Genomic DNA, 111653 nt, shown 5'->3' on the forward strand with positions numbered 1-111653 from the left:
CCCGGTGAGGAAGCCGGCATGAGGGGGCGGAGTCTGCCCAAAATCCGCCGAGGGGGGGCCAATTGGGCCCCCGAGGCCTGCAACCGGGCCAATGTGGCCTGATTGCGTTTCAAAAAACGCCCCATGCGCCATCTGCGCCAAACTTCGGCCCCCGTGCAAAGCCCTCACAAGGGGAGAAGGCAAAATGGCGAGGTGCCCCTTCTTGGTTTGCAACTTAGGCCCGCAGCACGCCACCAGTCTGCTTATGCACATTCTCGACGATGCGCTTTGCCAGCGCCTCGAAATCCTCGTCGGTCAGCGTCTTTTCAACCGGCTGGATCGATACTTCGATGGCGATCGATTTCTTGGCGGCGCCGAGTGACGCCCCTTCGAAAACGTCGAAGACCGAGACATTGGTGATCAGCTTCCTGTCGGCAGCAAGGGCTGCGCGGGTCAGCGTGCCGGCTTCGACCGCCTTGTCGACGACGAAGGCGAAATCGCGCTTGACCGCCTGGAAGGCGGACAGTTCCAGTCTCGGTTTTGTCCGCGTCGGCTTGGCCTTCGGCTCGGGCACGGCATCGATGAAAACCTCGAAGCCGCAGAGCGGCCCGGAGACGTCAAGTTCCTCCAGCGTCTTCGGGTGGAACTCGCCGAATGTTCCCAAAATGACCTTCGGCCCGAGCTTGATCGTGCCGGAGCGGCCGGGATGATACCAGGCCGGGCCGCCGGCCTCGATCTGCAGCCGCTCTACCGGCGCGCCGCAGGCCTCGAGTGCTGCGATCGCGTCGGCCTTGGCGTCGAATACGCCGACCGGAGCGGCATTGCCGGCCCAGTGGCGGCCGGAGCCTTCGAGCCTGGCCGTGCCGCGCCGCACGCCGGCGGCGACGCGCCGCTGCTGGTCGGCCGCATCGCCCTCATAGGTGCCGGACACTTCGAACAGCGCGACATCGCCGATGCCCTTGTCGGCATTGCGCTGCGCGGCGGCGATCAGGCCCGGCAGCAGCGACGGCCGCATATCGGACATGTCGGCAGCGATCGGGTTGGCGAGCTTCAGTGCGGTCTGGCCGCCGCCGAACAGTTCGGCATGTTTTGCCGGAATGAACGACCAGGTGACCGCCTCCATCATGCCGCGCACCGCCAGCGCCCGCTTGGCGGCGCGGGTGCGGACCTGCAGGACAGTCAGGATTTTGGCGTTGACGGCATCGTGCGCGCCTAGCGGCTGCGGGGCGATGTTGTCGACGCCATGGATGCGCATGACCTCCTCGACCAGATCGGCCTTGCCGTCGACATCCGGCCGCCAAGACGGCACCGCCACATTGACGACATCGCCCGCGCCTTCCGGCTTGAAGCCGAGGCGCGAAAGAATGGCGAGGCTCTCCTCCATGGGCACTTCTGTGCCGGTCAGCCGCCTCACTTCCGACAGCGGGAAGGAAACGATCTTCGGCGCGTGACCGGCATAGCCGACGACTTCGGTTTCGGTCGGCGTCCCGCCGCAGAAGTCCAGCACCAGCTTGGTCGCCAACTCCACGCCGGGCACCATGAATTCCGGGTCGACGCCGCGCTCGAACCGGTAGCGCGCATCGCTGATGATGCCGAGCGTGCGGCCGGTGCGGGCCGTGGTGATCGGATCCCACAGCGCCGATTCGATCAGCACGTCGGTGGTGTTCTCGTCGCAGCCGGAATGTTCGCCGCCCATGATGCCGGCGATCGATTCGACGCCGTCCTGGTCTGCTATCACGCACATGTCAGGCGTCAGCGTGTATTCGCGGCCGTCAAGCGCCAGCACCTTTTCACCGTCACGCGCCCGGCGCACGGTAAGATTGCCGGCGACCTTGTTCGCGTCGAACACATGCAGCGGCCGGCCGCGATCGAAGGTGACGAAATTGGTGATATCGACCAGCGCGCTGATCGGCCGAAGCCCAATGGCGATCAGCCGCTGCTGCAGCCATTTCGGCGACGGACCGTTGTTCACGCCTTTCACCAATCTCAGGGCGAAGCCGGGGCAGAGCTCCGGGGCTTCGATCGTCACCTTCACCGGGCACATGCCGCTGCCGGCATGCGGCATGATCGCGCCGCCGACGAGGCGGCCGAGACCGCTCGCCGCCAGATCGCGGGCAATGCCGTAGACGCTGGTCGCATCCGGACGGTTCGGCGTCAAATTGATCTCTATGACCGGATCGTCGAGATGCGCATAGGCGGCGAAGCTGGTGCCGACCGGCGCATCGGCCGGCAGATCGATGATGCCGTCATGCTCTTCGGAAAGCTCGAGCTCGCGCTCGGAGCACATCATGCCGTGGCTTTCGACGCCCCTGATCTTGCCGACCGTCAGCGTCACGTCGATGCCCGGAATATAGGTGCCGGGTGCTGCAAAGGCGCCTAGCAGGCCCGCGCGGGCGTTCGGCGCTCCACACACAACTTGCACGGGTGCCTTGCCGTCGCCGGTATCGACCGTCAGCACGCGCAACCGATCGGCATCGGGGTGCTGCATCGCCGTCAGCACCTTGGCGATGACGAAGGGTTTTAGGCTCGATCTGTCGTCGACATGCTCGACTTCGAGGCCGATCGAGGTCAGCCGCTCGACGATCTCGTTGAGCGAGGCGTCGGTCTCGAGGTGGTCCTTGAGCCAGGAGAGGGTGAATTTCATGACTGTGTTCCGTCTAGTCTGGGCACGCTGGTCTTCAGATGTCTCGGCAAGTCATCCGGCATGTGCACGAAGGGAAGCTGCTCGCGCACATGGGCGTGGTGCGTCGGCTTGAAATAGGCCGGCATGTCCATGGCGCCGAGCATGAAATAGATGTGGTCGGCCAGCCGCTCGTCGACATAGGCGATCGGCGAGCCGCAGATGCCGCAAAAGGAGCGCGTCACCGGTCCGTTCTCGAACATCTTCAGCGCCTTGCCCGTGAAGGCGACCTGCTCGGTCAGGAAGCCGACGAAGGCCGATACCGGCGCGCCGCTGGCCCGCCGGCAATCGCCGCAATGGCAATAGCTGACATGGTGCGGTTCGGCCGAAGCCTCGAACCGCACGGCGCCGCAGCGGCAGCCGCCGGTGTGGGCCGCTGTCATGCGCTCAAGCCTGCGAACAGCGTCGGCATGTCGAGCGGCCGGAAGCCGTAATGCGACAGCCAGCGCACATCGGCGTCGAAGAAGGCGCGCAGGTCCGGCATGCCGTATTTCAGCATGGCGATGCGATCGATGCCCATGCCCCAGGCAAAGCCCTGATATTCGTCGGGATCGAGCCCGCCATACCTCAGCACATTGGGGTGGACCATGCCGCAGCCGAGGATCTCCATCCAGTCGGAGCCTTCGCCGAAGCGCACCTCGCCCGGCCGCGAACGGTCGCACTGGATGTCGACCTCCATGCTGGGTTCGGTGAACGGGAAGAAGCTCGGCCGGAAGCGCATCTTGACCTGGCGTACCTCGAAGAAGGCCTTGCAGAACTCCTCCAGCACCCATTTCATGTTGGCGACGTTGGCTGATCTGTCGATCACCAGCCCTTCGACCTGATGGAACATCGGCGAGTGCGTGGCATCGGAATCCTGGCGGTAGGTTTTTCCGGGAATGACGATGCGGATCGGCGGCTTCTGCACCTCCATGGTGCGGATCTGCACCGGCGAGGTGTGGGTGCGCAAAAGCTTGCGCTCGCCCTTCTCGTCCGGCTGGAAAAAGAAGGTGTCATGCATCTCGCGCGCCGGATGGCCTTCCGGGAAGTTCAGCGCGGTGAAATTGTAGTAATCGGTCTCGATATCGGGACCTTCGGCGATGGCAAAGCCGAGGTCGCCGAAGATCGCGGCAATCTCGTCGCTGACCTGGCTGATCGGATGGATGCGGCCGCGCTCGGCCGGCGATTGCCGCACCGGCAGTGTGACGTCGACCTTTTCCGCCGCGAGCCGTGCCGCGATCGCTGCGTCCTTGAGCTCGGCGCGGCGCGCGGTAAGCGCCTCGGTGATGCGGTTCTTGAGACCGTTGATCGCCGGGCCTTTTATCTGGCGCTCTTCTGCGCTCATCGAGCCGAGCGTCTTCAGCATTTCGGAGACCGAGCCCTTCTTGCCGAGCGCTGAAACACGCACGGCTTCGATCGCCTGCTCGTCGGCGGCCGACGCAATGTCGCTCATCAGGGAATTTTCGAGAGTTTCCATGTCACTCATGTTTCAGACTCGATTGAAGGCAAAGAAAAACCCGCGCCAGCCCTGCCAGCGCGGGTTTCCCAAATCAAGTGTCGATGTGCTTGGGAAGGCGCTGGTTAGGCTACAGCGCTTTCAAAAGCGTTCGGCGTGGTGTTCTTGAGGTACTCGAGCGCGACTTTGGCCTTGGCCACAAGGGCGGCAAATGCCTGCGGCTCGTGGATGGCCATGTCCGACAGGACCTTGCGATCGATCTCGATGCCGGCCTTGTTGAGACCGTCGATGAACCGGCCATAGGTCAGGCCATGCTCGTGGGTCGCGGCATTGATACGCTGGATCCACAGAGCGCGGAACGAACGCTTGCGGTTCTTGCGGTCGCGGTAGGCATACTGCAGCGACTTTTCCACCGCCTGCTTGGCGATGCGAATGGTGTTCTTGCGGCGGCCGTAGAAACCCTTGGCGGCTTTCAGGACCTTTTTGTGCTTGGCGTGCGAGGTGACGCCTCTTTTTACGCGTGCCATGTCATGATCTCCTTAAAACTTGTCCAGACCGAATGCCTTAGAGGCCGTTCGGCAGAAAATTCTTGATGACCTTCTTGCCATCCGGTTCAGCCAGAACCATCGTGCCGCGGGCATTTCGAATGAACTTGTTGGAACGCTTGATCATGCCGTGACGCTTGCCGGCCGCAGCCGACAGGACTTTACCCGTACCTGTGATCTTGAACCGCTTCTTGGCGGCTGACTTGGTCTTCATCTTGGGCATTTTGCTACTCCGTTATGTGCGCATCATCGCGCTTTTTGTTCGCTTCAGGCCGACCAAAGCCCGAAAAGCAAATGAAACCGCCACGGCATGCCCTGCCGGGCGGTTTTTGGGAACGGCGGTGCTATACGTCAAAGCGGGCCGGCGTGCAACACCCTGTGCCGACACACAATGGGCCTATGGGAAACGGAACAGCACCGGCAGTATGCCCGATTGCTGGGCGGCGTCGATCGATTCGAAAAACGGCATGGCGACGAGGAACACCAGTCCGTCCAGCAGCGTCGTCCGCAGCAGGCGCGGCTTGAAGCCGCCGGTGTCGCCTTCCTGATACAGCGAAAGCTTCGGGAAAAAGCGCGGCACTCGCGCCATATAGGCCTGGAATGGCGTTCCGAAGGCCTCCTTCAGGAACGTCTCTTCGCGCAGGATGACGACATGAAAGGCGGCGGCGCAAATCACCGCGAAGCCGATCGCCGCAGTGATCGAGCCCATCTGCGCGCCGACGCCGGCGGCAGCTATCGAGGAGAAGACATAGAGCGGATTGCGGGTGATCGAATAGGGTCCGCCGGTAACCACCTCGGAGGATTTGCGTCCGCCGATATAGAGCGTCGACCACAAGCGCCCGACAATGCCAAGAAAGATCAGCAGGACGCCGACCATCTCGATCGTTTCGTGCGGCACGCTTTCGGGAGGAAAAGCAGACTGGCCAAACAGCAGCGCTGCGAACATGACGACCACGAGGGCGGCAAGCACCATCCTGCGCGCGTGCTGATACCTGCCCAGCGCACGCCTGGCCTGCGCTTGTCCGGCCTGCGCAGATTTAACTTCATTGAGCATGTCGGGAATCCAATCGTCGAGGAACTTGCCGGCGATCGCGGCATCCGCAGCTCAATACAGCCAGAAGAGGACGGGAATTACGCCTCTTTCCTGTCCGGACTCGATGAGTTCGAAAAACGGTACGGAAGCCACGAACATCAAGCCGTCGCGCAGCGTGTGATTAAAAATGCGCGGTGTGAAGGTGACCTCGGCCTGATCGCGATAAAGCCGGGGATTGGGAAAAAACCGCGGCACCCGTGCGATGTAGTCCTTGTACGGCGCCCCGAGCACGGTCGTCAAATGCCGTTCCTCGCGCAGCGTGACGATGTAGAACGCGGCCGCGCACAAAACCGCCGACGCCACCGAGACGATCACGCTGCCGGTCTGGGCGCCGATGCCGGCGGCCCCTATGGTGGAGAAAAAATACAGCGGGTTGCGCATCACCGAATAGGGGCCGGTAGCAACCAGTTCGGCCGACTTGCGGCCGCCGATATAGAGGATCGACCAGAGCCGGCCGCCGATCCCGATCAGTATCAGGGCGATGCCGTACTGCCCCTCTATGCGTTCGTGGCCCAGTTCATCGTGGGTGGAGCCGCCGAAGATCAGCAAAGCGCAAAAAGCACCGATCAGCAGCGCCAGCAGGACGCGCCGGCGCCGCTGATAGCGGCCCATTTCGTCGAACGATCTTTCAATCGGAGAACGTGCCGCAGCGGCCATGGACAATCCTTTCGCCGCGAGGACCGGCAACCGGAATCCTTGTCGATGCAACTTGCGGAGAAATCATGGCGAAGACAAAAACAAACAAAAGGCCGCCGAAGCGGCCTTTGCTTTGACGGGACCGCTTTGGCGGAATCGCTTAGCGGGGCGCCAGCACCATCATCATCTGGCGGCCTTCGAGCTTCGGTTCGGCTTCGACTTTGGCGATCGGTGCAACTTCCTCGCGAACCTTGTTCAAAAGCTGCATGCCGAGTTCCATATGCGCCATCTCGCGGCCGCGAAAGCGCAATGTCAGCTTGACCTTGTCACCTTCCTCGAAAAACCGCCGGACCGCTTTCATCTTGGTCTCGTAGTCATGGCTGTCGATGTTCGGGCGCATCTTGATCTCTTTGATCTCGATGACCTTCTGGTTCTTGCGCGCCTCGGCCGCCTTCTTCTGGTTGGCGTATTTCAGCTTGCCGAGATCGAGAATTTTTACGACGGGCGGCACTGCGTTGGGCGATATCTCGACCAGATCGAGCCCAGCCTCTTCGGCGAGCAGCAATGCGTCGTTGATGGAGACATCGCCATGGTTGTGGCCTTCGGCGTCGATAAGCTGGACCCGGGGAACCCGGATGTCACGGTTGGAGCGCGGGCCCTCCTTGGTGGGCGCCGTTGCTTTGAAAGGTCTGCGAATGGTCGTGGTCTCCTTGAGCCGTTTCGTTCGGGGTTTTCAATTCAGAATTGCGAACGCGCCAATGTGGTGAGCGCGCGGCCGGAGTCAATAGCACAGCGCTCACAGGAAATCACCTGTTCCCTGACTTCTGCCTGCACCAAACGAAGAAAGTTGCCGAGCACTTTTCGTTGAACCGTCCGCTGTGTCAAAAGACCTGTGTGAGGAGTGAGCCATGACCGCACCGGTTTTTCTCGACGTCGACGGAACCAGCATCGCTGTCAGGCGCGCTGCGGGTGCCGAGCCAGGCATTGTCTGGCTCGGCGGCTACAAGTCGGACATGCTGGGCACCAAGGCCGAGAAGCTGGCGGAATGGGCGAGCGGGCAAGGCCGGGCTTTCCTGCGCCACGACTATTCCGGTCACGGCGAATCGGGCGGCGCCTTTGCGGACGGCACCGTCTCGAACTGGCTTTCGCAAAGTCTCGCCGTCTTCAATCATTTCACGCAAGGCAGGCAAATCCTGGTCGGCTCCTCGATGGGCGCATGGATCGCGCTGCGCATGGTCCAGGAATTGCGCCAGGAATTGCACACGCCAGGCGAGAACCGCATCGCCGGTCTGGTGCTTCTAGCGCCGGCGCCGGATTTCACCGCCGAGTTGGTCGAGCCGGCGCTGACCAAAGCGCAGAAGCGCGATCTTGCCAAAAAAGGTTTTTTCGAGGAGCCGTCGGACTATTCGGCCGAGCCTTACATCTACACCCGAGCGCTGATCGAGGACGGCCGCAACAACCGGGTGCTGACAGGGCCGATCGACACCCACTGCCCCGTCCACATATTGCAAGGGCTGGCCGATGCCGACGTGCCGCCGAGCCATGCGCTGAAACTGGTCGGCCTGCTGCCGGCCGACGACGTCACGCTGTCGCTGATCCCCGACGGCGACCATCGCCTGTCGCGGCCTCAGGATCTCGACATGCTGGTGCGGGCGGTCGATGCCATCGTGCGGCAGGCAGGCTAGGACATGCGCATTTCCATTCCGGTATCCGCCTTCGTTGCAGCGATTGTCGGCTTCGGCGGCACGTTGGCCATCGTCATCGCCGCCGCCAAGGCAGTCGGCGCGACGCAAGTCGAAACCGCGAGCTGGGTGACGGCGATCTGCCTCGCGATGGCGATCGAGAGCCTGTGGCTGTCGTGGCGCACCAGGATGCCGGTCATCGCCGCATGGTCGACGCCGGGGGTGGCGCTGATCGCGGCATCGAGCGGCTTTTCGATCAACGAGGCCGTCGGCGCCTTCATCGTCACCGGGATTTTGCTGATAGCCACCGGCCTGTTCAGGCCCTTGACCAAGCTGATCGCCAGGATACCGGCCTCGGTCGCGTCGGGGATGCTCGCCGGCATCGTCGTCACCTTCGCCATCAATGCGGTGAAGGCGATTCCCGTCGACCCGTGGCTGATCCTGCCGCTGATCGCCGCCTTCTTTGTCATCCGCCTGTTCAATCCGGCGCTCTCGGTGCTGGCGGTGCTGATCGGCGGCGGCGCTGCCGCGTTCCTCACCGGCCGGGTCGGTGGTCTGCCGACCCCGGAACTTTCGACATTGACGCTGATTGCGCCGCAGTTCACCGTCACGGCGATCATCGGCCTGGCGCTGCCGCTTTATCTGGTCACCATGGCCTCGCAGAACCTATCCGGCCTCGCCGTGCTGAGGGCGGCGGGCTACCACCCGGAACCCGGCCCGCTGATCGGCGTCACCGGCATGCTTTCGCTGCTGTCGGCACCATTCGGGGCCTCGACCACCAACCTGGCGGCGATCTCGGCGGCGATCTGCACCGGCCCCGACGTGCATCCCGATCCGGGCGAGCGCTGGAAGACCGGTCCCTTCTACGCGCTTGCCTACCTCGTCTTCGCCATTTTCGGCGCCTCGCTGGTGGCGATCTTTGCCGTGCTGCCGCAGAGCCTGATCGTGCTGGTCGCCGGACTGGCGCTGATGGCGCCGCTCGCCAACGCGCTGTCGATCGCCATGAAGGAAGACGGCGAACGCATGGCCGCTACCGTCACCTTTGCCGTCACCGCCTCGGGGCTGACGCTGTTCGGCGTCGGTGCGGCGTTCTGGGGCCTGATTGCGGGCCTGGTCGTCCTTTTCCTTGAAACGCTCAAAAAGCGATAATCATTTCAAACGCTTGTCCGGTTTTGGCCGACACTGTCTTGAATCGCCGTTTTTCTCATCCCATTTCGATTCCACGCAGCCGGGATTGGCTGTCTCCAACTGAAGGATTGGGAGAAAATGAACACATCTGCATTGATCCGTCCGGCATGGACGCCGGCAACCATCGCACTGATGGTGATCGGTTTTATGGTGTTCTGGCCGCTCGGCCTCGCCATGCTCGCCTACATCATCTGGGGCGACCGGCTTGACGGCTTCAAGCGCGACGTCAACCGCGCGACCGACGGCATCTTCGCCGGCTGCCGCCGCGGTTCCGACAAAGCGGCGCGCTGGGGCCACGGCTCTGCCCGCACCGGCAACGTCGCTTTCGACGACTGGCGCGAAAAAGAACTCGAGCGGCTCAATGAAGAGCGCCGCAAGCTCGACGAGATGCTGAGCGAGTTCGACGAATACGCCAGGGAATTGCGTCGCGCCAAGGACCAGGAAGAGTTCGACCGCTTCATGGCGAACCGCAACAAGTCGACGTCACCCACAACCGGCGGGCCTACAACCGGCGGTGGCAAATCCACGCCAGGCCTGCTTGACGAGTAAGGCACTTGCCTCGACATAAATAATAATCAAAAACGGCGTCGCGTCAGCGGCGCCGTTTCTTTTTTGTTCTATTCGTTTTCCTCGAATCACGTATCGTCCCGGCTATGTCATTCGGCTTCTTCCGCAACCTGACCAAACCCAGGCCCGCCCCCGTCGTGGAGCGGGAGCATTGTGTTGCCGGCCGCACGCTGCCGCTCAAGATCGTCGAGAGCGACCGGGCGCGGCGATTGACGCTGCGCATCGATTCCGGTGGCCGGGGCCTGCGCATCACCGTGCCACCGGGCCTGCGGCGAGGCGAGGTGGAAAAATTCCTTGACCGCCATCAGGACTGGCTGGAGCAGCGGCTGGCCAAGGTGCCCAACCGGCCGCAAGTGCGGCCCGGCATCAAGATACCGGTGCGCGGCGTGCCGCATCGCATCGTTCATGAGCCCTCGAAACGCGGTACCGTCACGCTGTCGTGCGACGAACGCGGTCCGCTGATGATCGTGCATGGCGAGCGCGTGCACCTGCCGCGCCGCATCGCCGATTTCCTCAAGCGCGAGGCCAAGCGCGAGATCGAGCGGTTGGTGGTCAGGCACACCGGGACGATCGGCAAGCGCGCCAAGGCAATCCGCTTCAAGGACACGTCGAGCCGCTGGGGGTCATGCACGTCGGACGGCAACCTGTCGTTCTCCTGGCGCATCATGATGGCGCCGCGACCGGTCATAAACTATCTCGTCGCGCATGAGGTGGCGCATCTCAAGGAGATGAACCACGGCCCGAAATTCTGGAAATTGTGCGAGCAGCTCTGCCCCGACACCGAGCGCTGCAAGGACTGGCTCAAGCGCAATGGTGGCGCGCTGCAAGCGATCATGTTCGAATAGATCGCCCGGTCAATCATCATTCGCCGCGTTCAACTCCTCTGGGCGCAGCCCCTCGTCGGTATGGCGCGGCCATGGCAGGAAGTCCTTCTTGAAGGCGTTGCTGCCGAAATAGTCGAGCGCGCGGTGTGCCTCGGCGCCGTTGAAGGCGGCCTTGTCCATCAGATGGGCGATGACCTCGCGAGCCTGCGCGACTTTTTGCCTGAGTTGGGCGACGGTATCGTCTGCCATGCTTGTTTGCTCCCGCCTGTATTATCTGAAGTAAGTAGCCCGTTCCGCTCTCTTGTCTTAGGAAGGTAGCGCGTTCCGCGCCGGTGGCAAACATGCGCTTTTTCTCGACTCTTTTGCCGTTTCGTGCCAATCCCCGCGTCATGGCGCTCGACATCAAGATATGCGGACTGAAGACCGACAAGGCATTGGCCGCGGCATTGGCCGGCGGCGCCAGCCATGTCGGCTTTATTTTCTTTGCCAAAAGCCCGCGCTATGTCGAGCCGGCGGAAGCCGGCCGCTTGCGCGAAGCGGCGATTGGCAAGGCCGGGGCGGTTGCCGTGACAGTCGACGCCGGCGATGCGTTTCTGGATGAAATCGTCGAAAAAATGCAGCCTGACATGCTGCAGCTGCATGGTTCGGAAACGCCGGAGCGGGTGGCCGAGATCAAGGCCCGCTATGGCCTGCCGGTGATGAAGGCGCTGCCGGTCAGCGAGGTTGCCGACCTGGAGCGGACAAGACCCTTCGTCGGCATTGCCGACCGTTTCCTGTTCGACGCCAAGCCGCCGAAGGGTTCGCAACTGCCGGGCGGCAACGGCGTTGCCTTCGACTGGCGCGTTCTGGCCGGCCTTGACGCAGGCGTCGATTACATGCTTTCCGGTGGGCTCAACGCCGCCAATATCGGCGATGCCTTTCGGCTTGCCAACCCGCCCGGACTAGACATTTCCTCAGGCGTGGAAAGCGCGCCGGGCGTCAAGGATCCGGCGCTGATCGAACAGTTTTTCCGGGCCGTCAGGGCAGCACGCGACAGCCGCGCCGCCTGACCGTGCTTCAAACCACAAGTTAGGAGATCGGCGATGAACAAGCCGGCGATACCCAATTCCTTCCGCACCGGACCCGACGAGCAGGGCATGTTCGGCATCTTCGGCGGTCGTTTCGTTGCCGAAACACTGATGCCGCTGATCCTCGACCTCGAGCGGCACTGGAACGAGGTCAAGGACGATGCGGACTTCAAGGCCGAACTGACTGACCTTTCGACCCACTATGCCGGGCGGCCGTCGAAGCTTTATTTCGCCGAAGGCCTGACCAGGCATCTTCGCGAGGTTTCCGCGGCTAAGGGCCTCGGGGGCGGCGCAAAGGTCTATTTCAAGCGCGAGGATCTGAACCACACCGGCTCGCACAAGATCAACAACTGCCTCGGCCAGATCCTGCTGGCCAAGCGCATGGGCAAGAAGCGCATCATCGCCGAGACCGGCGCCGGCCAGCACGGCGTGGCGTCGGCCACCGTGGCGGCGCGTTTCGGCTTTCCGTGCGTCGTCTATATGGGCGCCACCGACGTCGCCCGGCAAAGCCCGAACGTCTTCCGCATGAAGCTGCTCGGCGCCGAGGTGCGGCCGGTGAGCGCTGGCCACGGCACGTTGAAGGACGCCATGAACGAAGCTCTTCGAGATTGGGTGACCAATGTCGAGGACACCTACTACCTGATCGGCACCGCCGCCGGCCCGCACCCCTATCCGGAGTTGGTGCGCGACTTCCAGTCGGTGATCGGCATCGAGGCGCGCGCCCAGATCCTCGAGCAGGAAGGCCGGCTGCCGGACACGATCATCGCCGCCGTCGGCGGCGGTTCCAACGCCATCGGCCTTTTTCACCCGTTCCTCGATGACCGCAGCGTAAAGATCATCGGTATCGAGGCCGGTGGCCGCGGCCTCGACGGCATCGAGCATTGCGCCTCAATGAACGCCGGCGCGCCCGGCGTGCTGCACGGCAACCGCACCTATCTCCTGCAGAACGCCGACGGGCAGATCATGGACGGGCATTCGATTTCGGCCGGCCTCGACTATCCCGGCGTCGGGCCGGAGCATTCCTGGCTGCGCGACAGTGGCCGCGTCGACTATGTGCCTGTTCTCGACGACGAGGCGCTGGAGGCGTTCCGGTTGACGACACGCGTCGAAGGCATCATTCCGGCGCTCGAATCCGCCCATGCCATCGCGCATGCGGTGAAGATCGTGCCCGCCATGGACAAGGACCAGATCGTCATCGTCAACCTGTCCGGCCGCGGCGACAAGGACGTGCATACGGTGGCCAATATGCTGGGCATGGAGATCTAAGGTGACCGCCACGCTATCGAAGCCTGTTTACGACTACAAGACTTCCGACGAAATCTTGGAAGAGGTCAACAAAATCTGGAAGGCTGGAAAGAAACTGGAGGATGTAACCACTCGTCAGTTTTTAACATGGTTTGATGCATATAGGCGAGGACCAAACATCGTCGCCCGAATCCGCAGCTTACTTGAAAAATATAGTCTTGAAACCTACCCCGATTTTGAATCTCGGTACATAGACGCCAATATCACAGTAAGGCCAGTTAAAGTTGTTAATGAGAGGATATCCGATAGTACCAAGCAGGATGGTGGGAACGATCCCGTTTTCCGAATCGGACTACTAGCTTCTGCGAATAGAGATTTTGTTCACATAGCTCCAACCCAACTTGTTTCGCAGGCTGTCACTTTAATGATAGCGCACGACTTCTCGCAGCTTCCTGTCATGACAGGACCCAGAGACTTAAAGGGAGCGATCTCTTGGAAGTCGATTGGCTCCCGTTTAGCGGTTGTTGGCGACGGGGAGATCGTTGGCGACTTCTTAGAGAAGGCAACCGTGATTGAGTATGGTACGCCGCTGTTTTCTACGATTAATACTATCATTAGCTGCGACTACGTTCTGATTCAGAGGCCGGACCGCACTTTCAGTGGCATTGTCACAACCGCCGATCTAAGCGAGCAGTTCCTTGCGCTCGGGCAAGCCTTTATGTTGGTAAATGAAATCGAGAACCAAGTCAGGGTCATATTGCAAAGATGGAGCAGATTGAACAGGAAGGAAATCTCCAAGATATGCGATATCGATGAAGACCAATATGAAGATGTTTATGATCTAACTTTTGGAAACTACCTATCGATATTCCACAGCCCTGATTTTTGGAAGAGTATACCTGTAAGAATAGATCAGAAGATGTTCTGTAAATTTCTAGACGAGGTACGAGAGATTCGAAATAGTGTAATGCACTTTAGCGCCGATCCAACTCCTGTCGAGGAAATCCAAAAGCTAAAGAAATTTTCGGCCTTTCTCCAACATCTCGAGGCTATTGGAAAAAAATGACCACCCGCATCGACCGCCGTATGGCCAAGCTGAAGGCCGAAGGGCGCCCGGCACTCGTCACCTATTTCATGGGTGGCGACCCCGACTACGACACCTCGCTGTCGATCATGAAGGCATTGCCCGGCGCCGGCAGCGACATCATCGAGCTCGGCATGCCGTTTTCCGATCCGATGGCCGACGGCCCGGCGATCCAGGCGGCCGGCCTGCGCGCGCTGAAAGGCGGGCAGACGCTGGTCAAGACGCTGAAGATGGCGTCGGAATTCCGTGCCGCCGACAATGAAACGCCGATTGTTTTGATGGGCTACTACAATCCGATCTACATCCACGGCGTCGACCGCTTCCTCGGCGATGCGCTGGCCAGCGGCATAGACGGGCTGATCGTCGTCGACCTGCCGCCGGAAATGGATGAGGAGCTGTGCATTCCGGCGCTGAAGGCCGGCATCAATTTCATCCGGCTGGCGACGCCGACCACCGACGACAAGCGCCTGCCCAAGGTGCTGCAGAACACCTCTGGCTTCGTCTATTACGTGTCGATGACCGGCATCACCGGCTCAGCACTTGCCGACACCGGCAAGGTGGCGGCGGCGGTCGGGCGCATCAAGGGCCATACCGACCTGCCGGTCTGCGTCGGCTTCGGCGTCAAGACCGCCGAGCAGGCGCGCATCATCGGAGCGTCGGCCGACGGCGTCGTCGTCGGCACTGCGATCGTCAATGCGGTCGCCAATGTTCTGGGGCCGAAGGGCGAAAAGACCGCCGACCCGGCCGAGGCGGTCGCCACGCTGGTCAGCGGGCTTTCGCAAGGCGTGCGCGCGGCCCGCCTTGCTGCCGCCGAATAGTCTTGATCTTCTGGTTGACCATGATCTCCACCGAAAACCGGTTTCCACTTTTCGGGATCATGGTCTAACTCTTCGTCAGGACAGGAGCCGAAGCGATGAACTGGATCACCAACTACGTTCGACCGAAGATCAATTCGATGCTCGGCCGGCGCACCGACATGCCTGAAAACCTCTGGATCAAGGATCCGGAGACCGGCGAGATGGTCTTCCACAAGGATCTGGAGCAGAACCAGTTCGTCATCCCGTCCTCCGGCCATCACATGAAGATCTCGGCCAGGGAGCGGCTGAGATTCTTCATGGACGACGGCAAGTACGAGATGCTCGAAAACCCCAAGGTGGTGCAGGATCCGCTGAAATTCCGCGACGAGAAGCGCTACACCGACCGGCTGAAGGACGCCAAGGCCAAGACCGGGCTGGAGGACGCGATCATCAATGCGCTGGGCACCGTCGAAGGCCTGCCGGTGGTGGTGACCGTGCAGGACTTCGCCTTCATGGGCGGCTCGCTCGGCATGGCCGCCGGCGACGCCATCGTTCGTGGCTTCGAGGCCGCAGTGCAACGCAAGCGGCCGCTGATCCTGTTCGCGGCCTCCGGCGGCGCCCGCATGCAGGAGGGCATCCTGTCGCTCATGCAATTGCCGAGAACCACGATCGGCGTCGATCGGCTGAAGGAAGCCGGTCTTCCCTATATCGTCGTTCTGACCAATCCGACTACCGGCGGCGTCACTGCCTCCTACGCCATGCTGGGCGACGTGCACATCGCCGAGCCCGGCGCGCTGATCGGCTTTGCCGGGCCGCGCGTCATCGAGCAGACGATCAGGGAAAAGCTGCCCGACGGCTTCCAGCGCTCCGAGTATCTGATGGAGCACGGCATGGTCGACATGGTGGTGTCGCGGCTGGAGATGCGCCAGACGATCGCACGGCTCCTGAAAATGCTGCTCAAGCTGCCGGAAGAAGAAAAGCCGCTGGAACCGGAAATCCTGCCGCCGGTGGCGGTCCCGGCGGAAGCACGCCCGCAAGCCTGACGCGACATCCGTCGTCGCGAACCGCGATTGCGCGCCATCTGTGGCGCTGTAGCATCTTGATTTCACGCATGATTCCTTTCCGAAAATCGATTTCGATTTTTCGGGGTCATGCACCTAAAGCGCGTAGTATTTGAACGGATTCATGCAACGCGCTTTAGGTTCTTGTTTTTACGCATGTCGTTGTCGCAAAACCGCTGCGCACTTTTGCGCGACATGCATTAGGATTCTCCCATGAGCACGCTTGCCGCCGACCGCGAAATCGAAAGCCTGATGTCGCTTCATCCGAAGGGCTTCGATCTTTCGCTCGACCGCATTTCGCGGCTGCTGGAGCGGCTTGGCAATCCGCAGGACCATCTGCCGCCGGTCATCCACATCGCCGGCACCAACGGCAAGGGCTCCTGCGCCGCGTTTTCGCGGGCGCTGCTCGAAGCGGCCGGCCACCGCGTCCATGTCCACACATCGCCACATCTGGTGAACTGGCATGAGCGCTATCGGCTGGCCGCCGATGGCGGCGGCAGGCTGGTCGAGGACGAGGTCTTCGCCGATGCCATCGCCCGCGTCGCCAAGGCCAATGAAGGCCAGAAGATCACCGTCTTCGAGATCCTCACCGCCGTCACCTTCCTGCTGTTTTCCGAACATCCGGCAGATGCCGTCATCATCGAGGTCGGCCTTGGCGGCCGCTTTGATGCCACCAATGTCATCACCGAGCCGGCGGTGTCGGTGATCATGCCGGTCTCACTCGACCACGAATCCTTTCTCGGCGACCGTGTCGAACTGATCGCAGCCGAAAAGGCCGGCATCATCAAGAGCGGTTGCCCGGTGGTCATTGGCGCGCAGGAAAGCGAAACGGCGCTTCAGGTGCTTATCGAAACCGCCGAGCGGCTCGACTGTCCCGCCTTCGTCTATGGCCAGGATTTCCTCGCCTTCGAGGAAAACGGCCGGATGGTCTATCAGGACGAAGACGGGCTGATGGACCTGTCGCCACCGCGCCTGCCAGGGCGCCACCAGTTCGCCAATGCGGCGGCGGCGATTGCGGCGGTCAAGTCGGCAGGTTTCGAGATCAGCCATCGCGTCGCCGACAAGGCGATGGCCAATGTCACCTGGCCGGGGCGGATGCAGAAATTGCCGCAAGGCAAGCTGACGGAACTGGCGCCAAAGGGCGCCGACATCTGGCTCGACGGCGGCCACAATCCCGGCGCCGGCGTGGTCGTTGCCGAGGCATTGGCCGAGCAGGAGGAAAAAAACCCGCGGCCGCTGTTCTTGATTTGCGGCATGATCAACACCAAGGACCAGAGCGGCTATTTCCGCGCCTTCAAGGGCCTGGTGCGGCATGTCTACACGGTGCCGGTGAGCCTCAGCGAGGCCAGTGTGCCGAATGACGAACTGGCGATCCGCGCCGTCGAAGCCGGCCTGTCGGCCGAACCGGTGAGCTCCGTCGCCAATGCGCTGATGCTGCTGCGCGACACGTGGGACGGACCGCCGCCGCGCATCCTGATCAGCGGCTCGCTCTATCTGGCCGGCGCGGTGCTGGCCGAAAACGGCACGCCGCCGGTTTGAGGCGCTGGTTCATCAGGGCACGATGACGCCGGACATCGTCAGATCACCGCGAGGAGCCAGCCATGATCAACGTAAAGCAGCTCGCTCACGTTTGCATCTTCGCAGATGATCTCGAAGTGACGCGAAGCTTCTATCGGGACGTCCTCGGCATGGACACCCAGTTCAACTTCCTGCGCGACGGCAAGATTTTCGGTTTCTACCTCAATTGCGGCAGCCGCAGCCACGTCGAGGTGTTCCAGAAAGACGGGGCCAGCTATAGCGACCTGAACCAGATCAACCACTTCTGCCTTGAAGTGGAAAACCTTGACGCCGCGATCGCCCACGTAAGAGCGAAAGGCGTTGACGTCACGTCAAAGAAACACGCATGCGATGATACCTACCAGGCGTGGATTCGCGATCCCAACAACGTGAAGATAGAACTGTTTGAATACACAGAGAAAAGTGCGCAGTTCGTCGGAGGCGATCGCATCGCGGATTGGTGATCGCCTCACGCCTATGGCGGAGACGGCCTCGGTGGGGACTACTTCAGCTCAATCTCGATGAAGGCATACTCGCCCTCATTGGCATTGATGACGTCATGCTCCACGCCCTCCTTGCGGAAATAGGGCGCCCCCTGCTTCATTTCGGCGAAGGATTCGCCGTCCTTGGTCAGGAGCTTGAGCTTGCCGTCCATCAGCGGCACGACGACATAATCATGGCCATGGCGGTGCCAGCCGGTATTGTCGCCCGGCGCGAAGCGGTATTCGGTGACGATGACGCGCTCATTGTCGATGAAGACGGTGGCCTTGGCGGATCCGGTCATGTCGTTCTCCTGCTTTAAGCCAGACAAGAACATGGGCCGGCAAGTGGCGAGTGCCACGGCGGACCAGCCGCATGACCCAGAAAATCCGATCCGATCTTCGGTCAGATCAAGTGCCGCAGCGTCCTTCGCGCGTCCAGGGGGAGGCGCGGCACATTAGATGACGCAGCAAAAAGCCCGGCGCGAGGGCCGGGCTTGTCTGCGGATTTCCGCCGGATCAGGCGAGATTGCCGTTGATCCAGTGCGACAGCGCCGTCTTCGGCGCGGCGCCGACCTTCATGTCGGCCATTTCGCCGCCCTTGAAGATCATCAGCGTCGGAATCGAGCGCACGCCGAACTGCGCGGCCAGCTCGGGATTCTCGTCGATGTTGAGCTTGGCGATCTTGACCTTGCCGCCGAGTTCGATGGCGATGTCTTCCAGCGCCGGCGCGATCATCTTGCACGGGCCGCACCATTCCGCCCAGAAATCGACGACGACCGGCTCCTTGGCGTCAAGCACATCGGTCTGGAAATTGCTCTTGTCGACCTTGACGGTGGCCATGCGAAAATCCTTTCGAGAGTTATTGTCGCACCAAATGTGGTGGTGATCGCGCCCTTCTTCAAGCAGCTGTTGTGTCACGCTCCCGTGAGTCGGGCAAGGGCGTCGTCCATCACCGCCGGCGGCAGCTCGATCAATCGTGGCGCTTCAGTGAACAGCAGCGCCGCCGAGACCTCATGCCCGGGATAAAGCGGCTGGAGCAGTGCGCGATAGAGCGCGAGCTGCAGGACATAGGCCGGTGGAACGTCCGCCAGCGCTGCAGGCGCCGGCCGGTTGGTCTTGTAGTCGACGATCGACACCCTGCCTGATGTGACCGCCAGCCGGTCGATCTTGCCGGAGATCGAGCGCAGCTTGCCCTTGACCTCCAGGCTGCCCATGACCGCGACCTCAGCGCGTGAATTCGGCGCAAACAGCTGATCGAAGCGGCTGTCGGCAAGGATCGTCGCCACCGAAGCCAAGGCCTTGTCACGCTCGCTTTCAGGCCATTGCGCGCCAACGCGCTTGAGGTAGCGCTCCGCGGCATCGCGGCGTTCGGTCTCGGCAATGCCGGGCAGCATCTGCAGCAATTTGTGCAGCGCCTGCCCCCGCATCACCGCAAAGCCAGGTTCTGCCTCGGTGTCCAGCACCGGCGAGCCGGTGTCGATTACGGCTTGCCTGGCCTCGTCGATCAGCGCCGAGGCGCCGGACGGCGACAGCGGCCGCGGCAGTTCCTCGAAGGGCGGCAAGGGCTGGAACAGGCTCTTCGGCAACGGCTCGAACTGTTGCGCCTGCCGCGCCGCTTCGGCGGCCACTTGCGCGACCGGCGGCAATTTTGTCAGGTGAAAGCGATGCACGGTCTCGCCAGTGGCGGGGTGCTGCCGCTCGATGCTTTCGGGCGCGCCGACCAGCGCGCGGCTGACGATCGAGTGCCAGGTGCCGGTATTCGGCGCCCGCTTGCCGTGATAGCCGCAGACGATCAGCCGGTCCTCGGCGCGGGTCATGCCGACATAGAGCAGCCGGCGGTATTCGTCGTCGGCCAGTTCGCGCGCGCGAACCGAAGCGGCCCGCGAAAAGCCATTGGCGACATCGCCGGCCGAACGCCAGAGATAGCCCTTGCCGTCCCAGTGTTGGCCCGAGCCATCGAACGGCATCAGTCGCGGCAGATGCTGATCGCTGAACGGCGCCGAGCCACCATCGACCAGGAACACGACGGGCGCCTCAAGGCCCTTGGCGGCATGAACGGTCATGACCCGAACCTCGTCGCGGGTCTGGTCCATTTCGCGCTTGATCTCGGGGCCGGCATTTTCCAGCGTCGCCAGGAAGGATTCCAGTCCCGGCAGGCCGGTCCGCTCCTCGGCCAGGCAGAAGCTCAGGAATTCGTCGAGGATGTCGCCGGCCTCCGGCCCGAGCCGCGCGATCATTTTCTTGCGCAAGCCGTCGCGGGCGAGAGCCCCGGCATAGAATTCGAACACTGGCCTGAATGCGGCTTCATCAGACCATGTGTCGAGTTGGGCAGCGATTGCGGCCGAGGCTGCGTTTTCGCCGGCTTGCTGCCTGAGCGAAGCGATCAGCGAGAGGCCGGACGGCCGCTCGCCGGCGAGCGCGAAAAGCATCTCTTCCGAAACGTGGAAAATCGGGCTGCGCAGCACGGCGGCGAGCGACAGATCGTCCTCGGGCTGGACCAGAAAGTGGCCGAGCGCGATCAGATCCTTGACCGCAATATGACCGGGCAGGCTGAGGCGGTCGGCGCCGGCGACCGGGATGTCGCGGCGCTTCAGTGCGCGCGTCAGCGCATGGACGAAACGATCGCGCTTGCGCACCAGCACCAGCACGTCGCCGGGCCGAAGCTTCTTACCGCGGCCCTCGATGATCTCGCCAGCGCCGATCCAGCCGGCAATGGTTGCCGCGACGTTTTCGGCAACACGCACCGCCGGTGCATGGGCGTGGTCGACGGCTTGCGTCCAGTCGTCGGGTTCGTCAACGACGTCGGCGCCGATCGACGGCCACACCTCGACATAGCCCGGCGCATCGCTGCGGATCGCCTTGTGGGTCAGCGGGTCGGGATCGTGGCTGATGCCGCGCCGCACGAGCGGGTCGGCAAAGACACGGTCCACCGCCGCAAGCACGTCTTCGGTCGAGCGGAACGACCAGGTCAGCTTGAGATCGGCGAAGGCGGCTTTGGCGTCGCGCACTTTTGCGGAAAACAGCAGCCTTGAATCGGCGAAGGAGTCGGGCGCCGCTCCTTGAAAGGAATAGATCGACTGTTTTTCGTCGCCGACGGCGAACACCGTGCGGTGAACATTGTCGCGTGCGCCGAGCCCGGCAAAGAATTCCTCGGCCAGTCGCTTTACCACCTCCCACTGGTCGGGACTGGTGTCCTGCGCCTCGTCGAGCAGGATATGGTCGATGCCCTGGTCGAGCTTGTATTGCACCCAGGGGCCGGCGTCGGGCCGCGCCAGGAGATTGACAGTTCGGGTGATGAGGTCGTTGAAATCGAGGAAGCCGCGGGCGCGCTTCAAGTGCTCGTAGCGGGCGATCAGCCAGTCGGCGATGGTCAGCGCGGCACGTGTGCCCTCCAGCATCCTGAACAAGGCCAATCGGTCGGAGATTTCGAGAATGGCATCGACCGCTGACAGATAGCGCTCGGCAAGATCCGGCAGCCGGTCGAGCAACGCCTTCTTGAACATTGCCGGCTCATAAGGCTCGCCATCGCCTCGCAGGAAGGCTTTTGCCAGCAGATGCAGCCGGCGAACCGGATCATCCTCGGCGAAGGCAAGGCGCGCATAGGGCAGAAGGTTGTTGAGTACGGTGCGGGCATCGGCGGCTTCAGCAGCACGGGCGAAGGTGATGAAATAGTCCGGCAGGAAGCCCGGCAGCGGCCAGACGGACGCCGCCAGGCCATCGGCGGTCTGGCCGGCGCGAAACCTGAACTCGTCGAACAGCGCCTGAAAACCATCGCCGCCAGCCGCGCTGATGAAGGCGCGCAGACCTTCGCGCTTGCGAACGATCTCGGCCAGCAAGGCGTCAAGCCCATGTTCGCCGCCGCGTTCCAGAATGGTGGCGAAAGCCTCGGCCAGTTCCGCATCGCCGGCCGCCGTGCCCGAGATCATGTCGCGGCGGGCGGCGGCGAAGAGCGACGCCTCCATCTGCGGATCGAGCATTTCGAAATGGGCCGGTATGTTGGCTTCCAGTGGAAACTGGTGCAGCACCGATTCGCAGAAGGCGTGGATGGTCTGGATCTTCAGCCCGCCGGGCGTCTCCAGCGCCTCGGCGAACAGGCGGCGGGCGCGGCGCATGGCTTCGCGATTGGGCTCGCGACCGTCCAGCGCCTCTATCCTTGTCGCCAGTTCTGCGTCGCCAAGCGCCGTCCATTCCGACAATGTCGAAAACACCCTGTTCGACATGTTGGCGGCGGCGGCGCGGGTGTAGGTCAGGCACAGGATCTTCGACGGATCGGTGCCACGCAGCAGAAGACGGATGACACGCTGGGCCAGCACATGGGTCTTGCCCGATCCGGCGTTGGCCGACACCCAGGCGGAATTTTGCGGATCTGAGGCGCTTGCCTGGCTGACGGCGGTATCGGTCGGGATGGGATAGGCCTTCTTCATGCCTCCCCTCCCTCGTCGTCGGCGTCGCCCCCGGCAGACCATTCGAGCACGCGGGCGAGATGGTCGTAGTCGCCGTCGGTCTCGCCCTCGCGGAACGGCAACGCCCGCGACAGGTATCCGGTCGCCGGGTTGGCATAGTGGATCAGCAGTTTTTCGAGCCGCGCCCAGGCCTCCTCGGCGAGGTCTGCGGCGGTTCGCGGCTTGCGGTTGTATTCGAGGATGGATTCCTCGAACACCTCGCCGTTCGGCTTCAGCCTGATGAAGGCCAGCTGCGACGGCTCGCGCGCGCCTAGCCCCTTGAAGGCGCCTCGCCTGAGCAGCGCGCCCTCGAGCGCCAGTTGCGGCGAAAGCAGCGTATGGGCCTGCGCCTTCGACGGCGAAGAGCCGGTCTTGTAATCCAGGACGTCGGCCATGCCGCCGGCCAGGAGATCGACACGATCGGCATAGCCGGACAGCGTCACGCCGGACTGGCCGACGCCTGTTTTCTCGGCGTGCTCCTCGGCATGCCGCATTGTCACGGCGAAGGCGCGGCCGCGCTCCCATTCGATGATGCCGGCGGCGAGCTTTTCGAAGCGCGGCCACCACACCGCCTCGACATCGGGAGGAAGGGCCGCCTCGGCAAAGCATGCGCGGCCGGCGGCAATGAGACCGTCCAGCGCCTCCGGCACAAGCGGATCGGCCACGGTCCGCGAAAAAAGATGCAGGATGGCGTGAAACAGCGTGCCGCGTTCGGCAGCGCCCGGGTCGCGGATGACCGGATCGAGCGGCATCAGGCGGAGGATCCTCCTGGCATAGATCGCGTAAGGGTCGCGGCGCAGCGTTTCGATCTCGGTGACCGAGAAATGTTGCGGCCGCACATCCAGCGGTGGCTTCGGCTGCGGCCGCGGCGCGAAGTCTCTTCGTTCGCCGGCATCGAGCGCACGGGCCCAGGACAGGAATTCATCACCACGCCGGCGAAGCACCGCCGCATGGTCCTTGCCTATGAAGGTCAGCAGGCGCTGCAGCCAGCGCGACGGCACCGCCGGTGCGTCGCCGGAGCGGGCGGAGCGCGCCAGCACCACTTTCTTCGCCCCCATCGCCATCTGGAAATCATGGGCGGCCAGGCCGATGCGCCGTTCGGGCGGCTCGAGGTCGATGCCGGTCTTCATCAGCCGGGACATGAAGCGGTCGCTTTCCGGCTTGCGCGGCCACACGCCTTCGTTGAGCCCGCCGACGACCAGCGTGTCGACGTTCTGCAACCGGGCTTCCAGCGCACCCCAGATGGCGATGTTCCTGTCGGTGCCTTGTGCCGGCTTGACCGTCTCGGGTGCGATCAGCGCCTCCATCACATCGGGCCATTCGTCGGCTCCGAAGGAGAACGACGCCGAGGCAGCGACCAGCCCGCGCAAGAGCTCGGTGAGCTTTTCGCCGGCGTCGCCGGCATAGAGTTCGCTCAGACTGCCATCCGCGGCGCGGCCGAGACCTTCGAGCGTGACGACGCTGGCCCGGGTCAATTCGGCAAGGTCGGCTTCGGCTTGACTGCGAAAGGCAATCAGCGGCGCCAGCGCAGCAGCAAGGCGGACGAGCAGTTCGCGGGCGCCTTCGATGTTTCGCACGGTCAGGCGGGAAAACCAGAACGGTGGCCGGGTGCTGCCCAGGCCGGTGAGGCGGGCCTCGAAGAGCTCCGGCAGCGAGGCGGCGTCGGGGCGGCCGGTGCCGCCGCGCAGCGCCACCAGTTCGACGATCTCCGCCGCGTGACGGACACTTGTGCGTTGTTCCAGACCGAGGCCAAGCAGCGGGTGCTTGAGCAGCGACAGCAGGGCCACGGGATCGCCGGGGCGGAACGCCGCCTGAAGCGCCAGTCTGAGCAGGCTGGCGGCTGGCGTGTTGATGAGCGGTGTGCCGCCCGAATCGTCGGCGACGACACCAAACCGCAACAGCTCGACCGAGACGCGCCGCGCCAGGGCGCGGTCGCCGGTGACGAGCGCGGCGCGCTGGCCGGGCTGTTCGACGGCGCGTTTCAGCGCGACGGCGATCGCCACCGCTTCGTCGCGCTCGCCGGCGGCTTCGAGCAGCGTCACGTCGGCGAAGGCCTCGGTGATATCGCCTGAAGTAAAGCGGGCGCGCGTCTCGACCCACAGTTCGGTGGTCTCCGCCGGCCGCAGCGCCTCGCCGACAAGTGCGGCGCGCAGCGCGAGCGGCCTTTCGGCAACGGCGATCTCCTCGACATCGCCGCGCAGCACGCCGATCTTGCCGATCAGTTTTGCCAGGCCGTATTGCGGGTGGCCAAGCAAGGCCGGCCGCGCGCCGGGCACCGCAATTGCCTGGAATGACGGCTCATCCAGCATCAGGTCGAGGCCGGGCAGCACGACCGCGCCGCTGGGCAGGCCGGCGATCACCGCAAGCAATTCAGCGGTGGCGGGAATGGACCCGGTGGAGCCGGCGGCGATCACCGGCCCGGTCGGCGGATTGCGCTTCAGCCGCGCTGCTTCCAGCCTTATCAGCGCATTGCGATGCGCAGCCGGGTTGGAGCGATTGCGTTCTTCGAGGAGATTCGGCCAGTTTTCGGTGACGATGCTCAGGAAGTCGAGCGTCACTTGCCACCAGCCGGCGAGGTTGCCGGTCACCAGATCGGCGAGCCTGGTCCAGTCCGTGCCTTCCGTCTCGATCTCGTCCATCAGCCGGGCCAGGTCGCGCGCCAGCCAGATGGCATCGGCGGCCGACGCCGGCACAACGATCTCCTCGTCGAAAAGTGCCGCGACATGCGCCGGCAGGCGGCGTTTCCAGGCGCGCACCAGCGGCGCCAGCAGCAGCAGGCGCTCGATCGCGGCGATCGGCGGCGCGAGGTCGATGGCGGCCGATGCGTCGGCCTCGAACGCGGCCTCGTCCTCGTCAAACTCGCCGAGCGGGCGGATGACCGGCAGGATCGCCGAGCGGCCACCCAGACAGTCGACGAAGACGCCGCGCAGCGCCCGCGCGGCGCGGCGCGTCGGCACGTAGATGGTGACGTCGGCCAGCGCCAGCGGATCGCCGTCGAAGCGGAAACCGGGAACAAGCCGCCCTGACAGCAAGGCCTCGGCCAGCGTCGGCAGAAACGGCGCTCCGGGCGGGATCGAGGAAACGCGGCGGGAGCCGCTCATTTCAACTTGGTGAGAGCGCTGGTCAACTCGGTAAGAGTGCCGGGCGACTCAGCAAGAGCGGTGGCAACGACCGCTTCGGCAAGCGGAATGGCGTCGGGCGTGCCAACGGTGATCCAATGGCCGTGCATCACCATGCCGTACAGGCGGCCGCCTGCGATGGCCGCATCGAAATAGGCGTTGAGCGAGTGTGGGCCGGCCGGCGCATCCTTGAAAAGCCTGGGATGGACGATCGCCGCGCCGGCATAGATCAGGCCTGTCGGGTCGCCTTTCGAACGCCGCAAGGCGCCGTCCGGCGCCATCAGGAAATCGGTGCCGCCGCTGTGTCCGGTTGCCGACTGGGAATCCGCGAGCATCAGCAGAATATCCATTTTCGCCGCGTCCCATGCAAGGGCGAGGCGGGCAAGGTTGGGCACGCCGCTGTCGATCCAGAAGGTGTCGGCGTTGACGATGTAAAAGGGAGCCCCTCCCAGTTCCGGCAAAGCATGGACGATACCGCCGGCGGAATCGAGCAGTCTTTGGCTTTCCTCGGAAATAACGACGCGCGGCGCGCGGCGCGCGGCGACGTGGGCGACGATCTGCTCGGGAAAGTAATGGACGTTGACGATGGCCTTGTCGACGCCGGCGCGAGCCAGGCCGTCCAGGCTCCAGTCAAGCAACGTCTTGCCTGATATCCTGACCAGCGGTTTCGGCATTGTGTCGGTGATTGGCCGCATGCGCTTTCCCAGCCCGGCGGCAAGCACCATTGCGGTTTTGGGGCGTGTCGTCACGGCGGCCGCTCCTCCAGCAGCCCGTGGGCGGTGTAGAAATCCCGCAGGCCGGCAAGTGCCGGATGCGCCAGCGCCCGCCGAAGATAATCGCGAATGCGCGGCAGGTGTTTCAGATAATAGGGCTTGCCGTCGCGCTTTTCGAGCCGGACGAAAATGCCGAGGATCTTCGAATTGCGCTGCGCTGCCATGATCGCATAGGTCTCGACGAATTCGTCTTCGTTAAAAACGCCAGCCTTGTGGCGAGCGGCGATATAGGCATCGAGCGTCCGCCGCTCGATCTCAGGCGAGATCGTAACCCGGGCATCCATGGCGAGAGAGGCGAGATCATAGGCGGAGGGGCCGATCAGCGCGTCCTGGACATCGACGATGCCAAGGCGATCGTGACCGCTACGCTCGCCGCGCCAGATGATGTTCGGCGAATGAAAGTCGCGCAGCATGAGCGTGTATTCGCGCCCCTCTAGCCGGTCGAGGGCCGCGTTCCATTGCTTGGCATAGCCGGCGCGCAAGGCATCGCTTGCCGGGCCGCCAGTGATTGCCGGCACATACCAGTCGAGCAGCAATTCGGCTTCGATCATCATGGCGTCGCGGTCGAAAGGCGGGACATCGTGAAAGACGGCGGGCGCGGCCTCGATGCGATCGGGCCACGTCTTGCCGTGCATCATGGCAAGCAGTTCGGCCGCCGCCGCATAGCGCTCCGCCAGCGGCTGACCGTGCTGGCCGAGAAACCCTTCCGAGCCGAGATGCTCCATGAGAAGAAAGCCCTGGTCCAGGTCCTGCGCGTGGATTTCCGGGGCGCTGACGCCGCCGGCCCGCAATGCCCGATCGATGGCGACGAAGGCGGCGACGGATTGCGCGGTGTGGGCGATCACCGCATAGGGCTTGCCGTCGCGGACCGGCGGCCCGAGCACCAGCCGCGGCGAGTTCATCAACACGCGCGGCGGCAGGCCGGCCAGCGAGACGACCTCATAAGAGCGGGCCGAGGCGTCGCCGATAAAATAGCGTCTCTGCGCTTCACCCCAGCCGGCTGTTTCGAGAAAATTGCGCATGGCCAGCGAGCGCGCCGCGCGCTCGAAGGCAGCGCCTTGTCCCGACAATCTCGCCAGGCGCCCGTCGTCCTGATGGACGAGTTCGATCAGCACCGAAGTCTTTGGCAAATAGGCCTCTGCCCGCTCCGGCCATTCGACCAGGGCAGCGCCTTGCGCCAGCGCCTCGTCGAAGCCCAGTTCGTCCAGTTCGGACGCCGCGGACAGGCGATAGAGGTCGAAATGATGGACGGGGACGCGCGCCTCATAGCTCTGGACGAGCGTGAAGGTCGGGCTCGGCACGTCGAGACCGGCATCGTCGGTCATTGCCCTGATCAGCGCCCGGGCCAAACTCGACTTGCCGGCGCCGAGATCGCCTCTGAGAGCCAGCACGTCGCCGGGGCGCAGTGACATGGCCAGATCCTCGCCCAGCCTTGCGGTCGCAGCCTCGTCGGCCAGAAAACGCTCTAGCACCACGCCTGCCATCGAGCGCGCTACTCGGCCGCCGCGCGGATGCCGGACGGCGTGTCGGGAAAGGCACAAATGACGGTGGTGCCCATGTCCTTGCCGGTTTCGATGCGGACACTGCCGCCATGCAGCTCGACAAAGCTCTTGACGATCGACAGGCCGAGGCCAGGGCCGCGCCGGCGGCCGCTATTGGTGCGCGGTTCGAAACGGCGGAACACCGAATCGAGCAGTTCCGGCGGCATGCCGGGACCATCGTCGTGAACGGAGAATTCCACGCCTTCGGCAAGCGAGCGGCAGGCGAGCGTGATGGTGCTCGCCTCAGGAGCGTAGTTCGCGGCATTGCTCAGCAGGTTGTAGAGGATCTGGCGAACGCGGATTTCGTCGCCGTGGAACGTCTTTGGCGCAGTGGCCGCATCGATCTTGAGCCTGATCGCATGCTCCTCCAGCCGGTCGGCCACAAGCTCGGCAGCGGCAGCGATGGTCCGGTCGACGTGAACTTCGGAGATATCGAGTTCCATGATGCCGGCATCCACGGTCGCCAGGTCGAGGATGTCGTTGACGATGGTGAGCAGGACCGAGGAAGACGAGCTGACATGCTCGACATATTCGCGCTGCTTCTGGTTCAATGGCCCGGTCGAGGGCAGCGAAAGCAGCTCGGTGAAACCGATGATGTTGGTCAGCGGCGAGCGCAGCTCGTAGGAGACGTGCTGCACAAACTCGTTCTTGAGCTGGTCGGATTTTTCCAGCGCCTCGTTCTTGTCCTTCAGCGCCCGCTCGACATTGACGCTGTCGGTGACGTCGACGAAGGTCATCATCACCTGCCCGTTGGGCAGCGGGATCATCGCGTAGCGCAGGACGGTGCCGTTGTTCAGCTCGGTCTGGCCGTGGCGGTCGCGGCGCTCGTCGTCGAAACCGGTGACGGCGGCAACGAAGCCGCGCCAAGGGCTGTCGGCGGCGCGCCGGTCGCACAGATCGCGGATCGTGGAGACGTGAACGTTGGGCTTGGCGGCGTCGGCGTCGAGCCCCCAAAGTGCTGCGAATGCAGGGTTCGAAAATCTGAGCCTGCCGTCGGGGCCGAACACGGCTACGCCTTCGGCAAGATTGTCGAGCGTTTCGCCCTGGACCCGCACCGCGGTCTGGTAGCGGCTTTCAAGGTCCATCTTCTCGGTCAGGTTCTCGAACACCCAGGTGACGCCACCTTTGGGCTGCGGATTGGCGACGACGCGGATGGTCTTGCCGTCCGGCAAATGCCACCAATGTTCCTGCGACTCGACCGCGCGATAGGCGCCAAGCAGGCTTTCCTTCCAGCGCCGCCATTCGGGCTGCTCGGCGATCTTGCCTTCGCTGCGCAGCCGGTCGAGCAACAAGGCGTTGTCCGGAGCGCTGTGCAGGAAGCCGGCGTCGAGACCCCATAGTTTCTGAAACGCCTGGTTGAAAAACCGCAGTTTTTCATCGGTATCGAAAATCGCCACGGCGGTGTTGAGCTGGTCGAGCGTGTCGGCATGGCTGCGCACGGTCCGCTCATATTCGCTACGGATCGTTTCGATGGCGCTGGTGTCGCAGGCGAGGCCCGCCGAGCCGTCCGCGCCGGCGAAGTCGGTCACGGCGAACATGCGGCGGTCGCCTTCGATTACGGTGGAAAGCGCCTGCTCGAAGACGGGATGCGACTTGTGCTGCGCAGCGATTGCATCGCGCGCCTGGCCGCCCAGGAACTCCTTCGCGTCGCGAACCGCAGCTTCGGCGTTTTCCGCCTCGACGGCCCTGGCATAGGCGCGGTTGACCCATTTCAGCCGCCCGTCCGCCGAGCGCAGCCAGGCTGGCATGCTGAGTGCGTTGAAAAGACCGAGCATGGTGTCATAGTCGGCGGCAAGGCGCTGGTTCTCAATTCTTAGCCTAGCCTCGCTTCGCTGCGTTTCAGAAAGCGAGACGAAGCGGACGAGCACGTGTGCTGCGCTCTTGCGGCCGTGCACTTCGAGCGGCGCCCCGGCCTGCGATTCGATGACGAGATCGAACGGCTTCGCCTTTTCCCGCAGTCCCGCCACGGCATTCTCGAGCGCCGCCGCCGAGCGCGGCATCAGCCAACGGCCAAAGGCGAGGAAGGCGGCACGGTCTTCCGGAGCCCCGCTTTCAACCGGCAATGTCCCGACGAGCTCGGGCTTTTTGTTTTCCGATGCCCATACGACGACACGCTGGCCGCGCAGGTTGAGCAGCGCCTCGGAGCGCTGCAGCGCAGCGTTGACGTCGGCCAGGCGGGCTCTGAGTTCGCCATTCTGGGCCGAGGTGCGCGCCCGTTCGCGGATCAGGAAAATGGCCGAGACAAGCGCCGCGCCCATGACGCCGACAAACATGGCGAGTTGCATGACCTCGACCGTGCTGACCGACAGCCCGGCTTTGGGCGCAGCCGCGTGGGATGTAGCAGCCGGTCCAGCGTGTGCCGAAAGGCCAAGCAGCGGGCCGGCGAGCGCGGAAGAAGCAAGCAATTTTCCGACGCGGGCGCCAGCGCGCCATAAGAGGCTTCCGCCTCTGGCAGCGGAACCCGTGGTCACCATATCGTTGTGGCCGCCGGAAACGGCCTGTCCCGCGCAAGGCGGGTAATCCCCCGGCATGTCCTGGTCCTCTTCGCCGCCTGAATGCAAGACCGCCCTGATGCGGGCTTCGGCCCTCGTCCCTGGGCCCGCGAATCAGCACCATAGCGCTTGCGCGAATCGGCGTGAAGAATCAATCGGCGCAAAAATAAAGCCGGGCGAAAGTCAATCGCCCGGCCTCAATATCTAGTGGTAATTTCCGCTGTGGTTAATAGCGGTAGTGTTCCGGCTTGAACGGTCCCTGCGGGGTCACGCCGATATAGGCGGCCTGTTCGCCGGACAGTTCGGTAAGCCGGGCGCCGAGCTTGTCGAGATGCAGGCGCGCGACCTTTTCATCGAGATGCTTCGGCAGGACATAGACCTGGTTCTGATACTGGCCGGGCTTGCTGTACAGCTCGATCTGGGCCAGCACCTGGTTGGTGAAGGACGCCGACATGACGAAGCTCGGGTGGCCGGTGGCGTTGCCGAGATTGAGCAGGCGGCCTTCCGACAAAAGGATCATCCGCTTGCCGTCCGGGAAGGTGATCATGTCGACCTGCGGCTTGATGTTGGTCCACTTCAGATTGCGCAGCGACGCCACCTGGATCTCGTTGTCGAAGTGGCCGATATTGCCGACGATCACCATGTCCTTCATCGCCCGCATATGGTCGATGGTGACGACATCCTTGTTGCCGGTGGTGGTGATGATGATGTCGGCGGTCGGGGCGGCATCTTCGAGGGTGACGACTTCGAAGCCATCCATTGCCGCCTGCAATGCGCAGATCGGATCGACCTCGGTGACCTTGACGCGGGCGCCGGCGCCCTTGAGCGACGCCGAAGAGCCCTTGCCGACGTCGCCATAGCCGCAGACGACCGCAACCTTGCCGGCCATCATCGTGTCGGTGCCGCGGCGAATGCCGTCGACCAGCGATTCCTTGCAGCCATATTTATTGTCGAATTTCGACTTGGTCACGCTGTCGTTGACGTTGATCGCCGGGAACGGCAGCAGGCCCTTCTTCTGCAACTGATAGAGCCGGTTGACGCCGGTCGTGGTCTCTTCGGTGACGCCGCGGATCGCCTCCTTCTGCTTGGCGAAGAAGCCGGGCGATGCCGCCATCCGCTTCTTGATCTGGGCAAACAGGATTTCTTCCTCCTCGCTGCCTGGATTGGAGAGCACATCCTCGCCGGCTTCGGCGCGCGCGCCGATCAGGATGTACATGGTGGCATCGCCGCCATCATCGAGGATCATGTTGGAGGTGCCGCCATCGGCCCACTGGAATATCTTGTCGGTGTAGACCCAGTAGTCCTCGAGCGACTCGCCCTTGACCGCGAAGACCGGAATGCCGGCCTCGGCGATGGCCGCGGCCGCATGGTCCTGGGTCGAAAAGATGTTGCAGGAGGCCCAGCGGATCTCGGCGCCGAGCGCCTTCAGCGTTTCGATCAGCACCGCCGTCTGGATGGTCATGTGCAGCGAGCCGGTGATGCGCGCGCCCTTGAGCGGCTGCGCCTTGCCAAATTCTTCGCGGCAGGCCATCAGGCCCGGCATTTCGGTTTCGGCGATCTCGATCTCCTTGCGGCCCCAGCCGGCAAGCGAGATGTCGGCGACCACATAGTCATTGCTACCCGTCATGGCAGTGCTCCGATCAAGAATTGTCTTCGGATGCGCCCGCGCCGGAAGGCGTGTCGAAGGGCGCGAGTTGCCGGCCTGACTAGCAGATCGTCGGTCGGACGACAATGGGATATAAAGAAATCTTTATCCGTGCATGTCCTCAGAGGCGCCGGCGCGAAATCGGGTTCAGCCGCGACGCGCTCCAGGCGTCAGGACTCTTCGCCGAAGCGGGAGGCGACCAGTTGCTCCAGCGCGTCGATCACCTGCTCGGCCTCCGGGCCGCTGGCGGTGACGCGGATCGAATAGCCGGGGCTTGCCGCCAGCATCATGAGGCCCATGATCGAGGTGCCACCAACCGTGACGCCGTCCTTCTCGACCTGGACGGAGGCGTCGAAGCCGCTGGCAACCTGAACGAATTTTGCCGAGGCGCGGGCATGCAGGCCACGCTGGTTGACGATTGGAAATTCCCGGACGATGTCACCCTTGTTGGCCGACAGCGCGCTCATTTGCTGCTCAGAAGCTGGCTGGCGACATTGATGTATTTGCGGCCGGCCGCCTGCGCCTCGTCCAGCGCTGCGCTCATATTGTCGCCCTTGCGAATGCTGGACAGCTTGATCAGCATCGGCAGGTTCATGCCGGCAATGACCTCGGTGCGACCGGATTCCATCACCGAAATTGCAAGATTGGACGGCGTGCCGCCGAACATGTCTGTCAAGACGATGACGCCCGCTCCCGTGTCGACACGGGCAACGGCATCGATGATGTCGCTGCGGCGCTGCTCCATATCGTCATCGGCGCCGATCGCGACGGTCTCGAAACTGTCTTGTGGCCCGACGACATGTTCCACGGCATGGCGGAATTCGGCGGCCAGTTGACCGTGCGTTACAAGCACGAGTCCGATCATTCTTTGGTGGCTCCCGTCATCGCCGCTTCACAGGCGTTTCATGCTCGCCGGCCTTTTCAGGCGGCGGGAGCGCTATCTTGTCGACGCGAGGCGCGTTGACAAGCCCAAAATTGCACAGGCGCAGGCCATTTTGACGCATTGCAGCAACAATTCGAAATCGCATCATACGAAAGGCGCAATTGGCAGCCGCGCCATCACGGCCGGCAGGGCCGCCGGAACATTGCGTTCGGCGAGATCAATACGCGGCACCGGACAGCCCGCGATGAACTCGCTGGCATCTTCCTGGAAGCGGTCCATTTCGCTTGCCGGGACCAGCCGGACGCAAAGGTCGATGACGCCGCCGGGCTCGAACGACAATGGCCGCGGGCCGAATCCGGGCACCTCGGCGAGGCCGGCGATGGGAGCGGGCACCCGGCAGACCAGCCGCCCCGCGTGATCGGCCGCGAGTAGCCTGTCGTCACCGATCAGCCGCGAAAACAATCCACGTTGGCGGCAATGATCGATGAGGGCGAACGCCAGCGTCGTCTTGCCCGACCCGGACGGTCCCGTGATGAGGACACCACGCTCGCCGATCAGGATCGCCGTGCCGTGAATGTTCTCAGCCTTCACAGTCGGCTCACGCATGAGTTCCTGTCCGGAAACCGGTCGCCACTTTTCGGGATCATGCTTTTTGGTTCACGCATGATCTTGTCCGAAAACCGGTTCCCACTTTTCGGGATCATGCTTTTTGGTTCACGCATGATCTTGTCCGAAAACCGGTTCCCACTTTTCGGGATCATGCGTCAGCCTTCCGCCGGCAGTGTCACGACGAAACGCGCGCCCTTGATCTCGCCGGGTTTGGTGCCCGGGATGTTCTCGGCGGTCAGCGTGCCGCCATGGGCTTCGACGATCTGCCTGCTGATCGACAGGCCAAGACCCGAGTTCTGGCCGAACGCCTCGCCGGCCGGCCGGTCGGTGTAGAAGCGCTCGAAGATGCGGTCGATGTTGTCGGCCCTTATACCGGGACCATTGTCGTCGACGGTGATGATGTTGACCTTGCCGGCGCGCGCCAACGATATGGTGATGTGGCCGCGCTCCTCAGGAACAAAGGAGCGGGCATTCTCGATCAGGTTGGTGATGACCTGGCCGATCCTCAGGTCATGGCCGGCGACGAAATAGCCTTTGACGCCCTGCGGCAGTTTGGCGACCTTGAACTCGATGTCGACCGTCTTCTTGTTGCGCGTGGCCGTGCGCGAAACGTCGACCAGATCGGTGATGAATTTCTTGAGATCCACGGTTCCTGCGTCTTCGCGCGCGAGCTCGGCGTCAAGACGGGAGGCATCGGAAATGTCGGTGATGAGACGGTCCAGCCGCCGGACGTCGTGCTGGATGATCTCCATCAGCCGGGCGCGCGACGCCTCGTTCTTGGCCAGAGGCAGGGTCTCTACCGCGCTGCGCAGCGAGGTCAGCGGGTTCTTCAATTCGTGCGAGACGTCGGCCGCGAAACTTTCGATCGCCTCGATGCGGGCGTAGAGCGCATTGGTCATGTCGCGCACGGCGATCGACAGATTGCCGATCTCGTCCTGCCGATCGGAGAAGTCCGGGATTTCCTCGCGATTCTTGACGCCGCGCCGCACCCTGACCGCCGCCGCCGACAGCCGGCGCAGCGGGTTGGCGATGGTCGAAGCAAGCAGCATCGACAGGATGGCGGTGACAAGGGCGGCAATGCCGAAGACGCGCAGGATCGCCTTGCGCTCGGCCGCTACGATCTTGTCGATGTCGCCGCCTTCCGTCGACAGCATCAGCACGCCGAGGACGGCGCGGAAGCGCTGGATCGGCACGGCGACCGAAACAATCTGCTCGCCCTGTTCGGAGATCCGGACGATGGTCGACGGGCTGCCGGTAAGCGCCTTGACCACCTCCGGAAATGCAGCGCCGTTGCCGCCCGGCTGCTCATGGTAGACCGGCAGCGCGGTGTTGCGGAAGAAGTCGAAGACGAATTTCTGGATTCGCTCGAGAAGATCGGGCTCTTCCTTGTCGGTCGGCGGCAGATCGTAGCGAAGGATCTGGCCGCGCGAATAGAGGTGGCGCGAATCGAGCAGAAGATTGGCGTCGCGGTCATAGATCCGGGCGCGCGTCCGCGTCGGCGAAATCAAGCGCCTGAGCACCGGCGCGACGCGCTCAGGATTGATCGGAAAGTCCAGATTGTCGAGCTGATCGGAGCCGGGGCCCAGGCTTTCGCCGGCCTGCAGTTCAAGCAGCTTTTCCGGATCGATGCTGATCGAATCGGTCTCGACCGTCGCCGATGCCGCGATCGCGCCGGCGATGATCTCGCCCTGGGTCATCAGGCTCTCGACGCGGGCATCGATGAGCCCGTCGCGAAACGTGTTGAGGTAGAGAATGCCGGTGACCAGGACGGCCAGGCCGGCGAGGTTGAGGAAGAGAATGCGCCGCGTCAGGCTGGAAAAGATATGGTGGCCGAGGAAGCGGCGCATCGGCACCGTGATCCTCGACAGGAATGCGGGCAGAATCCGCGACGGGCGCCGGGCGCTCGTCCGTCTCACTCGCTCTACGTCCACTGCCATCGAATAGCAGCCCCCGCTTAGTAATTAGTGAGTAGGCAGTAGGGAATAGAGAAATGGTTGGCTGAGGTCGCGGCGATGCTAAGTGGCCGTTCGCACCATTCAAAACTGACTACCGACTATTCCCTACTGCCTATTGCCTATTACGCTTCGCGAAACCGATATCCGACTCCGTAAAGGGTTTCGATCATCTCGAAGTCATCATCGACGGCCTTGAACTTCTTGCGAAGCCGCTTGATGTGACTGTCGATGGTGCGGTCATCGACATAGACCTGCTCATCATAGGCCGAATCCATCAGCGCATCACGGCTTTTTACCACACCGGGGCGTTGGGCCAGAGAATGCAGGATCAGGAATTCGGTGACGGTAAGCGTCACCGGCTCGCCTTTCCAGGTACAAGTGTGGCGCTCCTGATCCATGACAAGCTGGCCACGCTCAAGCGAGCGGGCCTGCTGGTTGGGCGTCTTGGCCGACGCCTCGCGGGCGCTGGCACGGCGCAGCACGGCGCGAACCCGCTCGACCAGAAGACGCTGCGAGAAGGGTTTGCGGATAAAGTCGTCGGCGCCCATCTTGAGGCCGAAAAGCTCATCGATCTCGTCGTCCTTGGAGGTCAGGAAGATCACCGGCAGGTCGGATTTCTGGCGCATCCGGCGCAGAAGCTCCATGCCGTCCATGCGCGGCATCTTGATGTCGAGGATGGCGAGATTCGGCGGGCGCGCCGCCAGACCTTCCAGCGCCGACGCCCCATCCGTATAGGTTTCGACGCGATACCCCTCCGATTCGAGGGCGATCGACACCGAAGTCAGAATGTTGCGGTCGTCGTCGACAAGCGCGATTGTTGCCATTTCAAGTGGCTCCCTCATGAGCTGTCCCTTCTTTGGTCGAGAAGGGGCTTTTGCAGGACAAATTAGGTACAAAATGTGGCACAGGCTTCGTCCGCTGTCACGAGCGGCATGCCGGCGGCCACAATCTCACCTCAACATGGATTGGACCGATACAGACCGCCAATCCTTTGGGCACCCGCCTGATTTTTCGCACATATAAACGATTTAAACAACTTTCAAATTATTTAAATCGATTAAATATTTGATATCATTTGGCTTTTCTGGTTCTGACCGTTACAGTCTCCATCGTTGGGGGCTCCGGAAGTTCGCCGGCCAGGATGCTGCAATCGAAGAAGGAACCCCTCATGTCGGAAGCCGGCAAACGCAATCCCGCATGGGCGATCGACCGGATCGGCCTGAAAACCACCGGCGCGGTGCGCTATAATTTCGGCGAGGCCGTCCTTTACGAGGAAGCGATCCGCCGCGGCGAGGCCCGGCTTACCGCGCATGGCGCGCTGGTCGCCGAGACCGGGCAGCACACCGGCCGCTCGCCCAAGGACAAATTCGTCGTCCGCGACGAGACCACCGGGCCGCATGTCTGGTGGGACAACAACAAGGCGATCTCGCCGGCCCAGTTCGACACGCTGCTCGCCGATTTTCGCGCCCACGCGGCGGACAAGGATCTTTATGTGCAGGACCTGGTCGGCGGCGCCGATGAGGACTTGAAGCTGACGACCCGGGTCGTCACCGAGCTTGCCTGGCACTCCTTGTTCATCCGAAATCTGCTCATTCGCCCGCAAGCCGCCGAGCTCGAGAATTTTGTGCCCGAGTTGACGATCATCGACCTGCCGTCGTTCCGTGCCGATCCCGTCCGCCACGGCACCCGAACCGGAACGGTGATCGCCGTCGATCTGACGCGCATGATCGTGCTGATCGGCGGCACCTCCTATGCCGGCGAAATGAAAAAATCGGTGTTCACCGTGCTCAACTATCTGTTGCCGGCGAAGGGCGTGATGCCGATGCATTGCTCGGCCAATGAAGGCGCCGGCGGAGACGCGGCCATCTTCTTCGGCCTCTCGGGAACCGGCAAGACGACGCTGTCGGCCGATCCGTCGCGCACGCTGGTCGGCGACGACGAGCACGGCTGGGGTCCGCATGGTATCTTCAACTTCGAAGGCGGCTGCTATGCCAAGACGATAAAGCTCTCGGCCGAAGCCGAGCCGGAGATCTTCGCCACCACCCAGCGCTTCGGCACGGTGCTGGAGAATGTGGTGCTCGACGCCGGCCGCGTGCCTGATTTCAACGACGGCAATCTCACTGAAAACACGCGCTGCGCCTATCCGCTCCACTTCATCCCCAACGCCAGCAAGACAGGCCGCGCCAGTCACCCGAAAAACATCATCATGCTCACCGCCGACGCATTCGGCGTGATGCCGCCGATCGCCCGGCTGACCCCGGCGCAGGCGATGTATCATTTCCTCTCCGGCTACACCGCCAAGGTGGCAGGGACCGAAAAGGGCGTCACTGAACCCGAAGCGACGTTTTCGACCTGTTTCGGCGCACCGTTCATGCCGCGCCATCCGTCGGAATACGGCAATCTGCTGCGCGAGCTGATCGCCCATCACGGTGTCGATTGCTGGCTGGTCAACACCGGCTGGACCGGCGGCGCCTACGGCACCGGCAAGCGGATGCCGATCAAGGCGACGCGGGCGCTGCTCGCCGCAGCGCTCGACGGCTCGCTGAAAGGAGCCGATTACCGGACCGACGCCAATTTTGGTTTCGAGGTGCCGGTGGCGGTCGCGGGCGTCGACCGTGCCATTCTCGACCCAAGATCGACATGGGCCGATACCTCAGCCTATGACCTGCAGGCGGCAAGGCTGGTCGGCATGTTCGCCGTCAATTTCGAAAAATTCGAACCGCATGTCGACGCCATCGTGCTCGGCGCCGCGCCGCGCATGCGCGAAGCCGCGGAATAGTCGCCATCCGGCTACCAGGGCCGGGATCGGGATCGGGCAAGGGCCCGACCCGGGGGGCCTTTTCTTTTTTCGTTCGCCGCGCCATGACTGCGGCATGAACGCCGACGACAAGATCATCATTGCCGACGATGCGGTGATCCATCCGGATGACCTGCACGAGGACTTCATCCGCTCGTCCGGCCCCGGCGGCCAGAACGTCAACAAGGTGGCGACGGCGGTGCAATTGCGCTTCGATGCGGCGAATGCGCCGGGCCTGTCGGAGCGCGTCCGCGAGCGAACCATAAGGCTGGCCGGCCAGCGCGCCACCAAGGACGGCGTTATCGTCATCGAGGCCGGACGCTTCCGCACGCAAGAGCAGAACCGGGCGGACGCCCGGGCGCGGCTTGCCGAACTGGTCGCCAAGGCCGCCGAACCGCCGCCGCCGCGCAAGAAGACGAGGCCGTCGAAAGGCGCGGTCGAAAGGCGGCTGAAGACCAAGGCTGGGCGCGGCACGATCAAGAAGCTGCGCGGTCGGGTGGACGACGATTGACGCGTCCACCCGGACGCACAAGGCGGGCTCTGGCAGCCACGCATGGTGCTTTTCCAAAAATCGATTCCGAGTTTGGGCCGATGCGGCAGGCGCGACGTCGATCGCGGTCGAGACCGCTTCCAATTCGAGGTTGCAGGTGGCAAGTTCGGTATTCGTCACAGCAAGGAGACCGCAGATGGGCATGTTTGATTTCGTCAAGGACGTCGGCAAGAAGCTCGGCTTCGGCGACGATGAGCCGGAGCCGACCGCCGATACGCTGAAGAAGGAACTCGATTCGCACGCGCTCGGCACCGACAATGTGGAAGTCGACGTCAAGGGCGATACGGCTGTGCTGAAAGGCGTAGTCAAGGACCAGTCGATCTTCGAAAAAGCCATCATCGCCGTCGGCAACACGCTTGGCGTGTCCAAGGTGCAGGCGGATGAATTGCAGGTCGCCGCACCCGAGGCCGGCACGCCCGCAGCCCCGGCCAAGCAACCGACCTTCTACACGGTCAAGAAAGGCGACAATCTCTGGAAGATCGCCGAAAAGAGCTATGGCAAGGGCAAGGGTGCGAAGAACACGGTCATTTTCGAGGCCAACAAGCCGATGCTGACCGACCCGGACAAGATCTATCCGGGGCAGGTCCTGCGCATCCCGGATCTCGACCAGGCCTGACCAGATCGAGCCAGATCGGCAACAGCAATCGACAATGGCGGCGGCTTTCGGGTCGCCGTTTTCGTGTGATGGTGGCATTCTGGTCGTTTGCAGACCAACGGATCAAACGACCATGCTCGTTCTGCCCAAAGGCGTCCGCCACATGCCCCTCTATCTGTCCCGTGCGGTGCAGGAAGCGCTGGTCGAGGATGTGAGGCAGGTCGTGCAGGAAGCGCCGCTGTTCGTGCCGGCGATGCCGCGCACCGGCAAGGAGATGAGCGTGCGCATGACCAATTGCGGTTCGCTTGGCTGGGTCACCGACAAGCAGCACGGCTATCGCTACCAGCCGACGCACCCGGTGACCGGGACGCCCTGGCCGCCGATCCCGGACGTGCTGCTGGAGCTGTGGCGCGAGGTGTCTGCCTATCCCCATCCGCCGGAGGCCTGCCTGGTCAATTTCTATTCGCCCGACGCGAAGATGGGCCTTCATCAGGACCGCGACGAGATCGATTTCTCCGCGCCGGTCGTCTCCGTTTCACTGGGCGACGATTGCCTGTTCAGGGTCGGCCAGAGCACGCGCGAAGGCGGCACCAAATCGTTCAGGCTGAAAAGCGGCGACGTCGTCGTGCTTGGCGGCGAAGGCCGCCTGTGTTTCCACGGCGTCGACCGTATCTATGCGTCGACCTCGGCACTGCTCAGGAACGGCGGGCGGATCAATCTGACGTTGCGGCGGGTGACCTATCCTGGCTAATGCTGTCGCGCAAAAGCGCGGACTTTCAAGTCGAGCCGTATCGCCGCTCATCACTTTTTTCAGGCATCGGATTTTCCCAAAACCGGCACCCGCTTCGTGTCACGGCCGAGGCCCGCGGCTGAGCGACCGGAAAAGATCCAGCGTTCGAGAACGACGAAGTTGACCACGGGAAGGAGAATATCGCGACCGGCAGGCCGAGCTGCCCGCCGTTAACCGCTTCATTACAGCTTCCTGAGCGCCACTTCCTCGACCAGATGATTGGCGCCCTTGCGCAGGATGAGATCGGCGCGGGCTCGCGTCGGCAGGATGTTCTCGCGCAGATTCTTCAGGTTGATGTTGGCCCACAGGCCTTCGGCGATGGCGCGGGCCGCTGCTTGCGAAAGTTGCGAATAGCGGTGGAAGAAGGAGTCCGGATCGCGGAAGGCGGTCTCGCGCAGCCGCATGAAGCGGGCGGTGTACCATTGATGGATCAGCTCCTCTTCGGCATCGATATAGATGGCGAAGTCGAAGAAATCCGACAGGAAAGGCACGATCTTGCCGTCCTTTGGCAGCTTGCCCGGCTGCAGGACGTTGATGCCTTCGAAGATCAATATGTCCGGCCGGTCGATGGTCTGGAACGCGCCGGGAACGACGTCGTAGGTCAGGTGCGAATAGACTGGCGCGCGGACATTGCGCTGCCCCGATTTGATGCCCGACAGGAAACGCAGCAGGGCGCCGACATCATAGCTGTCGGGAAAGCCCTTGCGCTCCATCAAATTGTTGCGGCGCAGGATTTCGTTGGGAAGCAGGAAGCCGTCGGTGGTGATCAGATCGACCTTGGGGCTCGACGGCCAGCGCGCCAGCAATTCCTTGAGGACGCGCGCCGTGGTCGATTTGCCGACCGCGACGGAGCCGGCAATGCCGATGATGAAGGGCGTCTTGACGACATCCACCGCGTTGAAGAAGGCCTGGCGCTGCCTGAACAGCAGTTGGCTGGCCTCGACATGGGCCGACAACAGCCGAGATAGCGAAAGATAGATGCGCTTGACCTCTTCGAGGTCGACCGGGTCGTTGAGCGAACGCAGGCGACGGATCTCGTCCTCGCCGAGCGTCATCGGCGTATCGGCGCGGAACTGCGACCATTCTTCCGCCGAGAAAAAACGGAAGGGCGAATATTTCTCGGTGGGGGCGAGCTGGTCCATCGAGTTTCCTGCCCTCCGCAGCGATCAGCCCCGGTCCTGCCGAGACGCCTTTTCGGCGATGCCCGAGCGACCGGTGCGGCGCTCGAGTTCGGTCAGGACATCGGCAAGCGGAACGCCGGCGACACCCAGAACGACGAGCCAATGATAGATGAGATCGGCGCTTTCCGAAACGAGGGCTTGCCTGTCACCGCCAACGGCCGCGATCACCGTTTCGACCGCCTCTTCGCCGAGCTTCTGCGCCGCCTTGTCGATGCCGCGCGCGAACAGCTTTGCCGTCCACGAATCCGGATCGCCGGAATGCGCGCGTTCCCTGATGATTGTCTCCAGATCGGAGAGCGAAAACTCAGCCATGGCGCCATCTATCTGCTTGTTGAAGCATGATCTTTTCCGAAACCGGTTCCCCCTTTTTGGCTGGCGCGGACCTTCGGTTCGGGATCATGCTTTAGAGCCGATCCCCTGACGAGTCCAGTCGCATCGGCAGGCCGGCGCGGGCCATGTGCGACTTGGCTTCAGCAATGCTGTACGTACCGAAATGGAAAATCGATGCCGCCAGCACCGCGCCGGCATGGCCGTCGCGAATGCCCTCGACCAAGTGATCGAGCGTGCCGACGCCGCCGGAGGCGATGACCGGCGCACGCACGGCGTCGGCGACCGCGCGGGTGAGCGCGATGTCGTAGCCGGCCTTGGTGCCGTCGCGGTCCATCGACGTCAGCAGGATCTCGCCGGCGCCGCGATCGACCATCTGCTGAGCGAATTCGACCGCGTCGATGCCGGTCTTCTCGCGGCCGCCATGGGTGAAAATCTCCCAGCGGTCGGCCTCGCCTTCGCCTGACACTATCTTGGCATCGATGGCGACGACGATGCACTGGTTGCCGAACTTGTCGGCCGCCTCGGCGATGAAATCGGGATTCCTCACTGCCGCCGTGTTGATCGACACTTTGTCGGCACCGGCCAAAAGCAGCTTTCTTATGTCGCCGACCTGGCGCACGCCGCCGCCGACGGTCAGCGGCATGAAGCATTGCTCGGCGGTGCGGGCGACGATGTCGAAGATGGTCTCGCGATTTTCGGACGAGGCGGTGATGTCGAGGAAGCAGAGCTCGTCGGCGCCGGCGGCATCATAGGCCTTGGCCGCTTCGACCGGATCGCCGGCATCGATCAGGTCGACGAAATTGACGCCTTTGACGACGCGGCCGTTCTTGACGTCGAGACAGGGGATGACGCGGGCTTTCAGCATCAGATCCTCGCATGCGCGGCAAGAAAATCGCCAAGCAATTGCCCAACGACAGGCGGAACCTCGCCTTTGGCGTCAAAGGCAGGATCATAGGCGGACAGGGTGATGCCGACGATTGGGATCGACTTGGCCAGCCCGCAAACCAGTTGCCGCAGCTGCTCCGGATTTGGACCTCCCGGCAGCGCATAGCGGTTCACTTGCAGCACATCCGGATCGTGAACATCCAGATCAAGATGCAAATGCACTTGGGCCGCGCCGGCCGCCTTGAGCTTTCCGACATTGTCGAGTGCATCGGTCCACTGGGCGCGAATGATCGGCAACGTCTCGAGAAGCCGCCTTTCATCTGGATCGAGGTCGCGCGCGTCGACCAGCATGCACCGCGACGGGTCGATCGCCTGGAAGCCGGGAATCGCTGACGTCATCGGCCGCCAGCAGAGCCCCAGCGTCGTCGCCAGCGCCATGCCGTCGAGAAAGCCGTAGGCGGACGTCTCGGGCGTGTTGAGATCGCCATGCTGATCGATCCAGATGATCGAATCAGCGGCGTCGCCAGCCACCGCACCGGCGGCGGTCAGGCAATTTCCGGCGAGCACGATGGGAAAACGCTCATCGTCGCGCGCCATGTCGACCTTGGTGGCGACTGCCCGACAAACCGCGAAACCTGTCGCGATTTCGCGTCTCTGGGCATCGCCGACCTCGCCGATGTCCTCGACGATGACATCATGGCCGCGCAGGGCAAGTTCGTCGACAAGGCCGCCGGCAATGATGGCGTCGGGGCCCTGGCCAAAGCCGGCATGGTAAAGGCCGCTGTCATAGGGTGCGAGGATGATCGAGAGTTTCATCGCGCCCTCGCCTTCTCCGGTCCGGCCGCCAGGATCGCCAATGCCTCGGCCGGGTCGATACGTCCGTCATAAAGTGCACGCCCTGAGATGGCGCCTTCGAGCTTTTGCGCATCGGGCATCGTCATGCGCACGATGTCGGCGATCGAGGCCAGCCCGCCGGAGGCGATGACCGGGATGGACACGGCGTCGGCAAGATCGATGGTGGCGTCCCAGTTGATGCCGGTCAGCACACCGTCGCGGTCGATGTCGGTGTAGACGATGGCGGCAACGCCGGCGCCCTCGAACTTCTTCGCCAGTTCGATGACGCCGAGACTAGAGGCCTCGGCCCAGCCCTCGACCGCCACCTTGCCGCCTTTGGCGTCGATGCCGACGGCGATCTTGCCCGGGAATGCCTTGCAGGCCTGCCTGACCAGATCCGGATCGCGCACCGCCACCGTGCCGAGAATGATGCGGGCCAGGCCGCGATCGAGCCAGTCCTCGACCTGCGCCAGGGTGCGGATGCCGCCGCCGAGCTGCACCGGGTTCTTCGTTGCCTTGAGAATGGCGCCGACCGCCGCGCCGTTGACGCTCTGGCCCTTGAAGGCGCCGTTGAGGTCGACGACATGCAGCCATTCAAAGCCTTGTTGCTCGAAAGCCCTGGCCTGCGCGGCCGGGTCGTCATTGTAAATCGTCGCGGTCGCCATATCGCCGTGCTTCAGGCGCACGCACTTGCCGTCCTTGAGGTCGATGGCCGGGAACAGGATCACCGTTCAGGCGCCTTCAACAATGACGAAGTGACCGGTCGAGGCGGCAAGCCTGTACTTCAATGCCTCCCGGTATTCAGGCGATTCGTAGCATTCTATCGCCTTGTCGTAGGACTCGAACTCGACCAGGACGTGGCGGTTGCCTGTCGGCCCTTCCGGGTTCGCATAACGCCCCGCCCGCACGGGAAACTTCGCGCCATATTTCGCAAAAGCCGCCGCGTTCGCCTCGATATACTGCTTGTAGCCCTCGGGATCGCGGACATCGACCATCGCCATCCAGTAGCCTTTCTTGCTCATTTCTTAGGGCCTCCAGCGCAGGAAATTGGTGATCAGCGCCAGGCCAAGCGCCTGGCTCTTTTCGGGATGAAACTGCGTGCCGGCGAGATTGTCGCTGATAACAGCAGCTGTAACCGGACCACCATAGTCGGCGATCGCCAGCACCTCGTCCGGCTTCTGCGCGTCGAGATGGTAGGAATGAACGAAATAGGCGTGCAGCCCCTTGCTGCCTGTCGGAATACCGGAAAACAGCGGATGCTTGCGCGTGAGCTCGATCGTGTTCCAGCCGATCTGCGGGATTTTTAGCGCAGGATCGGCCGGGGTGATCTCCTTGACGTCGCCGGCGATCCAGCCAAAGCCTTCTGTGACAGTCTTTTCCAGGCCCCGCTCCGACATCAGCTGCATGCCGACGCAGATGCCGAGGAACGGCCGCCGCTTGACGATCGCGACCTCCTCGACCGCTTCCCACATGCCGGCCACGGCGCGCAGCCCGGCCGCGCAATCGGCATAGGCGCCGACGCCGGGCAGGACGATGCGGTCGGCGGTTCTGACACGCTCGGCATCGGCGGTCAGGTCGATGGCGGCGGCGATGCCGGCCTCGTGCGCGGCGCGCTCGAAGGCCTTGGTGGCAGAGCGCAGGTTGCCCGAGCCATAATCGATGATCGCGACCCGCATGTCAGGGTCTTCCCGGCGTGTGCGTCAGTCCGAGCACCAAGCCTGTGTGTGCCGGCCGGGCATGGGCAGCGTCCGGAACGATGCGCGGCACTGGCGCTGACTCATCCGCACGCGCTTCGGCTTCCAGCACATAGCGCGTATCGGCATCGTCGAGCCTGTCGGCCTCGACGACGCCCCATTCGTGCCAGCCACGACGGCGCAGCGCGGCGATCCGCAACGCCTGCCCTTCCAGCCCGACATAGAGCGACACCAGCAGCGACAGCAGCGGGCCGGCCAGCCCAAGGCTCAGCCCTTCGGCAAGCATCGAAAGCAGAGCCATACCGACAAACGCCAGTGCTGCCTCGATCCACAACCGGTGCCAGAGCAGCCACAGCGGCGGCACGAGGAAGCCGAGCCAGGAAAATCCATCACGGACAAAGGCCGTTGTGTCAGGCTTTTCGCCGCGGCCCGGCGGTTCCATCACGACATAGACGGCCATGGCCTATCCCTTCAGAGATCCCTTGGTGGAAGGAACCGCGTCAGGCTGGCGCGGGTCGCTTTCAAGCGCGAAACGCAGCGCACGCGCCACCGCCTTGAAGCAGGTCTCGGCGATGTGGTGATTGTTGGCGCCGTAGTGGTTGGTGACATGCAGCGTGATGCCGGCATTTTGCGCCAGGGCCTGGAAGAATTCGCGCACCAGTTCGGTGTCGAACGTGCCGATCTTCGGCGACGAGAACACAACGTTCCAGACAAGGAAAGGCCGACCGGAAACGTCGATTGCCGCGCGCGTCAGCGTCTCGTCCATGGCGAGATCGATCGAGGCATAGCGCATGATGCCGCGCCGCTCGCCTAGTGCCTTGGCCAGCGCCTGACCGAGCGCGATGCCAGTGTCCTCGACCGTGTGGTGGTCGTCTATGTGGAGGTCGCCCTTGGCCTTGACCGTCATGTCGATCAGCGAATGGCGCGACAGCTGGTCCAGCATGTGGTCGAAGAAGCCGACGCCCGTCGAAATATCGGATTTTCCCGAGCCGTCGACCTGGACCGATACGGAGATGTCGGTTTCCCTGGTCTTGCGGCTTGCGTTGGCGGAACGGGGCGGCATGCTCATCCTTGTCCAGAGTTCCGGCGTTCAAGCGTCCACATGCTTGAAAGCGTCCACATGCTTGAAAACGAGAGCCTTCTAGCAGCATGATCCGGTGATTGCCAGTTGCCGTGCCAAGCAGTATCGAGCCTGGCCGATGACCGGTTGGCAATCGTCGGACCTATGCATACATAGGGTCGATCAAGTCACTCGTTATGCGCCAATCGCCTTGTCGGGACCGGTGCTGATCGGAGCAGAGATGTCGAACGAACTGACCATGCACGCCACGACGATCCTGACCGTGCGCAGGGGCGGCAAGGTGGTGATCGCCGGTGATGGCCAGGTCAGCCTTGGCCAGACGATCATGAAAGGCAACGCCAAGAAGGTGCGCCGAATCGGCAAAAGCGGCAATGTCATTGCCGGTTTCGCCGGCGCCACCGCTGACGCCTTCACGCTTCTGGAGCGGCTGGAGGCCAAGCTCGAACAATATCCGGAGCAATTGACGCGGGCCTGCGTCGAACTCGCCAAGGACTGGCGCACCGACCGCTATCTGCGCCGGCTGGAAGCGATGATGCTGGTTGCCGACAAGTCGGTCTCGCTGGCGCTGACCGGCACCGGCGACGTGCTCGAACCCGAACATGGCGTCATGGCGATCGGCTCGGGCGGCAATTATGCGCTGGCCGCGGCGCGCGCGCTGATGGACACCGACAAGGATGCCGAAGAAATCGCCCGCAAGGCGATGCAGATCGCATCCGACATTTGCGTCTACACCAACAACAATTTTGTCATCGAAATCCTCGATGCCGGCTGAGCCGGCCGCTGGCCATGATCCCGAAGAGTGGAAACCGGTTTTTGCTTCGCTGACCTTCGGTTCGCATGAGATCATGGCCAAACGAGAAAATAGATATGATTTTCGACCGGTGACCGAGGCGGACCTGCCGATGATCGCGGCCTGGCTGGCCGAGCCGCATGTCGCGGAGTGGTGGGACGATCCCGAGACGGAGATCGCCCAGATCCGCGAGCACATCGACAGCATTTCCGTCGAGCCGCTGATCATCGAGCTCGACGGCGAGCCGATCGGCTACATGCAGAGCTACGATCCGCATCTGGAGGACGGCCACCCCTACAGCGACCAGCCTTTCGGCACGCTCGGCATCGATCTGTCGATCGGCAGGCCCGAGCTTGTCGGACGCGGCCACGGCTCGGCAATTGTCCGGCAGTTCGTGGAACAGCTGTTCGAGGAAGGGGCACCGCGTGTCATCATCGACCCGGATCCATCCAACGGACGAGCGATCCGTGCCTATCAAAAGGCCGGGTTCAGAGCTATCGATCGCAGGCAATCGGAATATGGCGACGCCGTGCTGATGGCAATTGACACCGAAGAGGGCGACGCCCAAGCGGGCAATATCGAATAGGGTGACGCCGAATAAGGCGCCGAAGAGGGGCAGTAACAGCATGAGTACAAGCGGCGCCGACAAGACCGTCTCGGCCTATGAAGACAGCTGGCGGATGGGACTTCTGCTCGTCCTCGGCCTGATTATATTCCAGGCTGGAGCCCTTTACGGCATGGGCCGAACGCCGATCTGCGAATGCGGCTATGTCAAGCTGTGGCACGGCATCGTGCAGAGCTCGGAGAATTCCCAGCATATTTCCGACTGGTACACATTCTCGCACCTCATCCACGGCTTCCTGTTCTACGCGCTGGCGTGGGCTCTGTTCCCGCGCTCGCCGATCGGGCTCAGGCTGGCTTTTGCCGTCGTCATCGAGGGCGGCTGGGAGCTTCTCGAGAACAGCCCGTTGATCATCGAGCGCTACCGGGCCGGCACGATCTCGCTCGACTATTACGGCGACAGCATCATCAATTCGGTGGCGGACACGCTGGCGATGGTGCTGGGATTTGTGATGGCGCGCAGGCTTCCTATATGGGTGATCGTGACGCTCGCTCTCATCTTCGAATTCGGTGTCGGCTACATCATCAGGGACAATCTGACACTCAACGTGATCATGCTGCTGCATCCGTTCGAGTCCATCCGGCAGTGGCAAAGTGGAATTTAGCGATATGACCACATTCTCGCCCCGCGAAATCGTTTCGGAACTCGATCGCTTCATCATCGGCCAGAAGGACGCCAAGCGCGCCGTGGCCATCGCCTTGCGCAACCGCTGGCGCCGCCAGCAGCTCGAAGGCCAGATGCGTGAAGAGGTGATGCCGAAGAACATCCTGATGATCGGCCCAACCGGCGTCGGCAAGACCGAGATCTCGCGCCGCCTGGCGCGCCTTGCCGGTGCGCCGTTCGTCAAGGTCGAGGCGACCAAGTTCACCGAGGTCGGCTATGTCGGCCGCGACGTCGAGCAGATCATCCGCGACCTGGTCGAGATCGCCATCGGCCTGGTGCGCGAGAAGATGCGCGAGGACGTCAAGGCGCGGGCCCATATCAATGCCGAGGAACGCGTGCTGGAGGCGCTCGTCGGCAAGACGGCGAGCCCGGCGACGCGCGACAGTTTCCGCAAAAAGCTGCGCGACGGCGAGCTCGACGACAAGGAGATCGAGATCGAAGTGAGCGATACCGGCACCGGCGGCATGCCCGGCTTCGAGATCCCCGGCATGCCGGGCGCCAATATCGGCGTGTTGAACATCAACGACATGCTGTCGAAAGCGATGGGCGGCCAGAAGACCAAGACCCGCAAGACGACGGTGAAGGAATCCTACGCGGTGCTGGTCGGCGACGAGTCCGACAAGCTGCTCGACCAGGACGAGGTGGTGCGCAGGGCGCTCGAATCGACCGAAAACGACGGCATCGTCTTCCTCGATGAGATCGACAAGATCGCCTCACGCGAAGGCGGCATGGGCGCCGGTGTTTCCCGCGAAGGCGTGCAGCGCGACCTGCTGCCGCTTGTCGAAGGCACCACGGTCGCGACCAAATACGGACCGGTGAAGACGGATCACATCCTGTTCATCGCATCGGGCGCGTTCCACGTTGCCAAGCCATCCGATCTGCTGCCCGAACTGCAGGGCCGTCTGCCGATCCGCGTCGAGCTGCGTGCGCTGGAGAAGGACGATTTCGTCCGCATCCTGACCGAGACCGAGGCCAGCCTGATCAAGCAGTACATCGCGCTGATGAAGACCGAGGGCGTCGATCTCGTCTTCACCGACGACGCCATCGATTCACTGGCCGGCATCGCCGTCGATCTCAACGCCAGCGTCGAGAACATCGGCGCCAGGCGACTGCAGACGGTGATGGAGCGGGTGCTGGACGAGATCTCATATGACGCGCCGGACCGCCACGGCACGTCGGTGACAGTCGACGCCGCCTATGTGGAGAAGCATGTCGGCGATCTGTCGAGAAACACGGATCTGTCGCGATTCATCCTGTAGCAGGCAATCCATCCGCAAGAGTCGGACCGGCGGAGCCGGCACGTGTGGCCAAATGGAAGCATCTGGCCAGCTTTTGTCTTGCCGGGCGACGGGGCTCTCGACTCCCGTTGCAGCTTTACCTAGTTTGCCGGCAACACCAGCGCCGCGCAGCTTTTTGGATGCGCAAAGGACGCTGTACAGTTGGTTCTGCGCATGACCCCCGAGAATCGGTTCCGAGGGTCATGCGTTGTTGCAGGCGGCGGCGCATGAAAAAAACGATCCTCGTCACTCTCGGGCTGACGCTGGCGACAGCCATGTTCGCCGCCGAAGCGGCGACGATGGTGCCGCCGGGCAACAGTCATGTCGAGCAGCCCAACATACCGGGCGCCTCAAGCCGGCGCACCCAGGCCACCAACACCACCTTCCAGTCGAAATACCGCAAGGTCTATGCGCTGCTGCAGCACGACGCCGGTCTTCGCGGCAAGATCGAGCAGGCAGCAGCGACCTATGGCATCGATCCTATGCATATCGTCGGCGCCATCGTCGGCGAGCACACCTACAATGTCGACGCCTACGACCGGCTGCAGACCTACTACGTCAAGGCGATCTCCTATCTGTCGAGCAAGCTGTCCTTCGCCTATGAAGGCGAGGACATCACCGATTTCGTGCAACGGCCGCAATTCCAGGACTGCGTCGGCAAATCGGATAGTTACGAGCTCTGGGAATGCCGCGAGCAGGTGTGGAACCTTTCCTTTCGCGGCAAGACTGTCGGGGGGACAAGCTTCCCCGACGACCGCTTCGGCGCGACTTTCTTCCAGCCCTATTATGCCGGCCAGACCTTTGGCCTGGGCCAGCTCAATCCGCTGACCGCCTTGCAGATGAGCGATCTCGTGCACCAGGTGTCCGGCCTGCCGAAGCTCGACGTCGGCGATCCGAACGCGGTCTACAAGACCATCATGGATCCGGACCTGACCTTGGACTATGTCGCGGCGACGATCCGGAAATCGATCGATGCCTATCAGAGCATTGCCGGCTTCGACATATCGGGCAATCCCGGCATCACATCGACCCTCTACAATGTCGGCAATCCGGAACAGCGTGCGCATGCGCTGAAGGCCGAAAACGACAGGCGCCGCGCCGCGGGCGAACCGGAGAAGCTGCCCGAGGAAAATTACTATGGCTGGCTGGTCAACGACAAACTGCCGGAGCTCAACGCGCTGTTTTAGTGGGTGTTGATATCTGGACTTTGAGCTCGAAGTCGCCTCTTCGCCGTTTGCGCTGCCCCTCATCGCCCTGCCGGGCACTTCTCCCCGTATAGCGACGGGGAGAAGGACGCCTTCGCAAAGGATTTCCCCAATCGCCCAGGGTTGCAAAAAGAACGCCAGGGTTGCGGCCAGCTTCTTTCTCCCCGTTTACGGGGAGAAATGCCCGGCAGGGCAATGAGGGGCGGCGCCGGCTTTCGACAATCGGCACGCACCAGGCTCACGCCGCCAGCAGCGACTTCAGCTTGATCATTTGCGAACCGAGCGCCTCAGGCGCCGGCTTCGCCCTTTTTGCGATCAGCATCTCGGCCAGCCTGATGTCGCGGGCGACAGAATTGCCCGGACCGATGCCGCTCGCTGCGACCAGCCTGCCGTCTTGCGCCAGGTGAAACAGGATGAAGGCGCCGTCGTCGAGGTCGCGGCGCACGACCTTGCTGCCCTCGTCCGACAGCCCAGATATCTGCAAGGTCAGGCCGTACTGATCCGACCAGAACCATGGCACAGCCGAGTGGGCCTCACCGGCGCCAAGCATGTTGCTGGCCGCCAGCGCGCCCTGCTCCTGCGCGTTGCGCCAGGCCTCCAGCCGCACGCGCCGGCCGCCATAGACGGCAAGCGGAAACGAGCAGCAATCGCCGGCGGCAAAGATATCCGGATCGCTGGTGCGAAGCTCGGCATTGACGGCTATGCCGTTGTCGATCGTTAGGCCCGCTTCTGCGGCAAGTCCGGTCACCGGCACAGCGCCGATGCCGATCACCGCCAGGTCGGCGACGATGTCCTGCCCGCCGGCAAGCGCGATGCTCACCTCGGCGCCGTCATCGGCAATCGCGGCGATTGCGTCGCCGCACAGGATTTTGACGCCTTCAGCTTCATGCGCCTCGTGGACGATCTTGGCGATCTCGGCCGGCACGCCGCGCATCAGGATGCGCGGCTGCGCCTCGATGACGGTGACAACTGCGCCCAGTCTGCGTGCTGCGGCGGCGAGCTCAAGACCGATGAAGCCGCCGCCAATGATGGCGATGCGGTTTCCGGCGCGGAGATGGGCTCGAATTGCCAGCGCGTCGTTGAAGGTCCGGAGATAGGCACAACGCGGCCCGAGGCCCGGCATTGGCAGTCTGCGCGGCAGGGAACCGGTCGCCAGCAGCAGCTTGTCGTATAGCAGCGCCGAGCCGTCCGACAGGCGCACACCATGCGCAGCGCGGTCGATCGCCACCGCCTGAACCGAATGGATGTGCCTTATCGATCTCTCGGCCAGGATTTTGTCGCTGGCGATCGCCTTGATCACCGGCGCATCGCCGGCCATCGCGTCCTTCGACAGCGGCGGCCGCTCATAGGGCAGATGCGGCTCGTCGCCGACCAGCGTCACCGGGCCATCATACCCGAGATCGCGCAGCGCCAGGGCAGCCCGCCCGCCGCATTCGCCGGCGCCGATGATGAGCATTCCTTTCGCCATCACCGTCACCCGATCTGAATGAGGATTTTGCCGGCGTCGAGTTTGACCGGATAGGTCCTGAGATTGACGCAGACCGGCGCGCCCCTGGCTGCACCAGTCTTGTAGTTGAAGCGGCCATTGTGCTTCGGGCATTCGATGATGTCGTCCATCACCAGCCCGTCGGCCAGATGCACCTTCTCATGCGTGCAAAGGCCGTCCGTCGCGAAATATTCGTCGTCGGGACTGCGATAAATGGCGAAGGTGCGGCCGTCATGGTCGAACCGCATCACGTCCTCTTCGTCGATGTCATCGGCACCACAGGCCTCGACCCAGTCGCTCATTGGTCCTCCCGGCAGAATTTTTCTTGGTCAACATGCCCCGGCACAGGCGCGCAAATCATTCGGCTGCTGCCGCGACGGCGTCGTTATCGTTGTGGAATTCCTCGCGATAAGGCTTGGCAGTCGGCGGCAGTTCGCGCTTGAGAAAATAGTCTTCATTGCGCAGCTGGCGCAGGAAGGCAGGCACCATCTCGCGATAGCCGGCCAGGATCGATGGCGTCGGCGCCGGCAGGTCGTGCTTGATTAGCTCATGCAGCCTCGGCAGCGCGTGATAGGGCACCATCGGGAACATGTGGTGCTCGACATGGTAGTTCATGTTCCAGTAGATGAAGCGGCTGATCGGGTTCATGTGGACCGTGCGGCTGTTGAGGCGGTGGTCGATGACATTTTCGGCGAGGCCGCCATGCTGCAGCAGGCCGGTCATGACGTGATGCCAGGCGCCGTAAAGCCTGGGCAGACCGACCAGCATCAAGGGCAGGAACGAGCCGCTATAAAGTGCCAGCGCGATTGTCGCCGCATAGATCGCGGTCCAGATGCGGGCAATGCGGATCGCCTTTGGCTGCTCCTGCTCGGGAATGAAGGTCTTTTCCGCCGGGCTGATGATGCCGGCCGCATTGCGCACCATGTCGCTCATGGCATGCCAGGCATCGACAATGCCGAAGAAATTGAGCACGACGCGCAACAGGTCCGGCGGGCGCATTACCGCGATCTCCGGATCGCGGCCGACGATGATCGTGTCAGTGTGATGCCGCGTATGGCTCCAGCGCCAGGTCACCGGGTTGCGCATGATCATGAAGCAGGCGATCTGATAGACCGCATCATTCATCCACTGCGTCCTGAAGGCGGTGCCGTGGCCGCATTCGTGCCAGCGTGAATCGGTGGAAGAGCCGTAGAGCACGCCATAGACGAAGAAGAACGGCACGCACCACCATGTGCCCCAGAACCAGGCGCCGCCGGCGCCGCTCAGGACCAGGGCGGAGAGCCAGATGATGGTGTCGCGGATCGCCGGCCCATCGGAGCGCTGCATCAGCTCCTTCATCTGCTTGCGGGGCACGTCGGTATGATACCATTCGGCCGCCGCCAGCCCGGTCTCGACGGCGCGTTTCGCGTCGCGGCCGAGCAGGCTGTAGTCTCGCCGGGACGGCATTGCGGATAGTGTCGCTTCCATTGAGGCTGCCTCCGTCGGCATCCGTCGAAACGGGTGCCTCTGCCACAGGTGCTTATGCCCTAAAATAACGCCAAGCCGTGATAGGCTCAACATCATGAAGATAGTTTCTATCATTTCCCATCAGAATGATGTATAGCCTATGACAGGCAATCAGGCAGGAAGCGTATGGCAAAACGGCCGACCATCACCGATCTGGCGCGTATTTCGGGGGTCAGCGTCGCCACTGTCGATCGGGTGCTGAACAATCGCCTGCCGGTGCGCGAGGAAACCGCGCGCCGCGTCTATGAGGCCGCCACCAGCATCGGCTACCACGCCGCCGGGCTGATCAAGCAGCGGATGCGCCAGGAACTGCCGGAATACCGGCTCGGCTTTCTGCTGCTGAGGGGCAATGATGTTTTCTACAGCGATTTCGCCCGGGAGATCGAACTGGCTGTTTCGCAGTCGCAGCGCTTCCGCGGCGTCGCAACCATCGATTTCGCCAGTTCGCTGGCCCCGGACGAGATCGCCGCGCAGATGCGCAAGCTGGCGGCGAAATCCAGGGCAGTCGCCCTTGTCGGTCCGGACCATCCAACGCTGACGGCGGCCGTCGAGACCCTGAAGGCGAGGGGGCAACCCGTCTTCTCCCTGCTATCCGACTTTGCAGCCGGCATCCGCGAGGGCTATGTCGGCCTCGACAACCGCAAGGTCGGTCGTACCGCGGCCTGGATGATCGCCAGAGCGGCGAGGAAGCCCGGCAAGGTCGCCCTTTTCGTCGGCAGCCATCGCTTCCATGGCCATGAGCTGCGCGAGATCGGCTTCAGATCGTTTTTCCGCGAGCATGCGCCGGAATTCACCGTGATGGAGACGCTGGTCAACCTGGAAGCCAACCAGGTGACCCATGATGCAATGATCGATCTTCTGGCGCGGTACCCGGATCTGGCCGGCTGCTATGTCGCTGGCGGCGGCATGGAAGGCGCGGTTTCCGCGCTACGGGCGGCCAAGCCGGCAAACATGCCAGTGGTCGTCTGCAACGAGATCAACGCCGAATCGCGCGCGGCGCTCGCCGACAACATCCTGACCATGGTGATTTCGACGCCGCTGGCAGCACTATGCCGCGAACTTGTCGGGCTGATGGTGCATGCCATCGAGGCAGGCGCCGCCAATGCGCCGGGCCAGACCTTCCTGCCCTTCGACATCTATCTGCCGGAAAACATCTAGGCTCGGGCAGAACATCTGGGCTCAGCCAAGACATCCTGTTTAGATCGGGGCGTCGGCAGTGATGTGAACCATCAGCCTGATGGATTCTTGCAGAAGGTTTGCCGGCCCTCAGCCGCGTTGTCCGAAAAATCCGGCAGCCGCTTTCGGATTCTCCTTGACGCCCGCCCGAAGAATGGAATAAATATTTCACCCACTAGGTATTTTGGTTCTTTCGTTCCGGACATGCGTTTCAACGGAGGGCTTGGCCTCCCCAGCCAACGCGGAAATCGCCATCGGAAACGGAGAAGCAATCGGGAGAGATTCCCGGGGAGATCGGGGATTCCGGGTAGATCGGTGCAGCCGGACACCAATTCTGTGGAGGAGAAATAGAATGAAAAAGCTGCTGTTGGGCGCCGCATTCCTGGCGCTGATGAGCTCGTCCGCCCTCGCTGCCAAAATCGGCGTGTCGATGGCGCTGTTCGACGACAATTTTCTCACCGTGCTGCGCAACGGCATGATCGAGCAGGCCAAAGGCATGGAAGGCGTCGAACTGCAGGTCGAGGACGCGCAGAACGACGTCGCCAAGCAACTCGACCAGATCAAGAACTTCGTCGCCTCGGGCGTCGACGCGATTGTCGTCAATCCAGTCGACACCTCGGCCACCCAGGCAATGTCGGATGCCGCCGCTGCGGCCAACGTTCCGCTGGTCTATGTCAACCGCGAGCCGGTCAATGTCGACACGCTGCCGGACAACCAGGCTTTCGTTGCCTCGAACGAGGTTGAGTCAGGCACTCTCGAGACCCAGGAAGTCTGCCGCCTGTTCAAAGAAGCCGGCAAGACCGAGGCCAATGTCTACGTGATCATGGGCGAACTGTCGAACCAGGCCGCGGTGCAGCGCACCAAGGACATTGACGATGTGATCGCCACTCCCGAATGCAGCTTCATCAAGATCATCGACAAGCAGACGTCGAACTGGAAACGCGAGGAAGCACAGAACCTGATGACCAACTGGCTGTCGACCGGCGCGCCGTTCGATGGCGTGATCGCCAACAATGACGAGAGCGCCATCGGCGCCATCCAGGCCATGAAAGCTGCCAACATCGACATGAAGTCGGTTGTCGTCGGCGGCGTGGACGCCACCCAGGACGCGCTTGCCGCGATGCAGGCGGGCGATCTCGACGTCACCGTGTTCCAGGACGCGGCCGGCCAAGGCGCCGGGGCGCTGGACGCGGCGCTCAAGCTTTCCAAGGGCGAGGCGGTCGAGCAGAAGGTCTATATCCCCTTCCAGCTGGTCACGCCGGCAAACATCGACAAGTTCCTGCAGAAGAACTGAGGCAGAGGACCGTTTTTCGATAGGGAGCGGCGGCAGAGCATCGGACCGTTTTGAGAATCCGATGTTGGAAAAACAAAAAACGCCGCTCCTCTTTCCCCTCGTCGCCGAAACAGGCCGCGGGAGGGCGACTACGGCTGATGGAGGAAGCAAGAGTTGACACAGACAACCCATGGCGTCGGCGGACTGAGCTATGATGCGAAAAAGCGGACATGGCCTGCCGAATTCAACGTTTTCCTGGCGCTCATCATCCTGGTCGGCGCCTTCGAGCTGATAGGCCGCGTCTTTCTTGGCGACAGCTTCCTGTTCAACACCCGCGCCAATGTCGATACGATCTTCAACGAGGCGCGCCTGCAGATCATCATCCTGCAGGTGTCGATCGTCGGCATCATCGCCATCGGCGTGACGCAGGTGATCATTTCCGGCGGCATCGACCTCTCCTCTGGTTCGATCGTCGGCGCCACGGCGATGATCGCCATGAGCTTCGCCCAGGTGGCGACGGTCAACGGCAACCCGAACCCCAAGGCGATGTTCATCGAGCAGGGCTGGACCGACCTGCCGGTGATCGTGCCGGTGCTTGTCGCGATCGGCTGCGGCCTGCTGGCGGGCCTGATCAACGGCACGCTGGTCGCCTACACCCGCATTCCGCCGTTCATCGCCACGCTCGGCATGATGGTCACCGCGCGCGGCGTCGCCAAATGGTGGTCCAAGGGGCAGCCGATCTCGTTTCCCACCGAGAGTTTCGCCGCCATCGGCAAGGGGCTGATGCCGGTCATCATCTTCATATCGCTGGCGATTTTGTTCCAGCTGATCCTGTCATACACCAGATACGGCAAGCACTGTTATGCCATCGGCTCCAACGAGGACGCCGCGCGCATGTCCGGCATAAATGTCAAGAACCACAAGATCCTCGTCTTCGTCATTGCCGGCATCCTCGCCGCGCTGGCCGCCGTGGTGCTGAGCTCCAAGAACCTCACTGCTCAGGCCGGCATGGGCGTGATGTACGAACTGGACGCGATCGCCATGGCGGTCATCGGCGGCGTCTCGCTGTCGGGCGGGCGCGGCTCGATCATCGGCACGGTGATCGGTGCGCTGATCTTCGGCGTCATCATCTCCGGCTTCACCTTCCTGCGCCTCGACGCCTACTACCAGGAGATGGTCAAGGGCGTGATTATCATCGGCGCAGTCGTTCTCGACCAGTGGCGCCAGCGCCTGCGGGCAATGAGGGCTTGACCATGTCAGACATCGTCCTGAAGACCGAAAACCTGACCAAATACTATGGCGGCGTGCATGCGCTCGAAAGCGCCAATTTCGAACTGCGCAAGGGCGAGCATGTCGCCATCATGGGTGACAATGGCGCCGGCAAATCGACCTTCGTGCGCCAGATCACCGCCGTCGAGCAGCGCACCAGCGGCAAGATCTGGTTCGACGGCAAGGAAGTCAACTTCGCCGGACCGATCGCGGCGCGCGAGGCGGGCATCGAGACCGTGTTCCAGAACCTGGCGCTTGCCGACGATCTCGACGTGCCGTCGAACCTGTTTCTCGGCCGCGAAAAGGTGCTGTTCAATCTCGGGCCTTTCTCGATCCTCGATCGCAAGTTCATGCGCAAGGCGACCGAGGCAGCGCTGATCCGCACGGCGGTGAAGATTCCCAATCTTTCCAACACCATCCGCCACATGTCGGGCGGCCAGCGCCAGTGCGTGGCAATCGCCAGAACCGCGACTTTCGCGTCCAAGCTCATCATCATGGATGAGCCGACGGCAGCGCTTGGTGTGCAGGAGACGATGCAGGTCGAAAACATCATCCGCACGCTGAAGGCCAATGGCGAGCCGCTGATCCTGATCAGCCACAACATGCGACAGGTGTTCGACCTTTGCGACCGCATCGTCGTGTTCAGGCGCGGCCGCATCGTCGCCAACCTGCGCAAGCAGGACACCGACGGCAACGACATCGTCTCCTACATTACCGGCTCCAAGACCGGGGAGGCGGAACTTGCGGCTTAGGGCGGATGCGCGGCGGGTCATCGGCCCGTCGCCGATCAGCTGCAATAAGAAAATCTACTGCGCCTTGTCCTGAACGGTGCAGTAAAGACGCACTTCCATTTCGAACCATCCCAAAGGAAATTTCCATGTCTCTCCGCTTCGCTCTTCTCGGCGCCGGCCGCATCGGCAAGGTCCACGCCCGCGCCGTGGGTTCCAATCCACAGGCCAGGCTGGTCGCAGTTGCCGATGCATTCGAGAAGGCGGCGACCGATCTGGCGTCGGCCTATGGCGCGGAAGTGCGCAGCATCGAGGCCATCGAAAAAGCCGGGGATATCGATGCGGTCATCATCTGCACGCCGACCGACACCCATGCCGATCTGATCGAGCGGTTCGCCAAGGCCGGCAAGGCGATCTTCTGCGAGAAGCCGATCGACCTTGACGCCGGCCGAGTGGAAGAATGCCTGGCCGTGGTCGACAAGGCCGGCGCCACTTTGATGGTCGGCTTCAACCGCCGCTTCGATCCGCATTTCGCTGCCGTACGCAAGGCGATCGACGACGGCGCCATCGGCACGGTCGAGATGGTGACCATCACCTCGCGCGATCCCGGCCCGCCGCCGCTCGACTATATCGGCCGCTCGGGCGGCATCTTCCGCGACATGACCATCCATGATTTCGATATGGCGCGCTTCCTGCTCGGCGAGGAGCCGGTGGCGGTCAGCGCCCATGCCTCGGTGCTGGTCGATAAGAAGATCGGCGAGGCCGGCGACTTCGACAGCGTCAGCGTCATCCTCGAAACCGCCTCCGGCAAGCAGTGCATCATCTCCAATTCGCGACGCGCCACTTATGGCTACGATCAGCGCATCGAGGTGCATGGCTCGAAAGGCATGGTAGCGGCCGAAAACCAGCGGCCGGTGTCGATCGAGCTGGCCAATGAAAAGGGCTATACGCGCCCGCCGCTGCACGACTTCTTCATGACCCGCTACCTCGACGCCTATGCCAACGAGATCGCCGCCTTCATTGCGGCGGCGACGTCAGGCAACAAGGCGGCGCCAAGCGGTGCGGACGGGCTGGTCGCGCTGCGGCTGGCGGACGCGGCGCTGAAATCGGCGAGGGAAGGCAAGACCGTCCGCCTCGACAAGACAGTCTGACCATCAAGCACAGGAGCAAGGCGATGAACGGTTCCGCCGGTCGCAATTCAGAAACACGCGCCATCGTCACCGGCGGCGCGCAAGGGATCGGCTTCGCCGTCGCCGAGGTGCTGGCCGACGAGGGCTGCCGCGCCCTGGCGTTGGTCGGCCGTTCCAGGGAGAAGGGCGACAAGGCGGTCGCCGCACTTGCGAAAGACGGCGTCGACGCCATCTTCATCAGCGCCGACGTCTCAGTGGTGGCCGACTGCAAGCGGGTCGTGGAAACGGCGGTCGCTCATTTCGGCTCCGTCAATGCGCTGGTCAACGCCGCCGCCACCTCGGCCCGCGGCTCACTGGTCGAGACCTCCGAGGTTCTTTTTGACCAGATCTTCCAGACCAATGTGCGCGGCCCCTTCTTCCTGATGCAGGGTGTGGTGGCGCATCTGCTCGACCGCAAGGCGCCCGGCTCGATCGTCAATGTGCTGTCGATGTCGGCGCATTGCGGCCAGTCGTTCCTGGCGCCCTACTCGTCGAGCAAGGGCGCACTGGCGACGCTGACCAAGAATGTCGCCAATGCTTATCGCAGCAATCGCATCCGCTGCAACGCCGTGTTGCCCGGCTGGATGGATACCGAGGGCGAGGCGATCGTGCAGAAGAAATGGCACGACGCGCCGGACGACTGGCTGGAAAAGGCCGAGGCAGCGCAGCCGATGGGCCAGTTGGTGAAGCCGGCGCAGCTTGCCCGGCTGATCAGCTATATGATCAGCCCGCAGTCCGGCGTCATGACCGGCTCGCTGGTCGACTACGACCAGACCATTGCAGGGTCTTCGCCGGAATGATCGGTTCGACCAAACTCACCAAGGCACCCGGGCTCTGAAAACCGCTCTCCTTCCCTGTTGCCGCCGTATCGCCATTTCCATATAGTCAAGATGGTCAGAATGGTCACGGAGGTCGAAATGCTGTCTGAGCCCAAAGAGGATAGCAGCTGGACAGTCGCTGGGGCAAAAGCCCGGCTCTCGGAGGTTATCGAGCGTGCGCAGTCTTCGCCGCAGACGATCACCAGAAACGGCAAACCAAGCGTGGTTGTGGTCTCGGTCGAGGAATGGCAGCGAAAGACCGTACGCAAGGGTACGCTTGCGGAGTTCCTGCTGGAGTCGCCGCTGCGCGGCACCGATCTCAACCTTGAGCGTCAGCGCGACGAACCGCGTGATCTGCCGCTGTGAGGCTACTGCTCGATACGAATGTCCTGTCCGAGGTGACAAGGCCGGCGCCGAACGCACGCGTTCTGGACTGGCTGGACGGACTTGATGAGGACCGCTCATTCATCAGCGTCGTGTCGATCGCCGAGATCCGACGCGGCGTCGCCCTCATGGATGAGGGCCGGAAACGCGAGGCATTGGCCCAATGGCTCGCCCAAGACCTGCCGCGGCGTTTCGAACAGCGGGTTCTTCCTGTGGACGAACCGGTTGCCTTGGCCTGGGGAGACCTGATGGGCCTTGCGAAGCGCCGCGGTCGCGGTCTGTCGTCGATGGACGGCCTGATTGCAGCCACCGCGATCGCGCAGGAGCTCACCTTGGCAACGCGCAATACGAATGATTTCGAAGGCTTTGAAATCGAACTCTTCAATCCCTGGACTGCATGAACCGCTTGGCGCAGCATGTTGGGCCTCAAGCGACCCGAGGCAAGGAGGGGTGCGCTTCAGGACGGAGAAGACCTGTTCCCCAATCTCGCCTGGATGCGTGACAAGCGCCCCGGCTTCGGCTATAGGGCTGGCATGATCCACCTGACCGCCTCGTTCTGGTACTTTAGCTATGGCAGCTCGCTGGCGGCGGGAGGATTGCGCTCGATCTGAAGATTGCAGCAACAACATCCGAACAGCCGCCAGACCTGGCGGCTTTTTTGTTTCAGCCGGCAGGTCTCCCAACCAGGAGCAGAAAGCCGTGTTGACCACCACAGATGATCTTCGGGTCAAGGAAATCCGAGAGCTGAGTACGCCGGACGACGTGATGCGGGAGATACCACGCACGCTGACGGCGACGCGCACCGTGACCGCGTCGCGCAACGCTATCCACGCCGTGCTGACCGGCGCTGACGATCGGCTGGTCGTCGTCGCCGGCCCCTGTTCGATCCACGATCCGGCCGCTGCCGTGGACTATGCCAGCCGCCTGGCATCGCTGCGCGAGAGCCTGTCGGACCGGCTGGAGATCGTGATGCGCGTCTATTTCGAGAAACCGCGCACGACGGTCGGCTGGAAGGGCCTGATCAACGATCCCGACCTGGACGGCAGCTTCGACATCGACAAGGGCCTGCGGATGGCCCGCAACGTGCTCTCCGCCGTCAACAATCTCGGCCTGCCGGCGGCGACCGAATTCCTCGACATGGCCACGCCGCAATACATTGCCGACCTCGTCGCCTGGGGCGCGATCGGTGCGCGCACGACAGAGAGCCAGATCCATCGCGAACTCGCATCCGGCTTGTCCTGCCCGGTCGGCTTCAAGAACGGCACCGACGGCAATTTGCGGATCGCCGCCGAGGCGGTGAAGTCCGCCGCCCAGCCGCACCATTTCATGGCCGTGACGAAGGGCGGGCGCAGCGCCATCGCGACGACCACCGGCAACGAGGACTGCCACGTCATCCTGCGCGGCGGCATTGTGCCGAATTATGACGCAACGAGCATAGCTGCCGCCTGCGCGGAACTCGGCCGGATCGGCGTAGCACCACGGCTGATGATCGACGTCAGCCACGCCAACAGCAACAAGAAGCCGGAGAACCAGCCGATGGTGGCGGCCGAAGTCGCCGGCCAGGTCGCGGCAGGCGACGAACGCATCATCGGCGTCATGATCGAGAGCAACCTCGTCGCCGGCCGGCAGGAGGTCATGCCCGGCAAACCGCTCGTCTATGGCCAGAGCATCACCGACGGCTGCATCGACTGGACAACCACCGAGACGGTGCTGCACGGCCTTGCCGACGCCGTCGAGCGGCGCCGGTCGGCGCGACGCGCCCTGATCGCCAGCCGTCCGGGCGCCGCCTGAAGCGGCTGGCACGGAATTTTGCCGTTGCTACCGTGCTGCTTGGCTTTGAAAGGCCGGCGCCGCCCCTCATGGCGGCGTCAATATCGACAATTGGCCCTCTCCAACACAAGCTCTCCCTTGCTCTGGCATGGGCGGCGTCGAGGCTCTGATTGCGGGTCGCTAGCGCACCGCGATCCAGCGCTGTTCCTCGAACGAGCGCGCCATGGCATGCACCGTGCGCTCGATCTCGAGGCCTTCGTCGAAATCGATGATCCGCGCCGGCTTGCCGGCCAGCCGCGTCAAAAGCTCGCGGCACTCGATGATCTTGAGGTCGTTGAAGCCGAGGCCGTGGCCGGGCGCCGGCAGGAAGGCGTCGTAGGGCTTGTGGTGCGGCGCCACCAGGATGGTGCGATAGCCTTGCTCGGTCGGGCGGTCGGCTGTCAGGTAAAGCTGGAACTCGTTCATCCGCTCCTGGTCGTACAGGATCGAGCCCTTCGAGCCGAAGATCTGAATGGCGATCCGGCCCTTGCGGCCCCAAGCCGAACGGTTGACCAGCAGCGTGCCGGCAATGCCGTTTTCGAGATGCATCAGCACGCTGGCGATGTCGTAGGTCTCGACCGCGCGACGCCCGCCTGATGCGACGCGGCGATCGGGATAGGGTTTTGCCATGTCGCACATGACGCGGGCGACGCGGCCGAACAGCACCGAGACCAGCGACAACGGATGCACGGCGAAATCGTCGAGCGCGCCGTAACCGGACGCCGTCTCGTGCTTCCAGAAGAACAGCGCCTCCGGGTCGGCCATGAAATCCTCGTCCATCTCGATGCGCAGATGATTGATTTCACCGATGATCTTCTCGTCGAGCAGCGCACCGATATGGCGGATCGCCGGATTCTGGATGTAGTTGTAGCCGAGCGCGGCCACCTTGCCGGATTTTTTGGTCGCCGCCGCCATGGCTTGCGCCTCGGCAAAACTCGGCGCCATCGGTTTTTCGCACCACAGATGCTTGCCGGCTTCGAGGATGGCGATGGCCATCTCCGGGTGGAACTGGTTCGGCGTGGTCAGCGAGACGATATCGACGCCCGGGTCATCGACGACGGCGCGCCAGTCGCCGGAGCCCTTGGCGAAGCCGAACTCGGTCGCCCGGCGCTTGGCAAGGTCGTCATCGACCTCGCCGAGATGGACCAGCCTTGGCTTGGCCACGTCGGGAAAGACGGTGCCGACCGCGTTCCAGGCGATGGCGTGGCACTTGCCCATGAACCCCGTGCCGATAAGACCGACTCCGACCATTTCCTTGTCTCCACTGCCAGAAAGGTTGCGTGGATGAATTAGTCCATTTTTTCCAGAAATGGAACGCATGGCTCATTTTTTATGGCCTTCTTGCACAGGCTCGCTATGATGGGGCATCACACGGCATCGACTGATGGACCTGGGCGGAGCGACGATGGACGAACGGGTGCCCCGCGATTTCGAGACGCTGCGTACGACGATCCTGGAACGGCGCCAGAGCCTGCCCAAGCGCATCGCGCAGATCGCCGCCTATGCGCTCGACAATCCCGACGATATTGCCTTCGGCACCGCCGCCAGCATCGCCGCCTCCGCCGGCGTCCAGCCTTCGACCTTGATCCGCTTCGCCCAGCAGCTCGGCTTCGACGGCTTCACCAGCCTGCAACTGGTGTTTCGCGAGCGCCTGCGCGAGCGCAATTCGTCTTATGATGAAAGGCTCGCGGCATTGCGCGCCAAGGCCGAGGAAGGCGCCGGTCACCGGGCGATTTTCGACGGCTTCGTCGCCGCGGCGAGTACCTCGCTCAACGATATTTCAGGCAGGTTGAACGAAGACCATTTCGAAGCTGCCATCGCCTTGCTGGCGAAGGCGGAGACGATTTATGTGCTGGCCAAGCGCCGCTCCTATCCGGTCGCCTCCTACATCGCCTATGCGCTGGGCAAGCTCAAGATCCGCAACCAGCTGATCGAATCAGCCGCCGGCCTCAACGCCGAGATGATCAGCTTTGCTTCGCCCAGGGATGCCGTCATCGCCATCAGTTTCTCGCCCTATGCCCCGGCGGCCATCGAGGAGGCGCGCGTTATCTCGGAGCAAGGCGTTCCGATCGTAGCGATCACCGACAGTTCCTTTTCCCCGCTCGCCCAGTTCGCCAAAGTCTGGTTCGAGGTCGCCGAGGCCGATTTCGCCGGCTTCCGCTCGCTGTCGGCGACGATGGCGCTGGCCATGGCGCTGACCGTTGCGGTTGGCGAAAAGCGGCGCGACTCCGGCGGGAAGCGCAGGGCCTGACAGGCTACTTTTCAGCAAAGGAACGCGCGTTCCATATTGACTATCGATTGGAATTATTATTTCATATTGCCGGCGCCACGCTGCCGCTCGCGCGTGTTACCCAAGACAACAAGGCTGATGGGAGGTTCGAATGAGCGAAGCCGTGGACGCGAAACATGCGCCGCTCGACGTCATCACCATCGGCCGCGCCTCGGTCGATCTTTATGGCCAGCAGATCGGCTCGCGCCTGGAGGACATCACCTCCTTTGCCAAGTCGGTCGGCGGCTGTCCGGCCAACATTTCGGTCGGCACGGCGAGGCTCGGCCTGCGCTCGGCGCTGCTCACCCGCGTCGGCGACGAGCAGATGGGCCGCTTCATCCGCGAGCAGTTGACGCGCGAAGGGGTTTCGGTTGACGGCCTCAGGACCGATCCGGACCGGCTGACCGCGCTGGTGCTGCTGTCTGTCGAGGACGAGGGCGTGTCGCCGATGATCTTCTATCGCACCGACTGCGCCGACATGGCGCTTTCGGAAGACGACATCGATGAGACGTTCATCGCTTCGGCACGCGCGATCGTCGTCACCGGCACGCATTTTTCGCGGCCCAACAGCGACGCCGCGCAGCGCAAGGCGATCCGTGCCATCAAGGCCACGGGCGGCAAAGTGGTGTTCGACATCGACTATCGCCCTAATCTGTGGGGCCTTGCCGGCCATGCCGAAGGCTTTGAGCGCTATGTGAAATCCGACCGGGTCTCCGCCCAGCTGAAGACAGTGCTGCCCGACTGCGACCTGATCGTCGGCACCGAAGAAGAGATCATGATCGCCTCCGGTGCCGATGATTGCCTGAGCGCGTTGAAGACGATCCGCTCGCTGTCCAAGGCCACGATCGTCTTGAAGCGCGGCGCCATGGGCTGCATCGTCTATGACGGGCCGATCAGCGACGACCTCGAGGACGGGATCGTTGGCAAGGGTTTTCCGATCGAGGTCTACAATGTGCTCGGCGCCGGCGATGCCTTCATGTCGGGTTTTTTGCGCGGCTGGCTCGGCGGCGAAAGCCTGGAGACGGCAGCGACCTGGGCCAACGCCTGCGGCGCCTTCGCCGTGTCGCGGCTGCTCTGCGCGCCGGAATACCCGACCTTCGAGGAATTGCAGTTCTTCCTGAAGAACGGCAGCAGGCACCTGGCGCTGCGCAAGGACGAGGCGATCAACCATATCCATTGGGCGACGACGCGCCGGCGCGACATTCCCTCGCTGATGGCGCTGGCCTGCGATCACCGCATCCAGCTTGACGATGTCGCCGCGAAGGCAGGCGCCGACCCGTCGCGCATCCATGATTTCAAGGTGCTGACGGTCAAGGCGGCGGCAAAGGTTGCCGCCGGCCGCGCCGGCTATGGCATGCTGCTCGACGAAAAATACGGCCGCGAGGCGATGTTCGAATTCGCCCGCCATCCTTTCGCCTGGCTTGGCCGGCCAGTCGAATTGCCTGGATCGCGGCCGCTTCGTTTCGAATTCTCGCAGGATATCGGCTCGCAACTGATCGAGTGGCCGGTCGACCATTGCATCAAGTGCCTGTGCTTCTACCACCCCGACGACCCGGAGGCGCTGAAGACCGAGCAGCAGCAGAAGCTCAAAAGCCTGTTCGGGGCCGCGCGGAAAGTTGGCAGAGAACTTCTCATCGAAATCATCGCCGGCAAGCACGGCGAGCTCGACGACACGACGATCCCGCGGGCGCTGGAGGAACTCTATGCGCTTGATATCAAGCCCGACTGGTGGAAGCTTGAACCGCAGGCCTCAGCCGGGGCGTGGGCGAAGATCGAAGCGGTGATCCTGAAGAACGATCCGTGGTGCCGCGGGGTTGTGCTGCTCGGCCTCGAAGCGCCGCAGGACGAGCTGGAAGCGGCCTTTGCCGCCACCGCCGAGGCGCCCATCGTCAAGGGCTTCGCCGTCGGTCGCACCATCTTCATCAACGCGGCCGAACAATGGCTTGCCGGCAAGATGTCGGACGAGGAGGCGGTGGCCGACATGGCGTCGCGCTTCGAGAGGCTGACCGAGGCATGGCTTGCCGCGCGCGGCCGCAAAGCAGCATAAGAAGGCGCGGCACAAGGACTGCGGAGGAAAACAACATGACCAAGACAATCCGCCTGACGATGGCGCAGGCGCTGACCCGCTTTCTCGGCTGCCAGATGACCGAGATCGACGGCAGGAAAATGCCGATCTTCGGCGGCGTCTGGGCGATCTTCGGCCACGGCAATGTCGCCGGCATCGGCGAGGCGCTTTATCAGGTGCGCGACGAATTGCCGACTTTTCGCGCCCACAACGAACAGGCCATGGCGCATGCCGCGATCGCCTATGCCAAGGCCAATTTCCGCCGCCGGTTCATGGCGGCGACCAGTTCGATCGGCCCCGGCGCGCTCAACATGGTGACGGCGGCGGCACTTGCGCATGTAAACCGGTTGCCCGTCCTGTTTCTCCCCGGCGACGTCTTCGCCAATCGTATCCCCGATCCCGTGCTGCAACAGGCAGAGGATTTTTCCGACGGAACGGCGACGGTCAACGACTGCTTCCGGCCGGTGTCGCGCTATTTCGACCGCATCACCCGGCCCGAGCAGATCATCCCGGCGCTCAACCGTGCCATGCAGGTGCTGACCGATCCGGCCGAATGCGGACCGGTGACCTTGGCGCTCTGCCAGGACGTGCAGGCCGAGGCCTTTGATTACCCCGAGAGCTTCTTTGCCGAACGGGTCTGGCATCAGCGCCGGCCGCGTCCGGACCGTGGGGAATTGGCGGCCGCGGTGGCGGCGCTGAAGGCGGCAACAAAGCCATTGGTGATTGCCGGCGGCGGCGTTCTCTATTCGCAGGCTTCCGGCGAACTGGCGAAGCTGGTGCAAGGCGCCGGCATCCCGGTCTGCGAGACGCAGGGCGGCAAATCCTCGCTGCCGGACGATCATCCGCTCAACATGGCGGCGGTCGGCGTCACCGGCACTTTGGCGGCCAACCGGCTGGCTGAAGAAGCCGATGTCGTGCTCGCCGTCGGCACCAGGCTGCAGGATTTCACCACCGGCTCGTGGGCGCTGTTCAAGAATTCCGGCAAGACCATCATCGGGCTGAACGTCCAGCCTTTCGATGCGGGCAAGCACCAGGCGCTGCCGCTGGTAGCCGATGCGGCGGAAGGGCTGGCCGAACTCGGCGCGGCGCTGAACGGCTGGCAGGCGCCGGCTGCCTGGACCGACAATGCGGCCAGGGGGAAGAAAGAATGGCAGGCCGAAGCCGGCAAGGTAACGGCCTCGACCAATGCCGCCTACCCATCCGACGCGCAGGTGATCGGCGCCGTCCAGCGCGCCATGGGCTCGGGCGTGATATTGCTTCATGCCGCCGGCGGCCTGCCCGGCGAGTTGCACAAGCTCTGGCAGGCCGGCGCGCCCGGCTCCTACCACGCCGAATACGGCTTCTCGACCATGGGCTACGAGATCGCTGGCGGGCTCGGCGTCAAGATGGCCAAGCCTGACGAGGAGATCGTCGTCATGATCGGCGACGGCTCCTATCTGATGCTCAATTCCGAGATCGCAACCTCGGTCATGCTCGGCCTCAAGCTGACCATCGTGCTGCTCGACAACAGGGGCTACGGCTGCATCAACCGGTTGCAGATGGCAACCGGCGGCGCCAACTTCAACAATCTGCTGAAGGACGCCCGCCACGAGATTATGCCCGACATCGACTTCGCGGCGCATGCGGCAAGCCTCGGCGCCATCGCCGAGAAAGTTTCGTCGATCGCCGGGTTGGAAACGGCGCTGGCAAAAGCGAAAGACAATAGCAAGACGACGGTACTGGTCATCGACACCGACCCACTGGTGTCGACCGATGTCGGCGGCCATTGGTGGGACGTCGCCGTGCCGGAAGTTTCTTCGCGGCCGCAGGTCAACGCCGCACGCAAAGCCTATGAAGAAAAGCGGCGGATGCAGAGTGTTGGTGATTGATGTCGGCGCCGCCCCTCACCCTTACCCTCTCCCCGTAAGGACGGGGAGAGGGGGGTCGCCGGCGTAGGAGCTTGTCCCTTCTTCCCCGTCCTTACGGGGAGAAGGTGCCGGCAGGCGGATGAGGGGCAGCGCCGACGAATGAAAATTGAACGAACTGACATTGGAGTGACGACTTGAAAGCCAAACTGGGCATGTCCCCCATTGCATGGTGGAACGACGATCTTGCGGAACTCAGCGATGACGTGTCGCTGGAGGACTGCTTGGCGCAGTCGCGCTCGGCGGGCTTCACCGGCATGGAAATGGGCCGCCGTTTTCCCAGTGATCCGAAAATCATGCTGCCGATCCTGAAGGAGGCCGACGTGACGCTCTGCGGCGGCTGGTTCTCCGGTACTCTGGTCGACGAAGACATGGCCAGGAACAAGGATCGCATCCAGCCGATGATTGATCTGTTCAAGGCGGTGGACGCGCCCTGCATCGTCTATGGTGAGGTCGGCCGCTCCATCCAGGGTGACCGCTCAAAGCCGCTCGCCACCAAGCCGAGGCTTTCGGACGACGAGATGAAAGCCTATGCGAGGCGCCTCACCCAGTTCGGCGAATGGTGCGCCGATCAAGGCATGCCGCTCTCCTACCACCATCATATGGCGGCGGTCGTCGAAACCGAGCCGGAGCTCGATGCGTTCATGCGGCATTCGGGAGAAGGCATTCCACTGCTGCTCGACGCCGGCCATCTGGCTTTTGCCGGCGGTGACGTGCTGCGCGCCATCGACAACCATCACCGGCGCATCAATCATGTCCATGTCAAGGACGTTCGCATGGAGGTGATCGAAAAACTCGATCGCCAGAAGCAATCCTTCCTCGATGCCGTGGCGCTCGGCGCCTTCACGGTGCCGGGCGACGGGTCGCTGGATTTTGGTGCCATTGTGGAAAGGCTGGCGAACTACGGCTATGAAGGCTGGTTCGTGGTCGAGGCCGAGCAGGACCCCAAGAAGAATCCGCCGCTCAGGATGGCGCAAGTCGGCCACAAGGAATTGATGCGGGTGATGACGGCCGCCGGCTACACGGTTGAAACGCAGGGCTTCCCCAATGCTTGAGCGAGTCTATTCCCGTCGACGGGGTGATCCGATGCGGGGGCTGATCCGATGAAGGATTCAGAGCATCCGTTCTTCCGGCCGCTGTGGCGGCGTATTGCCATCGTCGCGGTCTGCCTGGGCTGGGCCGTGGTCGAGTTTGCCACCGGCGCGCCGTTCTGGGGCACGATCGCGCTCGGCTTCGCCGGCTATGCCGTCTGGCAGTTCTTCTATCTCTACAAGCCGGCCGACAGCGGCAAGGGTTCGGCCGACGCCGAACCAAAGGAGTGAGCCAAGATGTCGAAACTGCTCGTCAAAGCCGATAAGGGCCATGGTCGCGTCGCCCATGTGACACCGCAAAACGCCGGCTGGACCTATGTCGGTTTCGATCTGCATCGATTGCGGCCCGGCGAGACCGTCTCCGGACAAACCGCGAGCCGTGAAGTCTGCCTGGTGTTCGTCACCGGCAAGGGCAAGGCCAAGGCCGGCGGCAACGATCTCGGCCTGCTCGGCGAACGCATGTCGCCCTTCGAAGGCAAGCCGTGGTCGGTCTATGTGCCGCAGGGCTCTGACTGGTCGGTGACTGCCGACACCCGTCTCGAACTCGCGGTCTGCTCGGCGCCAGGGCTTGGCGGCGGCCTGCCGGTTCGCGTCATTGCGCCGAAGGATCTCGGCCAGGAGGTTCGCGGCAAGGGCACCAACACGCGCTATGTCACCAACATCCTGCCGGAAGGCAAGCCGGCCGATTCATTGCTGGTGGTCGAGGTCATCACGCCCGGCGGCCACACGTCGAGCTATCCGCCGCACAAGCATGACCAGGACAATCTACCGGCCGAGTCCTATCTCGAGGAGACCTATTACCACCGCCTCAATCCGCCGCAGGGCTTTGCCTTCCAGCGCGTCTACACCGATGCCGACCGGAACGGGGCTCGTTCGCTCGACGAGGCGATGGCGATCGAGGATGGCGATGTCGTGCTGGTGCCCAAGGGTTATCACCCTTGCGCCGCCTGCCATGGTTACGATCTCTACTACCTCAACGTCATGGCCGGGCCGAAGCGGACGTGGAAATTCCACAACGCGCCCGAGCACGAATGGCTGATGAAGGCCTGAGGCGCTGCCCGTCCGGGTCGCAACTGGCCCAAGGCGAAAAAATCGTCGGCTAATGACCCGCCTGAACAAGTTTGTTATCAGGAGCGATCATCAGCTTCGTCATTTCGTCATGCAAATCGCCTATGGCAGCGGGAGTTGACGAGGACTTTCGATGCGCTACGCTATCTATTTCACCCCCCGGCAGGACGAACCGCTGGCGCGGATCGCCGCCAATTGGCTCGGCCGTGACCCATTCGGCGCTGCCACGAGGCCGGTCGAGGCCGTGGGCGAACTGTCGGCGGCGGAAGTCGCCTTCCATACCGCTTCGGCGCGCCGCTACGGCTTTCATGCGACGCTGAAGGCGCCCTTCCGGCTGGCTTCGAACGAAACGGAAGCCGCGCTTCGCGCGGCACTGGACGATTTCGCCGAAATGACGCCGGTGGTGACGATCCCACGGCTGGTCGTCAGCCAGATCGACGGCTTCTTCGCGCTGGTGCCGGAAGGTCCGCTGCCGGCGCTCAACCGCTTCGCCGACGACGTCGTGCGCGACTTCGACCGTTTTCGCGCGCCGCTGAGCGAGGCTGAGATCGAACGGCGCAGCCCTGACTCGCTGAAGCCGGCTGAATTCCGCAATCTCTGCCAGTGGGGTTACCCCTATGTCTTCGAGACCTTCCGTTTTCATATGACGCTGTCCGGCCGGGCCTCGTCACAGGAAAGCCCTCGTCTTCGCGCAGCAATCGACAGCCTGTTTGCGGGAGTCCTGCAACGGCCGGTGCCGGTGGACGCACTGACCCTGTTTGTCGAAACCGAACCTGGCGCCCCGTTCATGGTGCTCTCCCATCACGCGCTCGGGCGCCGCCCGGCGAGAAAAACCGCCTGAAATACAATTTGTTCAACCGCTTTTGTGCGACGCCAACTCATCCCAATCGGTGATTCAATTGGCTGCAAAAATGCTCCAAGGACTGCCTGAAATGACCGTCGAGACCGTTCTCAACAATGCCCGCATCGTGCTTGCCGACGAGATCGTCGAAGGCTCGATCGTGCTGCGCGACGGCTTGATCGCCGGGATCGATGCCGGCGCCGGCCGGATCGGCGAGGACATGGCCGGCGATTTCATCATTCCCGGGCTGGTCGAGCTTCATACCGACCACCTGGAGGGTCACTACGCGCCGCGGCCGAAGGTGCGCTGGAACCCGATCGCCGCCGTTCTCGCCCACGACGCGCAGGTGGCGACCGCCGGCATCACCACCGTGCTCGATGCCTTGCGCGTCGGCATGGACGACGACGCCGACATGAATTCGGCCGACATGCGCAAGCTGGCCGATGCGATCGAGGACAGCGTCCAGCAGGACCGGCTGCGGGCCGACCATTTCATCCATCTGCGCTGCGAGGTTTCGGCGCCGGATTGCCTCGCAGCCTTCGCGCATTTTGACGGCGATGACAGGATCAAGCTGGCGTCGCTGATGGACCATGCACCGGGACAGCGTCAGTTCGTCGATTTGGAAACCTATGCCTACTACTACCAGCGCAAGCTGAAGCTGACGGACCGCGAATTCCAGCAATTTTGTGAGAAGCGGATGGCGGAGTCGGCGACGAATTCTGGGGCGAACCGCGCCTTCATCGCTGCTGCCTGCCATCAGCGCGGCATCGTGCTGGCCAGCCATGACGACGCCACGACCGGCCATGTCGACGAGGCGATCGAACAAGGCGTCCGCGTCGCCGAATTCCCGACCACCAAAGAGGCCGCAAAAGCTTCGAAGGCGGCAGGGCTCGGGGTGCTGATGGGCGCCCCGAACGTCATGCGCGGCGCCTCGCATTCGGGCAATGTTTCGGCCCGGACACTCGCCGGCGAAGGCCTGCTCGACATATTGTCGTCCGACTACATCCCCTTCAGCCTGATCCAGTCGGCGTTCTTCCTCGGCGACGTTGTCGACGGCATCTCCCTGCCGCAGGCGGTGGCTATGGTTTCGAAGAACCCGGCCGAGGCAGTCGGCCTTGCCGACCGTGGTGTCATCGAGCAGGGCCGGCGCGCCGATCTGGTTCGGGTCCGTCTTGACGATCATGTCCCGGTTGTCCGCACGGTCTGGCGGCAGGGACGTCGGGTCGCGTGATGGCGTCGGCGTCGATCGAGCGTGAATTGTCGGCCGCGGCGTTTCCGATCCGCGACGGGGTGTTCGTCGCTGTCGTCGGGCCGAGCGGCGCCGGCAAGGACACGGTGATCGGCTATGCCCGGTCACTGTTTGCCGACGAGACCCGGCTGGAGTTCGTGCGCCGGGTCATCACCCGGCCGAGCGACACGGCAAGCGAGGATCACGACACGCTGGCCGATGCGGCCTTCGTCGAGGCCGAGGCGGATGGCGCCTTCGCCATCTCGTGGGAGGCGCATGGCTTGCGCTACGGCATCCCGGCTGAAGTCGACCGGTCGGTGGCCAATGGCCGCGTCGCCATCGCCAATGTCTCCCGTGCCATCATCCCGGCGCTGCGCGATCGCTATGCCAATCTGGCTGTCGTCGAGATCACCGCATCGCCGCAGATCCTGGCCGAGCGACTGGCGATGCGCGGCCGCGAGTCACGCGGCGAAGTGCTGGCGCGGCTGGCGCGCAGCGCCAATGTGGCGTTGTCCGGGCCAGACGTCACCTCGATCGACAATAGCGGCCCGCGCGAAGCAGCCGGCGAGCGTTTTGCCGACGTGCTGCGCAAGGCGATGGCCTTCTCCGACATGTCGGGCCTGATCTAGCAGTGAAAATCTAACGGTTGGTACCGGAGTGGCAAGTCCGCCAGGACGAACGAACTCTGCCCCGTCAAATGGCAAGGAGCATCCCACGTCGGTTTGTCGGACGACTTAGGTCATTGTTGCCGTGCGATGGCACGAATTTCCACAATTGCGCCTTCTGTGACAAAGCCCGCTACTTCAATCGCTGTCCACGCCGGAAATGGCTCACGCACGTAGTCAGATCGAACTGCTTTGAAAAGATCGAGATGATCTCGCAGTCCGACGTGATAGGTTGTCATCTCCACAATGGAATTGAAGTCCAGGTTAGCTTTTCGCAAGACAAGACCCAACTTTTCGAACGCATCGCGCATTTGAGTTTCCGGATCTTCCGATAGAGTTCCGTCCGATCGGGCACCCGTGAATCCGGTCAGAAACAAGAACCCATCAACGAGCAGCCCAGGCGACATCCGCCAATCGTCGTAGTATGATTGAAGTTCTGCTGGGACTATCGGCTTGGCTGTCACTGGCAATCTCCAATAGGTTTTGTCATCAGACTACAGGACGTGACCCATTTGCATCGAATACTAAGCGTCAGATTTTCACCACTAGGCAGGTCCTCAAGCAACTACTCCGCTGCGGCACCGGCCGCGCCCTTGCGGGTTGCCTCCAGCATCAGCCGCCGCTCCCGGTACACGCCCCATTGCTGGTCGACCAGCACGCCGATCAAGATCACGCCGCCCATCACCGCGAAATTGAGCGAGGACGGGATGCCGAGCAGGTTGACGAGGTTTTGCAGTTCCTGCAGCAGAACCGTGCCCAGGATCACGCCGATCAGCGAGCCTTCGCCGCCGCGCAGCGAGAAGCCGCCGAGCACGGCTGCGGCAATGGCGTAGAGTTCGTAGAACTGGCCGTGGCTGGCCGGCGAGATCGAGCGCGTGTACATGGCGAAATAGATCGCCGACAACGCCGTCAGCACACCGCAGATGACATAGGCCGCCATGACGACGCGGCCGGTGCGGATGCCGGAATATTTTGCCGCCTCCTCGTTTTTTCCGATGGCATAGAGGTAGCGGCCGAACACCGAACGGTGCAGCACCACCCACATCACGATGGCGATGACGATCAGCGCGATGAAGCTGTTCGGCACGCCATAGGATCGCCCGGCGGTCAGGAATTCGAGCTCCGGAAAGTTCTGCCCGAAGGCAAAGCCCGCCGTGCCGTCGGCTGTGTAGAACCTCGCCACGCCGCGATAGATCAACAGGCCGCACAGCGTCACCACGAAAGGCTGCAATTTGAGCCGCGTGATCAGCCAGCCATGTGCCAGCCCGATGATGCCGCCGAGCACGAGGATCAGCGGGAGCGCGACCGGCCATGCCATGCCGCGCGTGGCAATGAAATCGACAAACAGGACGCCGAGCAGCGCGACCACCGAGCCGACCGACAATTCGATGCCGCCGGTGATGATGACGAAGGCCTGGCCGATCGCCAGGATGCCGAACAGCCCGATCAGGTTCGAGGTGTTGGCGAGGTTGATCGGCAGCAGGAAGCGTGGGTTGATGATCGCCACCACCGCTCCGACCACAAGGATCAGGATCAGCAGGCCAAGATCTTTCTTGCTCATCGTCTTCTCCCAATGCCTGCCTGAGCAGGTTCCGCAAAAGTGTTCCGCGGTTTTGCGGTCAAGAACCTGCGCGAACAAAAACTATTTCGGCTGCTTGCCGACGGCCAGCAACAGCACGTTTTCTTGGCTGAACTGTTCCTTGTCGAGAATGCCCGAGATCTGGCCCTCATGCATGACGGCGATCCGATCGGAGACGCCGATCACCTCCTCCATGTCGCTCGATATCATCAGCACGGCGACGCCGGCATCGGCCAGCGCCCGCATCAGCCCATAGATCTCCGCCTTGGCGCCGATGTCGATGCCGCGCGTCGGCTCGTCGAGGATCATCACCTTGGGGCTCATGGCCAGCCACTTGGCCAGCACCACCTTTTGCTGGTTGCCGCCGGACAGCGTGCCGGTGCGCGTCGCCACCGAGGGCGCCTTGATGCCGAGATTGCGTTTCTGCTTCTCGGCGGTAACGGCTTCGGCGCGGGCGGAGACCAAGGATCGCCGGGCATGCGCCGGTAGATTGGGGAGCGAAATATTCTGGGCAATCGACAGGTCGAGCAGGATGCCGGTCAGCTTGCGATCCTCGGGGACGAGGAAGATCCCGTTGGCCACAGCGTCGGCCGCCGAACCAAGAACCAGATCTTTTCCATCAAGCTGGAGCGCGCCGCCAAGGCTCTTCTCGATGCCGAAAAGCACGCGCGCCAGTTCGGTGCGGCCAGAGCCGACAAGACCCGCCAGGCCAAGGATTTCGCCACGCCTGACGCCGAGATCGACCGGTCGGTCTGGATAGGCGCTGGTGCGAACGGCCTTGGCCGACAGCGCGACGGCGCCGGGTGGGCGGCCTGATTCTGCGGCCTTCTCCCGCTCCTTCAGCATGCGGCCGATCATCAGCTTGACCATCTGGTCGTGGTTGATGGCGTTCTTCGGCAGCGTGCCGGCAAGCATGCCGTCCCTCAGCACGACGACGCGATCGGCAACCCGCTCGACCTCGTGAAGGCGATGCGAGATGAAGATGACGCTGATGCCGTCGGCCTTCAACGCCTTGATGACATCGAGCAGCTTGTCGGTTTCGGCAAGGGGCAGGCTCGACGTCGGCTCGTCGAGGATGACCAGCCGCGCCTCGATCGACAGCGCCTTGGCGATTTCGACCATCTGCTGCTGGGCAAGCGACAGCGCCGATACCGGGGTGTCGGCCGAGAAATTGGCGCCCACACGTTTGAGCAGCGGCGCCGCCAGCATGCGCAGCCTGGTGCGGTCGACAAGCCTGAGCGGACCGGCGCGCAACGGCTCGCGGCCGAAAAAGATGTTGGCGGCAACGTCGAGGTTTTCGAACAGGTTGAGTTCCTGGTGGACGAAGGCGATGCCGGAACCGATGCTAGCCTCGACCGTCAGCCCGTCATGGGCGACGCCGTCGACGGTGATCGTGCCGGTGTCGGGTGTGGTCACGCCGCCGAGGATCTTCATCAGCGTCGACTTGCCGGCACCGTTTTCGCCGACGAGGCCGATAACCTCGCCAGGCCTGACCTCCAGCGAAAACCCGTCCAGCGCGACCACGCCGGGATAGGTCTTGCGCACGGCCTCGAGACTGAGGAACGGGGCAATCGTCGATGCGCCGATGGATGCGTCGGAATAGTTCATCATGCCTGACAGCAGTTGGCGGGCCAGCCTCCCCGCAGATTGACGAGCCTGATCAGGCCCGTCAATAACAAGCGGAGCCAGTCACGCCAGCGTCGCGCTGCCCCTCACCCTAACCCTCTCCCCGTAAAAAACGGAGGATTCGCCAGCGTTGCAACCATCCCCCTTCTCCCCGTTCTGCACGGGAAGAAGGGGGATGAGGGGCCAGCGCCGACGACGCTCAGTTTCCGGACATCGCTTTCAGACTGGCGGCATAGGCGTCGACGTCGTCCTTGCCGATGATCTTGGTCGGGATGATGATCAGGCCGTTCTCCGGAATGCCCGACTTGTCGCCCTCGAGATAGGCCGCCATCAGCTTCATGCCCTGGTAGGCCCATTCGAACGGCTGCTGCACGACGGTGGCGGCAACGGTGCCTTCCTTGACGCCGCCGAGCGTGATCGGATCGTCGTCGAAGCCGACCACCGTGATCTGGCCGAGCTTGCCGGCGTCGCGCAGCGCTTCATAAATGCGCGGGGTGTTGTAGGAATAGAAGCCGACCATGCAGGTGACATCGGGGCTGGCGACCAGCGCGTCCTCGACGTTCTTCTTGGCGCGGGCCTGGTCGATGTCGTCGCCACGCACGTCGATCAGCTCGATCTTGGTGCCGGCGAGCCCTTCCTTCATGCCTTCGATGCGCTCCTTGGCATTGTCGGCGCCGAGCAGGCCGACGAAGCCAAGGCATTTGCCGCCGTCGGGCATCGCCTTCTTGGCGATCTCGGCCGCCTGCTTGCCGGCATCGATGTTGGACGAGCCGATATAGGCGATACGCTTGGTCTGCGGCGCGTCGCTGTCGGTGGTGAACAGCGCCGTCTCCGAGGCGATCTTGTTGAGCCCGTCGGTCGAGGTCTTGGGATCGACGGCCGAAACCATGATCGCCTTGACGCCGGCCGTCACCAGATCATCCATCAGCCGCTGCTGGATGGCGACCGACGACTGTTCCGGATATTTGAGCTCGAGATTGTAGTTGGGCAATTCGGCCTGGGCCTTCTTGACGCCGGCTTCGGCCGCCTTCCAGAAATCGGAAGCGCCGTTGACGACGAAGGCCAGCGTCGGTTTGTCCTGGGCACCGGCAATCGCCGTGAAGGACAGGCCGAGAGCCAAAGCCGCTGCGGCGACGGACGCATTTCGTATCGCAGATTTCATGTTCAACCTCCCATTTGATTCAGTCATTTTCGCTGATCTGAACTTTGTCGAATGCGGCTTGGACGCCCTCCTCCTCAAGGGTGCTGGCAGCGAAAGAACGGCGCCATCCCAGCCACAGTCTGAACTCTAGAGACTCATTGGCTGCTCGTAAATAGTCCGATTTGTCTGATATTTCGTGATCGTGGAGCGTTGCCCCGCAGCGCAAACGTCCCGGACGAAGGTGGCCAAAGCTATGCGGATGAGGCTCCTGTGGGAGGCAAACTCGCGGATACTGGTATACGAGTATACCAGTATCCAGTTCGGCTACCTGAGAACAGCTTCTGCAGCCAACCCTTCTAGTCCCCTGAAAGCTGCGCTTCAATTCGCAACGCAAGTGCTATAGTGAGACCAGGAAAGCGGCTCGCCGCTTACCGAGGCAACGAAAGCGAAAGCGTATTGGTCGCAGTGGATGCAAGCCGTAGCGATGGGATGAGACGAGGCGGCCGAGGACGGGACGGGCCTGGCGTCGTGCTCAGCCTGGGTGCCGGTCTGCGGCTGCTGGCTTCGCTGCTCTTTTTGATCTGGACCATTCCTGCGGCAACAGCCGACCAGGTTGCGCATGACCTTGCCGAAGGCCAAATCGGCGCGACCGAACCGGTCACACACCCGACTGTCCTTGCCCGCAGTATTGCGCGCCACGTCGGCGCTGAGACTTCCCGTGTCAAGACACCTGTCATTGCGAGAGATGGCAAACCGTTTTGCATAATCGCGGATTTGCGGCTGCCGCCCGAAACCGCGTCAGCCGCGCCGTTTGGCATATGGTCCGACGACCGGCCGGAACTGTCGCCGATCCGCGCCTTTGATGCGCGCGCGCCTCCGCTTCTCACGGCGTGAACCTGGCCGCGACCGCGGCCCTAGACCCGCAAAACTTTCACACCGCGTTCCGTTCGTCGGGTTGCTCGCCGATCGGAACGCCAAAGCTCTTGTCGGAGGCGGTTTGCGCCCGATATGGGCTGAACGGACAAGAACATGCTGCATTTTTCGCGCTGGAAGACCATTCTCATCTGGCTGACGGTCCTGGCCGGTATTCTTTACGCAGCTCCCAATTTGGTTCCCGCCTCCACTCTGGCATCGCTGCCGAATTGGCTGCCAAAGCAGCAGCTGACGCTGGGGCTCGACCTGCAGGGCGGCTCGCACATCCTGCTCCAGATCGATCGGCAGGACCTTGCCAACGAACGTCTCGAATCGGCACGCGACGAGGTCCGCACATCGCTGCGCGATGCCCAGATCGGCTATACCGGGCTTGCCGGCACCGCCAATTCCATCCAGGTCCGCATTCGCGACCAAGGCCAGATCGAAGCGGCGAAGAGCGCGCTCGAAAGATTGGCGCAGCCGATCTCGACGGGCATGTTCATGAGCGGCTCGGTGACCGAGATGGAGATGACCGAGCCGGAACCGGGCCTGCTGCGCTTCACGCTGACCGAAGCCGGGATCGACTACCGGATCGCTGCGGCGCTGACCCAATCGATCGAGGTGGTGAGCCGGCGCGTCAACGAACTCGGCACGACCGAGCCGATCATCCAGCGCCAGGGATCGGACCGCATCATGGTCCAGGTGCCGGGCCTGCAGGATCCGCAGCGGCTGAAGGATATCCTCGGACAGACGGCTAAGCTGACCTTCCAGATGGTCGACCAGTCGATCCCGGTCGAGGAGGCGATCTCCGGCCGCCCGCCGGCGGGCTCGACGGTTATGTATTCGACGGAAGAGCCGCGGGTTCCGCATCTGATCGAGAACCGGATCATCGTTTCCGGCGAAAACCTTGTCGATGCGCAGGCAACCTTCGACCAGCGCACCAACGAGCCGGTGGTCTCGTTTCGCTTTGACAGCCGCGGCGCCACCCGCTTCGGTCAGGCTACCCAGGCCAATGTCGGGCGCCTGTTCGCGATCATCCTCGACAACGAGGTGATCTCCGCGCCTCAGATCCGCGAACCGATCCTGGGCGGCACCGGGCAGATATCCGGGAGTTTCACGGTGGAGAGCGCGAACGATCTTGCGGTCCTGCTGCGCGCCGGTGCACTGCCTGCCGACCTCACCATCGTCGAGGAGCGCACCGTCGGTCCGAGCCTCGGCAGCGATTCGATCGAGGCGGGCCAGTTCGCGGCAATCATCGCCGGGGTCCTCGTCGTCGGCTTCATGCTGTTCGCCTATGGGCGACTGGGGCTGATCGCGAATATCGCGCTCCTCGCGAACGTCGCACTGATCATCGCCGTCCTGTCCGTGCTCGGGGCGACGCTGACGCTGCCTGGCATCGCCGGCATCGTGCTGACGATGGGCATGGCGGTCGATTCCAACGTCATCATCTTCGAGCGCGTCCGCGAAGAGAACCGCCAAGGGCGCTCGATCGTGCAGTCGATGGATTCCGGGTTCAAACAGGCGCTGGCGACTGTCGTCGACGCCAATGTGACGACGTTGATCGCCGCCGTCATCCTGTTCTTCCTCGGCTCGGGGCCGATCAAGGGGTTTGCCGTCACACTCGCCATCGGTATCGTCACCACCGTGTTCACGGCGTTCACGCTGACGCGTTGGCTGGTCGCGTTCTGGCTTCGCCGGCAGCGGCCGAAAACCATGCCCGCCGGTGTCATGCGGCTGGTGCCCGACGACACGCGCGTGCCGTTCATGGCATTCAGAAAATACGCCTTCACGCTGTCCGTTCTGTTGTCGATCGCCTCGGCGGTGCTGTTCTTCACTGTCGGCATGAACTACGGCATCGACTTCCGCGGTGGTTCGAGCATCGAGGTGCAGGCAAAGGGCCAGCAGGCCGACATCGGCGACATCCGTGAGCGGCTGACGGGTCTCGAACTGGGCGAGGTGCAGGTGCAGGAGTTCGGCTCGGCCCGGGATGTGCTGATCCGCATTGGCACCCAGGGGGGCGGCGACGTTGCCGAACAGTCCGCCGTCGAGAAGGTAAGAAGCGCGCTCGAAACCGACTACGAGTTCCGCCGCATCGAGGTTGTCGGTCCGACAGTGTCCTCCGAACTCGCGTTCAACGGCACAATGGGCGTGCTCGCCTCGCTGCTGGCGATGCTCGTCTACATCTGGATCAGGTTCGAGTGGCAGTTCGGGCTCGGCGCCATCATTTCGACGTTCCACGACGTGATCCTGATGGTCGGCTTCTACGTCGTCGCCGGCATAGAGTTCAATTTGACCTCGATTGCCGCGATCCTGACTATTGTCGGCTATTCCATCAACGATACGGTTGTCGTCTATGACCGGGTCCGCGAGAATCTGCGCCGCTATAAAAGGATGCCGATTGCCGAGCTGCTCGACCTGTCGATGAACCAGACGCTGGCGCGAACGGTCCTGACCGGCGTGACCACGCTGTTTGCGCTGGCGGCGCTTTCGATCTGGGGCGGCGAGGTGATCCAGTCCTTCACGGTCGCAATGATCTTCGGCATCCTCGCCGGGACCTATTCCTCCATCTTCGTCGCCGGGCCGCTGCTGATCCTGTTCAAGCTCCGGCCGGGCGCCCTCAGCCAGGAGGAAGCCGCAGTGGCGAAAGAGCCGCCAGCGCAACAGGCCTTGTAATGGGCGGTGCCATCTCTTTGGGTCCGCTGTAGCTCCAGCGCGGCCGCCTGCTCCAGGCTGACACCCGGGACGAGCGGGTCCGCGTGACGGTGCTCGAGCCGCCATTCGCGTTCGTCCGAGCGATGCACCGCTCAGCCGGCAGAATTGCATGTTGATCTTGATGAAGCCAATGATATGATTTCAGGAATATGCTGAATGAAATTGATCTTTCGCGCACCGATCTCAATCTCCTCGTCCTCTTCGAGGCCGTGCTCGGAGAGGGCCACGTGGGCCGGGCGGCGGACCGGCTTAACCTGACGCCATCGGCAGTCAGTCACGGACTCGGCCGGCTGCGCCGGCTCCTCAACGATCCGCTGTTCCTGAGAACGCCCAAGGGCGTGGTGCCGACGGCGCGTGCTACGGAACTCGCCGCGCCGATCGCCGACGTTCTGGCGCGCGTGCGCAGCGTGATGGCGACTGCCGCGCCCTTCGATCCCGCTACGGCCATGCGCCGGTTCGCAATCGGCGCACCGGACGGTGTCTCAGCCGTGATCCTGCGCCCGCTCCTCGCCGAACTCAGCCGGATTGCGCCACGCATCGACGTCGGCGTGCGTCAGATCTTGCCCTCGCCAGCCCGCGTCTGGCGGAGCGCGATTGTCGATCTCGAGGCGCACGCCATCGATATCGCGATCATTCCGTCCGATGACATCCCGCCTCGCTTCGAAAAGCGCTGCATCTACGAAGAGGACTTTGTCATTGCCATGCGCCCTGGACATCCGTTCGCGCGTGATCCGAGCCTGGAGCGATACTGCAGCATGCAGCATCTGGTCGTCTCGGAGAGCGGCGATCCTTACGGCTTCGTCGATGAACAACTGGCCAAGCAAGGCCGGGCGCGACGGGTTGCGTTGACGGTTCCGAACTTCATGTTTGCGCTCGCGGTCATCGCCGAGACCGACCTCATCTCGGCCCTGCCGCGGCGGTTCGTTGCCATGCATGCGGCGCGTTTCGGCGTGCTGAGCCTCGATGCCCCGTTGCCGTTGCCCGGCTTCCGGCTCAACGCCGTCGCTCCCAAGGTCGCGATGGTGGATGCGGGCGTGGCATGGCTCTTCGATCTGCTTGCGGAGCAGACTGCGCAGAACCACCCCAGCGGCTTGCCCGCACGAAGTCGGCAATCATAGCTCGGAAAGCTTCGTCGGCGCCGCCAGCGTGGATGAAACTGACAATTGCGTTTCCCCTGCAGCGCTACTCCGCGGGAGTTGGGAAGTGCTTTCCAAGCCGGGTTCGCCATTTTGGCTCCTCCCGTTTTGCGATGCTTGCTGCATCGACCGATGCGATCGCCGGCAGCATCTTTTTTACTGAACCTCCTTTCCTTGCGGGTTGGCTGGTGACGGATGCGCCGTCACGACAAGGCGATGCGACCGTCCCTGCGGCGCAGTTTCGTCGTGATAGCGTGCCGCCAGCGTGGTGATGGCCTCAGTCAATTCACGCGTGAACGAGGCGCGGTCGGCGGCGGAGCGGAAGCGGATTTCGGTGTCGATCGCCAAGGTCGCCAAGCGCTTGCCGGCATCGGTGGCGGCGCGCTGGAGAGCTCCGATCTCCCGCACCAGCCGGGCGCCGAGCGCGATCAGGTAGCTTGCCGACAGGCGGTCCGGGGTGCTGTCCGGATCGGCGCCGACCGGACCCAGTGCGCTCGTCGAGACGACATAGCTTGTGGCGCTCGCCACCATGAGCCGCTCCGTCAGGCCACCCCACTTGCGCGTGTCTGCAACTTGGACAAGCCCGTGCTCCTCCAGAGCATGCAGGTGGTAATTGATCTTCTGCCGCTTGAGGCCGAGGCGTGTGGCGAGGGTAGCGGCCGAGGCCGGCTCCCGCAGTTCTGAGAGGAGTTGACTCCGAACGGGCTCCAACGCGGCGGCGGCCGCGCTCGGCCGATCTATGACTTCGATATCGAGCATGCAGCCCTCACATTGACAATCTTTCCTGTCAATGCGCGTTGACGATTGTAATTGTCAAGAGCGAAAGGGCCGCTTCGTCCGAACTTTCCAGCTGGCTGCGGCTGCAGCAAGCGAGCCAGCTATCGCCCACTGCGGAGTCGATGCGTCCCGCAGACGGCCCCGCACGGGGCAATTGCAATGACGGTGCCGTTCGTTGTAGCCATTGCGACCGCTTGATTTTGGAGGAGACGCAGCATGGACCGATTCACTGGCGGTTGCCTGTGCGGCAACGTCCGGATTGTGGCGTCGGGACTCCCATACCGGGTCGGCATTTGTCATTGTCTCGACTGCCGCAAGCATCATGGCGCCCTTTTTCACGCTTCCGCGGTGTTCCCCCAGGATGCGGTGACGATCGAAGGTGAGACGCGCGACTACGCCGGGCGGTTTTTCTGCCCCCGCTGCGGCTCGACAATTTTCGGACGCACCGCAGACGAAATCGAAGTGAATCTGGGATCCCTGGACGCCCCTGACCAACTGATGCCAACCTACGAAAGCTGGATAATCCGTCGCGAGTCCTGGTTGCCGCCGTTTCCGCTCACGAGGCGGTACGAGCGCGATCGTGACGCCACGAGTCGCTTTGAGGAATAGTCGCACGAACGCTGCGAAAGCGTTTTGGGAGGTCACGCCGGCACGTCACTCCGGAAGACCGGCCTTGCGGAAGCCGTCGACGAAATGCTCGAGCGTCGCAGCGTCGCGGAATGGCTCCGTCGCGGCCCAGTGGCGCGTGGTGAAATGCGGGTTGCCGACGAGGAACAGTTCGGCCTCTGCGCGCGCCTCGTCGAGCCGGCCCAGTTGGGCAAGGCTTGCCGCCAGGAAGCGGCGCGAGCTTGTACGATAGGTCTCATCCCTGCGCAGTGTTTCGACAGCGGCTTCGTATTGGCCGGCGGCATATTGCGCCTGGCCAAGCGTCAGATAGTACCAACGTGCCGGAAACGGGTTCAGCCGGAATGCCTTGCGAATGTGCTCAAGGCCTTTCTTGACCCGTCCGGCCAGGACCGCGATGTCGGACAATGCCGCCCAGGCATCGGCTTCGTTCGGATCGAGCTCGATCGCCCTGGCGAATTCCGCATCCGCCTCGGCGAAGCTGCGCTCATAGGCAAGCAGGTAAGCCAGAACCCAGCGGCAGCCGGCATCGTTCGGATCGATCGCCACGGCTTTGCGCGCCAGTTCCAACGCAACGCTACGGGCCGTTTCGCTAGGTCCGCCGGAATGCACCCATCCCATCCAGTGGTTCATGGCAAGCCAGCGATGGGCCTCGGCATATTCCGGATCGAGCGAAACCGCGCGGGTGAGCATCAGATGCGCTTCGCGCGCCGTCTGTGGCGTGTCATCCATCAGCTTGCGCGCCCGCACGCAGAGATCGTAAGCCTCGAGACTGTTGGGCCGGTTGCGCGGCGGCGGTGCGCGCAGCCTGCCGAGCAACGCCTCGACGATCTTGCCGGTGACCTCGTCCTGAACGGCAAAGATGTCTTCCAGGCTGCGATCGAAGCGTTCTGCCCACAAATGGTCGCCGCTCACTGCGTCGACCAGCTGGGCGTTGATGCGCACGCGCCCCGCAGCACGTCGTGCGCTCCCCTCCAGCAGGTAGCGCACGCCGAGATCCTGCGCGATATCGCGCACGTCCATCGCCTTTCCCTTGTAGGCGAAGGCCGAGTTGCGTGCGATGACGAACAGCCCGGAGATCCTGGACAGGTCGGTGATCAGGTCTTCGGTCAAGCCATCCGCGAAGGATTCCTGCTCGGGATCGTTGCTGACATTGACGAAGGGCAGCACCGCTATCGATGGCTTGCCGGGCAGCGGCAAAGGTTTTCGCTTCGCGCCGAGCTGTTCGACAGGCCCCGTGAAGCGGTAGCCGACGCGCGGAACCGTGGCGATCCATTCGCCGCCATCTGCAGCCGGGCCAAGCAGCTTTCGCAGCACCGCGATCTGTACGGTGAGGTTGCCTTCCTCGACGGCCGTGCCCGGCCACGCCGCGTCCATCAACTCGGCCTTCTCAAGGATTTCGCCGGCTCGTCCAACGAGCGCCGCAAGCAGCTTTAGCCCGCGGTAGCCTACGGCAACGGGGACATCGTTGCGAAGCAGCGTTCCCGCACCGGAATCAAGCACGAACGGACCAAAGGCAAAGCGCGATCCCTGCATGCGGCGTATCTATAGCCCGTTTGGAAGTTTTGAGAACTATTTGGCAGAGCTTAATTACGACGCTGTTCGTATCCTGCAGAATTCAGCCTCTTTCAGGTCAAAGGTCCCTGGACCTCAAACCTATGGAGGTTGCTATGAACGATACTCTTGCATCGGCCCGGCATCAGGCAGGGGCAACGCCCGTCAAGCCGGCGGGAATATTGCGTCGGCAACACAGCCTGGCGACCCTGCGAAGCATTATCGCGGCGTGGGACGAGCGGAAACGCTTTCGCTGGGAACTTGAGCAAATGGCGAAGGACAATCCCCACTTGATCGACGACATCGGTCTGACGAGACGGCAGGTCGAGGCAGAGATCGCCAAGCCCTTCTGGCGGCGATAATCCTTGTCGCCGCAAGGTCGCGAACCGTCATCCTCGTCCTGGCTGGGCCAAAAATTTCGGAACGATGCGAGAAGCTGGGCCGCCGATCCGATGCCAAGATCGGGCCTTGGCATGCGTCAGCGGCCCGGCTTCTTCCTTAGTCCTCGTCGTCTTCATCGGTGTAGCGCTCGCGATAGCGGCGACGATCATAGTCCTGGTAACGACGGGAGGATCGGTCCTCCTGGTAAACCCTGCGTTTGACGTAGGTCTCACAATAGTCATCTTCACAGTAGGTCTCGACAATCCGCTCACGCACAACGCCGTTGTTCGACGAGCTATTCGAGCTGGTGTTCGAGGACTGGCTGCCCGCGTGGGCAACGACTGTCGCCATCATCGTCGCTGATGTCACCAGTAGGAACTTCATACGCATGGCTGCCTCCATTTTTGGCTGGATAGCGCAACTCAAAGCCAAGTCGAGGTGAACTCAACTGCTGGGCCTGCGGAGCGTGCACTGCAGTCTAGCCCAAAGTGTGGCTTGGCGCGCCGGACAGGATGAAACTGGCGTCTCGTACATTGTTGCTGCGCCTTTCTGAGATCACCGCTCGGAGCGGTCCGACTTGCGCCCCATAAACTGCCCTCGCCGCCCCAGCCAAGATCGGACCAACCGGTCATTGGTCAAGGGGAAGCGAAATGACCTCCATGCAGAATTCGAGCGCTCATCGGCTTCGGCGCAATCCGGCCGCGCCACTCCTGGGCGCGAGGGCTCAGGGTAGCGGGATTGGCTTGTCACTGAGTGTGCGCAAGTAGGCAATTATGTTTGTGCGTTCAGTCTCGTCCGGAGCACCCGGCACCTCCATGTAAACGCCCGGCGTCGTGAGCATGGGCTCAAGCAGAAATTTGTTCAGGTCCTCGTATGTCCAGACACCCTGCCATGCCAGCAAGGCGTCGGAGTAACGCCTCTTGGCCACAGATGCTTTGTCGCGACCGACGACATTCCACAAAGTCGGTCCCTGATTGCCCCCTTCGTCCGGCACGGCATTGTGGCAATAGGCACAGAGGCGGGAGAAGGAGGCTCGGCCTTTCTCCACGTCGGCGGCAGCCAACTTCTTCGCGATCGGGGCTGGCGTTGGCAAGATGACGCCGTGCGCGATGAGATAATCAGCCACTTCGCGTTGCCCCTTGAATTTCGCCAGATGGAGCGGTGTCTTGCCGTCCTTTGTCTTCGCATTCACATCCGCGCCGGCCTCAACCAGTGCCTTCACGCAATCGAGGCAACCGGATCTGGCGGCGATGTGAAGGGCGTTTTCGCGGTTGCGCTGCGAATTTGGATTTGCGCCCCTCTCCAGCAACAGATTGATCAAATCGATCCGGCGTTTTGCCAGAGCCGGCATGAGGGCAGGACCCAAACCCGGCGTCGGGGCGGCGTTGACGTCGGCACCGCGTTCGATGAGCAGTTTTGCCGCCGCAAAATGCCCGCCCCTGACCGCAAGATAGAGTGGTGTGGCTTGCCCATCACTCTCATCGACATCGGCGCCGGCGTCGAGCGCTGCCGCAATCGCCGCGACATCGCCCGTTTTCGCGGCGTCGTGGATGGCGGCGGCATGCGATGCAATCGGTGCAAGCACCAACAGAATGAACAGCAAAAACCCGCGCATCCGGCACCCCACTGTCAAACTGGAGGACGGCCAAAAGGCGCTGGTTCGACAGTTCGTCGACGATATCCTCGTCATCGACCGTTGGAAAGTCTCGTCGGGTATATCGTCAGCGACGTGAAAGTGCGAACCGCAGTCGCTTCATCGCGGCGATCATTCCGGCTGACCCGAGCAATGGACCTGTTCACCCCAGCGGCATAAGCCCTCTGCCCCGGCACAGAGCGTCGATCCGCTTTCCGTCAACGAATAGACGACCTTCGCCGGAGAACCCGGATGGACTTTTCGGTTCACAAGCCCGTCTGCCTCAAGTTCTCGCAGCTGCTGCGTCAGCATCTTTTCGCTGATCGCCGGAATTGACTGCCGCAGCCGGCCGAACCTGCGTGGTGTCGCGCCGAGCTCGCAGATGATGTCCAGCTTCCACTTGCCGGAGACCATCTTTATCGCGGTTGCAAAACCATTCTCGGTGGGTTTGTTCACCTTGCCCTCCTTACCGGCAGGTAACCACTTACGCATCCGTGCGTATTGGTGTCGCGCTTCCCAAATCATAGCTCTTCCTCGGAACGACAAGCGAGCCGAGCGTTGCGCCAATCAAAATATGGGATGTCGGAATGATGACCAACAGTATTCCTAGGAGAAAGAGCATGACGAATGCAAAACCGGATACAATGCAGGCCGCCGCCATCGACCGGTTCGGTGGAGCCGAGTTGGTTACTGTGCGAGCCGTGCCAGTGCCCGAGGTCGGGCCGAGCGATGTCCTAATCCGCGTCGAAGTGGCGGGCGTGGCCTCGTGGGACGCGCTCGAGCGTGAGGGTGGCTACGACGGGGCTTTCGGAATGCCGTCGACATTCCCCTATGTGCTCGGCTGGGACTGCGCGGGCGCAGTCGTCGCCGTTGGCGGCCAGGTTAGCCGCTTTAGGGAAGGCGACCGGGTGTACGCTGCATCCATGCCACTTCCCAAGGGTGGAACCTATGCCACCTACGCAGTGACGGATGCGGACAACGTGTCGCTCATCCCCGCCAAGCTCACGATCGAGCAAGCCGGCGTCATGGGCTGGGATGCGTTGACCGCGCTCAGCGGCCTGGAAGAGGTCGGCCTAAAGCAGGGCGATACAATAATGATCTTCGGCGCCAGCGGCGGTATCGGTCACATGGCCATCCAACTCGCAAAACGATTGGGCGCCCGCGTATTGGCGGTGGCTTCGGGCGATGACGGCGTGGCGCTATCGCAGCGGCTGGGCGCCGACGCCATCGTCAACGGGCGCAAGGACGACGTGGTGGCGGCCGCTCGTGAATTCGCCGCCGGCGGCCTCGACGCTGCCCTTGTCACCGTAAGCGGTGAGGCGGCCGACCGCGCGCTGACGTCAGTGCGCGACGGCGGTCGGGTCGCCTGCCCGCACGGCGCGACGCCCGATCCAAATGTCCGGCCCGGCGTGGAGCTCATTCGCTACAACGGCGCCCGCAGCCAGGACGCGACCGACAAGCTTAACCGCCTGATCGACTCTGGCCCGTTCGACGTCCATGTCGCCCGTACATTCCCGTTCGACAGGGTTGTCGATGCGCACCGAGCGCTTGCCACCCACTACGTCGGCAAGCTCGCTTTGCGGGTGAGTTGAGCAAAGGGTGGATCCATCAGACATCACCAGGCGTTGCGACGGCGGAACAGGATTATGACAGCCATGGAAATGTGCTGGCGCTTTCCCATCCGCCGATCGCCGCTGATCTGCCAGAAACAAAAAAATGTGCTGCCGTTTGCGGTCACCGACTATCGGCTGCAAATGGCGCGTCGGAGAGGATGAAACTGGGCACCCTATGTCATTGCTGCGCCCATTGATATCTAAGATCACTTCTCGGAGCGGAGGATCGGCTTTGCACCACTTGCCGACCTCAGCACCTCTAAGCGCGAACGTCTGGTGTGATGCGGGCGTTCGTAGGGCATCTCGCTGTTACATCGCGGTGACAAAGCACCCGCCACGGTGGCGTCAACCGGTTACACAGAGCAGGAAATATTTCCGGCCTTCTGGGAGAGTGGTCAGCGTCCCAGAGGCTGCGTGGGCGTGTCGTCGGTTGGCTGTTAGCGCGGCGACTGGAACGCTCCACGTCTCGCAAGCGGGATAGCGAAGTCTCGTGAAGGCAGGGTCAGCTGCGTTCTCCGTTCTGTATCGGCGGCGACTGGGAGAGATGGTTACCATGCACGTAGGGCGTCCGGAAGTTGGCAGGACATGGACGCGGGGCGGCCCGCGTGCAGGCGCTTGGCTGAGCGGTGTAATAACCACGCAGCGCCGCCTCGCAGCGATCCTGGCTTGCGACGTGGTCGGCTATTCGCGCCTGACGGAGCGCGACGAGCGCGGCACGCTCGAGCGGCTGAAGATCTACCGGAAGAACCTCCTCGAACCGCTGGTCTCCGAGCACCAGGGTCGGATCGTCAAGCTCACCGGCGACGGCATGCTGTGCGAGTTCGCGAGCGTCGTTTACGCAGTGACCTCGGCGATGGCGATCCAGCAGGCCCTGGCAGAACACGAGGCGGAGACGCCCGAGGAAGAGCGGATTCGCTTCCGCATCGGCGTCAATCTCGGCGACGTGGTCTGCGAGGAGGACGGCGACCTCTACGGCGACGGGGTCAACATCGCCGCCCGCCTCGAAAGCATCGCCGATCCCGGCACCGTGGTCGTCTCGGGCACCGCCTACGACCACCTTCAGGGCAAGCTCGACTGCGGCTTCACGCCGCTCGGCGACCTGCGCCTCAAGAACATCGAGCGGCCTGTGCGCGCCTACCGCGTCGAGACCGACGCCAGCGCCTCGGTGGCTGCACTGCCTTCCCTGCCCGAGAAGCCCTCGATCGCGGTTCTGCCTTTCACCAACATGAGCGGCGACCCCGACCAGGAATACTTCGCCGACGGGCTGGTGGAGGACATCATCACGGGATTGAGCCGGGTGAACTCCTTTTTCGTGATCGCCCGCAACTCGTCCTTCACCTACAAGGGCCGGGCGGTGGACCTGCGCCAGGTCGGGCGCGAGCTGGGCGTCCGCTACGTGCTCGAAGGCAGCATCCGCAGAGCAGGATCGCGGGTCCGCATCAGTGGGCAGTTGGTGGACGCGATCAGCGGACACCATGTCTGGGCCGACCGCTTCGAGGGCGACGTGAGCGACATCTTCGACCTGCAGGACAAGGTGACCGAGAGCGTCGTCGGCGCCGTCGAGCCGAGCATCCGGCTGCAGGAGATCAAGCAGGCGCGCATGAAGCCGACTGACTACATCAGCGCCTACGACCTCTACCTTCGCGCGCTGCCGCGCTTCTACAGCATGACGCGCGAAGGCTTTGCCGACGTGCGCCGGCTCACCAACGAGGCGCTCAGCATCGACCCCAGCTTCAACTTGGCGAAGGCACTCGGCGCCTATATCCGCAGCCTATCCGTGAGCCAGTGCTGGCACGAGCCCGACGATACCCGGGTCGCCGCGCGCATGGCGCGCGAGGTACTGGCGGAAGCGCGCGACGACCCCACGAGCCTACGCTTCGCCGCGCAGGTGATCGCCTACAGCGCGAAGGACTACGAGATGGCGCTGGGCACGATCGAACGATCCCTGCTGCTCAACCCCAATTCGGCGCAGGGCCATACGGGCAGCGGCTGGGTGAACGCACATTCCAGCCGCCCGCTCGTCGCGATCGAGCACTTTCACCGGGCAATGCGGCTGAGCCCGGTCGACCCCGAGAAGGGCATCGCGCTCTCCGGCATCGGGATGAGCTACCTGATGCTCGAGCGCTACGAAGAAGCGCTGGCATGGGGAGAACGCGCGCTGCACGAGATGCCGAACTACGGCTCCTCGCACCGGGTGGTGATCATGGCGCTGGTCAAACTCAACCGGCTGGACGAGGCGCAGGCGGCGGCGCGGCGGCTGATGGAGGCGTTCCCGACCTACACGCTCACCCTGCAGAGACAGATCAACCCGTGGCGGGACAAGGTGTTCGCCGAGAGTTACGTCGAGGCGCTGGGCATCTCCGGCGTGCCGGAGTGATCGTCGCGGTTGGAAAGATGCCCCCTCCTGCGCGTCACGTCCGGCCAGGCGACGTCCCTTGATCCCGCGTCGCTTCTGGAAGGATAGTTCTCTGGCCGGCTGCCCGAGGACTGAGCGCTCCGATTGGCGCGCCGAAGAGATTCGAACTCCTGATCCCCAGATTCGTAGTTACCAATGTCAATATAGTCGTTTTAAATCAATTGTTTAGTCAAAACATTGTTTTCCCAGAAGCCTTGGAAACTAAGATCTCGGATCGCCTATAGAGTGGAGGCTGCGTCTCGCGCACGGTTCGGTTCGCGCGATCGATCCAGCTGTTGCCGATTGAGCAGCATGGAATCGCCGAATTCATGCGCGCGGTATCGGTGCGCGGCGAAGGCTGCGGAGGCCTTGGCGAGCCGAGCATCATCGGCAAAGGCGCGCAGGAGCTCGAAATGGCTTTCGCCCGGCTGGTGGACGCCTGTGAGAATCGCATCGACCACGCGAAGCGGCGTGTCCCGCGAGATGCGGCCCGTCGCAATGCCATTTCCTGCACGCACGCTGCCATCGGGATTGGCGGCCGCCTCAAGCGCGCGCACTACGCTCGTGCCGGCCGCGATGATGCGGCTGCCGCGCTGCTTCGCCTGCGCGACCTGCGCCGCGGTGTGCTCGGGGATGCGGTATGGCTCGTCGAAGGGAAGGCGCGAGTCGAGCGCGTGATCCCCGGTGGAGGAAATGCCCGCGGCATGCGTGAGTGTTGCGAAGCCGACATCATGCCGCCGCCAGCTTTGAAGCGTGCGCCAGTCGAGCGCAAAGCCTGCCGATGGCGCCTCGAACGCGACCGGCCGGGCGGCAATCTTCGTCCAGACATCCCTAAGTGCCAACGGCTCAGGAACATGCGCGTATTGGATCGGCCGGCCGTGCTGCGCCAGTCCTGCAAGCACAGCTGCGCGGTTGCCCAAGAAGCGCAGCTCGAGAAGGCGGGGATGGTCGAGAAGGCGCTCCACAACGGCTTCAAGCGGGCCGAGCCGGAGGCGATTGCCCGGTGACAGTGGAGGCGCAGGCAGCCGATCTTCGGTGCGCGTGCGGTGATCGCCCGCGCCGAAGGCAATCGCCACGAAGTGCGTTGGATCGGCAAGTGACAGCCAGCCCGCCAGGCGGATCTCGATCGCTTCACTGCTGGGGACATGGGTGCCGTGCAAGCTGGCAGGCAAGGTCGCGGCGTCATTGGCGACGACCAGGTCGCCGGGCTCGAACAGCTTCGCGAGGTCAGCGCGCGGCAGGTCGGCCATCGCGCCGTCCGCCATGACCACCAACAGCCTGGCGGAGCGCCGATCCGGACGGTCGGCGGCAATCATCCACGTGCCCCGGCGCGAAGTGCTGCGCCGGCCGGCAACGCGTCAAGCAGCTTTTCGATGATCTCGGCAGCTGCCAGATCGGGGTGCTTCAAGGTGGCCGGGTCGGCGTCAGGAAGCGCCAGCGCGTGCAGCGGGGTGTCCATATCGCCGGGGTCGAGCGCGAGGAACCTTATGCCGTCGTCTTTCGCCTCCTCGTCCCAGATCGCCGTCAGATGGGCAAGAGCGGCCTTGCTCGCACCATACGCACCCCAGCCGGGATAGGCGTTCACCGCCGCGTCGCTGGAGATGTTGATCACCAGCGCGCCACGGCCCTCGCGCGCCGACGTTGCAAGCGCACCGAACAGCGCTTTGGTCAGCCGAAACGCGCCGACGAGATTGACCGCAAGCGCTTTTTCCAGATCCTCGCACTCGGTGTCGGCGAGCAGCGCAAGAGGCACCGGCCCGAGGCTCGATGCATTGTTGATAAGGACGTCGAGCCCGCCGAGGCTGGCGGTGACCTGCAACGCGATCGGGTAGATGTCGTGCTTTTTGCCGAGGTCGCCAACAATGCCGTGTGCGCCCGTCTCGTCAGCGATGCGCTCGACGTCCGCGGCAGTGCGTGCGACGAAGGTGACGCTCGCACCCTGCGCGGCGAACTGCCGCACAAGCGCCAGTCCGAGGCCGGACGTGCCACCCGTGACCGCTACGCGAAGTCCGTGGAAATCCATGTTCGTCAGCATTGCCGATGCTCCTTCCAACCGTGCAAGCCAATGCTACAAGCTCAAGTTAACTTGAGGTCAAGCATTCATTGCGTGGATCGATGCGTGATCTTTCCTTCTCCCCTTTGGGAGAAGGTGGATCGGCGCGTAGCGCCGAGACGGAAGAGGGGTGCTGGACGGAGTGCGTCGGTGCCAAGCTGGAACACCCCTCATCGGACCTCGCTTCGCGAGGCTACCTTCTCCCACAAGGGGAGAAGGAAGAGCGCATGTGCAGCCGCGATCGGTGCCGAGTCGGCAGCGTGCCCCATAGGATTTCGGAGCAGCGAGACCTTGCCATGCGCGAGGAGCCGGGTGCCGCCAGCGTTCAGCTACGGTATTGTTCGTCGCTGACTTTCTCCAGCCATTCGACCGGCTTGCCATCAAGGGATTCCTGGATAGCGAGATGCGTCATCGCCGTCGTCGCAGACGCGCCGTGCCAATGCTTCACGCCAGGCGGAATCCAGACGACGTCACCTGGCCGGATTTCTTCGACTGGCGCGCCTTCGCGCTGGACCCGGCCGAGACCGGCCGTGACGATCAGCGTCTGGCCGAGTGGGTGCGTGTGCCAGGCGGTGCGGGCGCCAGGCTCGAACGTGACGCTGGCGCCACCAACGCGCGCCGGCTCGGGCGCCTGGAAGAGCGGATCGATGCGCACGGTCCCGGAAAAGTAATCGGCCGGCCCGGGGCCGGACGGCTGTGATCCAACTCGCGTGATCTTCATTGTCTCATTCCTTCCTTGGACAGAAGCTGCGCCAACCTGGCCTGCTGAAGCCACGGCAGCGAAAGCACTCGTCGCGGCAAGGACGTCTCTGCGGGTGATGATCATGTCTCAAGCCCCTTCGTTTTCGACGAGGTGGATCAGAGCAGCTTGTCCGGCGTGATCGGCAGTTCGCGGACGCGCTTTCCGGTAGCGTGGAAAATGGCATTGGCGATCGCTGGCGCGACGCCGACCAGCGCGATCTCGCCGAGGCCCTTCACGCCGAGCGGGTTCACGTGCGGGTCGTGCTCATCGACGAAGATCACGTCCATGACAGGCGGCGCGTCGGCGTGCACCGGCACAGCGTATTCGGCGAGATTGGCATTGGTGACGCGCCCGTTGCGGGGGTCGACAATCGAGTGCTCCATGAGCGCCATGCCGATGCCGCCGATCATCCCGCCGATGCACTGGCTGCGCGCGATCTTCGGGTTGACGACGCGGCCGGCGCCATAGGCGCCGACCATGCGCCGCACGCGCGTCTCGCCGAGATCGGGATCGACGGCCACCTCCACGAACACGGCGCCAAAGGCGTGCATGGAAAACCGCTTCGTCTCATCTCCGGGAGCGACGTCGGCGATTGCCTCGATGACTTGGCCGAGACGCTCCATGGCCTCTTCAAGATCGTTGGAGCCGGCGCGTGCCAGGGCGTCGTCGCGCGCCTTGCGGCAGGCCGCCTGCACCGCACTGCCGACGCTCGCCATGGTCATGGAACCGCCGTGGATAGGCGCGCGCGGCAGGCGGGTGTCGCCAAGCGTGAACTTGACCCGCTCGATCGGCAGGCCCAGCGTGTCCGCCGCGACCTGCGTCATCGATGTCCATGTGCCGGGTCCCATGTCGCTCGCTGCGCTCATCACTTCGGCAGTGCCGTCCGGCAAGAGCCGGGCCATGGCCGAGGCGGGTGCATAGTTCATCGGATAGGTGGCGCTGGCCATGCCCCAGCCAATCAGCGAGCGCCCGTCGCGCATGGAGCGCGGCGCGGCGTTCCTTTGTGCCCACCCGAAACGCTCGGCGGCGGCCCGGTAGCACTCTTTCGTCGATCGGCTCGAGAACGGGAGATCCCTAAATTCGTCCCGGTCCGGCTCGTTGCGCAACCGCAGTTCGACGGGATCCATGTTCAGCGCGACCGCCAACTCGTCCATGGCCGATTCGAGGGCATACATGCCGCTCGCCTCACCGGGCGCGCGCATGTAGGTCGGTGTGTGGACGTTCATCGGCGCGATGCGATGGCGCGTGTGGACGTTCGGGCAGGAGTGCAGGAACCGGGTCGCGCTGAGCAGCGCCTCGGTGAACTCCTCGTAGGTCGAGGTCTCCTGGTGGCCCTCGTGCCGGATGGCCTGGAGCTGACCGTCACGGGAGGCGCCAAGCGCGGCCCGCTGCACCGTGTGAGGACGGTAGCCGACGCCGTAATACATTTCGCGCCGCGACAGCACCAGCTTGACTGGCCGTCCGGCTACACGGGCGCCCAGCGCGGCGAGCGTGACATGCGGCCAGCAGCGCAGCGCCGAACCAAATGCGCCCCCGACGAAGGGCGAGATGACACGCACGTTCTCGGCAGCGATGCCGAACACGGCGGCGATCTCCTCGGCAACGTTGTGCACCCATTGTGTCTTGTCCCACAGGGTCAGGCTGTCGCCCTGCCATGAGGCAATGGTGGCGAACATCTCTATCGGATTGTGGTTCTCGCGCGGGATCACATAGGTCTGGTCGACCCGGAATTCCGCTTGTTCGAAGGCGCTGTCGGGTTCGCCTCGCCGTATCTCCCACTCCGCCGGTTTCCCGGTAGGCGGAACTGGATCGACGCTTTCCATGTCGGTGGCCGCCGCTTCGTGCCGGTAGGTAACCCGCACGACCTCCGCCGCGTAAACCGCCTGTTCAAGCGTCTCGGCGACCACCAGCGCGATCGGCTGGCCCTGGTGAGTCACCCGGTCGTCCTGCAGCACATGCAGACGCTCGCCAACGGCTGCGTCGGGGAGGCCCTTATGCGGCTGGTAGGCGAGCCTGGGCGCGTTGCTGTGCGTCACAACCGCGATTACGCCGGGCGCCCGTTCTGCCTCCGCCGTGTCGACGGATGCAATGCGGCCGTTCGCGACAATGCTCCTGACGACGGCGGCATGGGCGAGGTTGGGTACCTCAAACTCGGCGGCATAGGTCGCGGCGCCGGTAACTTTCAGGCGGCCATCGACGCGGCTGACGGATTTTCCGATCAAGGCAGCGGTCATGCGCGTGCTCCCGCGATTTCGACCGCACGCACGATGGCGCGCTGCATGAGTTCGATCTTGAAACCGTTGTCGCCGCGACCCCGTGTGCCGTCTGCTGCGAGCGCCGCCGCCTGGCGGAGCACCGCTGGCTCGAAGTCGGCGCCGACGAGCGCGGTCTCGACGTTCGGCAGGCGCCAGGGTTTCGTTCCAACGCCGCCGAGCGCTACGCGGGCCTGCCGGATGCGAGCGCCGTCCGTCTCGATTGCGACTGCGGCCGAGACCACGGCGAACTCGAAGGAGGCGCGATCGCGTACCTTGAGATAGTGAGACCGCAGTCCTGCCGCCCTGGTCGGGACCGTGATCGCGGTGATCACTTCGCCCGGTTTCAGGACGGTTTCGAGGTGCGGCGTATCGCGGGGAAGGCGATGAAGATCGGAGAGCGGCACGGAACGGTCACCGCCAGCTCCTCGGAGCTCGACCGACGCATCGAGCGCCACCAGGGCAACTGCGAGGTCCGACGGGTGAACGGCGATACAGTCGTCGCTCGTGCCGAGCACTGCGTGCCAGCGGTTTTCGCCGTCCAGGGCGGCGCAACCGGAGCCAGGCACGCGCTTGTTGCATGCCTCGTAGCCGACATCGCGAAAGTAGGGACAGCGTGTGCGCTGAAGCAGATTGCCGCCCATGGTCGCTTGGTTGCGGACCTGCGGGCTCGCCGAATTCAGCAGCGCCTGGGATATCAGAGGGAACTGCTCGACCACAGCTTGATGGGCGGCCACCTCCGCCATCGTAGCGGCGGCGCCAAGCCTCAGGCCTTGCGGACCGATCTCGATGCCGTCGTCGAGAACTCCCGCGAGGCTCACAAGCCGATCCGGTCGGCGGACATACTCCTGCAGAAGCTGCACCATGTCGGTGCCGCCGGCGATGTATTCGACCGGCGCATCATTGCGGCCGGCTTGGGCGCCGAAGCTGAGTGCGGCAGAGAGATCCCGCGGACGTTCGAGCACAAAGGGATGCATGGCTCAGCCCTCCTGCTTCGAACTGGACACGGCAGCCGCGTCCTGGATGGCCGCGACGATATGGTCGTAGGCGCCGCAACGGCACAGATTGCCGCTCATCCATTCGCGGATCTCCTGCGGCGACCCGGCATGGCCTTCGCTGATGCAGGCGACGCCGGCCATGATCTGCCCCGACGTGCAATAGCCGCACTGGAAGGCATCGCGCTCGATGAAGGACGCCTGCAACGGGTGGAGCTCATCGCCCTGCGCCAATCCTTCGATGGTTTTGATGTCGCGGCCCTGAGCGAGCGCCGCGAGCGAGAGGCACGCCTTCACGCGCATGCCATCCATCAACACCGTGCAGGCGCCGCATTGGCCGAGGCCGCAGCCTTTCTTCGAACCCGTCAGATGCAGGTGCTCGCGCAGCGCATCCAGCAGCGTCGTGCGCGGGTCGAGCGAAAGCCGGTGCTCCGTCCCGTTGATGCGCAGCGACACATCGAGCGGCGCCGTCGCGGCACCGGCAGCCTGTGCCAGCGCCGGAGATATAGCTCCGGGCACGAATTGTTCTCCTAAAAGAGCACCGCCAGTCACAGCAGCCGCTTGCATGAGCTCCCGGCGCGTTATGTCCGAACTGGCTGTCGAAGTTCTTTGGCTATCAGACATGTCGATTGTCGCTTTCGTGATGATCCGCCAAATTCGCGGCCCAAGATATGGATGGCCCCCGGCCCGAAGACACGCTGGGTGCGTGTGCGACGCTAAAAGCTTAGGGCGCTTGAGGCGCCTTGATTAGCGCCCGCTCCCCGATAGGACCTATCGGTCGGGGCCATGAATGGCAGCGGCGCGAATGAACTACCGCCGGTTCTTCCTTCATCGTGTTTGCCCAGCCGGGTTCGCGCCGCCGTTCGGGAAATTTGCGGGGGCTATCGGCAATCGCGATCGATTGAGTGTGTGCAGTTCGCTCGATTAGTCCGTATAATCCGCCCAAACTTATGGAGCGGAGCCATAAATGCAGCGCGGACGAACCGATATGCTTCTGGCCTTTCTGGCGGTTGCGCGGGAGGGCAGCTTCACGCGCGCCGCTGCGCAGCTCGGAATTTCGCAGTCCACGCTCAGCCACACGGTCCGCGATCTGGAAGAGCGCCTGGGCATTCGGCTGCTGACGAGAACGACCCGCAGCGTTTCGCCTACAGAGGCCGGCGAGCGGCTGCTGCGCAATATCGGCCCGCGCTTTGAGGAGATCGAGGCCGAGGTCGAGGCGTTGAGCGAATTGCGGGAGAAGCCCGCCGGCACCATTCGCCTCACGGCAAGCGATCACGCGTTCAACGTCGTCATCTGGCCGAAGCTGGCGAAGCTCCTGCCGGACTATCCCGACGTCACCGTCGAGGTCTTCCTCGACAACGCACTGACGGATATTGCTGCCGAACGGTTCGACGCGGGCGTGCGAATGGGAGAGCGTGTTGCAAAAGACATGATCGCGGTGCGCGTCGGACCGGACATCCGCTTCGCCGTCGTCGGGACGAAGTCGTATTTCGCCAGGCGGCCGCCGCCAACGACGCCGCAGGAGCTGACCGACCACGTTTGCATCAACCAGCGCTTTTCCATCAACGGCGGGCTTTGGGCCTGGGATTTTGAGCGCGATGGTCGCGAGCTGAAGGTGCGGGTGGACGGTCAGATTGTCCTCAATGGCACCCTCGAGATTCTGGAGGCGGCGCTGGCTGGTTTCGGCCTCGCCTATGTGCCGGAGGATGTCGCGGAGCGTCATCTGGAAAGCGGCCGCCTGATGCGGGTGCTGGATGAGTGGTCACCGCCCTGGCCGGGATATCACCTCTACTATCCCAGCCGTCGCCAAGCGTCGCCGGCTTTCGCCCTGCTCGTCGATACGCTCCGCTTCTCCGGTTGAGGCAATGCTGTGCGATGACAACCCGATGTTATGCTCACGTGGCGGGACGCTGTGGCAGCTTCGGCAAGGCGGCAGATTTGCCGCTCTCAGAGTTACTGCAGGACAGGGCTGAGAGCCCCGTCCCGCAGGCGCGATGATTTCGGGTCAGCCGGGGCAAGCGGGTGCGGCATTTGCGTGCATCGGAAACTGTTCGCGACATTGCAGGGGCTTCTCTGCAGGACGAGGATGGCGAGGGCCGGCAAACGGATCGATCCCGACGCTCACCGAAATGCTCGCCATCCCGGCCCGGATCAGCCTTCGCTCGGCACCGGCGTGTTGAGCAGCTGCTGCTCCCACAGGTACGCCATGCCGCTGCCGGCCATGTGATCCTTGAGGAGCTCGATCAATGCAGGCAGGGTTTCGGCCCTCGTGTAGTCGCGCTGCCATTCGCACGCGAGCGCCATCCACGTCATCATATTGCAGCCGGCCGCGATCATGCGCTGGATCGCCACCTCATGGGCTTCAACCGACACGCCGCCGCAGGCGTCCGTGATGACCGTGACGTCCCATCCTTCGCCGGCAGCCTGAATCGCCGGCATCGCGACGCAGATCTCCGTGAACAGACCGGCGATGATCAACTGCTTGCGGCCGGTCTTCTTGACCGCGTCGACGACCTTCTGGTCTTCCCAGGTGTTGATAAGCATCCGGTCGATCACCTCCTGGCCAGGGAAGACGTCGGTGATCTGCGGAAAGATGAGCCCCCCTCGGTCAGCGAGCACGCTCGTGAGGATGGTCGGTACGCTAAATGCCTTGGCAGCCTTCGCCAGACCCGTAGCATTGTTGACCGCCATATGCGGGTCGTGGCTGTTCAGGTTCGTGAGCTGGTAAGGCTGGTGGTCGATCAGAACGAGTACCGAGTCTTCGGGACGAAGAAGCGAATCGAGGCCGTTACGGGGGGTCATCAAGACTTCCTTTCTCTGCCGTTGTGGACGGCAATGGGTTCACGGGGAGACATGCGCCGGCGGGCGACGTTGCCTTGCCGCAATTTGCTGTTCCTTTGGGTGATGCGGTAGTGCCATACTCAGCCAAGCTGTGTCGCGAAATGAGGAACGTCGAATGGACATCGAAGACCTACAGACATTCGTCGCAGTGGCCGATGCAAGGGGCGTATCGGCCGCAGCGCGCCGGCTCGGCGTCTCCAAATCGATCGTCAGTCGGCGACTTTTCCGGATAGAAGCAGAGCTTGGCGTCCAGCTGCTTGCACGAACGACCCGCGGCGCCGCGCTCACCGAAGCGGGAACCACTTTCAGGGATCATGCGGCCCGAGCCAGCGCCGAGATCGACACGGCCAGGGAAACGATTCTCCCGACCGGTGAGCTGCGCGGCCGCCTGAGGGTTGCCATGCCGCTTACTTTCGGCGCGACCCACTTCGCCCCCGTGCTCGCGGAAATGGCGCGTCTGCACCCGAAACTTCACATCCATACTTCCTACAGCGATCGCTTCGTCGATCTCATCGCAGAGGGTTTCGATTGCGCTATCCGGGGCGCCTACCTTCACGACTCCAACCTGGTCGCGAAGCGCGTCGGGCCGATCCATGGAAAGCTTGTCGCGAGCCCGGATTACATCAAAGCGCACGGGTCACCCGAGTCTCCGGACGAACTCGTCACCCATCAGGCCCTCATGCAGGGAACAGAAGCCTGGCAGTTCATGGATGGCGACAAGATTGTTACGGTCCAGCCGCAGGGCAGGTTCAAGGCTGATAGCGCCACGGCACTCGCTGCCGCGGCGGCAGCAGGTCTCGGCATCGCCTGGCTCCCTGATTGCATCACGCATGAATATGTGGCCTCCGGCGCGCTGGTCCCGATCATGACACGCTATCCGGTACCTCCGGGGGCCGCATATGTCGTCCGCCCGCCGGGTCAGCATCCCACGCGGAAAGTGCGGGTGCTCACCGAGTTGCTGATCGAGTATTTCAAACAGAACCCGGATCTTTGGGGAGTTGATCGTTAGAACGCGAACGGTTCAAAGCATTGTCAAGGAACCGTGTTCGACGGTCGCTCTACTGCGAGCCGCTGAGCTCGACGACATTGCCCGCACGTTCCACTTGCTGCGACACAGCTTGACGTATCATAGGACTAGTTGGGCAGACGGTCGCTCGCCAGTTTAGGCATTTGTCGGGCCGAAAGCGCTCTTCCCGCTCGCGGTTCGGATTAGTCGAAATCGGGCATTCGTATCGGCAACGGCGAGGCTTTCTGGACGGCCTAAGTGAGGATGACGCGCATGAGTTGGAACCCAGCAATCGAACCGGCGGACCGCGCTATATCTGGTGGAACTCGTCGCCTCCTCGAAGGACCGCATCGAAGAACCGAAGGCCGAATGGCGCGCCGAGGACTGGGGCAAGGGACGTTTCGATCTCCCGATCGATGACCGAGATGAGCACATTCCCGTACCGGACTGACCGCGTTAAGAAGGAGGTCGCCTGGGTGCACGGACCCCGGCGGTTCAGACGAGATGACGCGTCGCGTGCCGGGTATGTTTCTGAATGGAGAAAGCACAATGAGCAACAAGTGGCCCCACCTGGATTACCTCGGCTGGCGCGAGACGTGTTCGGCCCTGCATCTCTATTTGCAGATCGCCGGGAAATATCGCCTTGCTCATACTCCGTGGCTCAACCATTCCTGGAACGCGACCTTCTATGTCACGCCGCTCGGCCTGACCTCCTCGCCGATCCCCGACGGGCCAGGCATTGAGATCCTCTTCGACCTTCGGGACCATATGGTTGTCGGCACATGCGGCAATGGTCGCAAGGCATCGTTTGCGCTCGGGCCATCCACAGTCGCGGCGTTCCACGCCAATTTCGTGCAGTTGATTTCCGAACTTGGAGGCACGCCGACCTTTAACGGCAATCCGAACGAGGTGCCCAACCCCGTGCCGTTCACCGAAGATCATCGCGACCGGCCCTATGACCGGGAAGCAGTTCAGCGCTTCCATCACGCATCGGTAGCGGTCGACAGGGTATTCAATCGGTTCCGGACCTCCTTTCTTGGCAAGTCCAGTCCCGTTCACCTGTTCTGGGGCAGTTTTGACCTGGCCGTCACCCGCTTTTCAGGGCGGCGCGCGCCTCTCCATCCCGGCGGCATTCCTTCATTGCCCAACGATGTGGCACAGGAAGCCTACGACCGCGAGGTCTCCTCAGCCGGTTTCTGGCCCGGCGGTGGCGGCATCGATTACCCCGCGTTCTATGCCTACGCCTATCCGGCGCCGAGTGGCTTCCGGGGCGCCTCGGTCCGGCCCGAGGGCGCGTTCTGGCATGAGGGCCTATCGGAATTCATCCTGCCGTACGATGCCGTTCAGTCGGCTGCAAATCCCGACGCGGCGCTTATGGAGTTTCTCGTCTCGACCTACGACGCTGCGGCCGATCTCGGAAGATGGGACCGCGACCTGCTGGACTGCATGCCGGGGCGGCGGGGTCAGCCGCGGCCGCATGACGCCGAGCAGCCGGGCCCTGCCTCTCCCTTGACCGTCGAAAAGGTCGAGCGGGAGGATACCGCATCGAAGGGACGCTACCGGATCCTCGTAGACGGCGTCGAAGCTGAGATGACCTATAGCCGGGCCGGCGAAGGGTTGATCATCATCGACCATACCGACGTTCCAGCGGCGTTGCGTGGCCGCAAGGTCGGCGAGCGACTGGTACGCCAGGCGGTCGAGGATGCCCGGCGCGAAGGGGTCGCCATCATTCCGCTTTGTCCGTTCGCAAAAGCGCAGATCGACCGTCATCTCGAATGGCAGGACGTGCTGCGTCGGTCATAGGCTGCGCGTAACTCCCCTCCACCCGCCAAACGGACCGGCTCCGACCGACTCCTAACCCGTAAGCGGCGGACGTAGTTCGGGCGGCGATTGGCGGCAATTTTCGGTGTTGACGTCGTGGAATGCCCAAATTGGCGCGCCGGAGAGAATGGAACTGGGCACCCTATTACACTGAGGTCGCTCTGTAAAAACTTTCAGGCGGATTCAGGAGCCTTGGCCTTTGCGAGGTCCTGCAGGAACTCTTCCATCAGCGGCCTGTCACCGAACCGGCGGTAAGCGCGCTCTGCTTCCAGCGAGAATGCCGGATGCGCCTCGACCAGCCTTGCCATCGTCTGCTGGGCTGCCTCGACCTCGCCGCCCGCGCTCTGCAAAGCGGCCTGAATCAGAAGGCAGTTTGCATCGCGCGGCGCCCGGATCAGGCATTCTTCTATGATGGCGGAAGCCTCGTCGCGGCGGTCAGCCGCGTAGAGCGCCTGCCCGTGCACATAGGCGTAGTACTCGGGCGCCATAGGATGAAGGCGGCGGGCCCGCTCTGCGTTGGCGACGGCATCATCATATTGCCCGAAGCGAACCTGCGCCTTTGCAAGCGCCATCATGCTGTCGGGGTCGTTAGGGTTGAGCTCCACAGCGCGCCGTGCGGCCTGCAAGCCGCCTGAATAGTCGCCCTGCAGGGCAAGCCCGAAGCTGATGACCTGATAGCCAAGGCCAAGATTGGGGTCGAGACGGACCGCCTGCCGAGCTTCGCTAAGCCCAAGATGGAGTTCCGGCGCGTTTTCCCGGCCGTCACCGCTCTGCGCCACGCTGGCGATAAAGGTCAGCGCGAGGCCTGCGCGGGCGGCCGCATAGGACGGGTCCATTTCAAGGGCGCGCTGGTAGAGGCCCCGCGCCTCCAGAATGTCCTGCAGGTCATCGCCGCCGTGCCGGTAGCGGTTGCGGGCCTGCAGCACGAGGTCATAGGCCTGCAGATTGTCGGTCGGGCGTTCCGCTGCCGCCGCCGCCTCGCTCCTGCCGATATAGGGCGCGATCTGCGCGACGATTTCAGTGGTCAGCTCGCTCTGGACGGTGAACACGTCGGCGACCTGGCGGTCAAAACTGCGCGACCACAGATGCGCGCCTGTCTTTACATCGATCAGCTGCGCCGACACGCGAAGCTGGTCGCCTTCACGGCGGGCGCTGCCTTCAACCACATAATCGACGCCGAGCTTCGCCCCGAGCTTGCGCACGTCCGTACCCTGCCCGTGCACGGCGTAGGTGGAATCGCGCGCGATGACCTGCAGCTCTGAATTGCGGGCAAGGGCTGTCGTCACATCCTCGGCCAGTCCGTCCGCGAAATACGATTGCTCGCCGCTGCCGCTCATCGCCGCAAAAGGCATGACCGCCACTGACGGCCGGGGGTCGGCGCGGCTCTGGTCCATCGACAAGACCCCCGGGATGCGGCTGACCATGGCTGCCAGGGGGAGTGGCTGGATTTGGGTGCCGATGAGGATGAGGGCTATGGCGGCTACGCCATAAGACCAGCGGGCGGCGGTGCTGCGCAGCACCTGCGGCACGTGCCGCGATGGCGACCACCGAGAGCCCGCGCGCCTTACGCGGTAGACGTTGAGAAGTTCGGGAATGTTCTTGGCCCGCCTGCGGCCGATGCGGACGAACCTGTCCGCGCTTTTGCGGTCGGCCGCCATCACCACGGCGCCGCTGACGAATATCTGCCCCGGATCGCACATCGCCTCAAGACGGGCGGCCACATTGACGCCGTCGCCGTATACGTCGCCCTCATCTTCGATGACATCGCCAAGATTGATGCCGATGCGCAGCTCGAACGGGCCCTTGTCGAAGCCCTCCTGTATGGCCAGCGCCGCATCGACCGCTTCGTTGACGCTGGGAAACATGGCGAGAAAGCCGTCTCCCGCCGTCTTGACGATGCGCCCGCCATGGCGGGCAGTGGTCGGGTCAATGAGCTCATCAAAAACAGCGCGCAGCTTCGCGTAGGTGGAAGCCTCGTTTTCAGCCATCAGCAGGCTGTAGCCGACGATATCGGCGGCCATGATTGCCGCGAGCTTGCGTTCCATCAGCATTATTCCTGAGCGGCGGCCATTGCAGGGACTACTACGCCTGACACTTAAGACGACGCACGCTTCAAGATTAGACCCATAATCCCGAATAGGCTTATCATACAGCTCACAAATGCGTGACCATTGTGGCCTATACCGTTCTGACCTTCGTCGGCCATCATCCGCTTCGCGCGGAGCCGTCCCAGCATCCGAAGCGGCGTTGGGCATGCTGGTCGGTGTGATTGTTGCGCCTACGCTTGTCGGGCTCCGGGTAGGGAAGGGACGCTATTCGCGGCAGTGTCGCCACCGCGAATAACTCCTGCGCTTACGGTATTGCAGGCCGCGAGACCGGATTGGGTCTGATGCTTGCGGATGTGGCCGTCAGGCCCGACGCCCGAACAGGTCGGCGTATCGCTGCAGGTAGAGCGGCCAGCCTTGATCGGCGGCGACACCATCGCGCACGCTTTCCCAGCCGGCGCCGTGGCGCTCCAGTTTGCGATGCTCGAGATCCAGGCGGGTCCGATTAGCCGTCTCGGCAGTGAAGCGGACTTCCCACTCGCTGGCCTTGTTCGGATCAGTCTCCAACCGCCATTGCGGGCTGATGTCCCAACTGAGCAGCACACGGTGCGGCGGCTCATAAGCCAGCACGCGCGCCCAGCGGCACTCGCTGCCGTCGACGCCGCGATCATAAATATGGCCGCCGACGCGCGGCTCGAACACGGTCTCGGCAATCGGCACGGCGAGCAGACTGTGCTCCCTGGGCTTGAACTTGCCAAAATCCTCCGTGAAGACCTCGAAGGCGCGCTCGATCGGCGCCTCGACCACGATCGAGTGCCTTACCAAGGTGTCTGCTGCTTGCGTGTTCATTTTTCACTCCTTTCGCGGTTGTTCGACAGCTTGCTTGAAGGCAGCGAGCGTCTTCATCCAGAACCGGTCGAGCTCTGTGCGAAGCGCCGCCAGCCCGTCGGGTTCGACGCGGTAGATGCGGTGCTTGCCGTCCGGCGTGGCAGCCACGAGCCCTGCCTCTTTCAACACCTTCAGATGCTGCGAGACCGCCGACCGGGTCACCGGCAGGGCACGCGCCAACTCGGTAACCGAACGCGGATGCTCGACCAAGAGTTCGAAGATCGTGCGCCTGGTGGGGTCGCCCAGGGCGGTCCAGCTGTTGTTCACGTTAGTCACTACTAACGCGTTAGCACGGACTAACGTGATGTGTCAACCTTGCAACGGCCAAAAGGACCCAGCGAATGAGGGGCGGGTGACTGACTTTGAAGTTGAAGTCGATCAAGCCTCGACAGCTAAGCCCGCGTCACGCCACTCGGGCAGGCCATCTTCCATGCGGCGTGCGCGGAAGCCGTGCTCACGCAGCAATGCGACCGCCTCGAATGACATCACGCACCACGGTCCGCGGCAGTACGCGACGATCTCGGGCTTCGCCTCGAGGTCGGACAACCGCTGTTCCAGTTGGTCGAGGGGGACGTTGATCGCGCCGGGCAGATGTCCGAGCGCAAACTCATCGGGCGGTCGGACGTCGATGACTGTAACGAGCCCGTCTTTCATTCGCGCGGCCAGCTCTTCCCGGGACACGGGCTCCATATCGTCGCGCCGGTCGAAATAGCCCCTCACGATGCGTTCGACCTCGGCCGAATGCCGCTCGGCAACGACGCGAATGGAGGCGAAGGCGGCAAGTACGCTTTCATCCGCGAGCCGGTAGTTGACGAACTTGCCATCGCGCTCTGACGTCACGAGTCCGGCGCGGCGCATCGCCTGGAGATGCTGCGAGACATTCGCCACCGGACGCGCAAGCTTGGCGGCCAAGGCTTCCACGCTGCGCGGACCCTGCGCGAGTTGCTCGATCAGTTCCAGCCTCTGCGGATTGCCCAGAGCCTTCGCGACAACCGCGAACTGCTGGTAAAGTGCCTGCTTCGGATTGCGGATTGACATCAGGGTAGCAGCCACGCTAGTTCATTCAACATAATTATTGAATGATGCGTATCACACGGCCCCCGAGGAGACAAGTCCGTGGCCGAGAAGCCCCTTCAATCGCTTAGCAGCCTTGGCTCCGGCTCTGACGGCTCCCGAACGGGATTGATGTAGTGATGGCCGCACGCACCCGAGCCATCAATGCCGGTGCCGCATGACAACGATCGCGGCGCCAGCAGTGAGCCTCGGTCTCAAGGCCAACTGGCGGCAGTTCGCGCTGCTTGTGCTTATCAATGCATTCGTCGGCGGCATGGTCGGCATCGAACGCACCGTCGCGCCGTTGATCGGCTCAGAGGAATTCGGGCTCGCCTCGACCACGCTGGTCGTCTCCTTCATCGTCAGCTTCGGCGTCGTCAAGGCGCTGGCCAACCTTGTCTCCGGACAGCTCGCCGACAAATGGGGGCGCAAGCGCGTGCTGGTTATCGGCTGGCTGTTCGGCCTGCCGGTGCCCTTCATGATCATTTGGGCGCCAGACTGGAACTGGGTCATCGCCGCCAACGCGCTGCTTGGCATCAGCCAGGGCTTCGCCTGGTCGATGACCGTCATCATGAAGGTCGACCTTGTCGGCCCGAAGGGGCGTGGCCTCGCCGTAGGGCTCAACGAGTTTGCCGGTTACCTCGCAGTCGGGATCACCGCCTTTCTCACCGGCTATCTCGCCAGTCGCTACGGTCTGCGACCAATCCCGATCTATCTCGGCGTCGGCTACGCAGTGCTGGGCACGGTGCTCTCGATCCTGCTCGTGCGCGACACGCGCGATCATGTGCGTGCGGAACTGGCGAACCATCCGCGCGAGGCCTCACCCCTTTCCTTCCGCGAGGTCTTTGCGTTGACCTCCTTTCGGGATCGCAACCTCTTTGCCGCTTCGCAGGCCGGGCTGGTGAACAACCTCAATGACGGCATGAGCTGGGGCATCTTTCCGCTCTTCTTCGCAGCCGGCGGGCTCGGTGTGGAGCGCATCGGCATTCTGAAGGCCGTCTATCCCGTCACCTGGGGCGTGCTGCAGGTCGTGACGGGACCGCTCAGCGACCGATGGGGCCGCAAGGGCCTGATCGTCGCCGGCATGTGGGTGCAGGCGTCGGCGCTCTTTCTCACGGCGCTGACCTCGAATTTCGGCTGGTGGCTGGTGGCGAGCCTCCTGCTTGGTCTGGGCACGGCGATGGTCTATCCGAGCCTGATCGCCGCGGTGTCGGATGCGTCGCATCCTTCATGGCGCGCCCGCTCGCTCAGCGTCTACCGCTTCTGGCGCGATCTCGGCTACGCGATCGGTGCGCTGTCGGCGGGACTGATCGCCGACTTCTTCGGCCTGGCGTGGGCGATTGCCTCGATCGCCGCCCTCACTTTCCTGTCCGGTACCGTGGTCGCTTTCATGATGCGCGAAGGTCATGCCGGACGAAGCAGTTGAACGTCGCCTCGGATGCGTCCGCCTCCGCCGCGACAGCGTCGGGTTCCTGAAGTGCCACTCGCGCGAAATCACACAAAAAGCAACCGGCCGTTCAAAACCGTTTCAAAAACCGATTTGAAACGGTGTCGCGCCGCTAACTGATTGAGATTATTGGCGCGCCCGAAGAGATTCGAACTCCTGACCCCCAGATTCGTAGTCTGGTGCTCTATCCAGCTGAGCTACGGGCGCGCAACAGGCCATGCTTTGCATGGCCCCGCGATCCGATCCCTGACGACCGGCCGCGATGTGAGGTGTTCCCTAGCGACTGCATTTCCGAAAAGCAAGCCGATCGGCAAAAGTTTTGTTCTTCGTGCCTTGGAGAGGATCAGACAGGGCGAGGATCGGGCGGGCGAGAATCAGGCGGGACGGCGCAGGCCGTTGCGGGCCTGGTCGAGCCGGACCGGCTGGTCGGGAATGGTGACCGCGAATGTGGTGCGGCCGCCTCTGCTTTCGACAAGCTCCACCGTGCCGCCATGGGCGCGGATCAGTTCATAGGCGATTGCCAGGCCAAGGCCGGTGCCACCGCTGCGGGCCGAGCCGCGGAACGCCGCAAACAAATTCTCGCGCGCCTTCGGCGGCAGGCCGGGGCCGGTGTCGGTGACGGTGATGCGGCTGACGCTGCCGACGCGCTCGGCCGACACCGACAACCGACGCACCACCGCGCTTTCCGCGTCCGCCGCCATCGCCTGGACGGCGTTGCGGCAAAGATTGGTGAGCACGCGAAAAAGCTGATCGGAATCGGCATCGACCTCGAAAGCCAGATCGACGGCATTGACGAATTCGATGCCGCCTTCGGTGTCGAGCAGGCCGTGGACGTCATCGACCAGCTGGCGCAGCCTGAGCCTGCGGCGCGAGGGCGGCGGCTCCTGGGTGCGGCCATAGGCAAGCACACCTTCCGAATAGGATACGGCACGATCGAGCGCGCGCAGCAGTTTTGGCGCGAAGGCCTGCACGGTCGGGTCCTTGACCTGGCGCAGACGGTCCGACATCAGCTGCGCCGACGCCAGGATATTGCGCATGTCATGGTTGATCTTCGACACGGCGAGGCCAAGGTCGGCGAGATGCTTCTGCTCGGAGAGCATCTTTTGCAGCCGCTCCTGCATCTGCGAGAGCTCGCGCTCGGCAACGCCAATTTCGTCGGCGCGAGCAGCAGGGCGGATGATCCGCCCGGGGTCGTCGGGAGCCTCGGAGAAGGCCAGCATCGAGCGCGTCATCGTCCGTATCGGGCCGATCATGATCAGGTCTATGGCGGCATAGACCAGCATGGCGGTGAACAGCGAGATCAGCAGCGAGACGAAGGCGACGTTGCGCGAATAGATGAGCATGGCATTGCGCAGGCTGTAGTCGGGCATGATCAGCTCGAATTCCTTGTCGCTGTCGCCGACCGGCCCGAAAACGCGCAGCATCCGCTCGCCGCCGAACAACAGCGTGTCCAAGGCGCCGGTCATGCCCTCGATCAGGCCGACATTGGCAATGTCGATATGCTCGTCGACGTGCGGCGGCATCTCAGCCACCACCAGAAGCCGCGAGACACCGCCGTCCCGCACGGCGATCGCCTTGGCGCCGATCGCCATCAGCACATCATTCTGGGCAGCGCGCGACAGCGAGGCGGGCTCTCCCTGCACCAGCACGATCGAGACGGCCGCGGCGGTGCTCAGCCTCTCTTTCAGCCAGCTCAGCCGGTAGCTGGCGATCCAGGGCAGAAAGATGAGGACCTCGGCCAGGAGCACGAAGACGATGGTGAGCAGCAGGAGCTTTGTCGACAATCCACGCGACAACGGCACCCTGCGGGCGGCTGCGGTCGCCCGATTGGTGCTTTCGTCCGCGGATGGGATTTCACTCATGCTGCTTTTTCACGATCACTTGATCAGCCAAGATTAGGCCATTGCGGCTTTTTTGCCAATTTCATCCTTCGTCCCAATCAGGGATAAGACCGCCCAGACCTCGGCCACACGCCAGCCGTTGGCCCGAGGCGCCGGAATGTCGAGGCCGGATTGACTTCCAAAACCCTTCTTTCTATAAGCCCGCTCACGCTCGGGCCATTCGTCCCGGCGCGGTTTCGATCGCGCCAAAGCCGGCCGGGCAAAGCTCCTGTTACAGAGTGACAGAATCAAGAAGGGCCGCACCCCGCGGTATTAAAACAAATGAAGCGTACCTACCAACCGTCCAAACTCGTCCGCAAACGCCGGCATGGTTTTCGTGCCCGCATGGCCACCAAGGGTGGTCGTGGCGTCGTCGCAGCCCGCCGCAACCGCGGCCGCAAGCGGCTCAGCGCCTGAACGGAAGACGAGATCGTTGCCCGCAACCGGCAAGCCAGTGGGAGCACATCCCAAGCGGCTTCTGAAGCGCGCGGAATTCCTGGCCGTCCGGCGTGGCGAAAAGCGCCGCGGGCGGCTTTTTCTCGTCGAGGTTCTCGACCGCAGCGACGCAGCGGCGCCTCGCGTCGGCTACACGGTCACCAAGAAGGTCGGCAACGCAGTCGTCCGCAACCGCATCCGGCGGCGGCTGAGAGAAGCCGTGCGTACGCATGCCGCGGATGACATGAAGCCAGGCAATGACTATGTCATCGTCGGGCGCGAAGATGTGCTTGCCATTCCGTTCGGTCAGTTGAAGGCCGAACTCTCACGCCGACTGCGCGGAACACGATAGGCCAAGGCTTTCGATGGAAAACAACCGGAACTTCTTCATCACCATCGCGCTGTCGGTGCTGATCCTGTCGCTTTGGCAGTATTTTTACGTGCTGCCGCACAGCGAGGCGCAACGCGAGGCGGCCCGTATCGAAGAGCAGCAGATTGCGGAGCAGAAGAAGGCGGCCGAAGCCGCCAGTCCGGGCGGCAGCGAAACGCCGGTGCCGCAGCAAGGCGCCATTCCTAATGCACCCAATGCACCGGGAACCGACGGCACGACGCTGGCCAGCCGCGAGCAGGCGCTGGCGTCGACGAAGCGCGTCAGGATCGACACGCCGAGCCTGGAGGGCTCGATCAA

110 protein-coding genes, 1 tRNA gene and 1 pseudogene (1 of these 112 running past the window's edge) are annotated in these 111653 nt (G+C 63.2%); 55 read left to right on the plus strand and 57 right to left on the minus strand.

Going from position 1 to position 111653, the window contains the following annotated elements; all coding sequences use genetic code 11:
* Positions 1 to 214: 214 nt before the first annotated feature.
* From pheT to infC, 8 genes are all read right to left on the minus strand, one after another.
* Complete coding sequence (gene pheT / locus AC0L2V_RS19405) at positions 215 to 2623, minus strand: phenylalanine--tRNA ligase subunit beta (RefSeq protein ID WP_473520934.1); 2409 nt, start codon at positions 2621 to 2623, stop codon at positions 215 to 217.
* Positions 2620 to 3042: a GFA family protein gene (locus tag AC0L2V_RS19410; protein WP_473520935.1), complete on the minus strand. Its 423-nt coding sequence runs from the start codon at positions 3040 to 3042 to the stop codon at positions 2620 to 2622. The genes pheT and AC0L2V_RS19410 overlap by 4 nt, the downstream gene beginning before the upstream one ends.
* On the minus strand, positions 3039 to 4124 hold the full coding sequence (gene pheS, locus AC0L2V_RS19415; protein ID WP_473520936.1) for a phenylalanine--tRNA ligase subunit alpha: 1086 nt from the start codon (positions 4122 to 4124) through the stop codon (positions 3039 to 3041). Before pheS ends, AC0L2V_RS19410 begins: the two co-directional genes overlap by 4 nt.
* Before the next feature lie 95 nt (positions 4125 to 4219).
* Positions 4220 to 4621 (minus strand): 50S ribosomal protein L20, encoded by a 402-nt coding sequence (gene rplT, locus AC0L2V_RS19420; RefSeq protein WP_023796882.1) that lies wholly within the window; start codon positions 4619 to 4621, stop codon positions 4220 to 4222.
* A gap of 37 nt (positions 4622 to 4658) precedes the next feature.
* Positions 4659 to 4862, minus strand: coding sequence for a 50S ribosomal protein L35 (gene rpmI / locus AC0L2V_RS19425; protein ID WP_006201248.1), 204 nt, complete (start codon positions 4860 to 4862; stop codon positions 4659 to 4661).
* A 174-nt stretch (positions 4863 to 5036) separates the two neighbouring features.
* Positions 5037 to 5693, minus strand: a complete 657-nt coding sequence (locus AC0L2V_RS19430; RefSeq protein WP_473520937.1) for a methyltransferase family protein — start codon at positions 5691 to 5693, stop codon at positions 5037 to 5039.
* Positions 5694 to 5744: 51 nt separating this feature from the next.
* Entirely contained in the window at positions 5745 to 6389 is a 645-nt protein-coding gene (locus tag AC0L2V_RS19435; RefSeq protein WP_091592968.1) for a methyltransferase family protein, read from the minus strand.
* Between the two features lie 139 nt (positions 6390 to 6528).
* A complete protein-coding gene (gene infC / locus AC0L2V_RS19440; protein ID WP_077374810.1) occupies positions 6529 to 7065 on the minus strand; it encodes a translation initiation factor IF-3 in 537 nt (178 codons plus the stop codon).
* Positions 7066 to 7276: 211 nt separating this feature from the next.
* Between infC and AC0L2V_RS19445 the strand changes: the two genes are divergently transcribed.
* The 4 genes from AC0L2V_RS19445 (at position 7277) to AC0L2V_RS19460 (ending at position 10650) form a co-directional block, all read left to right on the plus strand.
* The gene (locus AC0L2V_RS19445; RefSeq protein WP_287220518.1) at positions 7277 to 8053 is read left to right on the plus strand and encodes an alpha/beta hydrolase; all 777 of its coding nucleotides are present in this window, start codon (positions 7277 to 7279) and stop codon (positions 8051 to 8053) included.
* 3 nt (positions 8054 to 8056) lie between these two features.
* Positions 8057 to 9199 (plus strand): benzoate/H(+) symporter BenE family transporter, encoded by a 1143-nt coding sequence (locus AC0L2V_RS19450; RefSeq protein WP_473520938.1) that lies wholly within the window; start codon positions 8057 to 8059, stop codon positions 9197 to 9199.
* Between the two features lie 117 nt (positions 9200 to 9316).
* Positions 9317 to 9787: a DUF2852 domain-containing protein gene (locus AC0L2V_RS19455; RefSeq protein ID WP_023796888.1), complete on the plus strand. Its 471-nt coding sequence runs from the start codon at positions 9317 to 9319 to the stop codon at positions 9785 to 9787.
* A gap of 104 nt (positions 9788 to 9891) precedes the next feature.
* Positions 9892 to 10650: a M48 family metallopeptidase gene (locus AC0L2V_RS19460; protein ID WP_027152023.1), complete on the plus strand. Its 759-nt coding sequence runs from the start codon at positions 9892 to 9894 to the stop codon at positions 10648 to 10650.
* A 9-nt stretch (positions 10651 to 10659) separates the two neighbouring features.
* Here the strand turns inward: AC0L2V_RS19460 and AC0L2V_RS19465 are convergent, their stop codons facing one another.
* Positions 10660 to 10878, minus strand: coding sequence for a hypothetical protein (locus AC0L2V_RS19465; RefSeq protein WP_023796889.1), 219 nt, complete (start codon positions 10876 to 10878; stop codon positions 10660 to 10662).
* 140 nt (positions 10879 to 11018) lie between these two features.
* On the opposite strand from AC0L2V_RS19465, the gene AC0L2V_RS19470 reads away from it, so the two are divergent.
* The 7 genes from AC0L2V_RS19470 to AC0L2V_RS19500 all read left to right on the plus strand — a co-directional run bounded on the left by AC0L2V_RS19470 (position 11019) and on the right by AC0L2V_RS19500 (position 17904).
* On the plus strand, positions 11019 to 11678 hold the full coding sequence (locus AC0L2V_RS19470) for a phosphoribosylanthranilate isomerase (RefSeq protein ID WP_473520980.1): 660 nt from the start codon (positions 11019 to 11021) through the stop codon (positions 11676 to 11678).
* A 33-nt stretch (positions 11679 to 11711) separates the two neighbouring features.
* Complete coding sequence (gene trpB, locus AC0L2V_RS19475) at positions 11712 to 12962, plus strand: tryptophan synthase subunit beta (RefSeq protein WP_473520939.1); 1251 nt, start codon at positions 11712 to 11714, stop codon at positions 12960 to 12962.
* Position 12963: 1 nt separating this feature from the next.
* Entirely contained in the window at positions 12964 to 14007 is a 1044-nt protein-coding gene (locus tag AC0L2V_RS19480; RefSeq protein WP_287064009.1) for a CBS domain-containing protein, read from the plus strand.
* A complete protein-coding gene (trpA, locus tag AC0L2V_RS19485) occupies positions 14004 to 14843 on the plus strand; it encodes a tryptophan synthase subunit alpha (protein WP_128172852.1) in 840 nt (279 codons plus the stop codon). Before AC0L2V_RS19480 ends, trpA begins: the two co-directional genes overlap by 4 nt.
* 95 nt (positions 14844 to 14938) lie before the next feature.
* Positions 14939 to 15865: an acetyl-CoA carboxylase, carboxyltransferase subunit beta gene (gene accD, locus AC0L2V_RS19490; protein WP_473520940.1), complete on the plus strand. Its 927-nt coding sequence runs from the start codon at positions 14939 to 14941 to the stop codon at positions 15863 to 15865.
* Positions 15866 to 16096: 231 nt separating this feature from the next.
* On the plus strand, positions 16097 to 17422 hold the full coding sequence (locus AC0L2V_RS19495) for a bifunctional folylpolyglutamate synthase/dihydrofolate synthase (protein WP_473520941.1): 1326 nt from the start codon (positions 16097 to 16099) through the stop codon (positions 17420 to 17422).
* 62 nt (positions 17423 to 17484) lie between these two features.
* Complete coding sequence (locus tag AC0L2V_RS19500) at positions 17485 to 17904, plus strand: VOC family protein (protein WP_473520942.1); 420 nt, start codon at positions 17485 to 17487, stop codon at positions 17902 to 17904.
* Positions 17905 to 17942: 38 nt separating this feature from the next.
* Here the strand turns inward: AC0L2V_RS19500 and AC0L2V_RS19505 are convergent, their stop codons facing one another.
* The 13 genes from AC0L2V_RS19505 to AC0L2V_RS19565 form a co-directional block, all read right to left on the minus strand.
* A complete protein-coding gene (locus tag AC0L2V_RS19505) occupies positions 17943 to 18224 on the minus strand; it encodes a cupin domain-containing protein (RefSeq protein ID WP_473520943.1) in 282 nt (93 codons plus the stop codon).
* A 214-nt stretch (positions 18225 to 18438) separates the two neighbouring features.
* The gene (gene trxA / locus AC0L2V_RS19510) at positions 18439 to 18762 is read right to left on the minus strand and encodes a thioredoxin (RefSeq protein WP_091592579.1); all 324 of its coding nucleotides are present in this window, start codon (positions 18760 to 18762) and stop codon (positions 18439 to 18441) included.
* Positions 18763 to 18836: 74 nt separating this feature from the next.
* Positions 18837 to 22346, minus strand: a complete 3510-nt coding sequence (gene addA, locus AC0L2V_RS19515; RefSeq protein ID WP_473520944.1) for a double-strand break repair helicase AddA — start codon at positions 22344 to 22346, stop codon at positions 18837 to 18839.
* Positions 22343 to 25465 (minus strand): double-strand break repair protein AddB, encoded by a 3123-nt coding sequence (addB, locus tag AC0L2V_RS19520; protein WP_473520945.1) that lies wholly within the window; start codon positions 25463 to 25465, stop codon positions 22343 to 22345. The genes addA and addB overlap by 4 nt, the downstream gene beginning before the upstream one ends.
* The gene (locus AC0L2V_RS19525) at positions 25462 to 26232 is read right to left on the minus strand and encodes a nucleotidyltransferase family protein (protein WP_473507862.1); all 771 of its coding nucleotides are present in this window, start codon (positions 26230 to 26232) and stop codon (positions 25462 to 25464) included. Before AC0L2V_RS19525 ends, addB begins: the two co-directional genes overlap by 4 nt.
* Entirely contained in the window at positions 26229 to 27740 is a 1512-nt protein-coding gene (tsaE, locus tag AC0L2V_RS19530) for a tRNA (adenosine(37)-N6)-threonylcarbamoyltransferase complex ATPase subunit type 1 TsaE (protein WP_473507863.1), read from the minus strand. Before tsaE ends, AC0L2V_RS19525 begins: the two co-directional genes overlap by 4 nt.
* Before the next feature lie 8 nt (positions 27741 to 27748).
* The gene (locus AC0L2V_RS19535) at positions 27749 to 30328 is read right to left on the minus strand and encodes a sensor histidine kinase (RefSeq protein ID WP_473520946.1); all 2580 of its coding nucleotides are present in this window, start codon (positions 30326 to 30328) and stop codon (positions 27749 to 27751) included.
* A gap of 187 nt (positions 30329 to 30515) precedes the next feature.
* A complete protein-coding gene (gene ahcY, locus AC0L2V_RS19540) occupies positions 30516 to 31916 on the minus strand; it encodes an adenosylhomocysteinase (protein WP_128168861.1) in 1401 nt (466 codons plus the stop codon).
* A 188-nt stretch (positions 31917 to 32104) separates the two neighbouring features.
* Positions 32105 to 32401 carry an HPr family phosphocarrier protein gene (locus AC0L2V_RS19545; RefSeq protein WP_023796904.1) on the minus strand — a complete coding sequence of 99 codons (297 nt, stop codon included), beginning with the start codon at positions 32399 to 32401 and terminating at the stop codon, positions 32105 to 32107.
* Positions 32398 to 32799: a PTS sugar transporter subunit IIA gene (locus AC0L2V_RS19550; protein WP_027152037.1), complete on the minus strand. Its 402-nt coding sequence runs from the start codon at positions 32797 to 32799 to the stop codon at positions 32398 to 32400. Before AC0L2V_RS19550 ends, AC0L2V_RS19545 begins: the two co-directional genes overlap by 4 nt.
* A 162-nt stretch (positions 32800 to 32961) precedes the next feature.
* A complete protein-coding gene (locus AC0L2V_RS19555) occupies positions 32962 to 33423 on the minus strand; it encodes an HPr kinase/phosphorylase (RefSeq protein ID WP_473507865.1) in 462 nt (153 codons plus the stop codon).
* A gap of 158 nt (positions 33424 to 33581) precedes the next feature.
* Entirely contained in the window at positions 33582 to 35363 is a 1782-nt protein-coding gene (locus AC0L2V_RS19560) for a stimulus-sensing domain-containing protein (protein ID WP_473507866.1), read from the minus strand.
* Positions 35364 to 35503: 140 nt separating this feature from the next.
* A complete protein-coding gene (locus tag AC0L2V_RS19565; protein WP_023796909.1) occupies positions 35504 to 36205 on the minus strand; it encodes a response regulator transcription factor in 702 nt (233 codons plus the stop codon).
* A 344-nt stretch (positions 36206 to 36549) separates the two neighbouring features.
* Here AC0L2V_RS19565 and AC0L2V_RS19570 point away from each other — a divergent pair, with 344 nt between their 5' ends.
* The 4 genes from AC0L2V_RS19570 (at position 36550) to AC0L2V_RS19585 (ending at position 40074) form a co-directional block, all read left to right on the plus strand.
* The gene (locus AC0L2V_RS19570; RefSeq protein ID WP_473520947.1) at positions 36550 to 38160 is read left to right on the plus strand and encodes a phosphoenolpyruvate carboxykinase; all 1611 of its coding nucleotides are present in this window, start codon (positions 36550 to 36552) and stop codon (positions 38158 to 38160) included.
* A gap of 94 nt (positions 38161 to 38254) precedes the next feature.
* Positions 38255 to 38689 carry an alternative ribosome rescue aminoacyl-tRNA hydrolase ArfB gene (gene arfB / locus AC0L2V_RS19575; RefSeq protein ID WP_473520948.1) on the plus strand — a complete coding sequence of 145 codons (435 nt, stop codon included), beginning with the start codon at positions 38255 to 38257 and terminating at the stop codon, positions 38687 to 38689.
* Positions 38690 to 38864: 175 nt separating this feature from the next.
* A complete protein-coding gene (gene lysM, locus AC0L2V_RS19580) occupies positions 38865 to 39344 on the plus strand; it encodes a peptidoglycan-binding protein LysM (protein ID WP_287253950.1) in 480 nt (159 codons plus the stop codon).
* A 112-nt stretch (positions 39345 to 39456) separates the two neighbouring features.
* Positions 39457 to 40074, plus strand: a complete 618-nt coding sequence (locus AC0L2V_RS19585) for an alpha-ketoglutarate-dependent dioxygenase AlkB (protein ID WP_128182567.1) — start codon at positions 39457 to 39459, stop codon at positions 40072 to 40074.
* A 221-nt stretch (positions 40075 to 40295) separates the two neighbouring features.
* Here AC0L2V_RS19585 and coaA read toward each other — a convergent pair whose 3' ends face one another.
* From coaA to hisB, 9 genes are all read right to left on the minus strand, one after another.
* On the minus strand, positions 40296 to 41255 hold the full coding sequence (gene coaA, locus AC0L2V_RS19590; RefSeq protein WP_473520949.1) for a type I pantothenate kinase: 960 nt from the start codon (positions 41253 to 41255) through the stop codon (positions 40296 to 40298).
* A 24-nt stretch (positions 41256 to 41279) separates the two neighbouring features.
* Positions 41280 to 41606 carry a phosphoribosyl-ATP diphosphatase gene (locus AC0L2V_RS19595; RefSeq protein ID WP_023796915.1) on the minus strand — a complete coding sequence of 109 codons (327 nt, stop codon included), beginning with the start codon at positions 41604 to 41606 and terminating at the stop codon, positions 41280 to 41282.
* Between the two features lie 91 nt (positions 41607 to 41697).
* The gene (hisF, locus tag AC0L2V_RS19600) at positions 41698 to 42492 is read right to left on the minus strand and encodes an imidazole glycerol phosphate synthase subunit HisF (protein ID WP_473508068.1); all 795 of its coding nucleotides are present in this window, start codon (positions 42490 to 42492) and stop codon (positions 41698 to 41700) included.
* Positions 42489 to 43325 carry an arginase family protein gene (locus tag AC0L2V_RS19605; RefSeq protein WP_473492736.1) on the minus strand — a complete coding sequence of 279 codons (837 nt, stop codon included), beginning with the start codon at positions 43323 to 43325 and terminating at the stop codon, positions 42489 to 42491. Before AC0L2V_RS19605 ends, hisF begins: the two co-directional genes overlap by 4 nt.
* On the minus strand, positions 43322 to 44071 hold the full coding sequence (gene hisA / locus AC0L2V_RS19610; protein WP_473507870.1) for a 1-(5-phosphoribosyl)-5-[(5-phosphoribosylamino)methylideneamino]imidazole-4-carboxamide isomerase: 750 nt from the start codon (positions 44069 to 44071) through the stop codon (positions 43322 to 43324). Before hisA ends, AC0L2V_RS19605 begins: the two co-directional genes overlap by 4 nt.
* Positions 44072 to 44074: 3 nt before the next feature.
* A complete protein-coding gene (locus tag AC0L2V_RS19615) occupies positions 44075 to 44365 on the minus strand; it encodes a DUF1330 domain-containing protein (RefSeq protein WP_023796919.1) in 291 nt (96 codons plus the stop codon).
* Positions 44366 to 44368: 3 nt separating this feature from the next.
* The gene (gene hisH, locus AC0L2V_RS19620) at positions 44369 to 45019 is read right to left on the minus strand and encodes an imidazole glycerol phosphate synthase subunit HisH (protein ID WP_473520950.1); all 651 of its coding nucleotides are present in this window, start codon (positions 45017 to 45019) and stop codon (positions 44369 to 44371) included.
* Position 45020: 1 nt separating this feature from the next.
* Positions 45021 to 45497 (minus strand): DUF2628 domain-containing protein, encoded by a 477-nt coding sequence (locus AC0L2V_RS19625; protein WP_473507871.1) that lies wholly within the window; start codon positions 45495 to 45497, stop codon positions 45021 to 45023.
* Between the two features lie 3 nt (positions 45498 to 45500).
* A complete protein-coding gene (gene hisB, locus AC0L2V_RS19630) occupies positions 45501 to 46100 on the minus strand; it encodes an imidazoleglycerol-phosphate dehydratase HisB (protein WP_091592962.1) in 600 nt (199 codons plus the stop codon).
* 238 nt (positions 46101 to 46338) lie between these two features.
* Here hisB and hslV point away from each other — a divergent pair, with 238 nt between their 5' ends.
* The 5 genes from hslV to AC0L2V_RS19655 all read left to right on the plus strand — a co-directional run bounded on the left by hslV (position 46339) and on the right by AC0L2V_RS19655 (position 50657).
* On the plus strand, positions 46339 to 46890 hold the full coding sequence (hslV, locus tag AC0L2V_RS19635) for an ATP-dependent protease subunit HslV (RefSeq protein WP_023796923.1): 552 nt from the start codon (positions 46339 to 46341) through the stop codon (positions 46888 to 46890).
* 73 nt (positions 46891 to 46963) lie between these two features.
* Positions 46964 to 47494, plus strand: coding sequence for a GNAT family N-acetyltransferase (locus AC0L2V_RS19640; protein WP_473508069.1), 531 nt, complete (start codon positions 46964 to 46966; stop codon positions 47492 to 47494).
* 40 nt (positions 47495 to 47534) lie between these two features.
* Positions 47535 to 48134 (plus strand): DUF2585 domain-containing protein, encoded by a 600-nt coding sequence (locus tag AC0L2V_RS19645; RefSeq protein WP_023796925.1) that lies wholly within the window; start codon positions 47535 to 47537, stop codon positions 48132 to 48134.
* Positions 48135 to 48138: 4 nt separating this feature from the next.
* Positions 48139 to 49452, plus strand: coding sequence for an ATP-dependent protease ATPase subunit HslU (gene hslU, locus AC0L2V_RS19650; RefSeq protein ID WP_023796926.1), 1314 nt, complete (start codon positions 48139 to 48141; stop codon positions 49450 to 49452).
* A 245-nt stretch (positions 49453 to 49697) separates the two neighbouring features.
* Entirely contained in the window at positions 49698 to 50657 is a 960-nt protein-coding gene (locus AC0L2V_RS19655; protein ID WP_473507872.1) for a DUF1402 family protein, read from the plus strand.
* A gap of 256 nt (positions 50658 to 50913) precedes the next feature.
* On the opposite strand, the gene AC0L2V_RS19660 is transcribed toward AC0L2V_RS19655, so the two are convergent.
* Genes AC0L2V_RS19660 through AC0L2V_RS19670 form a run of 3 tightly spaced genes read right to left on the minus strand, consistent with a single transcriptional unit; the run spans position 50914 to position 53628 of the window.
* Entirely contained in the window at positions 50914 to 52143 is a 1230-nt protein-coding gene (locus AC0L2V_RS19660; protein WP_473507873.1) for an NAD(P)/FAD-dependent oxidoreductase, read from the minus strand.
* Positions 52144 to 52148: 5 nt separating this feature from the next.
* A complete protein-coding gene (locus AC0L2V_RS19665; RefSeq protein ID WP_023796929.1) occupies positions 52149 to 52463 on the minus strand; it encodes a MocE family 2Fe-2S type ferredoxin in 315 nt (104 codons plus the stop codon).
* Positions 52464 to 52518: 55 nt separating this feature from the next.
* Positions 52519 to 53628, minus strand: coding sequence for a fatty acid desaturase family protein (locus tag AC0L2V_RS19670; RefSeq protein WP_287298818.1), 1110 nt, complete (start codon positions 53626 to 53628; stop codon positions 52519 to 52521).
* A gap of 165 nt (positions 53629 to 53793) precedes the next feature.
* Between AC0L2V_RS19670 and AC0L2V_RS19675 the strand changes: the two genes are divergently transcribed.
* The 10 genes from AC0L2V_RS19675 (at position 53794) to AC0L2V_RS19720 (ending at position 62275) form a co-directional block, all read left to right on the plus strand.
* The gene (locus tag AC0L2V_RS19675) at positions 53794 to 54825 is read left to right on the plus strand and encodes a LacI family DNA-binding transcriptional regulator (protein WP_473507874.1); all 1032 of its coding nucleotides are present in this window, start codon (positions 53794 to 53796) and stop codon (positions 54823 to 54825) included.
* A gap of 370 nt (positions 54826 to 55195) precedes the next feature.
* Complete coding sequence (locus AC0L2V_RS19680) at positions 55196 to 56137, plus strand: sugar ABC transporter substrate-binding protein (RefSeq protein WP_077374705.1); 942 nt, start codon at positions 55196 to 55198, stop codon at positions 56135 to 56137.
* Between the two features lie 153 nt (positions 56138 to 56290).
* Entirely contained in the window at positions 56291 to 57367 is a 1077-nt protein-coding gene (locus AC0L2V_RS19685) for an ABC transporter permease (RefSeq protein WP_128168852.1), read from the plus strand.
* A 2-nt stretch (positions 57368 to 57369) separates the two neighbouring features.
* On the plus strand, positions 57370 to 58137 hold the full coding sequence (locus AC0L2V_RS19690; protein WP_287071025.1) for an ATP-binding cassette domain-containing protein: 768 nt from the start codon (positions 57370 to 57372) through the stop codon (positions 58135 to 58137).
* Positions 58138 to 58262: 125 nt separating this feature from the next.
* The gene (gene iolG / locus AC0L2V_RS19695) at positions 58263 to 59264 is read left to right on the plus strand and encodes an inositol 2-dehydrogenase (RefSeq protein WP_473520951.1); all 1002 of its coding nucleotides are present in this window, start codon (positions 58263 to 58265) and stop codon (positions 59262 to 59264) included.
* 23 nt (positions 59265 to 59287) lie between these two features.
* The gene (locus AC0L2V_RS19700) at positions 59288 to 60082 is read left to right on the plus strand and encodes an SDR family oxidoreductase (RefSeq protein WP_473520952.1); all 795 of its coding nucleotides are present in this window, start codon (positions 59288 to 59290) and stop codon (positions 60080 to 60082) included.
* 99 nt (positions 60083 to 60181) lie between these two features.
* Complete coding sequence (locus tag AC0L2V_RS19705; RefSeq protein WP_473492749.1) at positions 60182 to 60466, plus strand: type II toxin-antitoxin system prevent-host-death family antitoxin; 285 nt, start codon at positions 60182 to 60184, stop codon at positions 60464 to 60466.
* Positions 60463 to 60885, plus strand: a complete 423-nt coding sequence (locus AC0L2V_RS19710) for a PIN domain-containing protein (RefSeq protein WP_473520953.1) — start codon at positions 60463 to 60465, stop codon at positions 60883 to 60885. The genes AC0L2V_RS19705 and AC0L2V_RS19710 overlap by 4 nt, the downstream gene beginning before the upstream one ends.
* A gap of 15 nt (positions 60886 to 60900) precedes the next feature.
* Positions 60901 to 61095, plus strand: coding sequence for a hypothetical protein (locus AC0L2V_RS19715; protein ID WP_473520954.1), 195 nt, complete (start codon positions 60901 to 60903; stop codon positions 61093 to 61095).
* 88 nt (positions 61096 to 61183) lie between these two features.
* Positions 61184 to 62275: a 3-deoxy-7-phosphoheptulonate synthase gene (locus AC0L2V_RS19720; RefSeq protein ID WP_473520955.1), complete on the plus strand. Its 1092-nt coding sequence runs from the start codon at positions 61184 to 61186 to the stop codon at positions 62273 to 62275.
* Between the two features lie 159 nt (positions 62276 to 62434).
* Here AC0L2V_RS19720 and AC0L2V_RS19725 read toward each other — a convergent pair whose 3' ends face one another.
* A complete protein-coding gene (locus tag AC0L2V_RS19725) occupies positions 62435 to 63544 on the minus strand; it encodes a Gfo/Idh/MocA family protein (protein WP_473520956.1) in 1110 nt (369 codons plus the stop codon).
* Positions 63545 to 63698: 154 nt separating this feature from the next.
* Between AC0L2V_RS19725 and AC0L2V_RS19730 the strand changes: the two genes are divergently transcribed.
* The 9 genes from AC0L2V_RS19730 to phnN all read left to right on the plus strand — a co-directional run bounded on the left by AC0L2V_RS19730 (position 63699) and on the right by phnN (position 73388).
* Positions 63699 to 64544 (plus strand): MurR/RpiR family transcriptional regulator, encoded by an 846-nt coding sequence (locus AC0L2V_RS19730; RefSeq protein ID WP_473520957.1) that lies wholly within the window; start codon positions 63699 to 63701, stop codon positions 64542 to 64544.
* 130 nt (positions 64545 to 64674) lie between these two features.
* Positions 64675 to 66609, plus strand: coding sequence for a bifunctional 5-dehydro-2-deoxygluconokinase/5-dehydro-2-deoxyphosphogluconate aldolase (locus AC0L2V_RS19735; RefSeq protein WP_473520958.1), 1935 nt, complete (start codon positions 64675 to 64677; stop codon positions 66607 to 66609).
* A 35-nt stretch (positions 66610 to 66644) separates the two neighbouring features.
* Positions 66645 to 68495, plus strand: coding sequence for a 3D-(3,5/4)-trihydroxycyclohexane-1,2-dione acylhydrolase (decyclizing) (gene iolD, locus AC0L2V_RS19740; RefSeq protein ID WP_473520959.1), 1851 nt, complete (start codon positions 66645 to 66647; stop codon positions 68493 to 68495).
* A gap of 173 nt (positions 68496 to 68668) precedes the next feature.
* On the plus strand, positions 68669 to 69586 hold the full coding sequence (iolE, locus tag AC0L2V_RS19745) for a myo-inosose-2 dehydratase (RefSeq protein ID WP_473520960.1): 918 nt from the start codon (positions 68669 to 68671) through the stop codon (positions 69584 to 69586).
* 48 nt (positions 69587 to 69634) lie between these two features.
* Positions 69635 to 69853, plus strand: a complete 219-nt coding sequence (locus AC0L2V_RS19750; protein WP_473520961.1) for a DUF3329 domain-containing protein — start codon at positions 69635 to 69637, stop codon at positions 69851 to 69853.
* 6 nt (positions 69854 to 69859) lie between these two features.
* Positions 69860 to 70672 carry a 5-deoxy-glucuronate isomerase gene (gene iolB, locus AC0L2V_RS19755; protein WP_473520962.1) on the plus strand — a complete coding sequence of 271 codons (813 nt, stop codon included), beginning with the start codon at positions 69860 to 69862 and terminating at the stop codon, positions 70670 to 70672.
* Between the two features lie 151 nt (positions 70673 to 70823).
* On the plus strand, positions 70824 to 71531 hold the full coding sequence (locus AC0L2V_RS19760) for a DUF1045 domain-containing protein (RefSeq protein ID WP_473520963.1): 708 nt from the start codon (positions 70824 to 70826) through the stop codon (positions 71529 to 71531).
* 91 nt (positions 71532 to 71622) lie between these two features.
* On the plus strand, positions 71623 to 72762 hold the full coding sequence (locus tag AC0L2V_RS19765; protein WP_473520964.1) for an alpha-D-ribose 1-methylphosphonate 5-triphosphate diphosphatase: 1140 nt from the start codon (positions 71623 to 71625) through the stop codon (positions 72760 to 72762).
* The gene (gene phnN / locus AC0L2V_RS19770; RefSeq protein WP_473520965.1) at positions 72759 to 73388 is read left to right on the plus strand and encodes a phosphonate metabolism protein/1,5-bisphosphokinase (PRPP-forming) PhnN; all 630 of its coding nucleotides are present in this window, start codon (positions 72759 to 72761) and stop codon (positions 73386 to 73388) included. Before AC0L2V_RS19765 ends, phnN begins: the two co-directional genes overlap by 4 nt.
* Before the next feature lie 110 nt (positions 73389 to 73498).
* Here phnN and AC0L2V_RS19775 read toward each other — a convergent pair whose 3' ends face one another.
* The 4 genes from AC0L2V_RS19775 to AC0L2V_RS19790 form a co-directional block, all read right to left on the minus strand.
* Positions 73499 to 73888 carry a RidA family protein gene (locus tag AC0L2V_RS19775; protein ID WP_473520966.1) on the minus strand — a complete coding sequence of 130 codons (390 nt, stop codon included), beginning with the start codon at positions 73886 to 73888 and terminating at the stop codon, positions 73499 to 73501.
* Between the two features lie 101 nt (positions 73889 to 73989).
* Positions 73990 to 74985 carry an ABC transporter permease gene (locus tag AC0L2V_RS19780; RefSeq protein WP_077374661.1) on the minus strand — a complete coding sequence of 332 codons (996 nt, stop codon included), beginning with the start codon at positions 74983 to 74985 and terminating at the stop codon, positions 73990 to 73992.
* Between the two features lie 81 nt (positions 74986 to 75066).
* Positions 75067 to 76611, minus strand: a complete 1545-nt coding sequence (locus tag AC0L2V_RS19785) for a sugar ABC transporter ATP-binding protein (RefSeq protein WP_473508070.1) — start codon at positions 76609 to 76611, stop codon at positions 75067 to 75069.
* A gap of 217 nt (positions 76612 to 76828) precedes the next feature.
* Entirely contained in the window at positions 76829 to 77791 is a 963-nt protein-coding gene (locus tag AC0L2V_RS19790) for a sugar-binding protein (protein ID WP_473507889.1), read from the minus strand.
* Positions 77792 to 78799: 1008 nt separating this feature from the next.
* Here AC0L2V_RS19790 and secDF point away from each other — a divergent pair.
* Together secDF and AC0L2V_RS19800 are read left to right on the plus strand one after the other, a co-directional pair.
* Positions 78800 to 81355, plus strand: coding sequence for a protein translocase subunit SecDF (gene secDF / locus AC0L2V_RS19795; RefSeq protein ID WP_287206071.1), 2556 nt, complete (start codon positions 78800 to 78802; stop codon positions 81353 to 81355).
* 188 nt (positions 81356 to 81543) lie between these two features.
* Complete coding sequence (locus tag AC0L2V_RS19800; protein ID WP_473507890.1) at positions 81544 to 82512, plus strand: LysR family transcriptional regulator; 969 nt, start codon at positions 81544 to 81546, stop codon at positions 82510 to 82512.
* A gap of 174 nt (positions 82513 to 82686) precedes the next feature.
* Here the strand turns inward: AC0L2V_RS19800 and AC0L2V_RS19805 are convergent, their stop codons facing one another.
* A complete protein-coding gene (locus AC0L2V_RS19805; protein WP_473507891.1) occupies positions 82687 to 83289 on the minus strand; it encodes an ArsR/SmtB family transcription factor in 603 nt (200 codons plus the stop codon).
* 234 nt (positions 83290 to 83523) lie between these two features.
* Between AC0L2V_RS19805 and AC0L2V_RS19810 the strand changes: the two genes are divergently transcribed.
* On the plus strand, positions 83524 to 83916 hold the full coding sequence (locus AC0L2V_RS19810) for a GFA family protein (protein ID WP_123146189.1): 393 nt from the start codon (positions 83524 to 83526) through the stop codon (positions 83914 to 83916).
* 45 nt (positions 83917 to 83961) lie between these two features.
* Here the strand turns inward: AC0L2V_RS19810 and AC0L2V_RS19815 are convergent, their stop codons facing one another.
* The gene (locus AC0L2V_RS19815) at positions 83962 to 85467 is read right to left on the minus strand and encodes a winged helix-turn-helix domain-containing tetratricopeptide repeat protein (protein WP_473507892.1); all 1506 of its coding nucleotides are present in this window, start codon (positions 85465 to 85467) and stop codon (positions 83962 to 83964) included.
* Between the two features lie 134 nt (positions 85468 to 85601).
* Between AC0L2V_RS19815 and AC0L2V_RS19820 the strand changes: the two genes are divergently transcribed.
* Positions 85602 to 85847 carry a DUF1127 domain-containing protein gene (locus AC0L2V_RS19820; RefSeq protein ID WP_473507893.1) on the plus strand — a complete coding sequence of 82 codons (246 nt, stop codon included), beginning with the start codon at positions 85602 to 85604 and terminating at the stop codon, positions 85845 to 85847.
* 136 nt (positions 85848 to 85983) lie between these two features.
* Here AC0L2V_RS19820 and AC0L2V_RS19825 read toward each other — a convergent pair whose 3' ends face one another.
* Together AC0L2V_RS19825 and AC0L2V_RS19830 are read right to left on the minus strand one after the other, a co-directional pair.
* The gene (locus tag AC0L2V_RS19825) at positions 85984 to 86256 is read right to left on the minus strand and encodes a hypothetical protein (protein ID WP_473507894.1); all 273 of its coding nucleotides are present in this window, start codon (positions 86254 to 86256) and stop codon (positions 85984 to 85986) included.
* 334 nt (positions 86257 to 86590) lie between these two features.
* Complete coding sequence (locus tag AC0L2V_RS19830) at positions 86591 to 87469, minus strand: ankyrin repeat domain-containing protein (RefSeq protein WP_473520967.1); 879 nt, start codon at positions 87467 to 87469, stop codon at positions 86591 to 86593.
* Between AC0L2V_RS19830 and AC0L2V_RS19835 the strand changes: the two genes are divergently transcribed.
* Entirely contained in the window at positions 87459 to 87599 is a 141-nt protein-coding gene (locus AC0L2V_RS19835; RefSeq protein ID WP_473520968.1) for a hypothetical protein, read from the plus strand. The two genes, AC0L2V_RS19830 and AC0L2V_RS19835, sit on opposite strands and share 11 nt — an antisense overlap.
* A gap of 32 nt (positions 87600 to 87631) precedes the next feature.
* On the opposite strand, the gene AC0L2V_RS19840 is transcribed toward AC0L2V_RS19835, so the two are convergent.
* Positions 87632 to 87955, minus strand: a complete 324-nt coding sequence (locus AC0L2V_RS19840; protein ID WP_473514512.1) for a winged helix-turn-helix transcriptional regulator — start codon at positions 87953 to 87955, stop codon at positions 87632 to 87634.
* A 164-nt stretch (positions 87956 to 88119) separates the two neighbouring features.
* Here AC0L2V_RS19840 and AC0L2V_RS19845 point away from each other — a divergent pair, with 164 nt between their 5' ends.
* From AC0L2V_RS19845 to AC0L2V_RS19855, 3 genes are all read left to right on the plus strand, one after another.
* Positions 88120 to 89091, plus strand: a complete 972-nt coding sequence (locus AC0L2V_RS19845; protein ID WP_473507897.1) for a quinone oxidoreductase family protein — start codon at positions 88120 to 88122, stop codon at positions 89089 to 89091.
* A 54-nt stretch (positions 89092 to 89145) separates the two neighbouring features.
* Positions 89146 to 89274, plus strand: a complete 129-nt coding sequence (locus AC0L2V_RS19850; protein WP_023796963.1) for a hypothetical protein — start codon at positions 89146 to 89148, stop codon at positions 89272 to 89274.
* A gap of 391 nt (positions 89275 to 89665) precedes the next feature.
* Positions 89666 to 91489, plus strand: a complete 1824-nt coding sequence (locus AC0L2V_RS19855; RefSeq protein ID WP_473520981.1) for an adenylate/guanylate cyclase domain-containing protein — start codon at positions 89666 to 89668, stop codon at positions 91487 to 91489.
* A gap of 257 nt (positions 91490 to 91746) precedes the next feature.
* Here AC0L2V_RS19855 and AC0L2V_RS19860 read toward each other — a convergent pair whose 3' ends face one another.
* From AC0L2V_RS19860 to AC0L2V_RS19885, 6 genes are all read right to left on the minus strand, one after another.
* Positions 91747 to 92823 (minus strand): S-adenosylmethionine:tRNA ribosyltransferase-isomerase, encoded by a 1077-nt coding sequence (locus tag AC0L2V_RS19860; protein WP_473520969.1) that lies wholly within the window; start codon positions 92821 to 92823, stop codon positions 91747 to 91749.
* On the minus strand, positions 92820 to 93542 hold the full coding sequence (locus AC0L2V_RS19865; RefSeq protein WP_473507900.1) for an SDR family NAD(P)-dependent oxidoreductase: 723 nt from the start codon (positions 93540 to 93542) through the stop codon (positions 92820 to 92822). Before AC0L2V_RS19865 ends, AC0L2V_RS19860 begins: the two co-directional genes overlap by 4 nt.
* A gap of 343 nt (positions 93543 to 93885) precedes the next feature.
* On the minus strand, positions 93886 to 94281 hold the full coding sequence (locus tag AC0L2V_RS19870; protein ID WP_473507901.1) for a (R)-mandelonitrile lyase: 396 nt from the start codon (positions 94279 to 94281) through the stop codon (positions 93886 to 93888).
* Between the two features lie 137 nt (positions 94282 to 94418).
* A complete protein-coding gene (locus tag AC0L2V_RS19875; protein ID WP_473520970.1) occupies positions 94419 to 96536 on the minus strand; it encodes a xanthine dehydrogenase family protein molybdopterin-binding subunit in 2118 nt (705 codons plus the stop codon).
* Positions 96533 to 97531: an FAD binding domain-containing protein gene (locus tag AC0L2V_RS19880; RefSeq protein WP_473520971.1), complete on the minus strand. Its 999-nt coding sequence runs from the start codon at positions 97529 to 97531 to the stop codon at positions 96533 to 96535. Before AC0L2V_RS19880 ends, AC0L2V_RS19875 begins: the two co-directional genes overlap by 4 nt.
* A 3-nt stretch (positions 97532 to 97534) precedes the next feature.
* Positions 97535 to 98173: a (2Fe-2S)-binding protein gene (locus tag AC0L2V_RS19885; RefSeq protein ID WP_473507904.1), complete on the minus strand. Its 639-nt coding sequence runs from the start codon at positions 98171 to 98173 to the stop codon at positions 97535 to 97537.
* 343 nt (positions 98174 to 98516) lie between these two features.
* Between AC0L2V_RS19885 and AC0L2V_RS19890 the strand changes: the two genes are divergently transcribed.
* Complete coding sequence (locus AC0L2V_RS19890) at positions 98517 to 99410, plus strand: LysR family transcriptional regulator (protein WP_473507905.1); 894 nt, start codon at positions 98517 to 98519, stop codon at positions 99408 to 99410.
* A gap of 290 nt (positions 99411 to 99700) precedes the next feature.
* Here AC0L2V_RS19890 and AC0L2V_RS19895 read toward each other — a convergent pair whose 3' ends face one another.
* A complete protein-coding gene (locus tag AC0L2V_RS19895; protein WP_236378018.1) occupies positions 99701 to 100351 on the minus strand; it encodes a hydrolase in 651 nt (216 codons plus the stop codon).
* Positions 100352 to 100505: 154 nt separating this feature from the next.
* Between AC0L2V_RS19895 and AC0L2V_RS19900 the strand changes: the two genes are divergently transcribed.
* From AC0L2V_RS19900 to AC0L2V_RS19910, 3 genes and pseudogenes are all read left to right on the plus strand, one after another.
* Positions 100506 to 101399 (plus strand): LysR family transcriptional regulator, encoded by an 894-nt coding sequence (locus tag AC0L2V_RS19900; protein ID WP_473507906.1) that lies wholly within the window; start codon positions 100506 to 100508, stop codon positions 101397 to 101399.
* 299 nt (positions 101400 to 101698) lie between these two features.
* Positions 101699 to 101847 (plus strand): annotated as a pseudogene (locus AC0L2V_RS19905) (pirin family protein); the annotation flags it as partial.
* A 98-nt stretch (positions 101848 to 101945) separates the two neighbouring features.
* Positions 101946 to 103199: a DUF5996 family protein gene (locus AC0L2V_RS19910; RefSeq protein WP_473507907.1), complete on the plus strand. Its 1254-nt coding sequence runs from the start codon at positions 101946 to 101948 to the stop codon at positions 103197 to 103199.
* A 191-nt stretch (positions 103200 to 103390) separates the two neighbouring features.
* Here AC0L2V_RS19910 and AC0L2V_RS19915 read toward each other — a convergent pair whose 3' ends face one another.
* The 4 genes from AC0L2V_RS19915 to AC0L2V_RS19930 form a co-directional block, all read right to left on the minus strand.
* Positions 103391 to 105262, minus strand: coding sequence for an adenylate/guanylate cyclase domain-containing protein (locus AC0L2V_RS19915; RefSeq protein ID WP_473507908.1), 1872 nt, complete (start codon positions 105260 to 105262; stop codon positions 103391 to 103393).
* 363 nt (positions 105263 to 105625) lie between these two features.
* Positions 105626 to 106111 (minus strand): SRPBCC family protein, encoded by a 486-nt coding sequence (locus AC0L2V_RS19920; protein ID WP_473507909.1) that lies wholly within the window; start codon positions 106109 to 106111, stop codon positions 105626 to 105628.
* Positions 106112 to 106114: 3 nt separating this feature from the next.
* A complete protein-coding gene (locus AC0L2V_RS19925; RefSeq protein WP_473507910.1) occupies positions 106115 to 106426 on the minus strand; it encodes an ArsR/SmtB family transcription factor in 312 nt (103 codons plus the stop codon).
* A gap of 102 nt (positions 106427 to 106528) precedes the next feature.
* Positions 106529 to 107188: an ArsR/SmtB family transcription factor gene (locus AC0L2V_RS19930; RefSeq protein WP_473520982.1), complete on the minus strand. Its 660-nt coding sequence runs from the start codon at positions 107186 to 107188 to the stop codon at positions 106529 to 106531.
* Positions 107189 to 107381: 193 nt separating this feature from the next.
* Between AC0L2V_RS19930 and AC0L2V_RS19935 the strand changes: the two genes are divergently transcribed.
* Positions 107382 to 108629: an MFS transporter gene (locus tag AC0L2V_RS19935; protein ID WP_473507911.1), complete on the plus strand. Its 1248-nt coding sequence runs from the start codon at positions 107382 to 107384 to the stop codon at positions 108627 to 108629.
* A gap of 151 nt (positions 108630 to 108780) precedes the next feature.
* Here the strand turns inward: AC0L2V_RS19935 and AC0L2V_RS19940 are convergent.
* Both AC0L2V_RS19940 and AC0L2V_RS19945 read right to left on the minus strand, forming a co-directional pair.
* Positions 108781 to 108857: transfer RNA gene (locus tag AC0L2V_RS19940), tRNA-Arg, on the minus strand.
* A 167-nt stretch (positions 108858 to 109024) separates the two neighbouring features.
* On the minus strand, positions 109025 to 110512 hold the full coding sequence (locus tag AC0L2V_RS19945; protein WP_287220362.1) for an ATP-binding protein: 1488 nt from the start codon (positions 110510 to 110512) through the stop codon (positions 109025 to 109027).
* A 300-nt stretch (positions 110513 to 110812) separates the two neighbouring features.
* Between AC0L2V_RS19945 and rpmH the strand changes: the two genes are divergently transcribed.
* The 3 genes in view from rpmH to yidC are tightly spaced (at most 16 nt apart) and all read left to right on the plus strand, a layout consistent with a single transcriptional unit that may run on beyond the window.
* Positions 110813 to 110947: a 50S ribosomal protein L34 gene (gene rpmH, locus AC0L2V_RS19950; protein WP_008833937.1), complete on the plus strand. Its 135-nt coding sequence runs from the start codon at positions 110813 to 110815 to the stop codon at positions 110945 to 110947.
* 16 nt (positions 110948 to 110963) lie between these two features.
* Positions 110964 to 111317, plus strand: coding sequence for a ribonuclease P protein component (gene rnpA, locus AC0L2V_RS19955; protein WP_128175793.1), 354 nt, complete (start codon positions 110964 to 110966; stop codon positions 111315 to 111317).
* A 13-nt stretch (positions 111318 to 111330) separates the two neighbouring features.
* Positions 111331 to 111653, plus strand: partial view of a membrane protein insertase YidC gene (gene yidC / locus AC0L2V_RS19960; protein WP_473507912.1) — the beginning only. It continues 1501 nt past the right edge of the window; only the first 323 of its 1824 coding nucleotides appear in the window; its start codon is at positions 111331 to 111333; the stop codon falls past the right edge of the window.

The sequence above is a fragment of the Mesorhizobium sp. WSM4814 genome (assembly GCF_055811595.1).

Excerpts from the sequence above, each read along its gene's own strand:
- AC0L2V_RS19855 (WP_473520981.1), top strand. The coding sequence starts at position 89,666 with ATGCACGTAGGGCGTCCGGAAGTTGGCAGGACATGGACGCGGGGCGGC.
- AC0L2V_RS19595 (WP_023796915.1), bottom strand. The coding sequence starts at position 41,606 with ATGGCTGAGTTTTCGCTCTCCGATCTGGAGACAATCATCAGGGAACGC.
- AC0L2V_RS19890 (WP_473507905.1), top strand. The coding sequence starts at position 98,517 with ATGCAGCGCGGACGAACCGATATGCTTCTGGCCTTTCTGGCGGTTGCG.
- AC0L2V_RS19780 (WP_077374661.1), bottom strand. The coding sequence starts at position 74,985 with ATGAGCAAGAAAGATCTTGGCCTGCTGATCCTGATCCTTGTGGTCGGA.
- AC0L2V_RS19500 (WP_473520942.1), top strand. The coding sequence starts at position 17,485 with ATGATCAACGTAAAGCAGCTCGCTCACGTTTGCATCTTCGCAGATGAT.
- AC0L2V_RS19460 (WP_027152023.1), top strand. The coding sequence starts at position 9,892 with ATGTCATTCGGCTTCTTCCGCAACCTGACCAAACCCAGGCCCGCCCCC.
- AC0L2V_RS19750 (WP_473520961.1), top strand. The coding sequence starts at position 69,635 with ATGAAGGATTCAGAGCATCCGTTCTTCCGGCCGCTGTGGCGGCGTATT.
- AC0L2V_RS19495 (WP_473520941.1), top strand. The coding sequence starts at position 16,097 with ATGAGCACGCTTGCCGCCGACCGCGAAATCGAAAGCCTGATGTCGCTT.
- pheS (WP_473520936.1), bottom strand. The coding sequence starts at position 4,124 with ATGAGTGACATGGAAACTCTCGAAAATTCCCTGATGAGCGACATTGCG.
- AC0L2V_RS19455 (WP_023796888.1), top strand. The coding sequence starts at position 9,317 with ATGAACACATCTGCATTGATCCGTCCGGCATGGACGCCGGCAACCATC.
- AC0L2V_RS19735 (WP_473520958.1), top strand. The coding sequence starts at position 64,675 with ATGAGCGAAGCCGTGGACGCGAAACATGCGCCGCTCGACGTCATCACC.
- AC0L2V_RS19935 (WP_473507911.1), top strand. The coding sequence starts at position 107,382 with ATGACAACGATCGCGGCGCCAGCAGTGAGCCTCGGTCTCAAGGCCAAC.
- AC0L2V_RS19825 (WP_473507894.1), bottom strand. The coding sequence starts at position 86,256 with ATGCGTATGAAGTTCCTACTGGTGACATCAGCGACGATGATGGCGACA.
- AC0L2V_RS19470 (WP_473520980.1), top strand. The coding sequence starts at position 11,019 with ATGGCGCTCGACATCAAGATATGCGGACTGAAGACCGACAAGGCATTG.
- AC0L2V_RS19850 (WP_023796963.1), top strand. The coding sequence starts at position 89,146 with ATGACAGCCATGGAAATGTGCTGGCGCTTTCCCATCCGCCGATCGCCG.
- secDF (WP_287206071.1), top strand. The coding sequence starts at position 78,800 with ATGCTGCATTTTTCGCGCTGGAAGACCATTCTCATCTGGCTGACGGTC.
- AC0L2V_RS19445 (WP_287220518.1), top strand. The coding sequence starts at position 7,277 with ATGACCGCACCGGTTTTTCTCGACGTCGACGGAACCAGCATCGCTGTC.
- AC0L2V_RS19915 (WP_473507908.1), bottom strand. The coding sequence starts at position 105,262 with ATGGAACGCAAGCTCGCGGCAATCATGGCCGCCGATATCGTCGGCTAC.
- AC0L2V_RS19535 (WP_473520946.1), bottom strand. The coding sequence starts at position 30,328 with ATGCCGGGGGATTACCCGCCTTGCGCGGGACAGGCCGTTTCCGGCGGC.
- AC0L2V_RS19730 (WP_473520957.1), top strand. The coding sequence starts at position 63,699 with ATGGACGAACGGGTGCCCCGCGATTTCGAGACGCTGCGTACGACGATC.
- iolD (WP_473520959.1), top strand. The coding sequence starts at position 66,645 with ATGACCAAGACAATCCGCCTGACGATGGCGCAGGCGCTGACCCGCTTT.
- AC0L2V_RS19930 (WP_473520982.1), bottom strand. The coding sequence starts at position 107,188 with ATGTCAATCCGCAATCCGAAGCAGGCACTTTACCAGCAGTTCGCGGTT.
- addB (WP_473520945.1), bottom strand. The coding sequence starts at position 25,465 with ATGAGCGGCTCCCGCCGCGTTTCCTCGATCCCGCCCGGAGCGCCGTTT.
- pheT (WP_473520934.1), bottom strand. The coding sequence starts at position 2,623 with ATGAAATTCACCCTCTCCTGGCTCAAGGACCACCTCGAGACCGACGCC.
- AC0L2V_RS19785 (WP_473508070.1), bottom strand. The coding sequence starts at position 76,611 with ATGAACTATTCCGACGCATCCATCGGCGCATCGACGATTGCCCCGTTC.
- AC0L2V_RS19430 (WP_473520937.1), bottom strand. The coding sequence starts at position 5,693 with ATGCTCAATGAAGTTAAATCTGCGCAGGCCGGACAAGCGCAGGCCAGG.
- iolG (WP_473520951.1), top strand. The coding sequence starts at position 58,263 with ATGTCTCTCCGCTTCGCTCTTCTCGGCGCCGGCCGCATCGGCAAGGTC.
- AC0L2V_RS19660 (WP_473507873.1), bottom strand. The coding sequence starts at position 52,143 with ATGGCGAAAGGAATGCTCATCATCGGCGCCGGCGAATGCGGCGGGCGG.
- AC0L2V_RS19465 (WP_023796889.1), bottom strand. The coding sequence starts at position 10,878 with ATGGCAGACGATACCGTCGCCCAACTCAGGCAAAAAGTCGCGCAGGCT.
- AC0L2V_RS19870 (WP_473507901.1), bottom strand. The coding sequence starts at position 94,281 with ATGAAGATCACGCGAGTTGGATCACAGCCGTCCGGCCCCGGGCCGGCC.
- iolB (WP_473520962.1), top strand. The coding sequence starts at position 69,860 with ATGTCGAAACTGCTCGTCAAAGCCGATAAGGGCCATGGTCGCGTCGCC.
- AC0L2V_RS19875 (WP_473520970.1), bottom strand. The coding sequence starts at position 96,536 with ATGACCGCTGCCTTGATCGGAAAATCCGTCAGCCGCGTCGATGGCCGC.
- AC0L2V_RS19845 (WP_473507897.1), top strand. The coding sequence starts at position 88,120 with ATGACGAATGCAAAACCGGATACAATGCAGGCCGCCGCCATCGACCGG.
- AC0L2V_RS19820 (WP_473507893.1), top strand. The coding sequence starts at position 85,602 with ATGAACGATACTCTTGCATCGGCCCGGCATCAGGCAGGGGCAACGCCC.
- AC0L2V_RS19945 (WP_287220362.1), bottom strand. The coding sequence starts at position 110,512 with ATGAGTGAAATCCCATCCGCGGACGAAAGCACCAATCGGGCGACCGCA.
- AC0L2V_RS19815 (WP_473507892.1), bottom strand. The coding sequence starts at position 85,467 with ATGCAGGGATCGCGCTTTGCCTTTGGTCCGTTCGTGCTTGATTCCGGT.
- AC0L2V_RS19625 (WP_473507871.1), bottom strand. The coding sequence starts at position 45,497 with ATGGCCGTCTATGTCGTGATGGAACCGCCGGGCCGCGGCGAAAAGCCT.
- AC0L2V_RS19860 (WP_473520969.1), bottom strand. The coding sequence starts at position 92,823 with ATGATTGCCGCCGACCGTCCGGATCGGCGCTCCGCCAGGCTGTTGGTG.
- AC0L2V_RS19435 (WP_091592968.1), bottom strand. The coding sequence starts at position 6,389 with ATGGCCGCTGCGGCACGTTCTCCGATTGAAAGATCGTTCGACGAAATG.
- AC0L2V_RS19665 (WP_023796929.1), bottom strand. The coding sequence starts at position 52,463 with ATGAGCGACTGGGTCGAGGCCTGTGGTGCCGATGACATCGACGAAGAG.
- ahcY (WP_128168861.1), bottom strand. The coding sequence starts at position 31,916 with ATGACGGGTAGCAATGACTATGTGGTCGCCGACATCTCGCTTGCCGGC.
- AC0L2V_RS19605 (WP_473492736.1), bottom strand. The coding sequence starts at position 43,325 with ATGAAACTCTCGATCATCCTCGCACCCTATGACAGCGGCCTTTACCAT.
- AC0L2V_RS19705 (WP_473492749.1), top strand. The coding sequence starts at position 60,182 with ATGGTCACGGAGGTCGAAATGCTGTCTGAGCCCAAAGAGGATAGCAGC.
- rplT (WP_023796882.1), bottom strand. The coding sequence starts at position 4,621 with ATGGCACGCGTAAAAAGAGGCGTCACCTCGCACGCCAAGCACAAAAAG.
- AC0L2V_RS19790 (WP_473507889.1), bottom strand. The coding sequence starts at position 77,791 with ATGAAATCTGCGATACGAAATGCGTCCGTCGCCGCAGCGGCTTTGGCT.
- AC0L2V_RS19885 (WP_473507904.1), bottom strand. The coding sequence starts at position 98,173 with ATGTCTGATAGCCAAAGAACTTCGACAGCCAGTTCGGACATAACGCGC.
- AC0L2V_RS19715 (WP_473520954.1), top strand. The coding sequence starts at position 60,901 with ATGTTGGGCCTCAAGCGACCCGAGGCAAGGAGGGGTGCGCTTCAGGAC.
- AC0L2V_RS19800 (WP_473507890.1), top strand. The coding sequence starts at position 81,544 with ATGCTGAATGAAATTGATCTTTCGCGCACCGATCTCAATCTCCTCGTC.
- rpmH (WP_008833937.1), top strand. The coding sequence starts at position 110,813 with ATGAAGCGTACCTACCAACCGTCCAAACTCGTCCGCAAACGCCGGCAT.
- AC0L2V_RS19545 (WP_023796904.1), bottom strand. The coding sequence starts at position 32,401 with ATGAGCGCGCTGTCGGCCAACAAGGGTGACATCGTCCGGGAATTTCCA.
- AC0L2V_RS19865 (WP_473507900.1), bottom strand. The coding sequence starts at position 93,542 with ATGCTGACGAACATGGATTTCCACGGACTTCGCGTAGCGGTCACGGGT.
- addA (WP_473520944.1), bottom strand. The coding sequence starts at position 22,346 with ATGAAGAAGGCCTATCCCATCCCGACCGATACCGCCGTCAGCCAGGCA.
- lysM (WP_287253950.1), top strand. The coding sequence starts at position 38,865 with ATGGGCATGTTTGATTTCGTCAAGGACGTCGGCAAGAAGCTCGGCTTC.
- AC0L2V_RS19450 (WP_473520938.1), top strand. The coding sequence starts at position 8,057 with ATGCGCATTTCCATTCCGGTATCCGCCTTCGTTGCAGCGATTGTCGGC.
- AC0L2V_RS19555 (WP_473507865.1), bottom strand. The coding sequence starts at position 33,423 with ATGCGTGAGCCGACTGTGAAGGCTGAGAACATTCACGGCACGGCGATC.
- coaA (WP_473520949.1), bottom strand. The coding sequence starts at position 41,255 with ATGGACCAGCTCGCCCCCACCGAGAAATATTCGCCCTTCCGTTTTTTC.
- AC0L2V_RS19880 (WP_473520971.1), bottom strand. The coding sequence starts at position 97,531 with ATGCATCCCTTTGTGCTCGAACGTCCGCGGGATCTCTCTGCCGCACTC.
- AC0L2V_RS19810 (WP_123146189.1), top strand. The coding sequence starts at position 83,524 with ATGGACCGATTCACTGGCGGTTGCCTGTGCGGCAACGTCCGGATTGTG.
- AC0L2V_RS19670 (WP_287298818.1), bottom strand. The coding sequence starts at position 53,628 with ATGGAAGCGACACTATCCGCAATGCCGTCCCGGCGAGACTACAGCCTG.
- trpA (WP_128172852.1), top strand. The coding sequence starts at position 14,004 with ATGACCACCCGCATCGACCGCCGTATGGCCAAGCTGAAGGCCGAAGGG.
- AC0L2V_RS19570 (WP_473520947.1), top strand. The coding sequence starts at position 36,550 with ATGTCGGAAGCCGGCAAACGCAATCCCGCATGGGCGATCGACCGGATC.
- AC0L2V_RS19835 (WP_473520968.1), top strand. The coding sequence starts at position 87,459 with ATGAACAGCAAAAACCCGCGCATCCGGCACCCCACTGTCAAACTGGAG.
- AC0L2V_RS19565 (WP_023796909.1), bottom strand. The coding sequence starts at position 36,205 with ATGGCAACAATCGCGCTTGTCGACGACGACCGCAACATTCTGACTTCG.
- AC0L2V_RS19700 (WP_473520952.1), top strand. The coding sequence starts at position 59,288 with ATGAACGGTTCCGCCGGTCGCAATTCAGAAACACGCGCCATCGTCACC.
- hisH (WP_473520950.1), bottom strand. The coding sequence starts at position 45,019 with ATGCGGGTCGCGATCATCGATTATGGCTCGGGCAACCTGCGCTCTGCC.
- AC0L2V_RS19410 (WP_473520935.1), bottom strand. The coding sequence starts at position 3,042 with ATGACAGCGGCCCACACCGGCGGCTGCCGCTGCGGCGCCGTGCGGTTC.
- hslU (WP_023796926.1), top strand. The coding sequence starts at position 48,139 with ATGACCACATTCTCGCCCCGCGAAATCGTTTCGGAACTCGATCGCTTC.
- trxA (WP_091592579.1), bottom strand. The coding sequence starts at position 18,762 with ATGGCCACCGTCAAGGTCGACAAGAGCAATTTCCAGACCGATGTGCTT.
- accD (WP_473520940.1), top strand. The coding sequence starts at position 14,939 with ATGAACTGGATCACCAACTACGTTCGACCGAAGATCAATTCGATGCTC.
- AC0L2V_RS19910 (WP_473507907.1), top strand. The coding sequence starts at position 101,946 with ATGAGCAACAAGTGGCCCCACCTGGATTACCTCGGCTGGCGCGAGACG.
- AC0L2V_RS19505 (WP_473520943.1), bottom strand. The coding sequence starts at position 18,224 with ATGACCGGATCCGCCAAGGCCACCGTCTTCATCGACAATGAGCGCGTC.
- AC0L2V_RS19675 (WP_473507874.1), top strand. The coding sequence starts at position 53,794 with ATGGCAAAACGGCCGACCATCACCGATCTGGCGCGTATTTCGGGGGTC.
- tsaE (WP_473507863.1), bottom strand. The coding sequence starts at position 27,740 with ATGGCAGGCGTGGTGCTAGAGCGTTTTCTGGCCGACGAGGCTGCGACC.
- AC0L2V_RS19805 (WP_473507891.1), bottom strand. The coding sequence starts at position 83,289 with ATGCTCGATATCGAAGTCATAGATCGGCCGAGCGCGGCCGCCGCCGCG.
- hisB (WP_091592962.1), bottom strand. The coding sequence starts at position 46,100 with ATGCCGCCCCGTTCCGCCAACGCAAGCCGCAAGACCAGGGAAACCGAC.
- AC0L2V_RS19725 (WP_473520956.1), bottom strand. The coding sequence starts at position 63,544 with ATGGTCGGAGTCGGTCTTATCGGCACGGGGTTCATGGGCAAGTGCCAC.
- AC0L2V_RS19765 (WP_473520964.1), top strand. The coding sequence starts at position 71,623 with ATGACCGTCGAGACCGTTCTCAACAATGCCCGCATCGTGCTTGCCGAC.
- AC0L2V_RS19550 (WP_027152037.1), bottom strand. The coding sequence starts at position 32,799 with ATGATCGGACTCGTGCTTGTAACGCACGGTCAACTGGCCGCCGAATTC.
- AC0L2V_RS19640 (WP_473508069.1), top strand. The coding sequence starts at position 46,964 with ATGGCCAAACGAGAAAATAGATATGATTTTCGACCGGTGACCGAGGCG.
- AC0L2V_RS19645 (WP_023796925.1), top strand. The coding sequence starts at position 47,535 with ATGAGTACAAGCGGCGCCGACAAGACCGTCTCGGCCTATGAAGACAGC.
- trpB (WP_473520939.1), top strand. The coding sequence starts at position 11,712 with ATGAACAAGCCGGCGATACCCAATTCCTTCCGCACCGGACCCGACGAG.
- AC0L2V_RS19615 (WP_023796919.1), bottom strand. The coding sequence starts at position 44,365 with ATGAGCAAGAAAGGCTACTGGATGGCGATGGTCGATGTCCGCGATCCC.
- AC0L2V_RS19585 (WP_128182567.1), top strand. The coding sequence starts at position 39,457 with ATGCTCGTTCTGCCCAAAGGCGTCCGCCACATGCCCCTCTATCTGTCC.
- AC0L2V_RS19560 (WP_473507866.1), bottom strand. The coding sequence starts at position 35,363 with ATGGCAGTGGACGTAGAGCGAGTGAGACGGACGAGCGCCCGGCGCCCG.
- rpmI (WP_006201248.1), bottom strand. The coding sequence starts at position 4,862 with ATGCCCAAGATGAAGACCAAGTCAGCCGCCAAGAAGCGGTTCAAGATC.
- arfB (WP_473520948.1), top strand. The coding sequence starts at position 38,255 with ATGAACGCCGACGACAAGATCATCATTGCCGACGATGCGGTGATCCAT.
- AC0L2V_RS19690 (WP_287071025.1), top strand. The coding sequence starts at position 57,370 with ATGTCAGACATCGTCCTGAAGACCGAAAACCTGACCAAATACTATGGC.
- AC0L2V_RS19760 (WP_473520963.1), top strand. The coding sequence starts at position 70,824 with ATGCGCTACGCTATCTATTTCACCCCCCGGCAGGACGAACCGCTGGCG.
- AC0L2V_RS19900 (WP_473507906.1), top strand. The coding sequence starts at position 100,506 with ATGGACATCGAAGACCTACAGACATTCGTCGCAGTGGCCGATGCAAGG.
- AC0L2V_RS19680 (WP_077374705.1), top strand. The coding sequence starts at position 55,196 with ATGAAAAAGCTGCTGTTGGGCGCCGCATTCCTGGCGCTGATGAGCTCG.
- AC0L2V_RS19920 (WP_473507909.1), bottom strand. The coding sequence starts at position 106,111 with ATGAACACGCAAGCAGCAGACACCTTGGTAAGGCACTCGATCGTGGTC.
- AC0L2V_RS19655 (WP_473507872.1), top strand. The coding sequence starts at position 49,698 with ATGAAAAAAACGATCCTCGTCACTCTCGGGCTGACGCTGGCGACAGCC.
- AC0L2V_RS19895 (WP_236378018.1), bottom strand. The coding sequence starts at position 100,351 with ATGACCCCCCGTAACGGCCTCGATTCGCTTCTTCGTCCCGAAGACTCG.
- hslV (WP_023796923.1), top strand. The coding sequence starts at position 46,339 with ATGTCGAACGAACTGACCATGCACGCCACGACGATCCTGACCGTGCGC.